Origin of the sequence: Actinopolymorpha sp. B9G3, from assembly GCF_040120725.1 — a bacterium.
Lineage (GTDB): Bacteria > Actinomycetota > Actinomycetes > Propionibacteriales > Actinopolymorphaceae > Thermasporomyces.
In genome coordinates this window covers 1-115,343 of the sequence record NZ_JBEEAB010000017.1, presented here as the reverse complement: position 1 = coordinate 115,343, position 115,343 = coordinate 1, and the positions used below count along the sequence as shown (strand labels likewise).

Genomic DNA, 115,343 nt, shown 5'->3' with positions numbered 1-115,343 from the left:
GCCGCCGTCGGTGCGGTCGGGTCCCTGCTCCTCGGCGTCCTGGCACCGTCACGTGGCGACGATCTCGATCCCGTCGCCGCGCGTGCGGTCAGGTCCGCCGCCGGGTGGGCATGGGTCTGGGCCGTCGCGGCAGCCGGCACGCTGGCGTTGACGCTGTCGGACTTCCTCGGCGTACCCCCTGGACAGGTCGACTACCAGGGCACACTGCTGGGCTTCATCGCGGAGGTGTCCCAGGGACGTGCCCTGGGCGTGGTCGTCGTGCTCACCGTCGTTCTCGCCGGGGCGGCGCGCAGCGTCCGCACCCCGAACGGCGCGGCCCTCCTGCTGATCCTCGCGATCGCGGCAGCGCTTCCGCCGGTCCTGACAGGGCACTCGGCGGGGGCGGCGAACCATGACATCGCGACGTCGAGCCTGATCGTCCACGTCGTGGCGATCACGCTGTGGGTGGGTGGCCTGCTCGGTCTCGTGGTCTACGCGCGCTCGAGCCGAGCCGTCCTGCGTACCGCGGTGCCTCGCTTCAGCACGGTGGCGCTCTGGTGCTTCTGCGCCGCGGCAGCGTCGGGAGTCGTCAACGCCTGGGTGCGGATCGAGAGCGTCGAGCAGCTCGTCTCGACGTCCTACGGTCGGCTCGTCCTCGGCAAGGTCGTCGCACTGGTGGCACTGGGGGCGTTCGGCTGGTGGCATCGCCGCGCGATACTGCCCCGGTTGGAGCGCGAGGACTCGGGAGCGTTCCGCCGGTTCGCGGCGGGTGAGGTTGCCGTCATGGTGGCGACGGTGGCGCTGGCCGTGGCCCTGGCGCGAACTCCCACACCGGTCGGGGAGGAGCGCCAGGCGGCCACGACGGCCGGGGCACTCATCGGCTACGACGTGGCGCCGTTCTCGTTGTCGCGGGTGTTCTCCGAATGGCGGATCGACAGTCTCGTCCTCACGCTGGCGGCCATCGGACTCGTGTGTTACCTGCGAGGCGTACGACGGCTGCGGGCCAAGGACATCCGCTGGCCAGTCGGTCGCACGATCGCCTGGGTTTCGGGCATCGCCGTCGCGGTGGTCGTGCTCTGTGGCGGGATCGCGACGTACGCACCTGTGATGTTCAGCGTCCACATGGTCCAGCACATGACCCTGACGATGCTGGTGCCGATCCTGCTCGTCATGGGAGCGCCGGTGACCCTTGCCCTGCGGGCGTTGCCGGCGCACCATCGATCGATCGCCAAGGCAGACGGCGGGACCGAAGGACCGAGCGGCGGCGCCGGCGAGGAGGAGGCGGTGATCCATCGCGCTGGTACGGCAACGGATCGCGGACTCCGCGAGTGGCTCCTCGTCGTGCTCCACAGCCGCGTCGTGCGGGTGGTGACCTTCCCACCGGTCGCGCTGGGCCTCTACATCGTGAGCCTCTACGCCTTCTATCTCTCGCCGATGTTCGTGTGGGCGATGCGTTCGCACAGCGGGCACCTGGCGATGGCGGCTCACTTCCTACTCGTCGGTGGCCTCTTCTTCGCGACGGTGATCGGCCTCGATCCGTTGCCGCACAAGCTGCCGCCGCTTGGCCGGATGGTGATGCTGTTCGCGTCACTTCCGTTCCATGCGTTCTTCGGCGTGATCGTGATGACGAGCACCACCCTGATCGGCGCGGCGTGGTACTCCTCCCTCCGGTTGGGTTGGGTCGATCCGCTGGTCGACCAGAACGTCGGCGGAGGCATCGCGTGGGGCGCGGCCGAACTCCCGTCCCTGCTGGTGTTGGGCGTGATCTTCGCCCAGTGGATGCGGTCGGACACCCGCGAAGCGCGGCGCTTCGACCGTCGCGTGGACGCGGGGACAGACATCGAGTTGCCGGCGTACAACGCCTGGCTCGCCCAGCTCGCGGCGAGGGAACAACGGCGTACCAAACCGCACTGACCTTTCTCCTCGCCGGTCCGGGCATGCCGGCCCCGGTCGGGTGGCGCGGCGCCGGCGCCACCGTGTATCTTGACATCGAGATACCTGACCACCGCGAGCCGGTGAGTTAGGGCACCCTGACCAGTTCTGTCCGTGTTCGCGTAGGCAGGATGGCGACGAGGTACGCCCGCAGCAGCCGACGACGAGGGAGTACGCACAATGGCGAGCAACGACAACGGCGGCGGCCAGGGCCGGTTGGACAGCTTCGGCGCCCGGGGCCAGCTCGACGTCGGCGGCACGGCGTACGAGATCCACCGCCTCGCCGCCGTCGACGGCGCCGACCGTCTGCCGTACAGCCTGAAGATCCTGCTCGAGAATCTCCTGCGGACCGAGGACGGCGCCAACGTCACCGCCGACGACATCCGTGCCCTCGCCGGCTGGGAAGCCGAAGCCGAACCCAGCAAAGAGATCCAGTTCACCCCGGCGCGGGTGATCATGCAGGACTTCACCGGCGTACCGGCTGTCGTCGACCTCGCCACCATGCGCGAGGCCGTGCGCGACCTCGGCGGCGACCCGGCGTCGATCAACCCGCTCTCACCTGCGGAGCTGGTGATCGACCACTCCGTCATCGCCGACGTCTTCGGTGCGCCGGACTCGTTCGCGCGCAACGTCGAGATCGAGTACGAACGCAACGTCGAGCGGTACCAGTTCCTGCGCTGGGGTCAGGGTGCCTTCGACGACTTCCGCGTCGTGCCGCCCGGCACCGGCATCGTCCACCAGGTCAACATCGAGCACCTCGCCCGCGTGGTGTTCGAGCGCGCCGTCGACGGCGTGACCCAGGCCTATCCCGACACCTGCGTCGGCACCGACTCGCACACCACCATGGTCAACGGTCTCGGCGTCGTCGGATGGGGCGTCGGCGGCATCGAGGCCGAGGCCGCCATGCTCGGCCAGCCGATCAGCATGCTCATCCCGCGCGTCGTCGGTTTCAAGCTCGCAGGCGAGCTGCCCGCCGGCGCGACGGCGACCGACCTCGTGCTCACCATCACCGAGATGCTGCGCAAGCACGGGGTGGTGGGGAAGTTCGTCGAGTTCTACGGCCCGGGTGTCGGCGCGGTGCCGCTCGCCAACCGCGCCACGATCGGCAACATGTCGCCGGAGTACGGCTCGACGATCGCGGTCTTCCCGATCGATGACGAGACCGTGCGCTACCTGCGGTTGACGGGGCGTTCCGCGGAGCAGGTCGCTCTGGTGGAGGCGTACGCCAAGGAGCAGGGCCTCTGGCACGATCCGTCGCGAGAGCCGGACTTCTCCGAGTACCTCGAGCTCGACCTGGCGAGCGTCGTCCCCTCCATCGCCGGCCCGAAGCGACCGCAGGACCGGGTGAGCGTGAGTGTGGCGAAGCAGGCATTCCGCACGGTGTTGGGCGATTACGTCGGCGACGCCCAGCCGGTCGAGGAGAGGGGCTACGACGAAGCTGACGCGGAGTCGTTCCCCGCCAGCGACTCGCCCTCCTACACCGGCAGCAACGGCGCTGACGCCCCGCGCACCTTCGAGTCCGCCGCCGCGTCCGGCAACGGTCGCCCGAGTTCGCCGACCCGAATCACGCTCGCCGACGGCACCGAGTGCGAGGTCGACCACGGCGCCGTCGTGATCGCGGCGATCACGTCCTGCACCAACACCTCCAACCCGTCGGTGATGGTGGGTGCGGCGCTGCTCGCGAAGAAGGCCGTGGAAAAGGGGCTGACCAGCAAGCCGTGGGTCAAGACCACGTTGGCGCCGGGGTCGAAGGTGGTGATGGACTACTACGAGCGCGCGGGTCTGACTCCCTTCCTCGACGAGCTCGGGTTCAACCTCGTCGGCTACGGCTGCACCACCTGCATCGGCAACTCCGGACCGCTCATCCCCGCAGTGAGCCAGGCGGTCAACGACGCCGACCTCGCCGTCGTGTCGGTGTTGTCCGGCAACCGGAACTTCGAGGGCCGGATCAACCCCGACATCAAGATGAACTACCTCGCCTCGCCACCACTCGTCGTGGCGTACGCACTCGCCGGCAGCATGGACGTCGACCTCGTGAACGATCCGTTGGGCCAGGACTCGGAGGGCAACGACGTCTTCCTCGCCGACATCTGGCCGTCGGAGAAGGAGATCGAGGACGTCGTGGCGGGCGCGCTCGCTGCCGAGATGTTCACCCGCGACTATGCCGACGTCTTCGCCGGTGACGAGCGCTGGCAGACCCTTCCCACGCCGCAAGGCGATCTCTTCGCGTGGGACGCCGACTCGACCTACGTCCGCAAACCCCCTTATTTCGAAGGGATGCCGGCGTCGCCCGCGCCAGTGTCGGACATCACCGGCGCACGTGTGCTGGCGAAGCTCGGCGACTCGGTGACGACGGACCACATCTCCCCGGCCGGCTCGATCAAGCGGGACAGCCCGGCCGGTGCGTACCTGCTGGAGCACGGTGTCGAACCGCGGTCGTTCAACTCGTACGGCTCGCGACGCGGCAACCACGAGGTGATGATCCGCGGGACGTTCGCCAACATCCGCCTGCGCAACCAGCTCGCGCCCGGCACGGAAGGCGGCCTCACCCGCGACTTCACCGCCGGTGGCGAGGTGGCGACGATCTACGACGCCTCGATCCACTACCAGGCCGCCGGAACCCCGCTGGTCGTCCTTGCCGGCAAGGAGTACGGCTCGGGCTCGTCCCGCGACTGGGCGGCCAAGGGCACCGCGTTGCTCGGTGTCAAGGCGGTGTTGGCGGAGTCGTACGAACGCATCCACCGGTCCAACCTCATCGGCATGGGCGTACTGCCGTTGCAGTACGCGCCGGGGGAGTCGGCGGAGTCGCTCGGACTCACCGGCGAGGAGACCTTCGACATCGTGGGGATCGAGGAGCTGAACTCCGCCAGGACCCCGCGGGAGGTGACGGTGCGCGCGGACGGTAAGGAGTTCCGCGCCGTCGTCCGCATCGACACTCCTGGCGAGGCCGACTACTTCCGCCACGGCGGGATCATGCAGTACGTCCTGCGTTCCCTGCTGTCACGTTGAGCGGCCTGCGTCCGGCTGCCCTGCGGGCCCTACCGCTCGGTCAGCTCCGGCCCGCGGGCTGGCTCGCCCGCCAGCTCCAGACCCAGGCCGACGGCATGGCCGGCCACCTCGACGAGATCTGGCCCGACGTCGGCGACAGCGCCTGGATCGGCGGATCCGCCGACGGGTGGGAACGTGGCCCGTACTGGCTGGACGGCGTGACGCCGCTCGCGTTCCTGTTCGACGACGTGACGCTCCGCGCGAAGGTCGACCGCTGGGTGGCGGCGATCCTCGACCGCCAGACCGACGACGGCTGGCTCAGCCAGTGCGGCGATGGCCAGGCCGGCACGGACGCCGATCCTCGCGCCGCCGGAGACGCGTGGCCGCGGATGGTGGTGCTCAAGGCGCTGCTGCAGTACCACGCGGCGACCGGTGACGAGCGGATCGTCAAGGCGGCCCTGCGGTTCGCGCGCTCGCTCCCGCCACGGCTCGACCGGACTCCGTTGCACGACTGGGGTCGCAGCCGGTGGGCTGACCTCGTGCTGTCCCTGCACAGGCTGTACGACCTGACCGGCGAGTCGTTCCTGCTCGACCTCGCCAAGACCGTGCATCGGCAGGGGTACGACTGGACCGCGTTCGCGGAATCGCTTCCTTACCGCGACAAGGTGCCGCAGGCGACCCTCGACGACTTCCGGCGGCGAGCCGGCGGCGTCTGGATGAACGACGACATGATGGCGACCCACGGCGTCAATGTCGCCATGGGGATGAAGGCGCCCGCCGTCTGGTCGCGCCAGAGCGAGGATCCCGCACCGCCCGAGCTTCTCGGCAGTCTGCTCGCCCAGCTGGACCAGCACCACGGGCAGGCATCCGGGCTGTTCAGTGCCGACGAACACCTGGCCGGCCGGCACCCCTCCCAGGGAACGGAGACCTGTGCGGTCGTCGAGCAGATGTTCTCCCTGGAGACCGCCGTCGAGGTCTGGGGTGCGGCGGAGGCACTCGTCGACCGGCTGGAACGCCTTGCCTACAACGCCCTTCCGGCATGTGCGACGGTCGACGACCGTGGGCACCAGTACGTCCAGCAGGCGAACCAGGTCGTGTCTCACGTGACGCAGGACCGCATTTACACCAACAACGGACCGGACGCGAACGTCTTCGGGCTCGAGCCGCACTTTGGTTGCTGTACCGCCAACCGCCACCAGGGTTGGCCGAAGTTCGCTGCCCGCCTTTGGATGGCCACCCCCGACGACGGGCTGCTCGCCCTGTCGTACGCACCATGCGTGCTCGAGACGAGCGTTCATGAAACGCCCGTGCGGGTGGAGGTGCGCGGAAGCTATCCGTTCGACGACACGGTCACTGTCGTGGTTCGGGTTGAGCAGCCGGGTGCGTTCCCGCTGTCGCTGCGCGTGCCGGGCTGGGCCGTGGACCCGCGCCTGTCAGTCGGGGACGCCCCGCCTGTCGCACTCGATCCCGGCAGCGTCCACCGGATGCACCGGGAGTGGGTGGGCGAGCAGGTCCTCACGCTCCGCCTGCCCGCCCGGATGCGGGCCGAACAGCGCCCGAACAACGCGGTGACAATGTGGCGCGGTCCGCTCGCCTTCGCCCTCGCGGTAGGGGAGTCGTGGCAACGCAAGGGCGGCCATGAGTCGTACCCCGACTGGGAGGTACACCCGACGACACCGTGGAACTACGCCGTCGAGCTCGATCCGGCCGATCCAGAGAAGTCCTTGACCGTACGCCGGCAGGCAGGCGTAGGCCCGCCTTTCTCACCGGAAGGCGTGCGGCTCGCGGTGCACGCCACAGGTCGGCGACTTGCGAACTGGAGGGTCGAGCACGGAGCCGCCGGCAGTCCACCACCGAGTCCTGTCGACACCAAGTCAGGGGCGGAGCAGGTCGTCCTCGTTCCATATGGTGCCGCCCGCCTCCGCGTGACCGAACTCCCGTGGATACCGCCACGCTGAAATCCGGACGGCAGAGGACTCTGCGCGCGACTCCACGTAGGTTCCTCCTGCGTCCTGCGGTAGCGCGTTCCAGGCCGCTGCCGGTCACGGCCCGTCGTCGACCGACAGCTGGCGGGTCAACGGTGGCGTCTCGAACTCGTCCTCCTCATCCAGGTCCTCATCACCTCGTCCGCGCAGCGCGGCGGCGCCGATGAGGATCAGGATGACCGCCCCGAGATTGATCCAGGCGCCCGGCTGGATGTCTGCGATGGAGAGTTCGCCGGGTGCGACTTCGAGGACGACGGTCGTGACCCAGAGGCCCAGCGTGGCGAGGGCGAGCAGGAACGTCACCCACAGCAGAGCGCGGGACAGGAACAGAGTCGCAAGGACGCCGATGGCGCCGACCACCACCAGCGGGGTAGCCATGGACTGGTAGTAGGACGCCGCGGTCGCCGCCGGATCTGGTTGGAGCAGAAGCTGCTGCACTGGTATCTGGTCCGGGGAACGACCGTCCAACCAGTCGAAGTAGGCACTCGCGGCGACGGCGAGGGCACCGATGGTTGCGAGGACGGCTGCCCGTGGGCGGATGTCTGTCATGATCGGACCTCCTGAACCGATGACGACTGGCCCCGTGGCGGTAGACCCTCGCACCCTAGGCCCCCCCGGGCGTACGACGTCCACCTTGTGAACATGCCGCCGGCTAGTATGCCGGTCCCGCCATCGGGAGGGAACAGTGCGGCACAGCGGATCCGATCTTCGACGCCGCTGCGGCTGGCCGCTACCTCCAGGTTGTACGCCTCACAACGCCGCACGCACCCGCGCGGCATAGTCGGCCGCCTCGGCGTCGTCGGCGTACTTCCGGCGCGGCCACAGGAAGCCACGCAGCCCGTCGCCTCTGGTCCGGGGAATCACATGGGCGTGCAGGTGCGGGACGCTCTGGCTGACCCTGTTGTTGACCGCGACGAACGATCCCTGTGAGCCGAGGCCGTTCTCCATCGCTGCCGCAAGCCGTTGCACAGCACGGAAGAACGGGTCGCGCAACGCGTCGGGCAGATCGAGCAGCGTGTCCACGTGGTCGCGGGGGATCAGCAGGACGTGTCCCTTGAACACCGGCCGGACGTCGAGGAACGCGAGGAGTTCCGGTTCGTCGAGCACCCGGTGCGCGGGGGCTCCCTCGGCGATCGCGCAGAACGCACAGCCGTCCATGAGTCCAGAGCGTACGGACTCGCGCAGCCCCACGGTCCGCAGCCAGATCCGGGCCTCCGTTCGGTCACTCTTCGTCATGGAGTAACCGCGGAGAAAGATGCTGAACATCTGCGGGCCGCTGAACACGGCACCGTGGGTGTCGTTCCAGGGCTTGACGATCAGGTTGCGCACGGGTTGTCTTTGGCGCGTGACGCTACGGCCGGGTTCCCAGGCGTCGCTTCGGGCGGCGAACATCCGCCGGGTGCTGGCAACGGTCCGGGCACACGGCGTACTCAGCCAAGCCGAGATCGCCCGCCTCACCGGACTGTCACCGGCGTCGGTCTCCAACATCGTCCACCAGCTCGGTGACGCCGGAACCGTCGAGGTCTCCCCGGGTATCCGCGGGGGCCGGCGGGCGCAGGAGGTCCGGATCCGCTGCGAGGAGGGCCTCGTCGTCGGCCTCGACTTCGGACACCGGCACATCCGCGTGGCCGTCGCCGACCTGCGGTTCGCGATCCGGTCCGGCCGCCGCCACTCCTGCGACGTCGGGGCCTCGGCGGCCGTGGCATTCGCCGCCGCCGAGAAGCTCCTGGTCGAGCTGCTCGACGACATCGGCGAGGACCGGACGAAGATCAGGGCCGCGGGAGTGGGGCTGCCGGCCCCGTTGCCACCCGGCGGCGGAACCCTCGGCTCGTGGCCGATCCTGCCCGGCTGGGAGGCCGTCGATCCGGTGCGCGATCTCGCGCAGCGCCTCGACGTACCCGTCTTCGCCGACAACGACGCCAACCTGGGTGCCCGTGGTGAGCTGTACTTCGGCGCCGGGCGAGGGGTCGCCAATCTTGCGTACGTCAAGGCAGCGACGGGACTCGGCGCGGGTCTGGTCGTCGACGGGTACGTCTACCACGGGTTCGGCGGCTCGGCCGGGGAGATCGGCCACCTGACAATCGACGAGACCGGTCCGGTGTGTTCGTGCGGCAACCGGGGGTGTCTCGAGACGCTGGTCGGCGCGCCGTACCTCCTCGAGCTCATCCGGCACAGCCATCCCGACCTGCACACGATCGAGGACCTCGTGGCCAGGGCTGTCGAGGGCGACGGCGGCTGCCGGCGGGTCATCGCCGACGCGGCCCGGCACATCGGCTTCGTCGCGGCCAACCTGTGCAATGTGGTCAACCCCGAACGGGTCGTGGTCGGCGGTGACCTGGCCGCGGCCGGCGACGTCTTCCTCGACCCGCTCCGGGCCGCGATGCCCCGCTACGCCGTGTGCTCGGTGGCGTCGACGCCGGTGGTGGCCGCCGAGACGGGAGCGCGCGCCGAAGTCCTCGGGGCGCTCGTCCTGGCCGTCGAGCAGTTGGAGATCCGGCAGGGCCGGCCGGCCGAGATCCTCACTCCGGCGATGCCCGGTGACGGTAACGAACTGGAGCGCCCGCAACTCGTTTGAGTCGGCCGGAGCCGGTGATGGTCACCAACGTGGCCAACCCCACACCTGGCCACGGCGTCCCAGGATCAGCCGGAGGGCAATCTAGACTCGAGCGAACGGTCCGCGACGAGCCGTCGGGCGGACCGTGCACGGCGAGTCCTTCGCGTGGCCGACCTGCAAGGAGGGATCTGGCAATGAGCCTGCTCGAGAAGGTACGGGAGCCTTCCGACCTGTCCGGCCTCTCCGAGCAGCAGCTCGTCGACCTGGCCCGGGAGATCCGCGACTTCCTCGTGACCAAGGTGTCCCGCTCCGGCCACCTCGGGCCCAACCTCGGCATCGTGGAGCTCACCCTCGCGGTCCACCGGACGTTCGACTCGCCGCGGGACAAGATCCTCTTCGACGTGGGCCATCAGGCGTACGTCCACAAGATCGTGACCGGCCGGCAGGCCGGTTTCGACCTGCTGCGGCAAAAGGGTGGGCTCTCGGGTTACCCGAGCCAGGCGGAGTCGCCGCACGACGTGATCGAGAACTCCCACGCGTCGACCTCCCTGTCCTACGCCGACGGCCTTGCCCGGGCGTACCAGCTCAAGGGCGAGGACCGCTACGTCGTGGCCATCGTCGGTGACGGGGCGCTGACGGGCGGGATGGCCTGGGAGGCGCTCAACAACATCGCGGCCGCGAAGGACCGGCGCCTGGTGATCGTGGTCAACGACAACGGCCGGTCCTACCGGCCGACGGTGGGTGGCCTCGCCCAGCACCTCAACGCGCTGCGGACCAACCCCCGCTACGAACAGGTCCTCGAGCTGGTGAAGCGCTCCCTCGGTCGGACGCCGCTGGTGGGTACGCCGGTGTACGACGTCCTGCACGGGGTCAAGCGCGGCCTGAAGGACGTCCTGGCGCCCCAGGGGTTGTTCGAGGACCTCGGCCTGAAGTACGTCGGACCGATCGACGGGCATGACCGGGTGGCGATCGAGTCCGCGCTCGACCAGGCGAAGCGGTTCGGCGGACCCGTCCTCGTGCACTGCGTCACCCGCAAGGGCGCCGGCTATGACCTTGCCGAGCAGGACGAGGAGGACTGCCTGCACCAGATCCGCACTGATCCGACCGGTACCTGGACGAAGGTCTTCAGCGACGAGCTGCTCGCCCTCGGCCGGGAGCGGTCGGACCTTGTGGCGATCACGGCGGCCATGCAGGGTCCCACCGGGCTGGATGCGTTCGCCCAGGAATATCCCGATCGGTTCGTGGATGTCGGGATCGCCGAGCAGCATGCCGTGACCTCGGCGGCGGGGCTGGCCCTCGGCGGCATGCACCCGGTCGTCGCGATCTACTCGACGTTCTTCAACCGTGCGTTCGACCAGATGCTGCTCGACGTGGCCCTGCACAACTGCGCGGCGACGTTCGTCCTCGACAGGTCCGGGGTGACCGGCGACGACGGGCCAAGCCACAACGGCATGTGGGACCTGTCCATCCTGCAGGTGGTGCCGGGGCTCCGGGTCGCGGCACCGCGGGACGGCGCTCGGTTGCGCGACCTGCTGCGCGAGGCGGTGGCGGTCGACGACGGTCCGACCGTCATCCGGTTCCCGAAGGGTCCGGTGGCAGACGACATCCCCGCAATCGGCGCGATCGACGCTGTTGACCCCGACGTGGACGATCCGGGCGGTTGCGACGTCCTGGTCCGCGAGGGGGAGCGGGACGTCCTGCTCGTCGCGGTCGGCGCGATGGCCACGACCTGCCTGGAGGTCGCCAGCCGGCTCAGCGAGCAGGGGATCGGGGTGACCGTGGTCGACCCGAGATGGGTGAAACCGGTCGATCCGGGCCTCGTGCGTCTCGCCTCCCAGCACCGGCTGGTCGTGTCCGTCGAGGACAGCGGGCGGGTCGGAGGCTGTGGAGCGGCTCTCGGCCTCGCCCTCGCCGACGCCGGCATCAGCACGCCGCTGCAGGTGGTCGGGATCCCGCAGCGGTTCCCCGAGCACGACAAACGTGCCAGCCTGCTGGCGGAGTTCGGGCTGGGCGCCCAAGACCTTGCCCGGGCCATCGTGGAACGCGTGGCCCAGCTCGACGGTGCGACCCTCGCGAGCGGCGATCCCGATCCGCTGCCCCGTAGCTGAGTCCCCAGCTGCCCGTAGCTGATCGTCCCGCAGCCGATCGCCCGTAGCCGGTGGCTGATCGATTACTCTCCGGTTTCGTTTCGTTGCTGTGATGCCGGGGCACGCGTGGCGCCATGAAGCTGCTGCGCACCAAGCCGGTGGAAGGGGCGATCTCCGACACGCTGGAGCCGGAGCATCGTCTGAGCAAGAGTCTCGGAGCTCTCGACCTCACCGTGTTCGGAGTCGGAGTGACGATCGGCGGTGGGCTGTTCGTGCTCACCGGAACGGCGGCGGCGTCCTACGCAGGTCCCGCCGTCGCACTGTCGTTCGTCCTCGCGGCGGTCGCGTGCGGCCTCGCCGCCCTGTGCTATGCCGAGTTCGCCTCTGCCGTGCCGGTGGCCGGTTCGGCGTACACCTTCTCCTACGCCGCACTGGGCGAGCTGATCGCCTGGCTGATCGGCTGGGACCTCATCCTCGAGTTCTTCGTCGCCGCGGCGGCGGTGGCGGGTGGGTGGTCGGGATACCTCGCGACCGCGCTGCGTGGCACACCGCTGCAGATCCCCACGGCGGTCGCGAACACCACCGACGGGGTGATGAACCTTCCGGCCGGGCTCCTGATCCTTGCCCTCACCGGGGTCCTGGTGGCCGGCATCAAGCTGTCGAGCCGGATCAACCAGATCGCGGTGGCCGTCAAGGTGGGCGCCGCGCTGTTGTTCGTCGTGGTCGGCGTTTTCATGGTCAAGGCCAGCAACCTTGCTCCGTTCGTACCGTCGAGCAAGCCGACCGAGGGCGGGACCGGTCTGACACAACCACTGATCCAGGCGATGTTCGGGGTCGAGCCGGCGATGTTCGGCTGGGCCGGCGTCGCGAGCGGCGCGGCCGTCGTCTTCTTCGCGTTCATCGGTTTCGACGTCGTGGCGACGACGGCCGAGGAGGCGCGGGATCCCCAGCGGGACATGCCGCGCGGCATCATCGGATCCCTGGCCATCTGCACGGTGCTGTACGTCGCGGTGAGTCTCGTGCTGACCGGCATCCAGAACTACGCGCGGATCGATCCGGAGGACGCGGCCCCGCTCGCGACGGCACTGGTGAACGCCGGCGCGCCCGCCCTGGGGCGGATCATCGCCGTCGCGGCCGCCGTCGGCATCACCGTCGTGGTGATGATCCTGCTACTCGGCCAGACCAGGGTCGGGTTCGCGATGGCGCGCGACGGCCTGTTGCCGGGCTTCTTCGCGAAGGTGCACCCGAAGTTCCGGACGCCGTACGTCGTGACCATCGTCGTCGGTGTCGCGGCCGCGGTCCTGGCGACGTTCACCTCGATCACCGTGCTGGCGGAACTCGTGAACATCGGGACGCTGGCGGCGTTCATCCTGGTGAGCATCGCGGTCCCGGTGCTCCGGGCGAACCGGCCCGACCTGCCGCGGGCGTTCCGGACGCCGTTCGTCCCGCTGATCCCGATCCTGTCGGTCGTCGTATGCGCCTACCTGATGCTCAACCTCGCCATCGAGACCTGGCTGCGGTTCCTGGTGTGGATGCTGGTCGGGTTCGTGATCTACTTCGGCTACGGCCGGCGCCACTCCCGGCTCGCGACCGCCACGGAACCGGTCGACACGGGCGGCCCGCCCAGCTCGTCAACGCCGGCTTAGGTGAGCCGCGCGGGAGCGCAGGGACAACCGACCCGGATCCCGCATGGCGACCTATGTCGGGACGCTCGCGACTCCCTTGGGCAGGAACCGCTTCCCGGTCACGCGTTCGGCGACGCCACTGCGGTCGAGGTACGGCGTGACGCCTCCGAGGTGGAACGGCCACCCCGCACCCAGGATCAACGCGAGGTCGACGTCCTGCGACTCAGCGACGACGCCGTCGTCGAGGAGTCGGCGCACCTCGTCGGCGATCGCCGCCAGGGCACGCTCACGCACCTCGTCCTCGCTGGAGGGGAGGTCACCGACATCGAGCAGCGCACGGGTGTCGTCGTCGAGGTAGGGTTGCCCGTTCTCGTTCCACGACCACAGCCCGGGCTTGTTCGCCGCCACCAACCGTTGCAGGTTGGGTGAGACGTAGAACCGGTCCGGGAACGCCTCGTGCAACGTCTCCGCCACGTGCAGGGCCACCGCCGGACCGACCAGCTGGAGCAGGACGAACGGCGCCATCGGCAAGCCCAGCGAGAGCAACGCCCGGTCGGCGACCTCGGCCGGCGTCCCCTCGTCGAGGCACTTCGTCACCTCGCCCATGAACCGTGTCAAGATCCGGTTGACAACGAACGCCGGTGCGTCCTTGACCAGGATCGCGTTCTTCTTCAGGCCCTTCGCGACCGCGAACGCCGTGGCGAGGCTGGCGTCGTCGGTGCGTTCGCCGCGGACGACTTCCAGCAGAGGCAGGATCGCCACCGGGTTGAAGAAGTGGAAACCGACGACCCGCTCCGGGTGGGTCAGCTTCGAGGCCATGGTGCTGACCGACAACGACGAGGTGTTCGTCGCGAGCACGCACTCCGGCGGGACGATCCCCTCCAGCTCGGCGAACACCTGCTGCTTGAGCTTCATCTCCTCAAAGACTGCCTCGAGGACGAACGAACAGTCGGCGTAGACACCCTTGTCCGTCGATCCGGTCACGAGACCCTTGATCCGGTTCGCCAGATCAGCGTTGACGCGCCCCTTGGCGGCGAGCTTGTCGACCTCACCTCGTACGTAGGACAGGCCCTTCTCCACCCGCTCGTCGTCGAGGTCGGTGAGCACCACGGGCACGAGCAGGCGGCGCGCGAACAGCAGCGCCAGCTGGCTCGCCATCAACCCCGCACCCACGATGCCGACCTTGGTGACCGGCCGCGCCAGCGCCTTGTCGGGTACGCCCACCGGCTTCTTCGCCCGCCGTTGCACCAGGTCGAACGCATAGAGCCCCGCACGCAGCTCGTCGGTCATGAGAAGGTCGGCGAGCGCCTCGTCCTCCAGAGCGAAGCCTTCCGCCTTCGTACACGTCTTCGCCGCGGCGATGATGTCGAGCGCCCGGACCGGAGCAGGCGCGGCCCCGTGCAGCTTCGCGTCCACGAACCCACGGCCCCGCGCCACCGCGGCATCCCACGCGTCGCCGCGGTCGACGGGATCGCGTTCGACCGTGATCCGACCGGTGAGGACCTGTGCCGCCCAGTCGATGGACCGCTCCAGGAAGTCCGCACCCTCGAACGTGGCGTCGGCAAGCCCTGCGGGCTGGATCTCGGGGCCGCGCATCATCCGGTTGGTGTTGAGCGCGTTCTCGATGATGATCTTCACCGCGCGGTCGGCGCCGACAAGGTTGGGCAGGAGCCAGGTGCCACCCCACGCCGGCAGGATGCCGAGGAAACACTCGGGGAACGCGACGGCGGGCGCGCTCGCGATCACCGTGCGGTAGGTGCAGTTCAGGGGGAGCTCGAGGCCACCACCGAGGGCGAGGCCGTTGATGAACCCGAACGACGGCTTGCGGCCGTCATCGAGCTTGCCGAACACCTCGTGCCCGTACCGCGCGATCTCCAGCGCCTGCCGGCGATGGGTGATCCGTGGCATTCCGGTGAGATCGGCACCGGCCGCAAGGATGAACGGTTTGCCTGTGAGACCGATCGCCGCCACGTCCTCGCGGTCGATCACCGCGTCGATGGCCGCGTCGAGCTCGGCCAGCCCTTGCGGTCCGAACGAGTTCGGTCGGGTGTGGTCGAGCCCGTTGTCGAGCGTGATGAGGGCCATCGTCCCGGCGCCGTGCGGCATCTCGACGTCCCGCACGTAGGCGTGCGTCACCACCTCGTCCGGGAAGACCTCGCTGCCGACCACGGCGTTCGTACCCGTGTCCTTGCTCACTGTGCACCCTCCCAGTGGGGGTTCTCCCAGATCACGCTGCCGCCCATGCCGATACCCACGCAGAGCGTCGTCAGGCCGTACCGCACATCCGGCCGGTCCTCGAACGCCCGGGCCAGTTGCAGCATCAGCCGTACGCCGCTGGACGCGAGTGGATGCCCGACCGCGATGGCGCCGCCATAGGGGTTGATCCGCGGGTCGTCGTCGGCAAGGCCGAAGTGCTCGGCAAAAGCCAGCACCTGCACGGCGAACGCCTCGTTGATCTCGATCAGCCCGATGTCGTCCATCGTCAACCCCGCCTTGCCGAGCACCTTCTCGGTGGCGGGAATCGGCCCGACCCCCATGACCTCGGGCTCGACACCCACGAAGGCGTACGACACCAGCCGCATCTTCGGCGTCAGCCCGAGCTCCTTCGCCACCTCCTCGGCGGCGAGGACACACGCCGTGGCGCCGTCGTTGAGGCCGGCCGCGTTCCCGGCCGTGACCCGACCGTGCGGGCGGAACGGCGTACGCAGGGTGGCGAGCCCCTCCGCCGTGGTGTCGGGCCGGGGCGGCTCGTCGGCTGTGGCGAGACCCCACCCGGACTCCGTGCTCCGGGTGGCGACCGCCACGAGGTCGCGCTGGATCACGCCGTCCGCGTACGCCTTGGCGAGCCGCTGCTGACTCGCGGCCGCGAACGCGTCGGCACGCTCCTTGCTCAGCCCGGGAAAGCGATCATGGAGGTTCTCGGCTGTCTGGCCCATCACCAGCGCGGACGGGTCGACCAGCTTCTCGGCGATGATGCGGGGGTTGGGATCGACGCCCTCGCCCATCGGATGGTGTCCCATGTGCTCCACGCCGCCCGCGATCACCAGGTCGTACGCACCGAACGCGATACCCGACGCGGTGGTCGTCACGGCGGTCATGGCGCCGGCGCACATCCGGTCGATCGCGTAGCCGGGGACGGTCCGGGGGAGGCCGGCGAGCAGTGCCGCGGTCCGGCCGATGGTGAGGCCCTGGTCACCGGTCTGCGTCGTCGCCGCGATCGCCACGTCATCGATCCGGTCGGCCGGCAGGCGAGGGTTGCGGCGCAGCAACTCGCGGATGCACTTGATCACCAGGTCGTCGGCGCGGGTCTCGGCGTACATCCCGCCCGCCTTGCCGAATGGAGTGCGTACGCCGTCGACAAAGACGACATCGCGGAGCTCTCGGGGCACGGTAGCCCTCCTCGATTTTTCGCCGGCAGATGCGCCACCTACCCACCGATGCTACTCGCTGGTAACAAGGTTGCGCGACCGATTCGCCCGATCAGCCGAGGTGTTTTGCGGCCGCCGAGCGAAGGCGCCGCCCGTGTCCAGGCGGCGCGGGACAGGAACCCGACGCCGACCCGGATCACGAGGTGAAGCAGTCACGAGGTGAAGCAGTAGGAGTCACTGGAGGCGTCGCCGCCCTGCAGGCGTACCTGATGGATCCGCAACCCGCCGAAGTCGTCCCCGTGCGGGAAGAACTCGGGATCGATCGTCAGCCCGCCACGCTCCGGGTCCGCGTCGAACTTCGCCGCCCAGGCGCCCACGCCTTCGGGGTACAGCACGTCGTCCCACGCGGCGTACAACGAGTTCGTCACATAGACCCGACGTCCATCCCGGCTGATCTCGACCATCTGCGGGGCACCGGCGAGTGGCAGGTCCGGTCGGGCCGGATGCGCCCGACGACGAGCGACGCCGCCCAGCCGGATCGAGCCTGTCTCCCGCGGATGCCGCGGATCGCGCACGTCGTACTGCTTCAGTTCGCCCGTTCCCCAGCACGACACGTAGAGCCAGCGGTCGTCGACGGACAGGTCGATGTCGGTGACGAACGGCGGCACCGCGCCGAACCGCCGGAGCGCGGGCGGCAACTCCTCCGGCCGGGCAACCTCCGCGGGAATGCTGAGGACCTTGTCCGCGGTCCACCGGTCGCCGTCGCGCTGCCACAGCCAGACCGAGGCGGACAGGTCGGCGACGCTGACAACGACACCGGCGAAACCCCAGGTCTGCCGCGGATCATGCGCCGGACGCAGCTCCAGCACCATCTGGTGCTCGTCACCCAGGTCGATCCGCTGGGTGAGGCGACCTTCCGACAGGCTCCAGAAGTCGACGTGGTGACCGAACCGGCGGCCGAGCAGGTCCTCGGGGTTCAACCCGTTCTCGATCATCGAGGGAGTGGCCCACTCCGAGGTGACCATCGTGTCGTGGGCGAGGTGCCACCAGAAGTCGTACGCGAGGAACTGGCCGCCCCGGTCGGTCTCCCAGGGCCCGATCACGTCGAACGTGTCGTGGTCGAGCAGTGCCACCCCACCGGGTCCTTCGGCGCCCCCGGGCCCGTTGGCGCCGCCGAGGTTCGACATGAAGATGCCGCCCGGGCCACAGTGCACCGTGTGCGGACGGGAGTAACCGGCCTTCCGCGCGAGTTCGTCCGCCTCGATCGTGCGCACGACGCGCGGGTGTCGCGGGTCCGGCTTCGTGTCGAGGATGTACGTGCGGGAGGACCGCAACCCCGGCACGATCAGGTAGCGGCGCTCGAGGGTCCCGGTGTGCCCTTCGTGGCACAGCGCACTGGAGCAGGCGTTCCAGCCGAAGTGGTGGAGCTCGTTGCCCGCAGTCGGCAGCTCGGACCGCCCGACCACCTCGCCATACGACGACGAAGCCGGCGCGCAGTCGACCACCGTCATGGCGTCGCGCTGCAGCCCGGTGGGATCGAAGGCGGCGATGTAGGCCAGCTCCTCGCGGGGAGCCGAGATGGCGGCATCCGGCGTCCGGTAGAACGTCGGGTCGACGAAATCCGACATCGGGGTCACTTCCCTTCGCCACGCCCGCGGCATGCCCGTTTCCATCGTGCGTCCACGGCCGGGCCGGTGGCGAGGGGCCCAAGGTCACCGGTCGTACGGCGGCATTTGCGCTCGGGAGGTTGCGCAGCTCGCCGGCCGGTCCGCCTCGTGCGGTCAGGACGAGCCGGGGTGGTGGTCGGCGAGCGCCGACGCGAGCCGCTCGGCGGTCAGCTCGACCTGCCAGCGCCTGGCCCCGCGCGCGATGAGCGCATCCGCGACGGCCGCCTGCGTGGGTTCGACCGGGGGATCCCACGCCAGCCGGCGCACGGCGTCAGGGGCGAGGAGATTCTCCACCGGCACTTTGTGCGCCCCTGCGAGTTCGTGCAGGGAGGTCCGGCACGCGGTGAGCCGAGCGGCGGCGGAGGGGTCACGGTCGGCCCAGGCGCGCGCCGGCGGCGGTCCGTCGTACGGAGCGGTGTGCTCGGGGAGATCGCGGTCGGGCACCTGCTGGGCCTGTTGGACCGCCGACCACCACAGGTCGAGGTCACGCCGGGTGGTGCGCGTGTCGAAGCCCGGCAACCGGGCGAGCTGGTTCCGGCTCGTCGGTCGGGTGCTGGCGGCGGCGATGATCGACTGGTCGCTCAACACGCGCCCTGGCGACAGGTCGCGACGCTTCGCGGTCTGGTCGCGGGCGAGCCACAGCGCACGGACATACGCCAGCTCACGCCGGTTGCGGACGCGGTGGATGCCCGACGTGCGGCGCCAGGGATCGCGACGGGACTCCCGAGGCGGCTGGGCCATGAGGGCCGCGAACTCCTGCGTCGCCCACTCCCGCTTGCCGTCCCGGTCGAGCTGGTCGGCCAACCGGTCGCGCAGATCCACCAGGAGCTCGACGTCGAGCGCGGCATAGACCAGCCAGGGTTCCGGCAGGGGACGGGTCGACCAGTCGACGGCGGAGTGCCCTTTCTCCAGGCGGTAACCCAGCAGGTCCTCGACCATCGCGCCCAAGCCGACCTTGGGGAACGACAGCAGCCGGCCGGCGAGTTCGGTGTCGAACAGCGCCCGCGGCGAAAGCCCGATCTCGGTGAGGCAGGGCAGGTCCTGGCTCGCTGCGTGCAGTACCCACTCGGTGTCGGCGAGGGCGGCGTCGAGTTCGGAGAGATCAGGGCACCGGGTGGGGTCGATCAGTGCCGTCCCCGCGCCCTCACGGCGGAGCTGGACAAGGTAGGCCCGATGGGAGTAGCGGTAGCCGGACGCCCGCTCGGCGTCGATGGCGACCGGACCGGTTCCCGCGGCGAATGCCCGGACGGTCTCGGCCAGAGCCTCGGCTGACTCGACGACCGGAGGCAGGCCGTCGGTCGGGGTCAGGAGCGGCGCGGGCTCGTCGGCCGGCGCGTTGGCGACAGCGGCGGAGTCGGTCACCGGTTCTTCACCCGCCGGTCCGGGATGCTTGCGACGCCAGCCGGCAGGGGCGGCAGGCCGGCGGCGGTGCACAGCAGCAGGCCCCACGCCTGGGCGTGTGCGCCGATCGCACCGTCGAGCGGCGTCCAGGAGGCGCGGATCTCGATCTCCGCGCGGGCGGGTTCCTCGCCCATCCCGCCAAAGCTCTCCGAAGCGACCCGGGTGACGGTGCCGCTCGGCGCGAGGAAGGAGGCACCCTCCGCTTCCAGGGCCTCGGTGAGCCAGGACCAGCCGACCGCTCCCAACAACGGATCGGTGACCATCTCCGCCTCGATCTCCGCGCGTACGTAGGCGACGCAGCGGAACGTGCCCTGCCAGGCGTCGTGCCCCTCGGGGTCATGCAGCAGGACCAGCCGGCCGGTGGCGAGCTCGTGGTCGTCGATCACGACGTCGGCGCTCACCGCGGCGGAAAATGGCGCGACCCGCTGTGGCGCCGGGATCTCCTCACTGACGACCTCCGGGCGCAGCCGCGCGGAACGCAGCTCGCTCACGGCCCGTTGGAACACCTCGGGCGGATCATTCGATTCCCTGCGAGCGGCCACGCCCGAGAGACTACGTCCGCCTACCCCCGCGAGTCGTCGCACGACGCGCCGGCAATCCCGGCGAGGAACGGCGCATTCCGGTGCAAACCGGGGCGGCGGAACGGTTCCGAGAGGCATGCCTCAGTCCGTATCACACCGGGATCACGGTTCGGCATCGCACTCGGGGTCCGGCGTCGACCGACGGCAGATCGCCAAGCTGATCCCATCCGTACCACTCGCTGGCGTCGTCCGTCAGTCAACTAGGCTTGCCACCTTGTGGACACGACGATCGATCCCCGCGATGTCATGGATCTCTCCCCGTCCAGCCTGAACGACTCGGCGTTCCTGAGGGCCTGCCGCGGTGAGCCCGTCCCGCACACGCCGGTGTGGTTCATGCGCCAGGCAGGTCGGGCCCTGCCGGAGTACCACGCTGTCCGTGACGGCATCCCGATGCTCGAGGCGTGCTCCCGACCCGAACTCGTCGCCGAGATCACCCTGCAGCCGGTCCGGCGCTACGGGGTGGACGCCGCGATCCTCTACTCCGACATCGTGGTCCCGCTCAAGGCGATCGGCGTCGACCTCGACATCGTTCCCGGCGTGGGCCCGGTGGTTGCGAAGCCCATCCGTACCCGCGCCGACCTCGACCCGCTCCGTCCGCTCGAGGCGGCAGACGTCCCGTATGTCACGCAGGCGGTACGGGAGCTGGTCAGCGCCCTCGGGCCGACACCACTCATCGGCTTCGCCGGTGCGCCGTACACGCTCGCGTCGTACCTCGTCGAGGGCGGACCCAGCCGGGACCACGCGGCCACCAAGGCCCTGATGCACGCCGATCCCAGGCTGTGGAACGACCTCCTCGGCCGCCTGGCGGGGATCGCCGCCGCCTTCCTGCGGGTCCTGGTCGAGGCCGGCGCGTCGGCGGTTCAGCTGTTCGACTCCTGGGCCGGCTCGCTCGCACCGGACGACTACGAGGCCTACGTATGGCCCCACTCCAAGGCCATCCTCGAGGAGGTCGGCCAGCTCGGCGTGCCGCGGATCCACTTCGGTGTCAACACCGGCGAACTGCTTGGTTTGCTGGCCTCGGCGGGCGCGGACGTCGTCGGCGTCGACTGGCGGGTTCCCCTCGAAAGGGCGATCCGCCGGGTGCCCGGCAAGGTCGTCCAGGGCAACCTCGACCCCGCCCTGGTCTTCGCGCCCTGGGACGTCATCGCGGACAAGACCCGGAGCATCCTTGCCGCCGGACGGCAGGCGCCCGGACACATCTTCAACCTCGGACACGGCGTCCTGCCCCAGACCGACCCCGACGTCCTCACCCGGCTGGTGGACCTCGTCCACACCGAGTCGGTGCGCAGGTAGCCGGCTGGGGCGCGCAGCGCTCAGCTCGCCGACGTCGAGACCGTGGGGGCGGGGGATTCTGCCTGTGACGGTGCTGAGTCGGACCGGTGGGACCTCGCCCGCCACACCAGCCAGGCCGGCAGCCCGGCCACGAGCGCGAGCGTGAGGGCGAAGGGCAGCACCGCGCCGAACGCCGTCAGCAGTCCTTCGAGCACGGCGACGAACGCGTTCCACCCGCCCCGCAGCCCGACCAGGAACCCGCTGTCCTTCTCCTCAGGCGGTGCGGCCTTCGCCGGCGGCGCCTCGAACGTGACCTGGATCGTCGACAGCGCGGCCTGTGAACTCAACGTCGCGAACCGGCTCTGCAGTGACTCCAGCTCCGCTTCCCGAGTGGCCAGCTCACCCTCGACCTGGATCACTTCTCCGACTGTCTTGGCCTCGCCTAGCAGGGAACGCAACCGCTGGATGCTCTTCTTCTGGCTGGCGACCCGGCTCTCGACATCGACGACCTCCTCGGTGACGTCGTTGGCGTCCCGCTTGTCGGCGAGGACCGTGCCGAGTCCCTTGATCTCGTCGGCGATGCGGTCGAAGTCGTCGACCGGCACCCGGACGACCAGGTGGATGCTGCGGAGTTGTTCGGTGTCGCGCCCGGTGTCTCTCGGCAGGTCGACGGGCGACATCGAGCTCTGCTGGTTCGCGACGTAGCCGTCGGTGGCCGTCACGAGGCTTTCGGTCCGGTCGGCCGCCGCCTGGACATCCTTCGTGCGTACGAGCAATTCGGCCGTACGAATGATCGACCGGACCGCCAGCTCCGCCCGGGCGGGATTGCTGGACCTGCCCACCTGGCCGTCGCTCGGCTTCGTGGCAGAGGCGTCGGTGTCGCCGCCACCAGAGTCCTGGAGGGCGGCCTCCTCCGGCGCCGCCGCGCCTGCGCCTCCGTCCGCCGACGACCGCCCGGCTGACGAGCCGGCGAGTGGGTTGAGGCTGTCGCCGGAGCAGCCGGCAAGGGTGAGGGTCGCGGTCAGCAACGCCGCGACGACGATGGTGGGAGCGTGGAGCCAGCGGGGTGCGGGGCGGTGCATGGCGGGCCTCCTGCTGAGTGGAGTGGTGCCGGGCGTGGACGTGTCCCCGTCTATGGCTGTGCCGCGTTGCCGTGTGACCGCGTTGCTGTGTGCCGCGTTGCTGTGTGCCGCGTTGCTGTGTGCCGCGTTGCTGTGTGCCGCGTTGCTGTGTGACCGCGTTGCTGTGTGACCGTGTCGCGTCGTTCTCCCCGTATGGCGGTGCGCTGTGCCAGTCATGACGCGGCACGTCCGGGGGAGGTTGTCCGATGTGGATCTGGAAAAGTGGAGCCATGCGTCAGGTCGTCGTTGTCGGTGGAGGCATCACCGGAGTCGCCGCGGCATGGTTCCTACGTCAGGTGGGGGGCCCTGACCTCGCCGTCACCGTGCTGGAGAGTTCGCCGCGGCTGGGTGGGAAGCTCCACACCGTCGAGCTCGCCGGTGTGGCCGTCGACACCGGCGCCGAGGCGATCCTCAACCGCCGGCCGGAAGGTGTCGAGCTGGCCAGAGCTGTCGGCCTGGGCGAGCGGATCCGTTACGCGGCGACGACATCGGCGGGTCTGTGGTCGCGCGGTGCACTCCACCCGATACCGGGCGGCACCATCCTGGGTGTGCCCGGCGACCTCGCGGCCCTAGGGGCGAGTGGGCTGCTGAGTGCTGACGGACTGAGCCGTGTGGAGGCGGAGCCCGACCTTCCCGGAGCGCCCCTCGACGAGGACGTGGCGATCGGCACGTACGCCGCACACCGGATGGGCAGGGAACTGGTCGACCGCCTGGTCGAACCCCTGCTCGGCGGTGTCTACGCGGGGCGTTCGGACCAGCTGTCACTCCAGGCGACCGTTCCGGCCCTCGTCCCGTACCTCCGCGAGAATCCTTCGCTGCTTCGCGCGGCCGCTCGGGCGAAGGCAGCGGCGCCGGCCTCCGACGCTCCGGTGTTCGCGGGCCTCACCGGTGGGGTGGGCGGACTTGTCCCCGCCGTGGCGCAGGCGTCAGGTGCGTCCGTACGCACTGACGCGACTGTCCGGGAACTCCGGCGTACGTCTGACGGCCGATGGCAGCTGGTGGTGGGGCCGACCCGGTTGCCCGAACTCGTCGACGCCGACGCCGTCGTGTTGGCCTGCCCGGCACGCCCCGCGAGCCGGCTGCTCGCCGAGATCGCGCCGGCGGCGGCGGGGGAGCTCGCCGGGATCGAGTACGCCAGCATGGCGACGATCGCGCTGGCGTTCCCGTCCTCGGCTGTGCCGGGCACCCTTCCGGGTTCCGGATTCCTCGTGCCGCCGGTCGAAGGCCGCCTGATCAAGGCCGCGACGTTCTCCTCGGCGAAATGGTCCTGGATGGCAGAAGACGCGCCCGATGTCGTGATCATCCGCTGCTCGGTGGGTCGACTGGGCGACGTGACAGAACTCCAGCGCGACGACGCGGACCTGGTAACGGGAGCGGTAGCCGACCTGCGGGAGTTGGTGGGGATCAGCGCTCAGCCGATCGACGCGCACGTGGCACGTTGGGGCGGCGGGCTCCCGCAGTACGCGGTCGGCCACCGCGCCCGGATCGCCAGGATCAGGGCAGACCTGGCGCGGCAGCCTGGGATCGCCGTGGCGGGGGCGGCGTACGAAGGAATCGGCATCCCCGCCTGCATCGCGAGCGCGCGCTCGGCGGTGACCCAGCTGCTCGGTGCGTCCCACGCTCCGGGGACAATGACGGCATGACCGAGCACTCGGACCGGACGGAGCGCGAGGCGAAGCCGAAGGCGCGCGAGCTCAACCAGGTGATCCGCTACACCATGTGGTCGGTGTTCCGCCTTCGTGATCCCCTTGGCAGTCTCGACCGCGCGGGCCTTGCCGCCGAGGTGGAGGCGCTGATCAGCCAGTTGGGGGAGAAGGACGTCGTGGTCCGCGGCACCTACGACGTGTCCGGGCTCCGGGCCGACGCCGACCTGCTGATCTGGTGGCACGCGCCGGACTCCGACGACCTGCAGGAGGCCTACAACCGGTTCCGGCGTACCAACCTCGGGCGGCACTTCGAGCCCGTGTGGTCCCAGCTCGCCCTGCACCGTCCGGCGGAGTTCAACAAGAGCCACGTGCCGGCGTTCCTGGCCGGTGAGGAGCCGAAGCGGTACGTCAGCGTCTATCCGTTCGTGCGTTCCTACGAGTGGTACCTCCTGCCCGACGACGAACGCCGTGCGATGCTCGCCGAACACGGCAGGATGGCGCGTGACTACCCTGACGTACGCGCCAACACCGTCGCGTCGTTCGCCCTGGGCGACTACGAATGGATGCTGGCGTTCGAGGCCGACGAACTCCACCGCATCACCGACCTGATGCGGCACCTGCGCGGCGCGCGGGCGCGGCTGCACACCCGGGAAGAAGTGCCGTTCTTCACCGGCCGCCGCAAGCCGCTCGCCGACATCGTGGGCCTCCTGCCGTAGAGCGAGCGAAGGGACCGCCGGGTGTGAGCTTCTTACGGAGAATCCTCGGAGGGAAGGACGACCTGGCTCCCGCCGGGACGGTCCATCTCGACGTCGACCGACGCAAGGCCCAGTTGGTCGAGCTCGAACGCGTCCTCGACAAGCTTGTCGAGGTGATGAAGGCGAACGACCAGCGGATGTCCAACCCTGGTTGGCGCGAACGCATGGCTGAGTACCGCCGGCTCTCCGGAGAGTCCTACCGGCTACGGGCGGGTTCGTTCACCCGCGAGCAGATCCTCGACCTGGCGTTCGAGATCCGGCCGGTGTTCACCGGTGAGCTCCCGGAGGATGTGCGGGTCGTCGAGCCGCTGCAGGTACAGCTGCTGGCGGCGGCCACCGCACTACAGGACGTCCTCCCCGGCGAACGCCTCGATTCATGACCGTCGTGCGGTCTAGGTCGACTCGCTGGGTTCGAGGGTGAGCGAGACCGAGTTGATGCAGAAGCGCTGGTCGGTGGGCGTGCCGTAGCCCTCGCCCTCGAACACGTGGCCGAGGTGGGAGTCACAGCGGGCGCACCGCACCTCCGTGCGGGTCATTCCGAGCGAGCGATCCTCGATCAGCTGCACCCGGTCGGCGGCCAGCGGCGACCAGAACGACGGCCAGCCGCAGTGGCTGTCGAACTTCGTGTCGCTACGGAACAGCTCGGCACCGCACGCGCGGCACCGGTAGACCCCGGTCGTCTTGGTGTCGACGTACTCCCCGGTGCCCGGTCGTTCAGTGCCGGCCTCGCGCAGGACGCGGTACTCCTCCGGCGACAGCCGCTGGCGCCACTCGGCTTCAGTCTTGACGACCTTCTCAGGCATACTTCCGACCTTACGTCGCCCAGGTGGGTCTGGTTCGGACGACTCGGCAGGTCGGCACCGAACCACGTCGTTCCTGGACGGGGAAATCACGGTTTTCGGGTTATCCACAACCGCACGCTGGGGTGGCTGCACGCGAGTGATCAGGTCGCGTAACGTTTCCCTGGCGCCCGCCGATCGGGCGACCCACAACGGCGCCGTCCCCACCACGGGGTGGGTGACGGGCGACGGATTCTGGTGGCCACGACTGAGTACGGGGAGAGTTGGGTGCAATGGGCGGGACGACAGTAGACCCCGGCGATCTCGACGACTTCGCCAAGCGCATGCGCGAGCTGGATGAGGACTGGACTGACGAGAACGGCTATCCGCAGAGGGTGTTGCTGGCCGAGGACGGCGACTCGGGATTCCCGAGGCTGGGCACGTTCGAGGAGGCCGGGCAGTTCCGGACGCAATACAACGCCGCACGGGCCAACATGGCCCAGAACTTCAACGACCTGCACAACCTGCTCGAAGGCTTGGCTGACGCAAGCAAGAAGATCGCCGACCAATACCGCTCGACCGAGGCGCTCAACAACGCCAGTGTGGGCGAGATCGACCGGATCCTCGGCGAGGAGATGGCGCCGGCACCTGGGTCCGGCCAACCGGGTCAGACGGGTCAGCCGAACCCCCAGGCACAGGCGTGACGGGAGCCGACGACGATGACTGAGAAGCTTGCCGGATCCGGGCACCAGAGGATTCTCTTCCGCGTGCGGGGATACCCGGACCCTTACTACGTAGGCGACTATGACGATCCCAAGGCGCCGAGTGAGGGCTGGATCAACGGCGCCGCCGAATATTGGAAGCACGCCGGCACGGCTGCCGCCGATATTGCCGAAGGGCTGGAGACGGCACGCGATCAACTCTTCTCCGGCGGTAACAGTGGAGGCTGGCAGGGGAAGGCCGCCGACTCCTTCAAGGACAAGCTCGAGCAGGTGATCTGGTTCGCCAAGGAGGTCGCGCACCGCTGCGACAAGACCAACCCGAAACCGCCCGCGCCGCAGTCGGAGGACCAGGCGTTCCAGGTGAGCGACGACGGGGCTGACTCAGAGGGCTTCCGCCAACTGTTCGAGGACCTGGGCGGCTACGTCGGTGGCATCCAGAACGACGACAAGCTCCCCAAACCCGGATGGCACGAGGACTCCTACTACATCAAGTGGTGGGTGTCTGGCGTGACGAACGGATCGATCAAGTACGAGTTCCGCAAGGGCAGCGCCGACGGTGAGATTCTCCAGATCCCGAGGATCGGGGAGGCCAACGGCGGAAACGACATCGACCGCGACTCGATGAACGACTACTACAGCGAAGCTGGCATCCAGACAAAGACCAGCGAAGACGGCCTCTACGACTGCCAGGTGCCGGCCAACGGGGTTGACTACGACGGCATCTTCCGCACTCTCGAGATGAACAAGTCGGAGGAGGAGAGGTGCCAGCAGACCGCGACGGATCTCACCACCAAATACACCGAGGTCTCCGGGAAGTTTCCGCAGCCTGCGCAGGCACCGCAGATCGCCTCTGGAGACCCGGGCGGCGGCGGGGGCGGTGGCGGTGGAGGCGGTGGAGGCGCCGGCCCGTTCGGCACGCCTGACACGCCCGGCAGCCCTGACACGCCCGGCATACCCGACACGCCTGACACGCCTGACACGCCCGGTACACCGGACACGCCTGACGTCCCCGACGGCACGGACTCCGACGGTGACGGGATCCCGGACTCCCAGGATCCGTTCCCGAACGACCCTGACCACAACGGCGACGGGATCCCCGACGGCGATCAGTTTCCGGGTAGCGGCGGTCGCGGCACTGGTGGTGTCGACACCGGTACCGAGACAGCCCGCGCAGGCGGACTCGGCGGCGGCGGCATCGGCGGCGGCGGTGGCGGAGGATTCCCGAGCGGCACGCCGATACACGGAGCTGGACCGGCCGTCAGCGGCATTCCCGGTGCCGCAGGAGCGGGCGCCGGCATGGGCGGTGTCGGTGGCTTCGGCGGCGGCATGGGAGCCGGGGCAGGAATGCGTGGCGGCATGGGCGGCATGATGCCCATGATGGGCGGCGCTGGCATGGGCCAGGACGGTGGCCAGGAGCAGGAACGCAACACCTGGCTCGAAGAGGACGAGGACGTCTGGGGCGCTGACGGTGACGCCCCGCCAGGCGTCATCGGCTGAGCTGTTCCGTTCAATCCGTTTCTCGGGCGGGGTCGGACATCCGGCCCCGCCCAAGTCTTTGCCCGTTCAGGATGGGAAGCGGGCTTGCGCGGGCTGTATGACGACCTCAGCCGATTCCGCACCGTCACGCGCGATCTCGATGTGCAGGCCACCTGCGTCACCCTGGACAAACCCGTGCTCCGGGTTCAGTCGCGAGCTGGCCCAGGACATTGCCGCCTCGCGATCTGCTCCGCTGACGAGTTGGTCGAGCACGGCGTCGATGTGCGTACGTAGAACTTTGTCGCTCACCGGTTGGCCCGCATCCTCGACAGAGAGGCGAATCTCGCTCCTCTTCACCCGGGCGAGGGAGGTCGTGCCCTCTGCATCCTTGTCGCAGCTGTCTGTGTCACAGGCGAACCCGGCGCCGCCGAGGCCTTTCTGAATGTCGCCGATCGAGGCAGGAAGCACTGCACTCCCGGAGACGGGCTTGGTCCCGTCCTTGGCGAAGGTTGCGAACGAGGCGTCGGGGAACGCCCCGAACTCCACCCGGCCCCACGGCACGAACGTCGTTCGGGACTGGCCGCCCTCGATCTCCGGAAGTTCGTTGGCCTCAGAGCCCAGCAGCGTCTCGCTGATCGCGGTGAACGCCTGCGTGGTCGGCTCAACTGGATCGCCCCGGGGAGCAGTCAGGCTGCCAACTCCTGACTGCCGCCCCATGACCTCCACATGGAGCGCTTCGCCGTCCTGACCTGCCTGCATGCGTACGGCGACATGCGCACCGTCAGAGGCCGTGAGATAGCAGGAACGTACGACGGTCGGTTGGCTCAAGGTCTCGTAACAGGAGAAGCCCTGCTTCTCGATGGCCGCCTCGATGTCCGCGACGTCAGCGCCCTCCGAGCTGGCGTTGGGCGGATCACTGCTCGCCCCGCCACCGGAGTTGCCGATGTACCAGTAAGCCGCGATGCCGCCTCCGATGAGGAGGAGAGGGATACCCACCAGCAGCGCGACGGTGAGGATCACCTTGCCTCGGCTGCGAGGCGGCCGCTGCCGCGGAGCCTGCGGGGATCCCCACACCGCTGGCGGAGGACCTCCGGGGGGACCCTGCGGATGGGGACCGGGTGGCAGGTTGGCCGGCGGCTGAGGAGGCGGCTGAGGAGGCGGTCCCACGGACCCTGGAGGGCCGTAGGGGCCGGGCCCGCCACCTTGTGGGCCAGCAGGCGGTCCGGAGGCAGGACCTGTGGTGATCGGCCGTCCCTGCGCGGACCATCCCTGCTGCTGTGCAGGGGGCGGCGACCCACCCCACGGCGGCGGCGAGGACGAAGTGTCTGACGATGGCCGCTGAGGCGCACCTTCGGGTGTGTCTCGCTCGCCGGGAACGTCGTTCATGGGTTCAATGCCTCCCGTGAGGGCGTCGCGGTCTCTGCCACCGTATGTCGGGACTCGCCCCGGCAGAAATGAGGCACGGCCGAGGCGTCTCGAGGCGTGCTGTCGGTGACTCGCGCTAGCGTTCGGGCATGGCGACGCCGTACGAAGAGATCGAGGTGGGCGCGCGCACCGTGCGTGTGTCCAACCCCGACAAGGTGTACTTCCCCGAGCGCGGGTTCACGAAGCGAGACATCGTCCATTACTTTCTCTCCGTCGGCGACGGCATCCTGGGTGCCCTGCGCGAGCGTCCCACCACGTTGGAGCGGTGGCCCGGTGGCGTTTTCGAGGGAGCGAAGTTGTCGACCAGGGGCGACAACCGAGGCGACGCGTTCTACCAGAAGCGGATACCCAAAGGCGCGCCGGAGTGGGTGGAGACGGTCCGCATCACGTTCCCCAGCGGGCGCCCCGCCGACGAGGTCTGCCCCACCGAGACCGCGGTGATCGCCTGGGCGGCCAACCTCGGCACACTCACCTTCCACCCATGGCCCGTACGCCGACCCAACGTGGACCATCCCGACCAGATCCGGATCGACCTCGACCCGCAGCCGGGGACGGACTTCGCCGATGCAGTCCGCGTGGCCCCCCAACTACGCGCGCTGCTGCACGAGCTGGGCATGGAGGGTTGGCCCAAGACCTCCGGTGGGCGAGGCCTCCACGTCTACGTACCCATCCAGGCGAAGTGGACTTTCGTCGAGACGAGGCGAGCGGTCATCGCCCTCGGTCGGGAGCTGGAACGCCGACTGCCTGACCTGGTGACGATGTCCTGGTGGAAGGAGGAGCGCGGAGAGCGGGTCTTCATCGACTACAACCAGATGGCGAGGGACCGCACGATCGCGTCGGCCTACTCCATCCGCCCGAGGTCCCGGGCACCGGTGTCGGCACCACTGCGGTGGGACGAGTTGGAGAGTGTCGCTCCCGAGGACTTCGACATCGTGACCATGCCGGAGCGATTCGCCACGGTGGGTGACCTCCACGCGGGAGTCAATGAAGAGGCGTACGCGATCGACACCCTGCTGGAGTGGGCCGAGCGCGACCAACGCGACGAAGGGCTGGGCGACCTGCCATACCCACCGGACTATCCGAAGATGCCGGGCGAGCCGATGCGGGTCCAGCCCAGCCGGGCCCGTAACAAGGCCTGAAAGAGGTGCCACTCGTGGCACATGATGCTCCCGGCGCGGTGGTCGAGGCATTCCGCGCGCACTGGGCCCGGCTGCTCGCGTTGCTCGCCGGCCACTTCCGCAGCCTGGACATCGCCGAAGACTCGTTGGCTGAGGCATTCGAGCTGGCGGTCGAGCACTGGGCGCGGGACGGCATCCCCGACCGCCCGGAGGCATGGCTCTTCACCACGGCGAAGCGCCGAGGCCTCGATCGGGTGCGCCGAGACGCCACCCTGGCCCGCAAGCTTCCCCTGCTCGTCATCGACGCCGCGGCAGGGACAGACCCTGCGGGCGGTGCGCGGCCGGACGGGTTCGATCCGGACGACGCGGCGATCTCCGCCATCCCCGATGAACGGCTGCGCCTGCTGTTCACCTGCTGCCACCCGGCCCTCGCTCTCGAGGCGCGGACGGCGCTCACACTCCGACTGGTCGGCGGCCTGACGACACCGGAGATCGCTCGCGCCTTCCTGGTCTCTGAACCGACCATGGCTGCTCGACTCACCCGCGCCAAGAAGAAGATCGCCGCCGCCTCGATCCCCTACCGTGTGCCCACCGAGGCGGAGCTGCCTGATCGGCTGGGCGGTGTCCTCACTGTGCTCTACCTGATCTTCACCGAAGGCCACTCGGCGTCCTCCGGGGACGCGCTCGTTCGGCGGGGCCTGTGCGATGAGGCGATTCGGCTCACGCGGGTGGTCGTCGAGCTCCTCCCGGACGAGCCCGATCCGATGGCTCTGCTCGCCCTGCTGCTCCTGCACCACTCCCGGAGGGACGCCCGCGCCGACGACACCGGCGAGCTGGTACTTCTCCCTGACCAGGACCGCGAGCGCTGGCATCAGACGGAGATCGCGGAAGGCGTCGCCCTGCTCGAGAAGGCAGCGGGGTTCGGCGGACGCGCGACGTCGTACCTCCTTCAGGCGGCGATCGCCGCTGAGCACGCGTCAGCACGTCGCGCGGTCGACACTGACTGGCGGGCGATCACCATGCTGTACGAACGCCTGGAACGCATAACGGACTCGCCCGTCGTACGCCTCAACCGGGCCGTGGCGGTCGCCGAGGCCGACGGTCCGGCGACGGCCCTCGCCCTGCTGGCCGACCTCGACGAGCGGCTTGCGAACTACCACCTGCTACCCGCGACCCGAGCCGACTTCCTGCGCCGGATGGGGCGGCTCGTCGCGGCGCGCGAGGAGTACTCAAGAGCGCTCCGGCTCGCGGGAAACTCTCCAGAACGCGCGTACCTCGCCCGCAGAATCGCAGAACTCGAACCCCACGGGCACCATGCGGAAGCCGAGGATGCCCGACGGTCCGATCTGAGCTGAACCTAGCCGGGTGAGCCGTTGCGCCGGCCGGAACCGGTAGGGGCGGCGTCTGGATCAGTCGGCACGGGATCGCGGTGTTCGATGAGGTGCAGGCACGGAACACCGAGTCGGCGGCGTGCCTTCGAGGTCCAGTCGAAGTGGAAGAACTCCGCCACCAGGTGCGGCCGCGTGAGGATGACGACCTCGGCCGCGTTCCGCTCCCGTACGGCGGCAGCGAGCGCATCGACCGGATCCGCTGACGTCACCTCGCCGTCGGCCGAGCACCCGCACCGACCGAGCGCCTGAACGCTCTGGTCGAGCGCTGACTTGCTGCGTTCGACGATCTCCCGCTGGATCTTCGCCAGGTCGACGTCGGGGAAGTTGAGAGCGGACGTAGCGAGCACTTCACTCGCCGCGATCGACCCGAGCGCCGACTCGACCCGAGCCGACGCGTCCTCGACGGGGAGCAGAACGTGGACATGGGTGGGTTCGCCCGACACCCGGTAAAGCTCGGCGATCTGATGTGCGTCGAAGTGCGAGATCGGCTTTTCGATGAGGAGCACGACTTTGTACATGGGCACCTCCTCGTGTGTCCGCGCCCATCGTGCCGCGCGGGTGCCCGATTGGAAAGTGCCCTTGGTCATCTGTGCGGCAAATTGTGAGGAGCGCGTGCTCACTTCGTGCCCAGGACCTCGGCGAGGTCGAAGCGGACCGGCTCCTCGAGCTGGGCATAGGTGCACGATTCCGGCTCGCGGTCTGGTCGCCAGCGGACGAACTGCGTGGTGTGCCGGAAACGTACGCCTTCCATGTGGTCATACCGGACCTCGACGACCCGCTCCGGTCGAAGCGGCACGAACGACAGGTCCTTGCCGGCGCTCCAGCGGCTCTGTTCGGCGTTGCGCGGAGTGCGACTGCCCGCCTCCTGCTTGGCCCATGACCACGGATGGTCGTCGAACGTCGTCACGAGCGGCTGAAGCTCGGTGAAGAGCTCCCGCCGCCGGGCTAGCGGGAACGCGCCGATCACACCGACGCTGGCGAGGTCACCGGCGTCGTTGTAGAGGCCGAGCAGGAGGGAGCCGATCGCGTCCGGGCCGCTCTTGTGGACCCGGTAGCCCGCGACGACGCAGTCGGCGGTGCGTTCGTGCTTGACCTTGAACATCGTCCGCTTGTCGGGTTCGTACAACCCGTCGAGCGGCTTGGCGATCAGACCGTCGAGCCCGGCACCCTCGAACTGGTGGAACCAGCGCTCGGCCAGCTTCCGATCGGTGGTCGCGGGCGTGGTGTGGACCGGCGGGCCCGCGTTCGACAGGGCCTCCACGAGGGCCGCACGGCGCTCCTCGAATGGCCGACCGGTGTAGTCGGTGTCGCCCAGGGCGAGCAGGTCGAACGCCACGAACCGGGCGGGCGTCTGCTCGGCGAGCAGCCGGACCCGGCTGGCCGCGGGGTGGATCCGCAGCTGGAGGGCCTCGAAGTCCAGGCGTACGCCTTCGGCGTCCTCGATCACGATCTCGCCGTCGATCACGCTTCGGGCGGGAAAGTTCGCCTTGACAGCCTCGACGAGCTCCGGAAAGTAGCGGGTCATCGGTCGTTCGTTGCGGCTGCCGATCTCCACCTCGTCGTGGTCACGGAAGATGATCGACCGGAAGCCGTCCCATTTCGGCTCGAAACTGTGGGCCCCCTGAGGTATCTGCTTCACCGGCTTCGCCAGCATGGGCGATACCGGCGGCATGACCGGAAGTTGCATGGCCCTATCTTGCCCGGTCCCGCTGACAGGCCAGCAGATCAAGGTCGCCAGGAGGGGTCGCGGCCGAGCATGGCGACAACCCGGTCCAGCGGCGCAGCTGTGGCGGGCACCTCGACACCCGGCTGGAAGTGGCTGCGGGGTCCACGGGTCTCGGGCGTGTCCGGCACCTTCGCGGCCAGGACGACGGCGACGTTGAGTACGTCCTGGTCGTACGTCGTCGCGACATCAAGGGCCTTCGCGACATCCCAGCCATGGACGACGTTGTCGAGGAAGTGGAACCCGATCGCCGCACGGGCAGGGAACGGTGCCGTGATCCGGACCTCGGGCAGCCAGAAGTCGCGCTCGAGAACGCCGTTCTGGGCGAACGCGGCCGTCACCAGGGTCGCCGCCTCCGTGTAGGGCCCGGACGGGTCGTCGTCGAAGGGGCGTGGACGCCAGGCGGCCAGCTCGGTAGGTTCGCCCGACGCCGCGAGGGCGAAACCGTCGTGCTGTCCGATCATGTGTTCGAGGAGATGGCGGACATTCCAGGCGGCGCACGGGGTGGGCCGGTCGAGCTGGTCGGCGGTGACGGTGTTGACGAGCCTGGTGGTGGTATCCACCACCCGCCGGTCGAGCTCTCGGATATCCATGACGCTCCTTCGTGTTCCCCTCGGACGTCGACAGTACGCGTTCGAGTGGGTGCGAGGAGTGAAGACATGCGGAGCCGCCAGTGGAGGGTCGGCGACCGACACGCACCGCTGTCACCGGCGAGGTGATGGACAGGTTGGGGGCGCTCCGCGGACCGACAGATGTCGCCGGCTGGGCGAGTCAGGCGAAGAGCCACCGGAAGAACAGGAACCCGTCGGCCTCGAGCAGGCTGGCAAGGCGAAGGTCCGCCGGCGCGGAGAGTTCGGGCCCGGTGAGGATGCGCATCGCCGGCCCGGCCAGAAGCTCGGGCGAGATCGTCAGGCACAACTCGTCGAGGAGTCCGGCGCGGGCGAGGAAGCCCGCGAAGGTCGGACCACCTTCGCTGAGAATGCGCTGGTACCCCCGGGCGGTGAGGGCGTCGACAACGGCCTCGGCATCGACCTGCTCGTCGCCGGCAGTCGCGAGGTCGACCTGGCTGGCGAGCTGCCGCCGCCGGTCGGGGTCGGCCTGGGTACAGGTGAGGACGACGGTGCGCGGATCGGTCAGCAGCCGGTCGGGGATGTCGAGGGAGTCGGTCACCACCGCGATCGGCGGCGTGGGTGGTAGTCCGAGCTGTTCGCGCAGCGGGGCGAAGGCGGGACGGATGTCAGCGGGCGCGTAGCCCTCGACCCGGGCCGTGCCCGCCCCGACGACGATGACGTCGGACAGGGCGCGCAGGAGTGCGAGAATGCGGCGGTCAGCCGGGCCGGAGATCGACCCCGACCGATGATCGGGCCCCTGCGCGGCGCCGTCGACGGTGGAGACGAAGTTGGCCCTGACCCAGCGACGATCCCGCGGATAGGCGTACAGCCCCGCGAGTGCGGCGTCGTCCAGGTCGGCGCCGTCCAGGTCGGGGCCGTGCGCCGGTCCGGGAACGACGACGCCAGTCTCCCCGGTCCGGCCGACGGAGGCGGGTGGGTGGGCAGCGGTCTGCGGGATCAACAAGCGCACAGGGAGATCTCATCAGAGAGTCGCCGCAAGCAGAAATTGACGCGACACTGGCAGCACGGCGGAGGGAAGGGGAGCACGGTATGGCGAAGCGGCTCAGTGATCGTCTCCGACTCCCACCGGCCCGGCCCGTCGTGATCGGTGATCTGTCGACCAGGACGACGCCGGGCTTCAAGGGCGGCAAGCGCCAGGCGCGGGCGGCCCTCGGCGACCTCGGCCCGGCACTCGCTGATCTGCAGGAACGGCTCTTCGCCGAAGGCCAGACCGGTGGCAAGCGAAGCCTGCTCCTCGTCCTTCAGGGCATGGACACGGCGGGAAAGGGCGGAACCGTACGGCACGCGGTCGGGCTGGTGAATCCACAGGGCGTCCATGTGGTCGGCTTCAAGGCGCCCACGCCCGAGGAGCGTCGCCGCGGGTTCCTGTGGCGGATCCGCCGTGAGCTTCCGGCGCCGGGCTATCTCGGGATCTTCGACCGGTCGCACTACGAGGACGTCCTGGTCGCGCGCGTGCGCGGGCTGGTGAGCCGGGCCACCTGGTCCCGCCGGTACGCGACGATCACGAGGTTCGAGGACCAGCTGACGTTCCGCGGAATCCGGATCGTCAAGTGCTTCCTGCACATCTCGAAGAAGGAACAGAAGAAGCGCCTGATGGCTCGGCTGGACAACCCTACGAAGCACTGGAAGTACGACCCGAACGACGTCGCCGAACGCCTCCACTGGGACGACTATCAGCAGGCGTACCAGGACGTGCTGGAGCGGACCGACACCGAGGCCGCGCCATGGTATGTCATACCCAGTGATCACAAGTGGTACCGCAACTGGGCCGTCACTCAGCTGCTCGTCGAGCACCTGCAGGACCTGGATCCCCAGTGGCCCGCAGCGGACTTCGACGTCGAGGCGGAGAAGGCCCGGCTCAGCGCCACCTGACAGGCGACCATGGCATCCGACGACACGGCCGGGATGGCTCCCCGGCTTGCTCAGACCCGCTTGAGCACCACGAGTGAGCGGGAGATGACCTTCAGCTGCTCGCCCGCCAGCACGGCCCCACGTTCCCGGAGGTCGTCGTCGGCCGTGTCAAGCACGGGCTCCCACGCTTCGCCGTACTTCGCGCCTGGTACGGAGAACTCGAGGTCGTCCTCGGAGGCGTTGAACAGCAGCAGGAACGAGTCGTCGACAATGCGTTCGCCCTGCCGGCCGGGCTCACGGATCGCTTCGCCGTTGAGGAAGACAGTGAGCGACTTCGCGAACCCCGCCGTCCAGTCGCGGCCGGTCATGTCGGTGCCGTCGGGCTTGAGCCAGGCGACGTCGCCTACCCCGTCCCCGCCGCCAAGACCGTCGAAGAATCGGCGGCGCCGGAAAACCGGGTGCTCGGCGCGGAGTTGGCTCACCGTCCTCGTGAAGGCGAGCAGGTCGGAGTCGGCGTTGACCCAGGAGACCCAGGAGATGTCGTTGTCCTGGGAGTAGGCGTTGTTGTTGCCGTGCTGGGTACGTCCCAACTCGTCGCCGTGCAGCATCATCGGCACCCCCTCGGACAGGAACAGGGTGGCGAGGAAGTTGCGTAGCTGGCGTTGGCGAAGCGCGGCGATGCTGTGGTCGTCCGTGGGTCCCTCGGCGCCCGAGTTCCAGGACCGGTTGTCCGACGTGCCGTCGCGGTTGTGCTCGCCGTTGGCTTCGTTGTGCTTGTGGTTGTACGACACGAGATCGCGCAACGTGAAGCCGTCATGGGCGGTGATGAAGTTGATCGAGGCGTACGGCTTGCGCCCGTCGTCTTCGTACAGGTCCGACGATCCGGTGAGCCGCATCGCGAACTCGCCGAGGGTGGCGGGGCGGCCGCGCCAGAAGTCGCGTACGCAGTCGCGGTACTTGCCGTTCCACTCCGTCCAGACCGGCGGGAAGTTGCCGACCTGATAGCCACCCGGCCCGACGTCCCACGGCTCGGCGATCAGCTTGACCCGCGACACGATGGGATCCTGCTGGACGAGGTCGAAGAACGCCGACAGCCGGTCGACCTCGTGGAACTGCCGGGCGAGGGTCGCCGCCAGGTCGAATCTGAAGCCGTCCACGTGCATCTCGCTCACCCAGTAGCGCAGTGAGTCCATGATCAGCTGGAGCACGTGGGGGTGCCGCATGAGCAGGCTGTTGCCGGTGCCCGTCGTGTCCATGTAGTAGCGCGGGTCGTTGTCGACAAGTCGGTAGTAGGCGGCGTTGTCGATGCCCCTGAACGCGAGCGTCGGCCCGAGGTGGTTGCCCTCCGCGGTGTGGTTGTAGACGACGTCGAGGATCACCTCGATGTCGGCCCGGTGCAGCGCCCGGACCATCGCCTTGAACTCCTGCACCTGCTCACCGCGCTGGCCCGACGCGGCGTAGGCGTTGTGGGGCGCGAAGTAGCCGATCGTGTTGTAGCCCCAGTAGTTGGACAGGCCCTTCTGGACGAGGGTGCTGTCGTGGACGAACTGGTGCACCGGCATCAGCTCGACCGCCGTCACGCCCAGCGACTGCAGGTGATCGATCATTGCCGGCGCCGCGAGTCCCGCGTAGGTGCCCCGGATCACCTCGGGAATGTCCGGATGGTTGATCGTCAGTCCTTTGACGTGTGCTTCGTAGATGACCGTCTCGTGGTAGGAGCGACGGGGGAGTCGGTCGTCCTGCCAGTCGAAGTAGGGGTTGACGACGATCGACTTCATCGTGTGAGCGGCGGAGTCGGCGGAGTTGAGCGTGTCCGGGCTGCCGAAGCGGTACGAGAACAGCGACTCGTGCCAGTCGATCTCACCCTCGATCGCCTTGGCGTAGGGGTCGAGCAGGAGCTTGGCGGGGTTGCAGCGGTGACCGGTCACGGGTTCGTACGGGCCCTGGACGCGGAACCCGTAGCGTTGTCCAGGACCGATCCGCGGGAGGTAGCAGTGCCAGACCGAACCCTCCCGTTCGGTCAGAGCCACGCGGGTCTCGCGGACGTTCCCGCTGTCCCGGTCGCCGGCGCCATCGCCGTCGAACAGACACAACTCGACGGCATCGGCGACCTCGCTGAACAGCGCGAAGTTGGTGCCCGCCCCGTCGAACGTCGCACCCAGGGGGTACGGCGTTCCAGGCCAGACCTCGACCATTCCGCTCCTTTCCGCCGGATCGCACACGTTGCTGACTAGCGGCATCTTTCCAGGTGAGCCCGCGCCCCGGACGGCGCATGGGCCCCCTGCGGCGGAATGGTTACCTGTCAGGCGAGCCCTGAGCGGCGGAGGACCAGTTCGACGACCTCCGGCCGGGCGCCGAGGGGGGCGCTCACCGCGAACGCGCCCGCCTGTCCGGCGTCCGCGCGGATGCGGTCAGCGAAGAAGCCGGGTGCGAGGAGGTACGTCGCGACGGCGACGCGCCGCGCGCCGCCGGCCTTCGCCTGCGAGACGGCGGGACCGACCCGGGGCTCCGCCGCGGAGGCGAAGCCCGCCGTGACGGGCGTGTCGATTCGCGTGGCGAGCGCGCTGGCAACGCCCTGGACGGCACGGTTGGCGTCGGGATCGGTGGAGCCGGCCGCGGCGAGCACCACCGCGTCGTAGTCGGCCGCCGCGCACGCCTCGTCCAGGCGAGCGGCCAACGCGTCGAGGAGTAGGTCGTCGGGCCCCAGCACGTCGCCGGTGCGGACCGGCCACCCGCGCTTCTCCACGAGGGCCGACACGCCCGGCAGGTCGACCTTCGAGTGGTACGCATGGCTCAGCAGGAACGGCTGGACGACCACATCGTCGACGCCACGCTCGCCCAGCAGGTCGAGCGCCTGTTCCGGCGAGGGCGCAGCCAGTTCGAGGAAGGCCGCGCAGCTCTCGAGATCAGGCGTAGCGGCCCGCGCTCGAGTCGCCGCCGCGGAGGCCACCTGCTGTGCGACCTGTGCCGCTCGGGCGTCGCGGCTGCCGTGGGCCAGCAGCAGGAGGCCCTGGGTCATCGCCGCCCGTCGCCGGATGCGAGCTGTGATGCCAGGGTGACGACCTCGCCCACGACGATGACGGCGGGGGAGCGGACGTCCTGGGCGGCGGCGATGTCGACGATCGTCGCCAGGGTGCCCGGCGTCAGACGCTGCTCCGGCAGGGTGCCGCGCTCGACGAGAGCGACCGGCGTGTCGGGCGACCGTCCGTGTGAGAGGAGGCCGTCGACGATCTCGCCGAGCTGGCTCACCCCCATGAGGAAGACGAGCGTGCCTTCCAGGCCGGCAAGGCCTTCCCAGTCGGGCTCCTCGCCGCGCCGCGACGTGTGCGCCGACACCACCGTGAACTGCCGGGCGACGCCGCGGTGGGTCACCGGAATTCCGGCCACCTCCGGCACGGCGACTGCGCTGGTCACGCCCGGGACGACCTCGCAGGGAACGCCGGCCTCGGCGCAGGCGAGCGCCTCCTCGCCGCCACGGCCGAAGACGAACGGGTCGCCGCCCTTCAGGCGTACGACCTGCTGCCCGGCGCGGGCACGCTCGACGAGAAGGTCGTTGATCTCCATCTGGGTCATGGTGTGGGCCTGCGGGCCCTTGCCGGCCTCGACCACCTCGACGCCCGGGTCGAGTTCGGCGAGCAGAGCACGCGGAGCCAGTCGGTCGACGACCACGACGTCGGCGTCGGCCAACAGCCGTCGACCACGGGCGGTGATGAGTCCGGGATCGCCGGGCCCGCCGCCGACCAGGGCGACGTGGCCGTTGCGGGGACGGCGGAACCTGCGTACTGGCAGTTCGCCGGTCTCGAGCTGGGTGGCGATCCGGTCCTTGATGGCCCGCGCCCGCCGCGGGTCGCGTCCGGCGGAGACGGCGACGGTCACGTCGTCGACCCGTGCCGTGGCCGGCGTCCAGGCGGGCGAGTGGGTGGCGTCGGAGGCGCGTACGCACCAGATGCCGGACGCCTCGGCCTCGGCGGCGACCCGCGCGTCGGTCGACACGTCACCGGTGGCGGTCTGCACGACCCATGCTCCGCCGAGGTCGCCGGGGGCGTACTCCCGAGGAATCCAGGTGACCTGCGCATCACCGGTCATGACCGCGAGGTCCTCGCACAACTCCGGGGCGACCACCACGACCTCGGCGTCGGCGTCCAGCAGACCACGGACCCGGCGCGCGGCGACCGGGCCGCCCCCGACGACGACCGCCCGGCGTCCGGACAGGTCCAGCATCAGGGGATAGCGCGGGCTCATGTGTGGATGCCGCACTCGGTCTTGGACAGCCCCGCCCACCGCCCGCTCCGCGGATCCTCTCCGGGCGCCACCCGCCGCGTGCACGGCCAGCAGCCGATGGACGGGTAGCCGTCGTGGAGGAGCGGGTTGGTCATCACGCCATTGTCGACGATGTAGCTGTCGAGGTCATCCTGGGTCCACCGGGCGAAGGGCGCGATCTTGACCTTGCCGCGCCGGGCGTCCCATGCGACCACGGGTGTGTTCGCCCGGTCCGGTCCCTCGTCGCGCCGGATTCCGGTCGCCCAGGCGTCGTAGGCCTGCAACGCCCGCTCCAGCGGCGCAACCTTGCGGAGCTGGCAGCACAGGTCCGGGTTCCTTGCGTACAGGTCGGCTCCGAGCGTGGCGTCCTGCTCGGCCACCGTCTGCCGCGGCCGGACGGTGACGAGGTTGATCGGGATGGTCACCGAGGCGGCGTCGGCGGTGCCGACGGTCTCCGCGAAGTGGTAGCCGGTGTCGAGGAACACCACGTCGATGCCTGGCTGGACCGTCGAGGCGAGATGCGACAGCGCCGTCTCCTGCATCGACGACGTGATGCAGAACCGTTCACCGAACGTGTCCACCGCCCACTGGATGATCTCGGTTGCGGTCGCGTGCTCGAGGTCGCGGCCCGCCTGGGTGGCGAGCGCCTCGAGTTCCGCGGCGTCACGCCCGGACGCCCCCGACTGCTGAGGCAAAGCGGCAGTAAGACTCATGAACGCACCACCAGTCCGATGAACTTCAGGGAGAAGGCACGGGTGCAGCCGCGGCACTCCCACGCGCCGTGGCTGTCCTCGGCGGGACGGAGGTCCTCCTCGCCGCAGTACGGGCAGTAGAACGGGGTCGCGCGCTCGCTCATGTGAGGGCCTCCTCTGGCGCCCGGGTCACCCACTGGGCGAAGCGCTCGCCCTGCTCACGCTGGTCGAGGTAGTGGCGGACGACCCGCTCGACGTAGTCCGGCAACTCGTCGGCGGTGACCTTGTGGCGGCGGAGTTTGCGCCCGAAGCCGGCGTCGAGCCCGAGCCCACCACCGAGGTGGACCTGGAAACCCTCCACCTGCTGCCCGGCATTGTCGAGCACGCTCTGGCCCTTGAGACCGATGTCGGCGACCTGGATCCTGGCGCAGGAGTTGGGGCAGCCGTTGAGGTTGACGGTGATCGGGACGTCGAGCTCGGGGATGCGCCGCTCCAGCTCATCGATCAACGCGGCCGCGCGAGCCTTGGTCTCGACGATGGCGAGCTTGCAGTACTCGATCCCGGTACAGGCCATGGTGTGCCGGCGCCATCCGGACGGGCGTGCCTGCAGGCCGATGTCGGCGAGTGCGCCCACCAGGTGCTCGACCTGGTCCTCCTCGACGTCGAGCACGAGCAGCTTCTGCAGCGGTGTGGTACGGATGCGATCCGAGCCGTGTGCCGCGGCGATGTCGGCGAACTTTCCGAGCTGGCTCCCCGACACCCGGCCGGCGAGCGGCGCGACGCCGACGTAGTAGCGGCCGTCCTTCTGGCGGTGGACCCCGATGTGGTCGCCGGGAACCGCGGGAGGCTCGGGCGCGGGACCGTCGACCAGCTTGCGCTTGAGATACTCGTTCTCCAGCACGTCGCGGAACTTTTCGGCCCCCCAGTCGGCGACGAGGAACTTGAGCCGCGCGCGGTGCCGCAGCCTCCGGTAGCCGTAGTCGCGGAAGATGCTCGTGACGCCCCACCACGCCTCGGCGACCTCGTCGAGGGGGATCCAGGTGCCGAGCCGCTGGGTGAGCATCGGGTTGGTGGACAGGCCCCCGCCGACCCACAGGTCGAAGCCAGGACCGTGGTCGGGGTGGACGACGCCGACGAACGCGATGTCGTTGGTCTCCGGCGCGACGTCCTGGCTCGGGTGGCCGGTGAGGGCGGTCTTGTACTTCCTCGGCAGGTTGGAGAACTCCTTGCTGCCGATGTAGCTGGTGGCGATCTCGTGGATGGCCGGTGTCGGGTCGATGATCTCGTCGGCGGCGACTCCCGCGACCGGGCTGCCGATGATGACCCGAGGGCAGTCGCCGCACGCTTCCTGGGTCTGCAGGCCGACGGCCTCCAGGCGTTCCCAGATCGTCGGCATGTCCTCGATGCGGATCCAGTGCAGCTGGATGTTCTGCCGGTCGGTGACGTCGGCCGAGTCGCGGGCGTACGTCGTGGAGATGTCGGCGATGGTGCGCAGCTGCGCGACCGTGAGCTGACCACCGTCGATGCGGACGCGCAGCATGAAGTAGGAGTCCTCGAGCTCCTCGGTGTCGAGGATCGAGGTGTGCTCCCCGCTCATTCCGGGCTTGCGCTGGGTGTAGAGGCCCCACCAGCGGAAGCGACCGCGCAGGTCGGACGGGTCGATCGAGTCGAAGCCGCGGTGGGCGTAGATGTTCTCGATCCGGGCACGGACGTTCAGCGGGTCGTCGTCCTTCTTGGCCTGCTCGTTCTTGTTGAGCGGCTCGCGGTAGCCCAACGCCCACTGTCCTTCGCCGCGCTTGCGGCGTGGGGGACGGTTGGCGGCGGGCCGCGGCCGGGCGGCAGACGACGTGGATGTCATGGAGTGTTTGGTCCTCGGTCAGGGCACAGGATGGTCAACGCCACCGTGCCGAGCGGCAAAGTCGAGGAAGCCGGCGCAACCGAGCGCCCGGGTCCCGCTGTCAGGGGAGGGTGGGGCGCCTCAGCGCGCCGAGAGACACAGCATGCTGCGCATGCGGCCGAAATCGAGGTGACGCCGTCCCACGAGGAGCGGGGTTACGGGCATCATCATGGTCATCAGCCTGCGTGAATGAGGCCCGACTGGCAACTGAATCGTCCGCGATGCGAGACGTCCGTCTCGAAGTCCGACTATTCTTGTAGGGATTCTGGTTGCCCTGATCAGCCTCGGCCCAGGGATTTCGTCCCGCTTCGCGGCACTCTGTCGCCGACTGCTGGGTGCCGGAGCTGGCCTCTGGCAAGATCGCCCGATGACTCAGCCAGCGTGGGTTCGACGATTCAGGGCGACCGACATCAGCTTTCCACGGTGGGCACGTGACGCCCCGCATCGGTGCCTCTACACCTCCAACCGCAGCGGTACCGCCGAGCTGTACGGATGGGACCGCCAGGAGGCCCGGCACGTCCAGTTGACGTCGCGACCGGAGGGAACCACGTGGGGCGTGATCCATCCGGACGGTGAGTCGGTCTGGTGGTTCGACGACACCGCCCATGACGAGCGTGGCCGGTGGGTGCGACAGGCGTTCGACGTCTCCGGCGCGGCGGGCGGCAAAGCCGAGATCGCGTTTCCGGACCTGGCGCCGGGCTACCCGGTCGGCCTGGCGCTCGGTCACCGGGTGGCGGCGGTTGGAATGTCCGAGCGTGGCGGCGTGCGACTCCACCTCCACCGGTTCGACAGCGCGGCCACGACCACGTTGTACGAGTCGGCCCGCCACGCGCAGGTCTCGGCCATGTCCTACGACGAGACTCTGCTGGCGATCGAGCACTCCGAGCACGGTGACGCGGACTATCCGGCAATCCGTGTCCTGCGAACCGGGTGCGGGACCGTCGTCGGTGAGATCGCGGGCGAGCTGTGGGACGGTATCGGCCGTACTCTGCACGCGGTGGCTTTCGCTCCGTGCCCCGAGGACTCCCGACTCCTCCTCCATCACGAGCGATCCGGCCGCTCCGAGCCGATGATCTGGGACCTCGCCGCCGATACTTTCGTCCAGCCGCACATCGATCTGCCCGGTGAACTGTCCGCCTCCTGGTACCCGGACGGATCGGCTCTGCTGATCCGACGCCACTGGCTGGCGCGAGACGAGCTCTACCGGTACGACCTGGGGGCCGAGAGCCTCGCACGGGTGGAGACCGCGCGCGGCGTCGTCTGGGGACATGGCGTACGACCGGATGGCACGGTGGAGTATCAGTGGTCGGCGGGGGACCGGCCGTCCGCCATCCTGACCGAGTCCGGGTCACCGGTGCTGGAGGTGGTGGAACCGGCACCGCCGTCCGCAGCCCTCGACGATGCCTGGGTCGACGGCCCGGGCGGACGGATCCACGCACTGGTGGCCAGCCCTCCGGCCGCGAGCGGTCCGATGCCCACGGTGTTCTGGCTCCACGGCGGGCCTGGCGGCGAGATGACCGACAGCTTCTTCCCCATCCGGGCCGCGTTCGTCGACGCCGGCTTCCGCGTCGTCCACGTCAACTATCGTGGCTCGTCCGGATACGGCGCGGCCTGGCGCGACGCGCTGCGACCGGCGCCCGGCCTGGTCGAACTCGAGGACGTCGCCGCAGTGCGCGACTGGGCGGTAGACACGGGACTCAGTGATCCCGACCGGTGCGTGATCACCGGCAAGTCGTGGGGCGGCTACCTCACGCTGCTTGCGCTCGGCACGCAAGCCGACCGCTGGGCCGCCGGGATCGCCGACGTCCCCATCGGGGACCTCGTCGCGCTCTACGAGGACGAAATGGAACCGGTCCGCGAATACGACCGGTCATTGTTCGGCGGCTCACCTGAGCAGATCCCGGACAAGTGGGCGCGATCGAACCCGATCACGTACACCGACCGGGTGAAGGCGCCGCTTCTCGTCATCGCCAGCACCAACGACCCGCGCTGCCCGATCCGCTCGGTCGACAACTACCTCGCCCGCCTCGCCGAGCTGGGAACGCCGTACGAGGACTACAGGTTCGAGGCCGGTCACATGAGTGTCGTCGTCGAGGAGCAGATCAAGCAGATGGCGCGCCAGCTCGACTTCCTCAGCCGCCACCTCTCCGGTCCGCCAGAGGACGCATCGAGTGCGCCGAAGCTGTAGGTCCTGCGGGCTTTGTGCCTACCGCCTGTCACGGCACGTCGGGCGGAACCGGGACAAACCACGGGTGAGGTGCGCGATCCGGTGGGAGTGTCGGTGGCCATTCCCAGGCTTAGACTCGCGTTCATGGAGAGGGGGTGCCCCGTGACCCAGCCGGCGTTCGCTGTGGACTCATGGCCAGACTTCTGGACCGAAGACGATCTCGCCGCTCTCCCCGACGATGGGCACCGGTACGAGATCATCGACGGGAGCCTTGTCGTGTCCCCACCGCCCACTAGCCGGCATCAGAGCATCGTCGGAAACATCCTCGCCGTCCTTCGCGCGGCGGCGCCGGCCGGTTGGCGGGTACTCCACGAGGTGGGGCTTCGGGTGCCGGGTGGCAACTTCATCGCTGACGGTGCGGCTCTCCGTCCTGGGGCGGATCTCGACCTGGTGTGGCAGGACCCATCAGCTGTCGGCCTGGTTGTTGAGGTCGCGTCCGATTCGACGCAGGACCTTGACGATGGCAGCAAGGCGATCAAGTACGCCCGGGCCGGCATTCCCGCCTACTGGCGCGTGGCTAGGGACGGCTCGATCAAGGTGGGCAAGATCGTGCGACCGGGCGAGTACGGTCTGGTGACCAAGGTGGAGGTCGGACAGGTGTGGGAGGCGACTGTGCCGTTCCCCGTGATGCTGGATCCGCAGGTCATCGGCGCCTGACCGCGCCGCCCACAAGGACTGGAGGAACCCCGCTGGCGAACGCTCGTCAGCGGGGCTCCCTGCTGTCTCTGACCAGAGTCAGCTGGCCGGCCAGCCCGGGATGGGGAACGCCTTGGTGAAGTCGCGGACGTCCGCCGCGATCCGGTCGAGCGCCTCCCCATCGTCCTTCTTGCCCGCCTCCACGGCCTCGTCCATCCAGGCCGCGATCTGGGGCATGTGCTCGGGCGCCATGCCGCGGGTGGTGATCGCCGGAGTGCCGATCCGGATCCCCGACGGCGCCCAGGGCTTGCGCGGGTCGAACGGCACGGTGTTGAAGTTGAGCTCGATGCCGGCCCGGTCCAGCGCCTTCGCGGCCGGCTTGCCGCCGACGTCCTTGTTCGTGAGGTCGATGAGGATCAGGTGGTTGTCAGTGCCGCCCGAAATGAGATCGAAGCCGCGTGCTGTGAGCGCGTCGGCGAGCGCCGCCCCGTTGGCCACGATCTGACTGGCGTACGCCTGGAACTCACCGGTCGCGGCCTCGCGGAGCGCGACCGCGATCGCTGCCGTGGTGTGGTTGTGCGGCCCACCCTGCAGACCGGGGAACACCGCCTTGTCGATGGGCTTCGCATACTCCTCGGTGGTCATGAGCATCGCCCCACGCGGACCGCGGAGCGTCTTGTGGGTGGTCGTCGAGATCACGTCGGCGTGGCCGACCGGCGTGGGATGGACGCCACCTGCCACCAGGCCGGCGATGTGCGCGATGTCGGCCACGAGCATGGCGCCGACCTCGCGGGCGATCGCCGCGAATGCCTCGAAGTCGATCAGCCGTGGGATCGCCGTCCCTCCGCAGAAGATCAGCTTCGGCTGCTCCTTGTGGGCGAGGTCGCGTACGTGGTCCATGTCGACACGGCCGGTCTCCTTGTCGACGCCGTAGTGGACCGGCTTGAACCAGGTGCCCGTCGCAGAAACCGGGGAGCCGTGGGTGAGGTGACCGCCGTGCGCCAGCTCGAGGGAGAGGAACGTGTCGCCCGGCTGCATGAACGCGAGGTAGATCGCGAGGTTGGCCGGCGAGCCGGAGTAGGGCTGGACGTTGGCGTGCTCGACGCCGAAGAGCTCCTTGGCGCGGGCGACGGCCAGCTCCTCCACCTCGTCGATGATCTGCTGGCCTTCGTAGTAGCGCTTGTGGGCGTAGCCCTCGGAGTACTTGTTGGTGAGGACCGTGCCGGTCGCCTCGAGGACGGCCTGGGACACGTAGTTCTCGCTCGGGATCAGTCGGATCTTCTCGAACTGCCGACGGCCCTCGGCCTCGATGAGCCGGGCGATCTCGGGGTCGGCGTCGGCCAGCCTGGCGGCGAGGTCGAGACCAGTACGCTGCGTCATTGCTCCTCCTGGGTCAGCGGTGGTGACGGTCACTCGGTGACCGCCTGGTCGTGCGTGCCCTGTGGTTCAGGGACACGCCCTCAGACCCAGGCACCCAGGCGCGCGGTGCCCGTGCTCGGTCGTACGGGACGGTATCTGTCGTACGGCAGCCCGTACGCCGCTCCCCGGTGGTCGATTCCACCTTGCCTGCGCCAGTCGCGGTAACCACGAGCCTAGTGCAGAGGGCCGGGCCCGTGGGCTGGCAGGTGCTCCCCAGACCTTGACATGATTCGATGTCCAGCCGTTACGGTGCTCGCCACCAGCGCGGCGCAGGTCAGGCACTACTCGGGGGTCACGTGTGAGTCTGGATGGCTTCGCCATGGGGGCGGGACCGGACGATCTCGCGCTCGGGTTCGTCGCCTTGGATGGGCGCGTGCAGCGTGTCCGCGACCAGATTGTCTCGCGGAGCTACACCGTCGAGGACCGACGCAAGGTGATCCAGTTGAGCGTCGACGGTGTCGGCCGGATCAAGCACGTCGAAGTCGACCCGCGGTGGCAGCGGGTCCTGCAGGCCCAGGTGCTGGACCGGGAGGTCGCGGCGCTCTACCGTGCCGCCCGTGACGAGGCGGCGCATGCCGAGCAGGTGGCCTACTCCGACGCCGGCTTCAGCGAGGCCGCTGGGTCCGAGGTCGCCGCGGCGCTCCGCGGCTTGGTGACGACGATCCCGGGGGCGCGGGACATCCTCGCGAGGCTGTCCTCGGAGTCGCTCCGCGTGGAGCGCGAACGAGGTGCCGTCGCCGCCGAGTTCAACGGTGACGGTGTTCTGCTCTCGCTCGAGATCCGGACCCGCTATGCCATCGAGACCGACCCGGCGCGGCTTGCGGGCAACATCGAGGCTGCGCTGCGGGAAGGTGAAGAGGCGATCGTGCAGCGGCGTACCGATCTCGCCGCCGAACTCACCAGCGGGCGATCGATCGAGGAGGTGGCAGAGGAGAACCTCGATCGGCTGCGACAACGCATGGATGTCCTTCGAGCAAGGTTGCCGTAAGCGGGTGCAGGCGGAGAGGAGCGGCGATGAACGAGATCGATCGTCCGGCGAATCCGGGCGGCAGGTGACCGCTTCTTCGACATCGGTGCCGACTTCTGGCGACTCGCCCGCCGACTCGACGAGGGGCCGTGCTACCTGTCGGCACCCGACTGGGGCTACAGCGGTGGCGGCAAGGAGGACGTCGTCGCGAAGTACGACGGGATCCGGGGCGGAGTCCGGGACTTCCTTCGTGATGGTGCCGAGGCCATGAGTGAACTCCGGGAGGTCCTCTACCGTGCGGCAGCACGGAGTGCGGAAGACGAAGAGATGAGCAGGGAGGAGTTCGACCGGATCGGACGCTCACTCGACGAGGGGCCGCCCAGGAGGGCTGATCGTGATGAGTGACTCACTGAGCCCTGAGCAGGAGCGGTATTGGCGGTACAACCCCGACGGCTTATGAGCTTCGCAGGAAGTGGCAGGACGAGGCATCCGAGGCATTGGACAGCTTCGTCAACAACAAGGTGGATGACTGCTTCGACGCGCTGGAAAGTCGATGCGAAGCAGTCGCCACGGCAATCCGGGCGATGGCGGATGCCCAGGAAGCACTGAACGAGAGCATCGAAGACGCTGCAAACACGAGTGTGGTCGGAGCAACTGCTGGCGCAATTGCTGGTGGTGGGGCAACGCTGATGACGGCTGGCGCGGGTTCGGCAGTCATCGTGGCAATGCTTTCCGCGATCGTGACCTCGATCGTAACGTGGACTTACGAGGCTTGGAGCATCTATCAGGAATTCGTCGCGGACTGCCTGGAAAGCCTTGACAAACTGGGGGTCAGCGTGAAGTCGCATGGGGTTCAGGTGGTACGTGGCCCCGCCATGGGACCCTGCATAGATTCCTACCTCTCTCTTGGCGCAGGCTCTGGATTTGCTGTTTCAAGTACCCGATAGATCCTTCGCAAGTGATATGCGCCGGCATAGCAGAGCAGCCCTATTGCCGTCGTGGCGAGTGCTCGGGATGGCCTATCCGTGGTCGCAGAGACAAGCATTGAGAACGCAACGCAGACTATGGCGAGCAATGCCAGGAGGCGCCAGTACCTGCGACAATCGGCGCTCTTGAGCCTGCCCTTGAACCCCAGACGTACGACGGGGAGAAAAAGAGCATAGGCGATCGCGGAAAGGATCGCCCCGACCAGGAAGATCGCAGCGGCCGACGTCTCATGTGCTGCGAATGCACCTCCGATGAGAACGCCAATCGGGATCATGAAGGTGAGTGCGAGCACCAGGGGGATGACCGTGCGCACCCCGCCGTAGTAGCTGGGGGAAGCGCCAAGTGGAAGCCTGGTGGAGGGCATGGCGCTTAGGGTACGGCGCTGTATATGTGCGGGAAAGATCACACCACGCCGGAACCGAGTCAGAAATCCGGCACCGCGCGGTGGAGGATGGCGTCGGTGTCGACGCCACGGGGGAGGGTGCCGAACGTCACGCCAGCGTCCCCGCTGAGCCGGGAGGCGCAGAACGCGTCCGCAACTTCGGCCGGGGCGTACTCCACGAGCAAGGCGCCTTGCAGAACCTGGGCGAGGCGTTCAGCCAGCCGACGGGCGCGGTACTCCGCCTGGTCGAGGTCAGCCAGCGACGTCAGGACGTCCTCGACAGCACGGGCAAGGCGGGGATCGGCGCTCTGGGCGGAGGCCACCTCACGCAGCCAGGCTTCGAGGGCGGCGGGCTCGCGTTGCAGCGCCCGCAGGACGTCGAGCGCCTGCACCGAACCCGAACCCTCCCAGATCGAGTTCAGTGGCGACTCGCGAAAGAGCAACGGCATCCCGGACTCCTCGACGTAGCCGTTCCCGCCCAGGCACTCCAGCGCCTCCACCACCACGGCCGGAGTCCGTTTGCACACGAGGTACTTCGCCGCTGGAAGGGCGATCCGTAGGAACGCCTGCGCCGCCGGGTCGGCCGGGGCCCTGTCGACGGCCGTCGCGAGCCGGAGCGCGAGCAGGGTGGCGGCCTCCTGCTCGACCGCGAGGTCGGCGAGGACGTTCGCCATCGCCGGCTGGTCGACCAGAGCCTTCCCGAACGCCCGGCGGTGGCGCGCATGCCAGACGGCCTCGACCACGGCACGCCGCGTGAGGGCGGCCGAACCGAGTACGCAGTCGAGCCGGGTGCTCGCGACCATCGGGATGATGGTGGCGACGCCGCGTCCCTCCTCGCCGAGCCGCCGCGCCCACGTGGACGCGAACTCCACCTCGGCGGAGGCGTTGGACCGGTTGCCGAGCTTGTCCTTCAGGCGTACCAGCCGGAAGGTGTTGCGGCTGCCGTCGGGCAACACCCTGGGTACGACGAAACAGGTGAGCCCTCCGGGCGCCTGCGCCAGCACCAGGAAGACGTCGTTCATGGGTGCCGAACAGAACCACTTGTGTCCGGTGAGGAGATACTCGCCCGCCGACCCGAGTGGCTCCGCGACGGTCGTGTTCGCGCGTACGTCCGAACCGCCCTGCTTCTCGGTCATGGCCATCCCGGCGAGGCAACCGGCCTTGCCGGCTGCCGTCTTCAGGCCGGGGTCGTACGTCGTCGACGCGAGCCGGGGCACCCACTCCGCGGCGAGCGCCGGGTCGACCTGGAGGGCGGGCACGGCGGCGTAGGTCATCGACACCGGGCAGCCATTCCCCGCCTCCGCCTGACTCCAGAGATAGAAACCGGCGGAACGGGTGAGGTGCGCAGACGGCTCGCGCGACGTCCACGGTGTCGCGTGCAGCCCCCACCCGACGGCGCGCCCGAGCAACTCGTGCCAGGACGGATGGAACTCCACCTCGTCGACCCGGTGACCGTACCGGTCGTGCGTCACGAGCCGGGGTGGGTGGCGGTGCGCGTCGAACGCCAGGGCCCGCGCCTGTGGTGACCCGGCCACGGTGCCGATCTCGTGGAGGCGGGAGTACGCGGACCCGGACTCCGGTTCGGGCGCCCATCGCCTCAGCGCCTCCTTCAGGGCACTGTCCGAGCCGAAGGCGTCGTAGTCCAGGACCGGAGGCTGGTTGGTGACGGCATGCGTCTCCTCGTTCTCTCGGCGTACCCGGCGGGGAGGTGACACGGAGGTTGCGGGGTGTTGCGCGTCCATGTGGCTACGGTATGCGCATGAGCGGGCGGGCGCCGGTGGCTGGCGCGCAGGGGGAGCGGACCCGGCGAGGATTTCGTGGCTCGCTGGCCTGGCGACTTCTCAGAGGAACTGTCGGCGCATGCGTGCGCTACCGCGTGACCGGCCTCGCGGCGGAGGGCGCGTTCTTCGCGATCCTGTCGCTCCCGCCGCTGGTGTTCGGTCTGGCCGGCTCGATCGGCTACGTCGTCGGCGGATTCGGCCCCGACACCGTCGAACTCGTGAAGGCGGAGCTGGTCGAGGTCGCCCGAGGCGCCCTCACCGAGCAGAGCGTCCAGAGCGTCATCGTGCCGACGCTCGACGCCGTTCTCGACGAAGGTCGTGCCGATGTCATCTCGGTCGGCTTCGTCCTCGCCCTCTGGTCAGGTTCGCGCGCGCTGAACGTCTTCATCGACACGATCGCGATCATGCACGGCCTCGGCGGGCGGCGCGGAATCGTCAAGACCCGGGTCCTGTCGTTCTCGCTGTATGTCGTCGCCCTCGGAATGGCGATCGTCGTCCTCCCGCTCGTCCTCGCCGGACCGTCCCTCGTCGATGCCCTCCTTCCGGCACGGTTGGACTTCCTGACGACCGCGTACTGGCCCGCCGTGCTGGTGTCCTCGAGCGTGTTCCTCACCACGCTCTACCACCTGGCCGTACCGAAACGGACGCCGTGGCTGCAGGACTTCGGTGGTGCGGTGGTGGCGATGGTGCTCTGGATCGCCGGGAGCTTCGCGCTGCGCTGGACGTTGTCGCACGCGATCGGCAGTACGTCGATCTATGGTCCGCTCGCCGCTCCTATCGCGGTCCTGCTGTGGTTGTACCTCATCGTGATCTCGCTCCTGATCGGCGCCGCGTTCAGTGCGACGTTCCATCGACTGCTGAACGACCGGATGCACCCGGTTCTGCGGCAACCGGTGGGAAATCGGCAGGTGGGGAACCGGCAGGTGGGGAACCGACGGGTGGGGAAGCGGCGGGAGCAGCCACGCAGCAGATCCGGACTCACGCGCGAGAACGAGGCGGCGCGGCGTACCGCCGCGGAGGCGCATGGTGCTCAGCCCGAATCGCCGGCGCCGGCCCTCGCCCCCGAGTCGTCCGGCGACGCCTGAGGGGCGGACTGAGCGGCGCGACCGAACCGCGCCGCGAGAGTACGGATGTGCGGGACGAGTGCGGCAGGCTCGTGCACGTGGAAGTCGAACCCCAGCACTCCGACGTAGATCGCGAGCTCCTCGAGCGAGTTGGACCCGGTGTGGAGCAGGCAGGTGTCGGCGTCGACCGCCTCCACGACGCCCGAGGTCGGCGTCACCCTGTCGGCGACCACCTCGGCAGGTGCATGCATCGTGAAGCGGGCTTGGTACCGGTAGGTCCTGGTCGAGACACCCCTGGACGCGTACGTCGCGATGTCGGGATCGGGCGGCTCGCGCGGCGCGAAGCGCGGACCGGTGGGCGCGCGTGGTGTGATCCGGTCGACCCGGAACGTTCGCCAGTCGTGTCGGTCCAGGTCGTAGGCGACGAGATACCACCGCCGCCCGGTGTGGACCAGGCGGTGTGGCTCGACGGTCCTCACGCTCGAGCTCCGGTCGTGGGCCTGGTAGTCGAAGCGCAGTCGGTCGTGGTCGCGGCAGCAGGTGGCGATGAGCGTCAGCGCACCCGGATCGACGGTCGCCGCACCCGAGGCCATCGGAACCGTGACCGCCTGCAGGGCGCTGATCCGGTGGCGCAACCGGGACGGCAGGACCTGCTCGAGCTTCGCGAGTGCCCGCACGGACGTCTCCTCGATGCCGGCGACCGTGCCACCTGCGGCGGTGCGCAGGCCCGCTGCCACGGCGACCGCCTCGTCGTCGTCGAGCAGGAGCGGCGGCAGGGAGGCGCCCGCGCCCAGCCGGTAGCCGGCGGTTCCGCGGGTCGCATGGACGGGATAGCCCAGCGCCCGCAGGCGGTCGACGTCGCGCCGGACCGTACGCACGGTGACGCCGAGCCGCTCGGCGAGCTCCGCGCCAGACCAGTCGCGCCGGTTCTGCAGCAGCGAGAGCAGCTGGAGGAGCCGGCCAGAGGTTTCCCGCATACCCTGAATCCTCGCCAAGAGTTAGGACAAGAGCTGACCTTACTGGCTCCTAGTGTGACTGGCATGACGAACACCAACCCGCCCGGGCGCAGTCCGCAGATCCGGCCGTTCCACCTCGACATCGCGCAGGCCGACCTCGACGACCTCGCCGACCGGCTCGCCCGCACCCGCTGGCCGGACGAGCTGCCCGGCGTCGGCTGGACCCACGGCGTACCCCTGGACTATCTGAGGGACCTCGTGGAGCACTGGCGGACCAGCTACGACTGGCGCAAGCACGAAGCGGAGCTGAACGAGTTCCCGCAGTTCACGACCGAGATCGACGGTCAGAGGATCCACTTCCTCCACGTGCGGTCACCCGAGCCGAATGCACTCCCGCTGATCCTCAGCCACGGCTGGCCCGGGTCGGTGGTGGAGTTCCTCGACGTGATCGGCCCGCTCACCGACCCCCGCGCTCACGGAGGCGACCCGGCCGATGCGTTCCACCTGGTGATCCCGTCGCTGCCCGGCTTCGCCTTCTCCGGCCCGACGCGCGAGGGCGGCTGGGACTCCCGGCGCATGGCCGTTGCGTTCGCCGAGCTCATGCACCGGCTCGGCTACGAGCGCTACGGGGCTCAAGGCGGCGACTTCGGCGCCTTCATCGCACCGGACCTCGCGCGGGTCGACGGTGAGCGGGTCGTGGGCGTCCACGTCAACGCCGCCACCGTCGGATTCATCCCGTTCGGACCGGTCGACGACGCCGTGCTCGCCGAGCTCACCGACGTCGAGAAGGAACGCATCGAACGCAAGAACCGCTTCCTGTCCGAGGGCAACGCGTACTTCCAGATCCAGGCGACGCGCCCGCAGACGTTGGCGTACGGGCTCACGGACTCGCCGGTCGGCCAGCTGGCGTGGATCGTCGAGAAGCTCAAGGAGTGGACGCATCCGGCCGAGGACCTGCCCGAGGCGGCCATCGACCGGGACCGGTTGCTCACCAACGTCATGCTCTACTGGCTCACCGCGACAGCGGGCTCGGCGGCGCGGCTCTACCTTGAGAGCATGCGCAGCCAGAACTGGCCCACGAAGACCGCCGTTCCGACCGGGGTCGCGGTGTTCGCCGAGGACATCGCCATCCGGCGGTTCGCCGAGCAGACCAACACGATCGTGCACTGGAGCGACTTCGACACCGGCGGACACTTCGCGGCCATGGAGGTGCCGGACCTGCTTACCGGAGACGTCCGCGCCTTCTTCCGGTCGCACCGATGAGCGACGTGCTCACGACGCGGGCGCTCAACCGCACCACGCTCGAGCGGCAGCTGCTGCTCCAGCGGTGGCGGTTGCCCGCACTCGACGCGGTGGAGCGCGTGGCCGGCCTGCAGGCGCAGGCGCCGTTCCCGCCGTACTACGGGCTGTGGTCACGGCTCGTCGACTTCCGGCCTGAGGAGTTGGCGGACCTGCTCACGACACGGCAGGTCGTGCGCATCGTGCTGATGCGTTCGACGATCCACCTGGTGTCCGCGCGCGACTGCCGGCTGCTGCGGCCGCTCGTTCAGGTCGTCTCCGAGCGGGGCCTGAGTGCCGTGTTCGGCCGGTCCCTCGACGGGCTGGAACTCGAGGAGGTCGCCAAGGCCGGCCGCGCGCTGGTGGACGAGCGGCCACTCACCTTCGCCGAGCTGGGCGCCCAGCTACGGGAGCAATGGCCCGACCGGGACGCCTCGGCACTCGCCCAGGTCGTCCGCGCCAAAGTGCCCCTCGTGCAGGTACCCCCACGGGCGATCTGGGGTGCCGGCGGACTCGCGCGGCACACGTCCGCGGAGTCCTGGCTGGGCGCTCCGATGGACCCTCAGCCGGCCCTCGCCGAGCTGGTCCGGCGGTACCTCGCCGCATTCGGCCCGGCCACTGTCGCGGACATCGCGAAGTGGTCAGGGCTCACGAAGCTCGGCGAGGTCGTCGACGGTATCCGGCCGGAGCTCCGGACGTTCCGGGACGAACGGGGACGCGAGCTGGTCGACCTGCCCGACGCGCCGCGCCCCGACCCGGACACTCCGGCTCCTGTCCGGTATGTCGCGGAGTTCGACAACCTGCTGCTCGCCCATGCCGACCGCACCCGGGTGATCGCCGACGAACACTGGCCGCGCATCTACACCGTCAACGGGATCTTCCCCGGAACCGTTCTCGTCGACGGTTTCGTCCGCGGGACCTGGCGGATCGTCAAGCAGCGCAGGAAAGTGACGCTCCGAGTCGATCCGTTCGTCCGCCTGACGAAGCGCGACCAGGCCGCCCTCGGCAAGGAAGGGGACCGACTGCTGGCCTTCGCCGCTCCTGACGCCGAGGCCCGGGACATCGAGGTCTCTGCCGCGGGGTGAGGCCCGCGGCACCGCGCCGGCGGTCCACCGTGTAGGAATGGCTGGCGTGGCAGACAGTTCCGCGGCTTCGGCCGACCTCGTGGTGCTGGGCGCCGGTCCGGCCGGGCTCGCGGCCGCCTGGCGCGCGGCGCGGCGAGGGCTGAGCGTCACCGTCCTCGAACGCGCGCCCTCCGTCGGCGGCATGGCGGCGAGCTTCGAGGTCGCCGGTGTCCGCGTCGACCACGGCAGCCACCGGCTGCACCCGGCCACGCCACCCGAGCTGCTCGCCGACCTGCACGGTCTCCTCGGCTCCGACCTGCAGACCCGACCGCGCCACGGCCGCCTCCGGGTGGGCGAGCGGTGGGTGGGCTTCCCGCTGCGTGCCGCCGAACTGGTCAGGGCGCTCCCGCCCGGCCTGCTCGCCCGGGTCGCGCGGGATGCGGTGACCGCGCCGCTACGCCGGCCGCAGGCCGACACCTACGCCGACGTGTTGCGGGCCGGCCTCGGTCCGGCGTTGTACGACGCGCTCTACGCACCGTACGCACGCAAGCTCTGGGGTCTGCCCGGCGACCGGATCGCGGGGGAGCAGGCCCGCCGCAGGGTGACGGCGGACACGCCGTGGAAGATCGCCGCGCGGATGCTGCGCCGGTCTGGACGGAGCCAGAGAGGCGGTGCCGAGGCGAAGGGGCAGGGCCGGGTCTTCTTCTATCCTCGCCGGGGCTTCGGCCAGATCGTGGAAGCTCTCGCGGAGGCGGCTACCGATGCCGGCGCGAGCATCCGCCTGGGTGTCGCGGCCGAGCGCCTGTCGACCGGCGCGGGAGGCGTCACCATCGGCACCACCGACGGCGCGACCCTGCGGGCGGAGCAGGTGTTCTCGACGATCCCGCTTCCCGTGCTCGGTCGAATCGCCGAACCACGTCCTGACGCCGCGCTCGAGGCGGCGGAACACCTGCGCTTCCGGGCGATGGTGCTCGTCTACGTGGTGCACGAGGGTGGCCGCTACTCGGCGTACGACGCGCATTATCTGCCTGGACCCGAGACACCGGTCACGCGGATCTCCGAGCCGGCCAACTACCGCGTCAGTGTCGACGATCCCGCGGATCGCAGCGCCTTGTGCGCGGAAGTCCCTTGTGCGATGGGTGATCCGGTGTGGAAGGCCTCGGCCGAGGATCTCGCGGAGATGGTCGACGACGCCCTTGCCAGGACGGGCCTCCGCCCGGCCGCCCGCGCGGATGTGGAGGTCCGCCGGCTGCCGCATGTCTATCCGGTCTATGACCTGGGTTTCGAACAGCACCTCAGCGCCCTCGACGCCTGGGCGCTGGACCTGCCGCGGGTGACGACGTTCGGGCGGCTGGGCACCTTCGCCCATGACAACACCCACCATGCGCTCGCGATGGCCTACGACGCGGTCGACGCGCTCTCCGCGCGGGGGTTCGACGACGTGGCATGGTCGGCCGCGCGGGAGCGGTTCGCCGCCCACGTGGTCGAGGACTGAAATCCCGGCCCGTTCAGCTCCCGGTGGACGGCAGGGACCACCTTGCGCAGGTAACGCCCGAGCCGGACGAACGATCGCCCGCTCTCCCGGAACGCGTAGGTGATCGGCACCTCGGTGTAGGTGTACCCCTTGGCGAGCAGGTCGAGGGTGAGGACCTGCGCGTAGTTGTAGTCGTGCACGATCTCGGCCTCGGCGGCCGCCCGGGCGGAGAAGGCGCGGTAGCCGCTCTGGCCGTCGGTCACGTCCCGGCGCCGGGTGAGCCAGCGCACCCACCAGGTCAGCACGACGTTCCCGAGTCGCCGGTGCGCGTGCATCCGGCGGATGTCCCCGGCGAACCGCGAGCCGATCACGTAGTCGGCACCTCCGGTGAGGACTGGTTCGGCGAGCCGTGCGAGCTCCTCGGGCTGGTACTCCCCGTCGGCGTCGAGGTAGACCACCGCGGCGGGCCGCAGTTTCGTCGCCTCCGCGAGCCCTCTCCGGACCGCGGCGCCGAGACCGAGGTTGCGGCCGTGCCGGACGACGTGGGCACCGGCACCCGCCGCCTGCTCCGCGCTCCCGTCGGAGGACCCGTCGTCGACGACCACGCACTGGACCGGCCTGCCGTGGACCGTCTCCGGCAACCTGCGTACGACCTCACCTACGGTGTCCTGCTCGTTGTGCACCGGCATGATCGCGACGACCGGTGCCGCGGACTCGATCGACCACGGCGTCGGGCGAGGCGGGACGGTACGCGGCAGGCGCAGCAGTCCCCAGTACGTCGGCGCAGGAACGAGGAGCGCGACACCTCCGACGAGTAGGGCGTAGACCGTCTTCGCCGCATGCGTCGCGAGCGCGATCGCGAAGGCCTGACCCGTCGGCACACCGAGGCCGGTGAGCGCGGCCGTGGCGGCGGCTTCGTACGATCCGAAACCGCCCGGCGTGACGGCCACCGCCTGCGCCACGATCGTCACTGCCGTGACCGCGACGGCCTGAAGGGGCTCCAGCGGCACCCCCGCGGTCCGCGCGATCTCCCAGACGACGGCCGACTCGAGCACCCACGCCACGACAGCTGCCGCGACCACGAGCCCACCTGGCAGCCGTACCCTCTCGCCGGGCCGGGTCCCGGTCTGGGCGGCGGTGAGCCTGAGCCTGCGTACCCACCACACCGCCGCGGCCCCGAGAGCCACCAGGCCGGCCAGGAGCGCCCACACCCACGGGTCGGTGACATCGAGCACCAGTCCTGGAACAGCGACAAGGGCGAGCAGCACCACACTCAGCAGGTCGGCCACCCGGGAGGTGACGGCGGTGGCGGTGACTGGCCCGGCGGGGAGGTCGGTACGCCGGAGCACGCTCGTCACCCGCAGGGCCTCACCCAACCGGAACGGCAGGACGTGGTTGCCCAGCAGGCTCACGTGAAGGGCTGCCCACGAGTGGCCGTACGCGAGTCCGGGCAGCATCCGCCGCCACGCCCGGGCACGCAGGTCGAACGCGAGTGCGTAGCACGCGAGCGCGACGAGCAGACCGAGCGGATCTGCGGTGACTGCGGCCAGGACCTTCGCGAGTACTCCGGCGTCGACGACCGTGACGAGGTAACCGCAGGCCACGACGAGAAGGGCGAGGCCGATCACCCGGCGGGCGGTGCGCATAGGGCGCTTCCTCTCGGGAGGAGACAAGCGATCAAGGGCCGACCAGCAGGAAGCGCCCCCGCGGATGACAGCCTGCTGAGGTTAGGCTAGCCTTCCCCACCATCATGTGGCGAGTGGAGGAGACAGCGTGGCTGTCGTCGTGACCGGGTCGGCCGGCTTCGTCGGCCAGACGACCGTCCGGACGCTGCTCGACGCGGGATACGCCGTGGTCGGCGTCGACCGCCGGCCACATCCGCCACCGGTGGGCCTCAACCCGGTTGCCGGTCGACGCTTCACGTCGCTCACCGCCGACCTGCTCGCAGGCGACGCGGGCGTGCGTGAGGCGCTCGACTCCGCCGACGCCGTAGTCCACCTGGCCGGGTGCCCGGGCGTCCGCGACGGCGGGCCTGACGTCGCGCAGCGGCGCCACCGCGACAACGTCCTGGCGACGCAGGTGGTACTCGACGCGGTGCCCCTGCGCACGCCGCTCGTTGTGGCGTCGTCCTCGTCCGTCTACGGCGGTTCGGTAGCCGGGAAGCCGTGCGTGGAGTCCGACGTTTTGCGGCCGATGGGCGGGTACGCCGAGAGCAAGCGTGCGGCCGAACAGCTGTGCCGTCGGCGCATCGATGCCGGCGGTGTCGTCGCCATGGCACGGATGTTCACCGTCGCGGGCGAAGGCCAACGGCCCGACATGGCCCTCACCCGCTGGATCGCCGCCGCCCGGAACGGCCAGGCACTGCACATCTTCGGCTCCCTCGACCGCACCCGCGACATCACCGACGTACGCGACGCCGCACGGGCGCTCGTCGCCCTCGCCGAACGGCACGTCCGCGGGCCGATGAACGTCGGTACCGGCGTCGGCCACCGGTTGCGCTCCCTGGTCGACGTCACGGCTGAGGTTCTGGGTGTCGACGTGACGACGGCAGTGACGCCCGCCCATCCGGACGAGGTGAGTGACACCCTCGCCGACGTGCGCCGGCTGCGGAAGGCGGTCGGATTCGTCCCGGTGACGGACCTTCGCGACGTCATCACCCGCCAGGTCGCGGCCAGCGGACAAACAGACGCCGGCACCGGGGTGGGGACAGCCGCCGGATCGGCTCGCCATCGGGGGAGCGGCGTGGTGACGGTGACGTGACCCGCCCCGCGCCGCCGCCTCCCCTGGTCTGGGCGATGGTGGTTGTCTTCGTCGTGGCCACGACTGCCGCGTTGCTCGGGATCGGCGTCCACGCGACCCGGGGCGGCCATGCGGCCGTCGACGAGCCGCAGTACCTCCTGACCGCGCTCTCGCTCGCCGAGGACGGCGACCTCGACATCTCCGACGAACTCGCGGCCGAGAGGTGGCGGGCGTACTTCCACGACGACCTACCCATGCAGACGGCGCCGCTGGAGGACGGGCGGGAGCTCAGTCCGCATGACCCGCTCCTGCCGGTGTTGCTGGCGGTGCCCATGAGACTCGGCGGGTTCCTCGCTGCCAAGGCGGCGCTTTCAGCGGTCGCCGGTGTCGCCGCTGCCCTTTCGGTCTGGACTGCCGTACGCCGGTTCCAGGTGCCGCTCGGTCTGGCGACCTCCGGCGTGGCGGTGGCGTTCGCGTCGCCACCGCTCGCCGTCTACGGCCAGCAGGTGTACCCGGAGCTCCCGGCGGCACTCGCGGTGGCCGTGGCGGTCGCGGCGCTGACCGGCCGGCTCGGTGCCCGAGGTCTGGTCGTACTGGTGCTCGCCGTGACCGCGCTGCCGTGGCTCGGAGTGAAGTACGCACCCGTCGCGGCTGCGCTGGTACTGGTCGCGCTGGCCCGGCTGGTGCTGGCGCGGCGGCGGCAGGCGGTGCTCGGTCTGACAGGCGGACTGCTGGTCTCCGGGATCACCTACCTGGCCGCCCATCAGGCGATCTGGGGTGGCTGGACCGTCTACGCGAGCGGTGACCACTTCGTGGACACGGGCGAGTTCAGCGTCGTCGGCGTCGCGCCCGACTACGTGGGCCGCAGCCTGCGACTCGTCAGCCTGTTCACCGACCAGGCGTACGGCCTGGCGGCGTGGCAACCGGCATGGTTGCTCGCCGTGGCCGCCCTCGGTGCGCTCCTGGCCGTCCGTCCCCGGGGATGGGCCGCCCTGGCCGTACCGCTGGCCGCCGGCTGGCTGGTGGCGACGTTCGTCGCGCTCACCATGAACGGGTTCTGGTGGCCCGGCAGGCAGGTCGTCGTCGTCCTGCCACTGGCTCTTGTCATGGTGCTGTGGTGGCTGGGCAGGTCCCCGGTCGGTGTCCGCGTGGTGGCCGGCGTCCTCGGACTCGTCGGTGTCCTCGCCCTGGTGACCCTGCTGGTCGACGGGTGGGCAGGCGAGATCACCTGGGTGGCGCACTTCGAAGGCGTCGACAACCCGGCGTACCAGCTCCTTCGCGTGTTCCTGCCGGACTACCGCGCGGGCTGGTCACATTTCTGGGTCGGTCACCTGATCTGGTGCGCGGTCCTTGTCTGCCTGGTCGCGGCCGGATGGTCGCAGGCGAGGCGGCGCGAGAACGCCGAGGCGGTACTCGACGAGACGTCCCACGAGGACGAGGACGCGGCAGCACTCACGGCCAGTACGAGATGAGCGGCAGCACGAGATGAGCCGCAGTACGAGATGTGTCTGAGAGATGAGCCCGCAGTACGAGAGGAAGGACGATCAGGATGGAACGCATGAGTCGCCGGCTGGGCGCCGTGATCGCGGCGCTCGCCCTCACCGGCACGCTGGGTCTCGCCGGCTGCAACGACGACGGGTCCGGAAGCGGGTCAGGTTCGGGTTCCGGGTCCGGTTCGGGATCCGGTTCGGGCTCCGGCTCCGCCAGCGAGTAGGCAGGCCGTGTGGGCGCCGGTCAGCACCGCATGCGATGTGCTGGCCGGGGTCCTGCACCGGCCATGGCGTCAGTGGCCGGTGGGGAAGAACTCCGCCTCGCCGACCACGACCAGGCCGACCTCGGCACCCACAGGTGGTGCGGGCGCCCCCTGGACGCGGGCGGTCACCTGAACCGGCGCCCCGCCGTCCTGGCGTACGGAGAGCCGCACCAGCGCGTCATGACCGTAGAACTCCCCGCCGCTGACCTCGGCGGCGACACCGTGGCCGGCGGCCTCGACCCTGACCTGCTCCGGCCGGATGACGACGACTCCGGGGCCGGACGGGAGGGATCGGCGCACGGTCACCTCGCCGAGCGGACTGTTGGCGACCCGGCCGTCGCGCAGCACGGCATCGAGGACGTTCGCCTCGCCCACGAACGTCGCCACCTCCACATCACCCGGTTCCCGGTAGAGGCCTGCCGGCGGTGCCGCCTGCACCACGCGGCCGTCGCGGAGCACGGCCACCAGGTCGGCCATCGACAGCGCCTCCTGCTGGTCGTGGGTGACGAGCACCGCGGTGGCACCGGCCGCATGCAGCGCGGCGCGGACGTCACTGCGCACTGTCGCGCGGAGTGCGCTGTCGAGCGCGGCGAAGGGCTCATCGAGCAGGACGAGGGCGGGCTCCGGTGCCAGGGCCCTGGCCAGCGCTACCCGCTGTTGCTGGCCGCCGGACAGCTCGTGGGGCATGCGTTCGGCATAGCCGCCGAGACCGACGAGGTCGAGCATCTCCGGCACCCGCGCCGTTCGCCGGCGACCGCGGGGGAGTCCGAACGCCACGTTGCGGCCGACGGACAGATGCGGGAACAGCGCACCCTCCTGAGGCACCACTCCGATGCGCCGCCGCTCCGGTGGCTCGACACCGGCGGGCCCGGCGACGACCCGCCCGTCGAGCAGCACCTCGCCGGCGTCCTGGCGGCAGAAGCCGGCGATGATCCGGAGCAGCGTGGTCTTCCCGCACCCCGACGGGCCGAGCACGGCGGCGAGAGTGCCCTTGCCGACGGTGAGATCCACGCCCCGCAGGACGGCGGCGTCACCGAAGCTCTTGGCGACTCCACGCACGGTGAGCTCGCTCATGGACCGGCCTCCTCGCGTAGTGCTCCCCAGCGCCGGCCCAGGACGAACGTCGGCAGCGCCGCGAGCAGGACGAGGGCTGCCGCGTAGGGTGCGGCCGCTGCGTACGCACCCGTCTCCGTACGCCCCCACAGCTCCGTCGCGAGCGTCTCCAACCCGGTCGGCCGGAGCAGCAAGGTCGCGGGCAGTTCCTTCATGCAGGTGAGGAAGACGAGAGCGGCGCCCGCGGCAACCCCGGGCGCGGCCAGGGGGAGGGTGATGTGCCGTAGGACGTCGAGCGGCCTGCGGCCGAGCGAGCGCGCGACCTCCTCGAGGACCGGTGGTGACTGCGCGACCGACGCCCGCACCGCACCCACCGCGAGGGGCAGGAACAACACGGCGTAGGCGAGGACGAGCACCGGAAGCCGCTGGTAGAGCGGGTACAGGTAACGGACCGACAGAAACACGAGCGACAGCGCGAGGACGATTCCGGGCAGGGCGTGCGGGACGAACGCCGCCTGCTCGAGCAGGCGTCCGACCCGCCCCCGATACCGCGCGGCCACCACGCCGACAGGCACCGCGAGGGCGACCGTCACCAGGGCGCCCAGCGCCGAGACGCCGAGCGTGGTGAGCATCGCGGGGACCAGATCATCGAGTCCGAGACCGGCCGACCGCCCGCCCAGCAGCCAGTACGCAAGGGCCGCAAACGGCACGCCGACCCCGACGCCGGCCACCGCGCCGCACCACAACACCGCGGGCACCGCACCCCGCCACCCGAGGGTCACCCGCTCCCTGTATCGCGCGACGCCCCCGCCCACCCGGGCATAGCCGGCGCGGCCCCTGGCGCGGTTCTCGCCCCAGACGATCACCACGGTGAGAACCACCAGCAGGCAGCCGAGGATCGCGGCCGGCGTGGGGTCGAAGCTCGACCGGTACGACGTATAGATGACCCGGGCGAACACGTCGTAGCGCAGGATCGCGACCGCACCGAAGTCGGACAGGACGTACAGCATCACGAGCAGTACACCGGCAGCCGCGGCCGGCCGGACCTCCCGGAGCGTCACCGCCACGAACGTCCGGACCGGCCCGAGTCCGAGCGAGCGCGACACCTCCTCGTGTGCGGGATCCATCCGTTCGAACGCCGACAGCACCGGGAGGTAGACGTACGGATAGCAGGCCAGCCCGAGGACCAGGGTCGCACCGGCGAGGCCACCGAAGCGCGGCAGGAGCGACAGCCAGGCGAACGCGGCGACGTACGACGGCACCGCGAGCGGCAGGGCGAGCACCACTCCCCAGAGGCGCCGGCCGGGCAGCCTGGTGCGGGCGACGAGCCACGCGAGGCTGACACCGAGGACCAGGGCGAGACCGCTGACGGTGGCGGCCAGGACGAGGCTGCGGACGACGAGGAGCAGGGTGCGTTCGCGGGCGAGGACGTCGACCACCGTGCCGAGGCCCTGCTCGGACGCGCGGACGGCGAGGTAGAGCAACGGGAGCAACGCCACCGCGGCCGCGATCAGCGCGGGCACGAGGAGAACGAGCGGCGGGCGGTCCCTCTGCCCGGCGGGCCGTCCTGGTCGTGCCGCGCTCCGCGCGGGTGCCGCGGTGGTCACGTCAGTCCGGCGTCCTCGATCATCCGCAGCGTGTGCTCCAGCGTGTCGAGGTCGGACAGGTCGATGTCCGGGCTGTTCAGGCTGTCCAACGGCGGGAGGTCCTCGACGGCGGGTACCCCCTCGATCAGCGGGTACTCCTTCGTCTCTGTGGCGAAGTACCTCTGCGCCTGCGGCGAGACCAGGAAGTCCACGAACTTCCGCGCCTCACCGGCATGGTCGGCCCCGCGCAGGACACCCGCGCCTGCGACGTTGACGAGCGCGCCCGGGTCCTCGTTGTCGAGGAACTTCAGCCGGGCCGGCACGGCCTCGAGTCCTTCCTCGGCGACCTGTTCGTACCAGTAGTAGTGGTTGATCAGGCCCAGGGCGATCAGGCCGTCCTCCGCGGCGTTGAGGACGAGGATGTTGTTGTCGAACGTCTGGACGTCGTTGGCCTTGATCCCTTCCAGCCACTCGCGGGTGACGTCCTCGCCCTCCATGACCCGCATCGCCGTGACGAAGGCCTCGAACGACGCGTTGCTCGGCGAGATGCCGATCTTGCCCTTCCAGCGCGGGTCGGTGAGCTCCATCACGCTGTCCGGTATCTCGTCCGGGCTCAGCTGGTCAGGGTCATAGACGATGACGCGGGCCCGGCCAGACGTGCCGATCCACGTCCCGTCGGCGGCGCGGTACCGCTCGGGGATCCTGTCAAGGACGCCTTGCGACAAGCGGGCGAGCCGTTCGCCCTTGGCCAACGCACCGAGCGCGCCCCCGTCCTGGGAGAAGTAGACGTCGGCCGGCGTGCGGTCGCCTTCCTCCAGGATCTGGGCCGCCAGCTGGGCGGTGTTGCCGTACCGCACGGACGTCTCGATCCCCGTGCTCTCCTCGAACCGCTCGATGAGCGGCCCCACGAGGTCCTCCTGGCGTCCGGAGTAGATCACGAGCTTGCTGTCGTCGACCGCGTTCTCGCCGCCACAGGCCGCCAGCCCGGCGGCGAGGATGAGGCCGAGCCCGGCGATAGCAGCCGGCAGCCCCAGCCGATGCCGCATCGGTGCGCTCCTAGGACAGTCCGAGGATTAGGTACGCCTAACCTTAGCCCAGGCGACGTGAGGTAGCGCAGGGAGTCAGACGTCCAGAACCCGCAGAACGTGCGCACCACCCCGCACCCGCTTGGCCCGCCGGCCTGGTGGCGCGAATCAGAACCTCTGGGTAGCGGGGGGCGCTTACCGGTTCTCCGGCGGTTCCGCGGTGGGAAAGACTGTAAGTCTCAGGAGGGTGTTGCCCAGTGGCACCAACTCGATCCGTCCGACGTCCTCCGATAGCCGGTCGGGAAGGGTGCCGGGCTCGGGTAGGGGCGGGGTCAGGGTGAACTGTCCGGTGACTTCGTGCTCGACCATGCGGAATCGGCCATTGGCGAACGACGGCAGCGTGCGTGACACCCGGTCGGTCTCGACCAGGGACCAATCCTGAACGCGCCGGGCTGGCACGAAGACCCGCACTGCTGGGGTGTCCACGTCCAGCGGAAACCCGGTGCTCTCGCTCCACACCACGTCGGCCATGTCGGGCGGCGATGTCTCGTCGATCGCCAGAGCGTACGCCCACGGCCTCTCGGGAGAAAGCGTGTACGCGGGAAACCCGGGCAGCCTCCGTTGCGGCCCGGCGAGGCGGAACTCCTGCGGCGTCCGCTCCCAATCATCCTCCGTGTCGACCGTGAGCGGTGCCGAGATCGGATGACTGAGCGTCAGCGGCCCGAGTTCGAGACTGACTCCGCCGCCTGGCCAGCGTTTCGCCATCAGTTCGAAGGGAAGCGCCAGGTCCACTCGGTCGCCCGGATGCCATTCGCGCTCGATCCGGCAGAAGCCCCCCTGGACGGGGGTCTCGGCGATCGGCCGGTCGTTGACGGTCACGACCGGTTCCCGGCACCATCCAGGTATGCGCACGGTGAACGCAAAGCGGACCGGACGGGCTGGGGTGAGCGTGAAGCCGACGGCAGGCTCGAATGGGTACCGCGTGTGCTCCTCGATCGTCACCGGTGTATCGGTTAGCCGCGCCTCGATCCGGCTCGGGCCGAGGAGCGCGGCGACGATCTCATCGACCCTGCCATCGCGGTCGCCAGCGCGGCGCATCCACATGCGCTCGACGTAGTTCGGCAGAGCGCGCTGCACGTTGCCGGTACAGCACTGCACCGGGTGTCCCGGGCGGTACGCCATCCGGTTGTCACCGCGAGACATCGAGTTGTGGTTGCTGGCGTTGGTGGCGATCACCTGGTTGGGGCACGAGAAGTACTGCAACGCCGTGAAGTCCTTCATCAGGGCGCCGGGAAGGGCATTGAAGATCACCCGTTCGAGCCGGTCGGCGTAACGGGAATCTCCGGTGATCTGTAACAGGTGTCCAAGCGACCAGGTGTAGTCCGTGATGGTGCAGGTCTCGTGGGACGCGAGCGGGTCGTTCCCGCACATGGCTTCCGAGGCGGAGTGCAACCCGTCGGCCAGCAGATGGGCGCCTTCGACTTTGGCGTACGCATGCACCGTGGCGTCGAGGCTGTCGCGCTCACCGGTGGCCGCGTACATCAGCGCGCCGAGCTTCGCGATCTCGTTGAACGCGACGCCATGTGTCGTGACGGGTCGGTCAGAGCCCATGCCGGCCAGGGACAAGTCGACGTTGTGGTCCGTCGCCTCGCAGTTGAACCGCTCGTACAAGTCGGTCGCCATCTGGAGAAGATCAGGCTCGCGAGTCTCGGCGTAGAGGGCGAGGAGGATCTCGACGCCGGACACGTCGCGGCGGGAATCCATCGGGTGCGGTGTGCTCCGGTAGTGGGATACCAGCGCATCGAGGAGTCGTCGATCACCAGTGATGCCGTACTGGGCGAGTACCGCGCGGAAGAAGACGGCGTACGGCCACCGGTTGCCGGTACGGAACAGTTCCGGCCCGAGGAAGCCATCTGGCGCGGCGGTCGCGATTGCCCCCTCGACCTGCGCCAACGCCATGCGATGGACGGTCTCGTCACCGGCCAGGAAGCCGGCCTTGAGCGCACCGTCCACCCAGTACGCCGTCTGTTCGTACGGCCACCACACCATCGCCGGGTCGGCCACATCCGGCAGCCGTGACGGGTTGTCCCAGAACGTACGATCCAGGGGATAGCCGCTCGCCTGTGGGTGCCCTGTGATCCCAGCGCACTGACGCCGGAGAAACTCCAACAGCCAACCTTGCGGCCGGACATCGGACAGCGGAACAGACCCATACTCGGCATACGGCAGTGCAGCCATCGCAACTCCTGAACACGATCGAAGTGGAAGTCACAAGGGTTGCCCCAGGCCGTTCGAGCCTCTTGTGACGAACTGCCCCTTGAGGGCGGCCCGCGGGGGCGGCCGTGCGCCGCTGCGCGTCGGTGGCGCGCCTCGATCTCACCAGAGCCATTTTTGGCAAACCCGACATCTGCCCAGTTCCAGGAGCAGTTGCACGGGAAGGGTGACCGTTCAGTGGCCGCGCGTCGCGCAGTTTCCACTCGGGAGGCATCGCGGAGCCCTGGCAGACGTGTGCCGGATCCCGCATAGGGCCTCTGACCTGCGCAAACGGGGTGGGCGATACTGGGATTGAACCAGTGACCCCTACCGTGTCAAGGTAGTGCTCTCCCACTGAGCTAATCGCCCTCGTCACCAAGCTTTCGAGGTGGAGACGGGATTTGAACCCGTGTACACGGCTTTGCAGGCCGTTGCCTCGCCTCTCGGCCACTCCACCGATGACAGACCTGCGGCGTGCGGTCCTGGGGGATCACCCCAGACGACCTCAGGCCCGCTCCGAGCGGACGACGGGATTCGAACCCGCGACCCTCACCTTGGCAAGGTGATGCGCTACCAGCTGCGCTACGTCCGCGTGCGCGCCCATATGTGTTCTTGGGCGCGCAGAGCACTTTAGCTGATCGGCGGCGGCTCTCACACCTGGGGCTCACACCGGCGGTTCGGGCACCGCGCGCACGTCGGAGCAGCCGCGGAGGGCCGCCCAGTCGCTGCGCATCTCCGCTGCGCGGCCTCCGGAGGCGAATGACGGCACGCCGTCTTCGCCGATCATCGCAGGCGCCCAGGAGGATCCGGTCACCGATCGGCCCTCCAGCGTCAGCGTGAGGACTCCGGTCGACGTCGTGCGTTCCGAGCTGCGGTTGTACCAGACGAAGTTGCCGAGGCCGTACGCGACGAAGGTGTCATACCCGTCCAGCTTTCCGGCAGCGAGCTGGACATGGGCATGGGTACCGGCCACGACATCCGCGCCTGCCGCCGCGAGCTCGCGAGCGAGGAGCCGCTGGTTCGTGGTCGGACAGCTCTCGAGCTCGGTTCCCCAGTGCAGATAGACGACCACCACGTCGGCGAGCTGGCGTGCCTTCCTGACCTCCGCCGCGAGGCGGGTGGGATCGAGAGCCGACGCCACGCCCGCCTGGGTGGGGCCGGCGGAGAATGCCCTTGTCGTGTGGTCGGCCACGGCGTCGGCACCGATGACGGCAACCTTCGTCCCCCTGATCGTCGCGACGTGAGGGGCGAACGCCTGATCGTCATCGGCACCGATCCCGACGACGCCGACCGGGGCGACGCCTGCCGCGGCGAGTGTGTCGGCGAGACCCTCGGGGCCGTAGTCGACGCCGTGGTTGTTCGCCATGGACACGACGTCGACGCCTGCGGCCGCCACTGCGTCGAACGCCTTGGGCGACGTGCGGAACGTGAACTCCTTGTCCTCCGGTTCGCCTCGCGTGGTTACCGCCGTCTCCAGGTTGGCGACGGTGAGGTCGGCTGCGGCGAGTTCGGGCCTCAGCCGTACGAGGGAGCTGCCAGGCTCGTCGAGCAGTGGTCTGAGGTGACCCTCGAAGTGGATGTCGCCGGCGAATGCGAGGGTGATCGGGCGGGTCGCCGCGCCGGTCGGCGGATGCGAGCCTCGACCCGGACGACGCGGCCGCGCAGTCGGCGTGCGGGCCCTGGTATCCGGAGGGGCCGCCCGGGCGGCGCTGGTCGGCGTGGCGTTCGTACGGCCCGACTTCCGTCGTGCCGGGCCCGTCCGTCCCGGGGTCGCCCCTACGGAGAAGCTCGGGTCGATCGTTCGCGGGTTCGGTGTCCGTGCCTCTGACGAGGCACCGGAGCCCGCCCTCGATGTCGCTCGCGCGTGCCAGTCGGGATCGGCGGCTTCGTACGTCCCGACGCCTCGCGCCGAGCCCAGCCAGGACAGGCCCGCGGCGACGACAACGATGATGAGGACAACAGAAATCCCCAGGTGCCGTCGCCGCATGTATCGAAGGCTAGGTGCCGGGGCACTCACCGACGGCCATAGTCTGGCAACACCGGACTCGTCGCGCTGTGAGGCGACGAATCCAACGACAGAAGGGCATGCGGGTCTCATGAGGCTGTGGGTCAACGGACACGTCGTCACCGATCCCGGCGCGCCGGCGGTGTCGCCGCTCGATCACGGTATGACCGTCGGCGACGGCGTGTTCGAGACGATCAAGGTCGTCGGAGGGCGACCGTTCGCTCTGAGCCGGCACCTGGACCGCCTGGCTCGGTCCGCCGACGGGCTCGGTCTGGCAAAACTCGATCTCGATCAGGTCCGTCAGGCCGTGCGAGAGGTCGTCGGAGGATGGGGCAAGCCGGAGGGACGGCTCCGGATCACCGTCACGGGAGGTCCCGCGCCGATGGGCTCGGAGCGCGGTGACCAGGCCCTCACCCTGATGGTGGGCATCGCGGACCTTTCTGCCCGACCGGAGACGACAGCGGTGGTCGTCGTGCCGTGGGTACGCAACGAACGCGGTGCCTTGGCCGGGCTGAAGACCACGTCGTACGCCGAGAACGTCGTCGCACTCGCCTATGCCCGGGAGCGTGGCGGCTCCGAGGCGTTGTTCGCCAACACGGTGGGCAATGTCTGCGAAGGCACCGGTTCGAACGTTTTTCTGGCTCTGGACGGAAAGCTCTACACCCCGCCGCTTACGTCCGGTTGCCTGGCGGGGGTCACCCGTGCGCTCGTCTGTGAATGGTGCGAGGTCGAGGAGCGTGACCTGCCGATGAGCGTCCTCGGGGAGGCCGAGGAGATCTTTCTGACCTCGACGACGCGAGATGTGCAGGGCGTACACGCCCTGGGCGGGCGCACGCTGGACGCACCAGGTCCATTGACCGCACGTGCGATGGAGACGTTCTCACGCCGGGCGGTGGAGCACACCGATCCCTGAGGCGCCGAACGGCTGCTACAGCGCGGGTCCTCCGCTGCGGCGAAGCTCCTCCACGAGGACGTCAAGGTCCACGTGTCCACTCTCGCCGCCCGGAGCGACGATTGCGTAGGTGCTCTGGAGGAAGGCCGCCAGGCCCTCCGCCGGTGCGTGCAGCACCGCCTCCCCGTCGGGGGAACGCAGTTCGATGAGGACGATCGCCCGACCGTTTTCGTCGACGAGAGGTGACACGTGGACGTCACCTTCGCCACTCGGTCGGAAGAGTCCTTCGGACAGGAGGTCACGAGCGAACACCCAGCGGACTCCGCGGGGTTCACCAGTGTGAAACACCGCATCGACGGCATAGGGGTCGGCAGCGTCGTATCGAAGCTCTGCGGTGAGATTCAGCGCGGCGCCCGTTCCGTCAATCAGCCGGAGCGGGAGCGCGTGTGTCACCGAAGCGGGGAGTGCATCCATCGGGGGGCGGGGGCCTTTCCGTGGGTGTTACGGGACCGGCGGTAGGGCCATAGGGCGAGAGTTTGCTCCTACCAGTGGCCATCCCTCAAACCCGGGGGGTTGGTGCGTCCCGGTCTGGCCGATTCGCACCCCGGATTGTCTCGGTATCCGAGACAAGATCCGCGGTGATGGGACGAGGTAGAGCTCATGTTCGCGGGGTACTCTCTGCCGAAACGTAGGCTATGGCGTGCACCGAGACGGTGACGGCGACGGTATCGCACCCGAATCGGTGCGGGGGGACACAGGAGGACTTGTGCGCGAGGACCGCCGGCCCGGCATGGACACCGACACGCCGGGGCGAGACACGGTCGAGTCCACCGATGCGGCAACGAAGCCCGTGACCAGGAACGGATCGGACGTTCCCGATCGGGTCGACACCGACTCCGCCACCCGTGAGGAAACAGTCACGCGAGAGGAAGCGGTGACGACGCAGAAACCTCCGGGCCGCAGGCGACTCCTTCGGCACCACGCTCGCCGCGTTCGCCGCCGAGTCCGCCGGAACCGCACCCTCGACGCCACCTGGCGGGTCGCGGTATTCATCGTCGGGGTGGTCTTCGTCCTGGCCGGCCTCATCATGTTCGTCACACCGGGTCCGGGTTGGCTGGCGGTCATCTTTGGCCTCGCGATCCTCGCGACGGAGTTCGCGTGGGCGCAGCGCATCCTGCACTGGGCCCGCGAGAGGGCCCGCGAGGCGAGTGCCAAGGCGCTCGACCCGAAGGTACGCAGGCGCAATCTGCTCATCGGCGTGGGAGTGGTCGTGGTCGTCGTCGGTGGCGGATGGTGGTGGGTCGCGACGTTCGGATGGCCGGCGCCGCTGGTCGGCACCCTCGACTGGGTGCGCTCGTGGCGTTGACCGGCGTGCGCTAGGGTTTCCCTCGCGTTTCTGTAGTGAAATCCCGGGCGATTAGCTCAGCGGGAGAGCACTCGCCTCACACGCGAGGGGTCACTGGTTCGATCCCAGTATCGCCCACATCGAGTCGAAACCCCGTCCTTGCCAGGACGGGGTTTCGCTTGCTGAGAGGCCGCTCAAGATCCTCGTACCCGACCAGGCCGCGCCGGTCCAGGTGACCAGGTCGAGCAGCCGGTCAGATGACCTGGTCGAGCAGTCCGGTGTCGACGTCGTAGAGGAATCCTCCGACCGCGACGGACGAGGCGATGAGCGGATGTGCCTGCACCTTGGCGACCTCTTCCTTGATGCTCGCCACCTGGTCGATGGTGACTCCGATGGTCAACCACGATGTGTCCTCACCGGTGGCGGCGGAGAGTCGCCGGTGGAGTTCGGGTTCGCTCGCCGAGGCCATCGCGCAGCGCGTGTGCTGGACGACCAGGATCCGGTCGACACCCAGCAGGTTGACGCCGAGAACGAGCGCCACCAGGGCCCGGTCGGTGACGCGACCACCGGGATTGCGCAGGATCTTGGCGTCACCTGGGGAGAGCCCGATCATTCCGAGCGGATCGATCCGCGAATCCATGCAGGTCACCATGGCGACGCCTGCCCTCGCCACGCCGTCGAAGCCGGCGAGTTCGAACGTCTGGGCGTACGTCCGGTTTGCGGCGATCAGATCGTCGAACGCCGCCTGAGCTGGGATGTCGGCCACGAATAGCACGCTAGCGCGCTGTCGTAACACCGACGTTGCGAACTGCGGTGAGTCTGGCGAAGACCACCGGGTCGGAGTCGTAGCGGTGCGCCCGGTAGTCGTACTCGCCGGCACAGTCGTACTCGCCGGCACAGTCGTACTCGCCGGCACAGTCGTGCGCGGGGTCATGCGGGCGGAGGTGTGAGGACCATGCCGCGGTTCTTCGGCCCGCGGAAGTCGAGCTGGATCTCCTCGACGCCGCCGCCGATGCCGCGGTGGTGCCGACCGATCGTGGCGAGCAGCTCAGCCTGCCCCAACCGCTGCGCGCGGGTCCAGAAGTTGCAGCAGGGCACGACGACGACCGGGCGTACCCGTGCCGAGTCGACCACGGCCGGCAGCGCCTCGTCGGGATGCAGGCCGACGATCACGTCGTAGAAGTCCGCCATGCTCGCCGCGTACTCCTCCTGCCGGCTCGGGACACCCTTGAGCGTCCAACCACGCGGGTCGACGACCTCGCACTCGATGCCGTACCGCTTGCCGAGGATCCTCGCGAGCATGCCCTGTCCGCCGGCGACGTCGGCGACGTAGCGCGCGTCGGGGAACCGGTCGGCGACGAAGCCGGCGACCACCTCGAACCGGGTCGGGTCGCCGTGGAAGCGGTGGCGGCTCACGCGTACGGTGTCGACTTCGCGTCGACGTCCAGCAGGTGCCTCACCGGCCGGACCGGGCTGTCACCCGCGGCGGTCCTGCCGAGCAGGGTCTCGTCCATGGAGGAGAGCATCTCCTGCCCGACGGCCGGCCCGGCGCCCGGGTGTGGCCGTGGTGCCGCGCGGTTGCGTACGACCGCACGGTGGGGACGCTAAGGTCGGCGAAGGCGGGACCGTGCCGGCGGCGGGAGGAAAGCGCACGTGGGTCACACCATCGGGATCGACCTCGGGACGACGTACTCCGCGGCGGCACGGGTCAACGAGGCGGGACGACCCGAGCTGCTCGTCAACCGGGACGGCGACCGCCTCACCCCGTCGGTCGTGCTCTTCTCCGACGAGCAACCGATCGTCGGCACGATGGCCCTGCGTTCGGCCGCGACGTCACCCCTCGATGTGGTGCAGTTCGTGAAGCGGTCGATGGGCGACCCCGCGTGGCGGTTCGAGACCTCCGGCGGTGGTGCGTACCGGCCCGAGGAGATCTCGGCGATCATCCTCAAACGTCTCAAGGACGATGCCGAACTCGCCCTCGGCGGTGAGGTGACAGACGCGGTCATCACCGTTCCGGCGTACTTCGACGACGGTCCACGCCGCGCCACGATGGACGCCGGGCGGATCGCGGGTCTGAACGTCCGAAGGGTGTTGAACGAACCCACCGCGGCCGCGCTGGCCTACGGTGTCGAGCGCGAGATCAAGGGCACGGTTCTGGTCTTCGACCTCGGCGGCGGCACGTTCGACGTCACCGTGTTGTCGGTCGACGGAGCGGAGTTCGACGTTCTCGCGACGCATGGCGACCGCAACCTCGGCGGGTTCGACTTCGACAACCTGCTCATGCGGCTGCTCGACGAACGGTTCCGCGCGGCCGGCGGGCCGAGCCTGCTCGACGACCCGGAAGCCGAGTCGGACCTCCGGGAGAAGGCCGAGATCGCCAAGCGCAGCCTCACCACCGTCGAGCAGACCCGAGTCCTCCTGTCCGCAGGTGGCGTCTCCAAGGCCGTTCCGCTGACGCGGGCGGAGTTCGCGGAGGCGACCTCCAGCCTGATCAGCCGTACCCGCGACGTCGCCGAGATGGTGCTGGCAGACGCCGGCCGCGACTGGTCGAAGGTCGACCACGTCCTGCTGGCAGGCGGCTCGACGCGGATGCCGATGGTGCCGGCCATGCTCACCGCGGCGGGTGCCCCCGAGCCGGCCCGCGCCGTCAACCCCGACGAGGTGGTGGTGCTGGGCGCCGCCGTCCAGGCGCACCTGGTCGAGGCGGAAGCGGCGGCGAGCCTGCCCGAGCGGGCCGCCCGTCTCCCGGTGCTGGCGTCCTCGGTCGCGATGCCGCGCGTGCGGGACGTCACGTCGCAGGGCCTCGGCGCCATCGCGGTGCGGCGGGGTGGGCGGAGTGCCGACGATGTGGAGAACGTCGTGATCATCCCAGCGAACACCACGATCCCGGCGAGGCAGAGCCAGGTCTTCGAGACGATCGAGGCCAACCAGACCCGGCTCAAGGTCGAGGTGACCCAGGGCGACGACGACGATCCGGCATACGTTCGCGCGATCGGGGAGCAGACCTTCGAGATCCCCGCCTATCCGGTAGGGGCGCCGTTCGAGGTCGTCTATGCGTACGACGTCGACCAGACGGTCTTCATCGAGGTCCACGACAAGACGTCCGGTCGGCGGATCGGCACGTTCCGGGTCACCAACGTCGCGACCATGCGGGACGCGGAGGTCGCGCAGGCGGCCGACCGGATGCGTCTCCTCGACATCAGCTGAGCCGGGCGCCATGCCGGTCGACGACTACTACGCACTCCTCGAGGTCGACACCGCGGCGACGCCGGAGGAGATCCGGGCGGCGATCACCGCTCAGCGGCGGATCTGGGTACGCCGGCAGTCCAGTCCCGACCCCGAACGCCGGGCACACGCCGAGCAGCGGGTGCGCGACATCGACTCGGCCGAGAAGATCCTGCTCGACCCGTTGACCCGCCAGGCCTACGACACCGCGCGGGTGGACGAACGGCGAGCGGCGAGACGCCCGCAGGCCCGGACCCGCGACGCCAGCGGTTCCCGGGGCGGCGACACCGAAGCGGACCTGGACCTGGCCGCGCACCTGCGCCGAGGAGAGGACTACGCAGACCAGGGCAGGTGGCGGCTTGCACAGGCCGAGTTCGAGTACGTCCGCGAGCGCGCCCCAGACGACCTGCGTGCCCTTGCCGGCCTCGGCGCCGTGTACGTCGGCGCCGGGCGCGTCAAGGAGGGCTTGACGCTGTTGGAGAAGGCGGTCGCCGAGCATCCGGACGACGAGGACGTCAGGATGACGTTGGCGACGGCGTTGTACGACGCGGCCCTCGCGGGCATCGGCGAGGCCGGTCAGGGGTACCGGCAGCGACTCCGGCCTGCGCGCCCGATGATCCACTCTCGCCGCCAGTTCCGCCTCGTGAGGGCGCATCGCCGCCGGATCAGGAAGCTGGAGCTGGCGGAGTGGCAGGCCAAGATGTACGTCGAGGACCTGACAGACCTCCTGGCCCAGGCCCGGAAACCGGTGTGGACCCGCAGCGACCACCTGAGGTTCTACGTGGTCCCGTTCGCCGGCGCGACCTTGCTCGCGTTCGTTCCGAGCATGGAGCAGCTGCGCCTCATGGGCGTGTTCTGGATGGTGGTGATCCTCGGGGTCTATGTCCTGCGCCACCGCCAGCCTGGCTGGAGGTATCACCGGCCGGGAGGCCGGCGTGGTCGCGGCGGGTCGTCCGGCGGCCTGTTCGGGCGGTGACCTCCGCGCTCGCTACGATCGGCGGAGTCGGCGCGACGTCCGCGTCCACACCACTGTCGACCATGGCCAGCCGGGCCTTGGCCGGGTTTGAGGGAGCTTCCCGTGTCCGAGATCAGTGTCAGCGTCGTCCGTACCGGCGAGCGTGCCGAGCGCGGGGTGACGACGGGCACGACCGCCGGGGAGTTGTTCGAAGGTGACCGCTCGGTGATCGCCGCCCGCGTCAACGGCGAGTTGCGCGATCTGGCCCGGGTGCTGTCCGAGGGTGACGAGGTGGAGCCGGTTGCGATCGAGTCCGAGGACGGTCGGGCGATCCTGCGGCACTCGACCGCCCATGTGCTGGCGCAGGCGGTGCAGGAGCTGTTCCCCGAGGCGAAGCTGGGCATCGGACCGCCGATCGAGAACGGCTTCTACTACGACTTCGATGTCCCGGCGGCGTTCCACCCCGACGACCTCGAACGCATCGAGATCCGGATGCGGCAGATCGTCAAGGAGCGCCAGCGGTTCTCGCGTCGTGCGGTCTCCGATGACGAGGCGCGCGCCGAGCTGGCCGCCGAACCGTACAAACTGGAACTGATCGGGCTCAAGGGCGCGGCCGGCGGAGCCGCGGAAGGCGCGGGAGTCGAGGTCGGCGGCGGCGAGCTGACGATCTATGACAACCTCCGCGGCGACGAGCTGGCGTGGAAGGACCTCTGCCGCGGGCCGCACCTGCCGACGACCCGGCACATCCCGGCGTTCAAGCTGATGCGGGTGGCGGCGGCGTACTGGCGCGGCGACGAGCGCAACCCCCAGCTGCAGCGGATCTACGGCACCGCCTGGGAGACCAAGGACGCCCTCAAGGCGCACCTGACGATGCTCGAGGAGGCTGAGCGCCGCGACCACCGCCGGCTGGGTGTCGAGCTCGACCTGTTCAGCTTCCCCGAGGAGATCGGGTCCGGGCTCGCCGTCTGGCACCCCAAGGGCGGCACGATCCGCCGGGTGATGGAGGAGTACTCCCGGAAGCGGCACGAGGAGTCCGGCTACGAGTTCGTCTACACCCCGCACATCGCCAAGGAAGGGCTGTTCCAGACGTCGGGCCACCTCGAGTGGTACGCCGACGGGATGTACGCCCCGATGGAGGACGACGGGCAGAACTACTACCTCAAACCGATGAACTGCCCGATGCACGTGATGATCTACCGCTCCCGCGGCCGGTCGTATCGCGAGCTTCCCCTGCGGCTGTTCGAGTTCGGCACGGTCTACCGCTACGAGAAGTCCGGCGTGGTGCACGGCCTGACCCGGGCCCGCGGCTTCACGCAGGACGACGCCCACATCTTCTGTACGCCCGAACAACTGCAGGACGAGCTGGCCTCGCTGCTGGCGTTCACCGTCGGTCTGCTGCGCGACTACGGTCTCACCGACTTCACGGCCGACCTGTCGACCCGGCCGGAGAAGTACGTCGGCGAGATCGAGCAGTGGAACACCGCCGAGGCGGCGCTGGAGGAGGCGCTCAAGAGGGCCGACATCCCCTACACGGTCGCCGAGGGGGAGGGCGCGTTCTACGCGCCGAAGATCGACGTCCACGTCAAGGACGCGATCGGGCGCAAGTGGCAGCTGTCGACGCTGCAGGTCGACTTCCAGCTGCCTGGACGGTTCGACATCGAGTACCAGTCCGCCGACGGCAGCCGGCAACGGCCGTACATGATCCACCGGGCGCTGTTCGGCTCGGAGGAGCGGTTCTTCGGGATCCTGCTCGAGCACTACGCCGGTGCCTTCCCTCCGTGGCTCGCGCCGGTGCAGGTGGTGCTCATCCCGATCGCCGAGCGGCACGAGGACTACCTTGCGCAGGTGGCCGAAAAGCTTGCCAGGCAAGGGATCCGGGCCGAGGTCGACCGGTCCGACGACCGGATGCAGAAGAAGATCCGGACGGCCCAGACCCACAAGGTGCCGTACATGCTCCTCGCCGGTGACCGCGACATCGAGGAGGGTGCGGTGTCGTTCCGCTACCGCGGCGGCGAGCAGAAGAACGGCGTCCCGATCGACGAGGCTGTCGCCGAGATCGCCTCCGCCGTCGAACGCCGCATCCAGCTCTGAGGGAGGAGCGAGTGTCCTCTTCGGCCGAACTCCAGCTTCTTCGCCACGACCATGCGCGGGCTCTGCTGGTCTTCGAACGGGAGAACCGGGACTACTTCGCCGCCTCGATTCCGGACCGCGGCGACGACTACTTCGCCCAGTTCGACGCACGACACCGCGAGCGGCTGAGTGAGCAGGCAGCCGGGCTGCTCTACTTCCACGTCCTCGTGGACAACGGCGAGGTGCTGGGTCGGGTCAACCTGGTCGACGTGGCGGAAGGCTCGGCCGAACTCGGGTACCGGATCGCCGAGAAGGCCGCCGGGCGGGGCCTGGCTACCCGCGCCGTCCATCAGGTGTGTGCCATGGCTGCCTCGGAGTACGGCCTGACCACGCTCAGGGCGAGGACCACGCTGGACAACGCCGCCTCGCGAGCCGTGCTGGCCCGCACCGGGTTCGTGTCCGTGGGCGAGACCATCCTGTCCGGCCGGCCGGGGCTTCGCTACACCCGGAACCTCGACCAAGGAACGGTGTCGTTCCGCCCTCGTGGTGGCGAGCAGAAGAACGGCATGCCGTGACCACCATTGCCGTCGTGGGACACACGAACCTCGAGACGGCTGTGCACGTCGATCATCTCAAGGCGAGCGTGTCCGACAGCTTCCACGCTCATGCGTTGGCGACCACGGTGTCGGGTGTTGGTGTCAATGTCGCCGTGGCACTGCGCGGTCTCGGAAACGAGGTGCGCTTCGCGACGGTGATCGGTAGGGACACTCTCGGGTCGGCGTGTCTGGAGGAGTTCGCGACCCACGGGCTCGACCCGTCCTTCGTCGTCCGCGGAGTTCCCGCGACCGCGCAGTCGCTCAGCCGGTTCTACCGCGACGGCCTGCGCCGCAACCTCGTGGACCTCAAGGACGTCCAGGAGGCGACCTATCCGGACGACCTCCTTCCCGCGCTGTTCGACGGCGTCGACATCGCGGTGCTCACCAACATCGGCTACGCCCGACCGATGTTGGCGATGGCCCGCGAGCGCGGCATCCCGATCGCCACGGATGTCCATGCCGTCAAGGGGCTCTGGGATCCGTACAACCAGGACTGGTTGGCCGCCGCGGACGTCCTGTTCGCCTCCCAGGAACGCATCGACCTCACGCCGCGCGATTTCGTCAACGCTGCCTTGACACAACACCGGGCGTCCGTGGTCGTGCTCGGCATGGGCGGCAGCGGGTCCCTGCTGGGCGTAGCGGGCCAGGACATCGTCCACGTACCGCCCGCGCACACGAGACCCGTGGTCAACACGGTCGGCGCCGGCGACTCGTTGTTCAGCGCGTACGTCGACGGCTGGGGACGCGGCATGGAACCGCTGGCAGCCCTGCGCCGGGCGACACTCTTCGCGTCCTGGAAGATCGGTGCGTCCGGTGGCGCGGCCGGATTCCTCGACCGCGCGGGGCTGGACGCGCTGGTGGCCCAGCAGGAAGGGTCTTCTGCCGCCGATCGTCGGACCGGACGACCGGGGCCCTGAGCCTTTCGCCGCGCCGTGTATGTCGTTCTCTGGATCGACGCCAGCACGCTGCGGTAGGCAGGATGGGACGGCCAGTGGCGTCGACGAGGGAGCCTGTCGATGTCTGCGCAATGCGGTAGCCCCAGTCGAAGGAGCGGCATGGACGACTACGACCTTCTCGTCATCGGGTCCGGTCCGGGTGGGCAGAAGGCCGCCATCGCCGGCGCCAAACTCGGTAAGCGCACGGCGGTCATCGAGAAGCGGCACATGGTGGGCGGGGTCTGCATCAACACCGGCACGATTCCGTCGAAGACGCTCCGCGAGGCGATCCTCTACCTCACCGGCCTCAACCAGCGGGAGATGTACGGCGCGTCGTACCGGCTCAAGAACGACATCACGGTCGGCGACCTGTCCGCGCGCACCCAGCACGTGATCGGCCGGGAGATCGACGTGATCCGGGCCCAGCTGGCCCGCAACCGCGTCGAGATGCTGCTGGGAGAGGCCCGGTTCGTCGACCGGCACACGGTCGCCGTCACGGCGGCCGACGGGAGCATGCGTACGGTCACCGCCGGACGCATCGTCCTGGCGGTCGGCACGAGGCCGGCCCGACCGGAGTCGGTGGCGTTCGACGGGCGCACGATCGTCGACTCCGACCAGATCCTGCAGATGGACCGCATCCCGTCGTCGATGGTGGTCGTCGGTGCCGGGGTGATCGGGATCGAGTACGCATCGATGTTCGCCGCACTCGGCACCAAGGTCACCGTCGTCGAACGCCGGGAACGCATGCTGGACTTCTGCGACCTGGAGATCGTGGAAGCGCTCAAGTACCAGCTGCGTGATCTCGCGGTGACGTTCCGGTTCCGCGAGACGGTCGACAGGGTGGAGCGGCACGACTCCACCACCCTCACGGTGCTGGAGAGCGGCAAGCGGATCCCTGCCGACATGGTGATGTACTCCGCGGGCAGGCAGGGCGTCACCGATCCCCTCGACCTCGCCTGCGCCGGCCTCGAAGCCGACGATCGCGGCCGGATCAAGGTGGACGAGCACTTCCGTACCCAGGTGTCACACGTCTACGCGGTCGGTGACGTCATCGGCTTCCCGGCGTTGGCGGCGACCTCGATGGAGCAGGGCCGGCGCGCCGCCTACCATGCGTTCGACGAACCCGTGATCGGCCGGCTCGGCGAGTTGCAGCCGATCGGCATCTACGCCATCCCCGAGATCAGCTACGTCGGCAGGACCGAGGACGAGCTCACCCAGGACAACGTGCCGTTCGAGGTCGGCATCTCCCGTTACCGCGAGCTCGCCCGCGGCGCGATCCTCGGTGATTCGTACGGCATGTTGAAGCTCCTCGTCCACGCCGAGGACCGCACACTCCTCGGCGTCCACGTCTTCGGCACCGGAGCGACCGAGCTCGTCCACATCGGCCAGACCGTGATGGGCTGCGGGGGCACGATCGACTATCTCGTCGACACGGTCTTCAACTACCCGACACTCGCGGAGTCCTACAAGGTCGCCGCGCTGGACGCGATGAACAAGATGCGCGCCGTCGAACGCTTCCTCGACTGAGCCCGCCGCAGTCAGGAGCCTGCCCTGGCCGCGCGACCTCCCACCTTCCGTAGGATCGGGTGGGTGGAGGAGCCGGAACGCCAGGAGGGCGTGGGTACGCCGGACGCGTTCGGACGGCTGTGGACCCCGCACCGGATGGCCTACATCCTGGGCGAGAACAAGCCGCGCGGAGCAGGAGCCGGCGACGGGTGCCCGTTCTGCGAGATCCCGGAGCACGACGACGCGGAGGGCCTCGTCGTGCGTCGAGGTGCGGTGACCTACGCCGTCCTCAACCTGTATCCGTACAACCCGGGCCACCTGATGATCTGCCCCTACCGCCACGTCGCCGACTACACCGACCTCACGCGCGAGGAGACGCTCGAGTTGGGGGAGCTGACCGGGCAGGCGATGACGGCGCTGCGTACCGCCTCCCACGCGGGAGGTTTCAACATCGGGATCAACCAGGGCCCGGTTGCCGGCGCCGGCATCGCGGCCCACCTGCACCAGCACGTGGTGCCCCGCTGGGGCGGCGACACGAACTTCATGCCGGTCGTGGGCCGGACCAAGGTCCTCCCGCAGCTCCTCCGGGACACCCGCGAGCTGGTCGCCGGCGCCTGGCCGGCCCCCTGACCGGACGTCCGTTCAGAAGCGGCCGCTGCTCTAGAGCTGGGACAGGAACGTGAAGATCGTGTCGCCGTGCCCAGGCAGCCCTTCGTGCTTGTAGTCGGGGTAGATCCGCAGTTCCTTCGTACTCGTGATCTTGTTGTACGCGGCGAACTGGGTCGACGGCGGGCACACCGTGTCGCCGAGCCCCACACCCATCAGCACCTCGGCGCGCACCCGTGAGGACAGGTGTTGGACGTCGATGTAGCCGAGGTTGGTGAAGACCTCCTTCTCCCGCTCGTGCAGCGGGTCGAAGCGCCGGAACCATTCATAGATCTCGGCGTAGGCGTCCTTGGCCAGGTCGAGCTCCCACACCCGCTGGTAGTCACTGAGGAACGGATAGACCGGAGCCGCCTTGGCGATCCGCGGCTCCAGTGACGCGCAGGCGAGGGTGAGGCCGCCGCCCTGGCTTCCGCCCGTAGCGCCGACCCGCGCCTCGTCGACGTCCTCCATGTCCATGACCACGCGGGCGAGGAGAGCCGTGTCGAGGTAGACGTGGCGGTAGTAGAGCTTGCTCGGGTCGTCGTCGAGGCCCCGGACGATGTGGCCCCGCAGGGTCCAGCCGGTGACGCCGCCGAGGTCCTCGGAGAGCCCGCCCTGGCCCCGGCAGTCCAGTGCCGCGACGGTGAAGCCCAGACCGACCCAACTCAACAGGTCCGACCAGTCCGGAGAGCGGCCCGAGTATCCGTGGAAGTGCACGACCGCCGGGTGAAGTGGAGCGGCGTTCTTGGGCCGGAGGAGCTTGGCGTGGACGCGGGCGCCGCCGGTGCCGCGGAACCACAGGTGGAAGCACTCGGCGAACGGTGCCTGGAAGGCGGCGGGCTCGAGCTCCGCCTTGGGATCGATCGCGTCCAGCTCGGCGAGGGAGGCATCCCAGTACGCGTCGAAGTCGGCGGGACGAGGGTTGGTGCCCTGGTAGGTCGCGAGCTTCTCGCGCGGCATATCGAAGGTCAGTGGCATGCGGCGGATCCTCCCTGGTGGATTCGTACGGTTGCAGCTGGCGGACGGACCGGCGTTCAGGAGCGTAGCCAGCGCCACGGGTCCGGGTCGCCGAGGCTTCCTCACCCGGCCACATCGCGGGGTGTACGCAGCTGCCTGCGAAGGCAGGCGTCGAAAGGAGGACCTGGAGCCCGAGAAGCCGTAGCCGGGTGCCGTTGTGGCTTCGACCCGACGACTGGGACGGGGCGGCCAGGAACGACCGCCCCGCCGCGGATCCAGGACTGTGTCCGACCGTCAAGAGAGCGGCGGCCGGGCCGACCGCCTCAGCCGTCGTCGCCGGCCTGAGCGTCCCTGAGTCGCTGGGCGACGTTTGCCGGCATGGGCTCGTAGTGGACGAACTTCCGGGTGAACGTCCCAGTGCCGTGGGACATCGAGCGCAGGTCGTTGGCGTACTTCGTGATCTCGACCTGGGGGACCTCGGCCTTGACCAGCGTGCGGCCCTGGCCCACCGGCTCGGTGCCGAGCACGCGCCCACGCCTGCTGGACAGGTCACCCATCACCGTGCCCACATAGTCGTCGGAGACCAGTACCGACAGCAGGTCGACGGGTTCGAGCAGGTTCACGGTGCCGTTCTTCGCCGCCTCGCGCAGCGCCAGCGAACCCGCCGTCTGGAACGCCATGTCGGAGGAGTCGACGCTGTGTGCCTTGCCGTCGTACAACGTCACGCGGATGTCGACGACCGGGTAGCCCGCCGCGACGCCGCGTTCCATCTGCGCGCGGAGCCCTTTCTCCACACTCGGGATGAACTGCCGCGGTACGGCACCGCCGACCACCTTGTCGACGAACTCGAATCCGGACCCCTCCGGCAGCGGCTCGACCTCGACGTCGCACACGGCGTACTGGCCGTGCCCGCCGCTCTGTTTGACGTGCCGCCCCTTGCCGGTCGCCTTCCTGCCGAACGTCTCCCGCAGGGGGACCCGCAGCGGTACCTGGTCGACCTGGACGGAGTAGCGGTTGGCCAGGCGGTCGAGCGCGACGTCGGCGTGGGCTTCGCCCATGCACCACAGGACCAACTGGTGGGTCTCGGCGTTGTGCTCGATCCGCAGCGTCGGGTCCTCCGCAGCGAGCCGGGAGAGCCCGAGTGACAGCTTGTCCTCGTCGGCCTTGGCGTGCGCGGTGACGGCGATCGGGAGCAGCGGCTCGGGCATGGTCCAGGGCTTCATCAGCAGCGGCTGGTCCTTGGACGAGAGCGTGTCGCCGGTCTCGGCCCTGGTCAGCTTCCCGATGGCGCAGATGTCTCCTGCCACGCAGCGGTTCAGGGTCCGCTGGGTCTTCCCCAGCGGGGAGGAGAGGGTGCCGACCTTCTCGTCGGCGTCGTGGTCCTCGTGCCCGCGGGCGTCGTCGACGAACGCCGAGAGGTGGCCGGACACGTGCAGCGTGTCGTCGGGCCGGATCGTTCCGGAGAAGACCCGGACCAGGCTGATCCGGCCGACGTACGGATCGGAGAAGGTCTTGACCACCTCGGCGAGCAGCGGACCGTCGGGATTGCAGGTGAGCTTGTCGACTGCCTTGCCCTGCGGGGTGTAGACCTCGGGGAGCGGGTGTTCCATCGGCGACGGGAAGGCGCTCGTCATCACCTCGAGCAGTTCGGCGGTGCCGACACCGGTGGAGGAACACACGGGAACGACCGGGAAGAACGACGCGTGGGCCACGGCCTTCTCCAGGTCGTCGACCAACAGCTTGCCGTCGATCTCCTCCCCGCCGAGGTAGCGGTCCATGAGGCTCTCGTCCTCGGACTCCTCGATGATCCCCTCGATCAGGGTGCCGCGGGCCTCCTCGGCCTCGTCGGCGTAGGTCTCACTCGGCTGGCCTTCGGCCCTGCTTCCCGAGGAGTAGTCGAAGAGCTTCTCCGACAGCAGTCCGATCAGGCCGCTGATCTCACCCTGGCCGTCGACGGGGAGGTAGAGGGGCAGGACCTTCTCCCCGAACGCGGCCTGTGCCTGGCTCAGTACGCCGGCGTAGTCGGCTCGGGGATGGTCCAGCTTGGTGAACACGACGGCGCGAGGCATGCCGACCGCGGCACACTCGTGCCAGAGCGCCTGGGTGGCGCCGTCGATCCCCTCACTGGCGGCGATGACGAAGAGGGCGCAGTCCGCGGCGCGTAGACCGGCGCGGAGCTCTCCCACGAAATCGGCATAACCAGGCGTATCGAGCAGGTTGACCTTGATTCCCCCGTGCGTCAGAGGGGAGAGCGACAAGCCGATGGAGCGCTGCTGGCGGTGCTCGACTTCGTCGAAGTCGCTGACCGTCGCGCCGTCCTCCACGCGTCCCGCCCGGGCGATCGTGCCGGTCGTGGCGAGCAACGCCTCCACGAGCGTGGTCTTTCCGGATCCGGATGGGCCGACCAGGGCGATGTTGCGGACGACATCGGGCCGGTCGGCCGTGGGTGCCGTGACGGCCGCTCCACCGGGGGTCAGGTGCTTTTCAGCCATGGGCGTCGCCTCCTTGCGCGCGCAAGCGAAAGCCGGACGCGCCCGGACAGTCGGCCGCCGAGGGTGTTGACTTCTGACCTCGGCGGCGCTACGCCACCGAAGGCCACCTCACTGCAGGTGGTTCGAGCGGGCGGCGCCCTGACATCTGACTATCCACCATTCACCCAGGCCTGACCGCGGCACAAGTACTTCGCGCGTGTTGACGGAACTGGCCCGCCGGATGAACGTCTCGTGCCGGGATCCCGAACGACCAGATTCGCGACTGGGTTGGCTGCCCGGCCTGTTCACCCTGGGACCTGCGGCACGCCGGAGGGATGACCATCCGTCCGGTGCCGTCCTGGTGCTCCAGTAGCATCGCCGCGACGAGCCGAGCCCCGAAGAGCGGCGATCACCTCATGTTGCGACGGTTCCACCAGTTCTGGATACGACTGCTGACGCCCGTGGCGCGCCTTTTCCTCCGAGTAGGAATCGGGCCCGACATCGTCACCCTTGTCGGCACCCTCGGTGTGTGTGTGGGCGCCCTGGGCTTCTACCCGCGGGGTGAGCTCTTCTGGGGGACGATCGTCGTCACGGCGTTCGTGTTCTCCGACATGGTCGACGGCCTGATGGCGCGGATGTCCAACCGCTCGTCGAAGTGGGGCGCCTTCCTCGACTCCACTCTCGACCGGGTGGGCGACGCCGCGGTCTTCGGCGGGCTCGCCCTCTGGTACGCCGGCGGCGGAGAGAGCTACGTGTTCGCCTGCCTGGCGTTGTACGACCTGGTGATGGGCAGCGTGACGTCCTACGCCAAGGCCCGGGCCGAGAGCCTGGGGCTCAGGGCCGACGTCGGCATCGCCGAGCGGGCGGACCGGCTGGTCGCGGTCCTGGTGGCGACCGGGCTGTCCGGTCTGGGCGTCCCGCTGGTGCTGCCCCTGGTGCTGGGCGTCCTCGCGGTGGCGAGCACGGTGACCGTGATCCAGCGGGTCGTCGCCGTACGCCGGCAGGTTCGGGCGGACGAGGCTGCCGCCGGCCCGCCCCCCGAGTCGGGTGGACCGGCAGCGGCCGAACCCTCCTGCGGACCACCCCCTGGTCCGTCCGCGGGTCCGTCCATAGGGCCGTCGGAGCCGTCTGAGCGGGAGAGCCGGTGAGGGTGGCCGGGCGGGCAGCGGATCACACCAGGGGACGCGGCGGATTGGTCCGCCTCACCGACCACGTCGTCAGCTCCGCCTACTCCGTCGGTTGGGCCGTGTTGCGCCGCCTGCCCGGGCCGGCGGCCTTCGGGCTGCTGCGGCTCCTGGCCGACCTGGCCTGGCTGCGGCGTACCCGGGGCGTACGCCAGCTCCAGCGCAACCTCGCCCGCGTCCGGCCCGACGCGGGTGAGGCGGAGTTGCGGGCGCTGACCCGCGCCGGCATGCGGTCGTACTTCCGGTACTGGTGTGAGGCGTTCCGGCTGCCCGACATGCGTCCCGACGACATCCGCCAGTCGGTCGTCACGCACGGAGGCGAGGCATTCTGGACCGCCGTCCACAGCGGCCGGGGCGTCGTGGCCGCCCTGCCGCACATGGGCAACTGGGACTTCGCCGGGGCCTGGGCGAGTACGCATGGAACGCGGATGACGACAGTCGCCGAACGGGTACGCCCCGAGCGGTTGTTCGACCGGTTCGTCGCCTACCGGGCGGCGCTCGGCATCGAGGTGCTCCCCGCGACGGGCGGTCCCGACCCCATGCAGGGGCTCACCGAACGCCTGCGGGACGGCGGCCTCGTGGTCCTGGTCGCTGACCGGGACCTGTCCACGCGAGGTGTCGAGGTGAGCTTTTTCGGGGAGCAGACCAGGATGCCCGCCGGACCTGCCGCCCTCGCCGTGCGTACCGGTGCCGTCCTCATCCCGGTGACCCTGTGGTACGACGGACCTCGGATGCACATCCACTTCCACGACGCACTGGAGAAGCCGGCCGCGTCCCGGCAGGCGATCCGTACGCTCACCCAGCAGATCGCCGACACGTTCGCGGCCGGCATCGCCGAGCATCCGGAGGACTGGCACATGCTGCAGCGGCTCTGGATCGCCGACCTCACCCGCGACCACCAAGCCGCGCTCGCGGGGGACCGGGTAGCGAGGTGAGGGTCGGGATCGTCTGCCCCTACTCCCTCGACGTCCCCGGCGGGGTCCAGAACCATGTGCGCGACCTCGCCGAGGTGCTCATCGAGATGGGGCACCAGGTGTCGGTGCTCGCTCCGGCCGACGACGACACGCCTGTCCCGGCCTACGTCGTACCGGCCGGGCGGGCCGTGCCCGTGCCCTACAACGGCTCGGTGGCCCGGCTGGCGTTCGGGCCGCTCTCGGCGGCACGGGTCAGGCGCTGGATCCGCGACGGCGAGTTCGACGTTCTCCACATCCACGAGCCGGCCACGCCGTCACTGTCGCTGCTCGCCCTGTGGGCGGCGACCGGCCCGATCGTCGGGACGTTCCACACGGCGATGCCCCGGTCGCGGGTCATGAGTGCCGCCTCGTCGATCCTGCGTCCGGCCCTGGAGAAGATCAGCGCGCGGATCGCGGTGAGCGAGCCGGCAAGGGCCACCCTCGTCCAGCACCTCGGTGGAGAGCCTGTGGTGATCCCGAACGGGTTGTTCGTCGAGCGGTTCGCCGCTGCCCGGCCGCGCGCGTCCTGGCGGGCAGGCGGCGACGGCACGTTGTCGTTCCTGGGCCGGCTGGACGAACCCCGTAAGGGACTTGCCGTCCTGCTCCGGGCGTTCCCGGCAATCTGGCGCGAACGACCGGGCGTGCGGTTGCTCGTCGCCGGCCGCGGTGATGTCGATGAAGCTCGGGGGACGCTCCCGCCCGAGTGCCGCGACGCGGTGACGTTCCTCGGCATGGTCGACGACCCTGAGAAGGCGGAGATGTTCGCCAGCTCCGACGTCTACGTAGCGCCGCAGACCGGCGGCGAGTCGTTCGGCATCGTCCTGGTGGAGGCCATGGCCGCGGGCGCACCCGTGCTCGCCAGCGATCTCGACGCGTTCCGCCTGGTGGTCGAGGGCGGGGAACTGGGCCGGCTCTTCGACGTGGGTGATGCGCCTGCCCTCGCGAGGGAGGCCCTCACGCTGCTGGGCGACGCGGCCGAGCGGGACCGGCTGCGGGCCGCCGCCCGGCTCGCGGTCCGCCGCTATGACTGGAGCAGTGTCGCGAAGGAGATCCTCGCCGTGTACGAAATGGTCGCGGAGGGTCCTGCCGGCGTGAGCGAGGCGCGATGAACTGGCCGTACGTCGCCGTCATCGTCGTCGCGGTCATCGGGGTCTACCTCTCCTGGACCGCTGGCCGCGTCGACCGGCTGCACACCCGGCTCGACGCCGCCCGGGCGGCCCTGGAGGCGCAGCTGTTCCGCCGTTCGGCAGTCGCGCTTGAGGTCGCCACCTCGGGGATGCTCGATCCGGCGACCTCGCTGCTGGTGGCCGACGCCGCGCACCGCGCCCGCGCGAGCGGGGAGGAGGACCGTGAGGCGCGGGAGTCGGACCTTTCCAAAGCGCTCGTCGCGGCGTTCCCGGAGTCCGAGGGCACCCGCGAGCTCGCCGGACAGCCCGGCGCGGGGGAGTTGCTGGCGGAGCTGGGCGCGGCGTGCCGGCGGGTGGATATGGCCCGCCGATTCCACAACGACACCGTGGCGACCACTCGGGCGCTCCGCCGCCGCTGGCGGGTCCGATGGTTCCGGCTCGCCGGGCGGGCGGCCATGCCCGAAACCGTCGAGTTGGACACGACCGCCCCCGCCGGCCTCCCGGTCTGAGGAAGCCACTCGGCTCGAACTGGCTATGGAACATAGTGCCAGTCGGGGCTCTACGATGGGGGTGCCGTTCGTACCGCTTTCCAGCTTCGAGGTAGACCGTGACCGAATCCCAGTTCCCCCCGCCCACCCCGACGACCAGTGCCGCCACAGGTCCCGGCGCACCCGCCGGCAACGGCCACGGTCCGGTCACCGGGACGGCCCGGGTCAAGCGTGGCATGGCGGAGATGCTCAAAGGCGGCGTGATCATGGACGTCGTCACCCCCGAGCAGGCAAAGATCGCCGAGGACGCCGGTGCTGTGGCGGTGATGGCGTTGGAGCGCGTACCCGCCGACATCCGCGCACAGGGCGGCGTCGCGCGGATGAGTGACCCGGACATGATCGACGGAATCGTGAGTGCCGTCTCCATCCCGGTCATGGCCAAGGCACGGATCGGGCATTTCGTCGAGGCCCAGCTGCTGCAGGCGATCGGCGTCGACTACATCGACGAGTCCGAGGTGCTCACTCCGGCCGACGAGACGCACCACATCGACAAGTGGGCGTTCACCGTGCCGTTCGTGTGCGGCGCGACCAACCTGGGGGAGGCGTTGCGGCGGCTGTCCGAAGGCGCGGCGATGATCCGCTCCAAGGGGGAGGCCGGCACCGGCAACGTGGTCGAGGCCACCCGGCACATGCGCCAGATCCGCAGCGAGATCCGCCGGCTCACGACCCTCGGCGAGGAGGAGCTCTTCGCCGCGGCGAAGGATCTGCGGGCACCGTACGAACTGGTCAAGGAGGTAGCTGGCCTCGGCAAGCTGCCGGTCGTCCTCTTCACCGCGGGCGGGATCGCCACGCCGGCCGACGCGGCGATGATGCGCCAGCTCGGCGCCGAGGGTGTCTTCGTCGGCTCCGGAATCTTCAAGTCCGGTGACCCGGCCAAGCGGGCCGCGGCCATCGTGCAGGCGACGACCTTCTACGACGACCCCGACGTGATCGCCAAGGTGTCCCGGGGCCTCGGCGAGGCGATGGTGGGCATCAACGTCGCCGAGCTACCGGAGAGCGCCCGGCTCGCCACCCGGGGTTGGTGACCGCCGGCCCGTAGGGTTGACGAGTGGTCAGCACACCGGTCATCGGCGTCTTCGCCCTCCAGGGCGATGTCCGCGAGCACCATCGGATCCTCTCGGCGCACGGCGCGGAGACCGTTGACGTACGCCGTCCCCAGGAGCTCCTGGCCGTGGACGGGCTCGTCATCCCGGGCGGCGAGTCGACCACGATGATCAAGCTGGCGGCGACGTTCGAGCTGCTGGAGCCGCTGCGCAAACGGATCGCTGCGGGCATGCCGGTCTTCGGCACCTGCGCGGGCATGATCATGCTCGCCGACCGGATCCGCGACGGCGCGCCCGGCCAGGAGACCGTCGGCGGGATCGACATGACCGTCCGAAGGAACGCCTTCGGCCGGCAGGTCGACTCGTTCGAGGCGGACGTGGAGTTCGCAGATCTGGACGGTGCGTTCCATGCGGTGTTCATCCGCGCGCCCTGGGTCGAGAGCGTCGGCCCGGGCTGTCAGGTACTCGCCCGGGTCGCCTCCGGCCCCGCCCTGGGTAGGATCGTCGCGGTCCGCCAGGGTCACCTGCTCGCGACGGCCTTCCATCCGGAGCTGACCGGCGACGACCGCGTCCACCGATACTTTGTCGAGCTGACCACCGCGTCTTCGGCGTGAAGGAGGCCTACCCGCCATGTCCGGTCATTCCAAGTGGGCAACCACGAAGCACAAGAAGGCCGTGATCGACGCCAAGCGGGGCAAGCTCTTCGCGAAGCTGATCAAGAACGTCGAGGTCGCAGCGAGGGTCGGCGGCGGCGATCCGGCCGGCAACCCGACCCTCTTCGACGCCATCCAGAAGGCCAAGAAGTCCTCGGTCCCCAACGACAACATCGACCGTGCGGTCAAGCGTGGCTCGGGTCTGGAGGGCGGCGGTGCCGACTATCAGACGATCATGTACGAAGGGTACGGACCCGCCGGCGTGGCCATCCTGATCGAGTGCCTCACCGACAACCGCAACCGGGCGGCGGGCGAGGTCCGCACCGCCACCACGCGCAACGGCGGCTCGATGGCCGACGCGGGCAGTGTGTCGTACATGTTCAGCCGGCGCGGCGTCATCGTCCTCCCTCGTGAACAGGACGGCAAGGCGCTCACCGAGGACGACGTACTCCTCGCCGTGCTCGACGCCGGTGCCGAGGAGGTCAACGACCTCGGCGAGGCGTTCGAGGTGATCTCCGAGCCGTCGGACCTGGTGGCGGTCCGCACGGCCCTGCAGGACGCCGGCATCGACTACGAATCGGCCGAAGCGAGCTTTGTCCCGAGTGTGACCGTTCCGCTCGACGAGGACACCGCGCCCAAGGTGTTCCGGCTCGTCGAGGCGCTCGAGGACTGCGACGACGTGCAGAACGTCTACGCCAACTTCGACGTGTCCGACGACATCATGGAGAAGGTCGGCTAGCGACGGGTTCGCGTGGTTCGCCGGACTCGGGCATTGGCGACTCGCCATCAGCGTGGCGTGGCGTGCGCCGGACATAGCCGTCGCGGGCCGGTTACCGTGTTTGCGTGCAGCGGGACCTGACCGACGACGCGTCCACTGTCGAGTTCACGCGGCTCGACGGCTACCTGCTGCGTGAACGGATCGGCGAGGGCGGGATGGGCGTCGTCCATCGCGCCACCGACACCGACGGGCGGGTCGTCGCGATCAAGCTGCTCCGCCCGCACGTTGCCGGCGACAGCGAGTCGCGGGCGCGGTTCGCCCGCGAGGCGCAGGTGCTCGCACGCGTCCGGGGCCGCCACGTCGCCCAGGTCCTCGACGCCGACGTCGCGGCTGCCACGCCGTACCTCGTCACCGACTTCGTCGCCGGACCACCCCTGCACGAGGTGGTGGAGCGGGACGGACCGCTCGACGGAGCCGACCTCGCCGACCTTGCCGGTGACCTCGCCGACGCGCTCTGCTCGATCCACGGCGCCGATGTCGTCCACCGGGACCTCAAGCCCGGCAACGTCCTCCTCGATGACGGAATCGCTGTCGTCATCGACTTCGGCATCGCGCAGATCGCCGACGACACCCGCATGACCGTGCCTGGTCTGGTCTACGGAACCCCCGGCTATGTCGCGCCGGAGATCCTGCACGGTTCCGAGATCACGGCGGCCGCGGACATCCACTCCTGGGCCGCGACCGTTGCCTACGCCGCGACTGGACGCTCACCGTTCGGCAAGGGGCCACTGGAGGCTGTCGCCTATCGAGTCCTGCACGAAGGTCCGGACCTCGACGGCTGCCCGGACTGGCTGTTTCCGGTTCTCGAACTCTGTTTCGCCAAGGACCCTGCCGAGCGTCCCAGCGCACCGACACTCCTGCGCTGGCTCGAGACCGGCGAGCCGCCGCCGGACCGGACCGTCGCACTGTCGCAGGCACCGGCTTCAGGCATCCCCGACACGCACCTGGGCAACGGATCGACCACACCCATGGCCGGCGCCGCGTCCGAAGCCCCTCCGCTCGACACCTACACCGACGACAGGTACGCGCCCGCGGGCGATGACCACGCCGACGGATACGACGGGTACGACGACAGGTACGACTCCGGCGCCGACCCGGGAGAGCCGTACGCTGACGACGGCGAGGCCGCCGACACCGAGGAACGCACGCCCGAACCCTCCTGGCCGGTCTATCACGGGCCGGTCAGACCCCACCGGGTCGTGACCACGCTCGCGTTCGCCGTCCTCGCGGCCCTGGCCGCCGTCGTGCCGCTCATCGCGGCCGGAGCGTTGACCGGCTGGCTGGTGGTCAGCCGTACGGTCGACCGGTCGGCCCGCTTCCTCCGGCGGCGGCGCTCGACCAGGGGGCGTCGCGGACTCGACCCCGTGGCGGTCGGCGCGGCACTGCCGTGGCACTTCGTGCGTTCGGTTCTGGTCACTGCGCTGACCCTGCCGATCGCCGTCACCGGTGCGGGCATCCTCGTCGGCGTCGTTGTCCTGTTCTTCTACGCGGGTGCGATCACGCCCCGCTGGGACCTGGTGGCCGGTGGCATCGGGCTCGTCGTCGCGGCGCTGGCCTGGTGGGGTGTCGAGGGTGAGGGCGTCCAGCATGGGAGCCAGCGGATCCTCTCCGCCGTACTCCGTCGCCGCTGGGTCTCCGTCGTGGCCGGGGCGGTGCTCGCGGTCGTGGCTCTGGTCCTCGCCACGGTTGCCAGTACCGAACTCATCCAGTGGTGGCCGTTGGAACAGGGGCCGCTGCCCCGGCTCGACTGGCCTGGCTGAGTCCGCCGGCGCCACCCGCCGATCCTGAGCCCGCCGGCGTCACCCGCGGATCCGGGGCCGGCCGGCGCGTCGCCACGTCCTCGTGGGCGCGGGCCCGATAGCCTCCCGAACAGACGTTCGGCGGCAGGTGAGGCGGAGGGTCCAGGACCAGTGCGCGTGCTCGGAATCGATCCCGGCCTCACCCGCTGCGGCCTCGGACTGGTGGAGAGCGAGCACCCACGCCGGCTGGGCCTGCTGGCGGTCGATGTCGTGCGGACCCATCCCGACCTCGACCTGGGCGGCCGGCTGCTCGAGGTCGAGCGCGTGGTCGCCAGCTGGCTCGACGAGCACACACCCGATGCCGTGGCGCTCGAACGGGTCTTCAGCCAGCACAACGTCCGCACGGTGATGGGCACTGCCCAGGTGAGTGGCGTCATCCTGACCGCGGCGGCGCGACGTGGCATCCCGGTTGCCCTCCACACGCCCAGCGAGGTGAAGGCGGCGGTCACCGGCAACGGCCGCGCCGGCAAGGAACAGGTGACCCACATGGTGACCCGGATCCTGTCCCTTCCCGCCAAGCCCCGCCCGGCCGACGCGGCCGATGCCCTGGCGCTCGCGATCTGCCACTTGTGGCGTGGCCCTGCCGCCGCCCGGATCGAGGCCGCCCGGCAGGCCGCGGCGGGGCGGAGCCAGAACCGCCGCGGCCCGGTCGGTCGTGGCCGCCCGCCGGTCGTCGCCGCGCGGGAGGCTGTCGGCGCCCGCTGGCACACTGCCGCTGCCGTGTCCACGAAGACCGTTCAGCCCACACAGTCCGCCGAAGGTGCCGGCGAGCCGCACCGGAAGGGTCCTCGATGATCGCATTCGTACGAGGCAAGGTCGCATCTGTCGGACTCGACTCCGCCGTCGTCGATGTCGGCGGCATCGGGATAGAGATCCGTGCGACACCGGGCACGCTGGCCGACCTGCGGGTGGACGCGACCGCGAGCGTCCCGACCAGTCTGGTCGTCCGGGAGGAGTCGCTCACGCTCTACGGCTTCGCCGACGACGACGAACGCATGGTCTTCGAGCTCCTGCAGACCGCCAGCGGTGTGGGACCAAGGCTCGCGCAGGCGATGCTCGCCGTGCACCGGCCCGACGACCTGCGTCGCGCGGTCGCCCGCGAGGATCTGGTGGCGCTGACCAAGGTTCCCGGGATCGGCAAGAAGGGTGCCCAGCGCATCGTGTTGGAGCTCAAGGACCGTCTCGGCGCACCCACTGCCGGTACGGGTGCCGCGGCGAACGGAACTCCCGTGCCGGCCGCCGCTGGCGGCACCGTCGCGTGGCGGGTCCAGGTCCGCGGTGCACTGCTCGGCCTTGGCTGGTCGACGCGGGAGGCAGAGACCGCACTCGACGCGGTGGAACCCCTGGCGCAGGAACAGGCCGAGACAGGCGCGGCGCCGGAGGTGGCGAGTCTGCTCCGCGCCGCCCTTCGTACGCTCTCCCGGGCATGACATGCCGTGGGAAAACCCTCTGCCGGGGAGCTGATCGATGACCTCGTACGCCGACAACGGCGATCACGTGGGCGGCGAGCGTCCAGGTGGGCGCTCCCTCGTCGAAGCGGAGGCCCGCGTCGACGAGACGACGGTCGAAGCCGCGCTCCGGCCGCGCACGCTCGAGGAGCTGATCGGGCAGTCCCGGGTCAAGGACCAGTTGGGACTGGTGTTGGAAGCCGCGCGGAGTCGCGGCCGGCCACCGGATCACGTGCTGCTCTCGGGCCCACCAGGGCTGGGGAAGACGACCTTGGCGATGATCATCGCGGCCGAGCTCAGCGCGCCGCTCCGGATCACCAGCGGGCCCGCGATCCAGCACGCTGGCGACCTCGCCGCCATCCTGTCCTCCCTCGCCGAGGGCGAGGTGCTGTTCCTCGACGAGATCCACCGGATGAGCCGTCCCGCCGAGGAGATGCTCTACATGGCGATGGAGGACTTCCGGGTCGACGTGGTGGTCGGCAAGGGACCTGGCGCGACCGCGATCCCGCTGGAGATCCCGCCGTTCACGCTGGTGGGTGCCACCACCCGGTCGGGTCTGCTACCCGGTCCACTGCGCGACCGGTTCGGCTTCACCGGGCACCTGGACTACTACGAAGTGGCCGAGCTGGAGGAGATCGTCACCAGGTCCGCGCAGCTGCTCGACGTCCCCGTCGCCGGCGACGGCGCGCACGAGATCGCCAGCCGGTCCCGGGGCACGCCCCGGATCGCCAACCGGCTGCTCCGCCGGGTCCGTGACTACGCCCAGGTCCGTGCGGACGGTGTCGTCCGCCACGACGTCGCCCGGACCGCCCTCACGCTGTACGAAGTGGACGAGGACGGGCTTGACCGGCTCGACCGGGCCGTCCTCGACGCCCTGTGCCGACGGTTCGGCGGCGGGCCGGTGGGCCTGTCGACCCTTGCGGTCGCGGTCGGTGAGGAGCGTGAGACGGTCGAGGAGGTCGCCGAGCCGTTCCTCGTCCGCAACGGCTATCTTGCCCGCACCCAACGCGGCCGGGTGGCAACTCCCGCGGCGTGGCGCCAGATCGGCCTCGCGGTGCCGGCCGACTCGGCGTTCGGGCAGACGCCGAGCCTGTTCGATGACGACCCGGGCGACGACTCGACATAGAGCCGCGTTCGGTCGTCTAGACTCCGCCGATGGCCGTGGGGCCACGGCCGTGGTCACACCCACGAGAGGTGCCCTGCGTGAGGGCGCCAGGGAAGGATCGACCTCATGCTCCTCAGTTCAGCCGCCGGCGGCGCCAACGTCTGGGCACTGCTGCTTCCGGTGTTGTTGCTGGTGTTGTTCTGGGTCGTCGCGATCAGGCCACAACGCAAGCGCCAGCGCGAGACCGCCGAGATGCAGCAGAAGGTCCAGCCCGGACAGCAGGTGATGACCGGCGCTGGGCTGCTCGCGACCGTCCACTCGGTCGAAGCCGACGCCGTGGTCCTCGAGATCGCACCCGGTGTCTACGCCCGTCACGTCCGGCAGGCGATCGTCCGGATCATGGATTCGCCCACCGACGGCGACTCCACCGCCGATGCGGAGTCGACGTCGGAGGACTCCGCCAAGGGGAGTGGAAGCTCGCCGACGCCAGAGGGGCCGATCAAGGAGTCCTGAGGTCTCGGGGGACGGGGAGCCGAGGTGGCAACCAGGAGGCCGCACCCGTGGCGAGCGGTCGGTGTCGTGACACTCGCCCTGGTCGTGGGTGTCGCGACAATGGCGCTGCTCGGGGTGTGGACGCCCCGGCTCGGACTTGACCTGCGTGGCGGCACCTCGATCACGTTGACGGCGCAGCCGACCGCCGGCCAGGGCTCGGTGACGCCGGAGAAGCTGAACGAGGCCGTCGACATCATTCGCAACCGCGTCGGTGCCATTGCCGAGGCGGAGGTCACCACCCAGGGCAGTGACCACATCATCGTCGAGGTCCCGGGCGTAGGGCAGGACGAGATCGTCGCCTTGGTCGGATCGACAGCCGAGCTGCGCTTCCGCCAGGTCCTCGCCGTCCAGGCGGCGGGCGTGGAGGCACCGGAACCGACGGCGTCACCCAGCCCGTCCGCCTCGGCCAGCCCGTCCGCCTCACCCACGGCAGGTGCCACGCCGACCCCCAGCCCTTCGGGGGCCAACCGCAGCCGGGCAGCGCCGCGAATCGCCCCGATCCTGAAGCCGACACCCAGTCCGACGGTGACGCCGACCGATCCGGATGAGCCCACGACGCCAGCACCGGCGCCACCGGGCACGAACGAGACCCAGGTGTCCACGACCGGTCCCACTTCCGAGCAGCAGTCCGCCCTCCTGGCGTTCCACTGCGAGGACTACAAACCGGCCAAGGACAACCCCGGGACTCCGCTGCTCGCCTGCGACCGGGAGGATCGGGCGAAGTTCGTCCTCGGACCGGCCCTGGTGCTTGGCACGGAGATCGCTGACGCGACGGCCCAGCTCCCGCAGTCCCAGCCCGCCTGGGAGGTCGGGCTGAAGCTCAAGGGCGACGGTCCGAAGAAGTTCGCCCAGGCCAGCAGCCAGATGGTCAACCTCACCGAGCCGCTGAACCAGTTCGCGATCGTCCTCGACGGGAAAGTCGTGTCATACCCCCGGATCGTCCAGCCGATCACCGATGGCCAGGCCAGCATCACCGGTAGCTTCAGCCAGCAGGAGGCCACCGATCTCGCCAACGTCCTCAAGTACGGTGCCCTGCCACTGTCGTTCGAGACCAGCCAGGTCTCCGCGGTGTCGCCGACGCTTGGGAGCGACCAGCTCGTCGGTGGTCTGATCGCCGGGTCGATCGGGCTCGGCCTGGTGGTGTTGTACTCGTTCTTCTACTACCGCGGTCTCGGACTGGTTGTCGTCCTGTCCCTTGCCGTCGCGGGCGGGATGACCTACATCGCCGTCGTCCTGCTCGGGTCCGGCCAGGGCTTCACTCTCACCCTGGCCGGCATCGCTGGCCTGATCGTGGCGATCGGCATCACGGCGGACTCGTTCGTGGTGTTCTTCGAACGCCTCCGCGACGAGGTTCGCGACGGTAGGAGCCTGCGCACCGCGGTCGAGGCCGGATGGCTGCGCGCCCGCCGGACGATCCTGGCGGCGGACTCGGTGTCCCTGCTGGCGGCGATCGTCCTGTACACGCTGTCGATCGGCAACGTCCGGGGCTTCGCCTATGCCCTGGGCCTCACCACGTTGGTCGACCTGGTGGTGGTCTTCGCCTTCACCAAGCCGTTGCTCACACTCCTGGCCCGGACCCGGTTCTTCGGAGAAGGTCATCGGTGGTCCGGCCTCGATCCGGCCCACCTCGGAGTCTCGGCGGGAAGGTACCGCGCCGGTGCCTCCAGACGCGTCGTGCCGAAGGAGGCGTGACATGTCGCGCCTAGGAACGCTCGGCCACCGCCTCTACACCGGTGACGTCTCGATCGGCTTCATCGGGCGCCGGCGGTGGTGGTACCTCATATCGGTCGTACTCACCCTGCTCGCCATCGGCGCGGTCCTGCTCCGCGGGCTGAACTTCTCGATCGAGTTCCGGGGTGGCGTCGACTTCCAGGCGCCGGTCTCTTCCGGATCGGCAGCGGTCGCCATCGCTCCCGTGCGTGAGGCCGTCGCGGATGTGGGTGTCACCGGCGCCTCGGAACCGATCATCACCGCTGTCGGCGACAGGCAGATCCGCGTCGAGACCCCGCCGCTGACCAACGCCGACATCTCGACGGTACGCAAGGCGATCGGCGAGTCCCTCGACATTCCGGCCGCCGACGTGGCGTACTCCAGCATCGGTCCCACATGGGGCGGGCAGATCACCGACAAGGCGCTCATCAGCCTTGCGGTCTTCCTCTGCCTCGTGATGGTGGTGATCTGGGGCTACTTCCGCGAGTGGCGGATGTCGATCTCGGGGCTCGTCGCGCTGCTGCACGACGTGGTGATCACAGTCGGCATCTACGCGCTGGTCGGTTTCGACATGACACCAGCGACCGTGATCGGCCTCCTGACGATCCTCGGCTACTCCCTCTACGACACCGTGGTCGTGTTCGACAAGGTACGTGAGAACACCCGCGGCCTCGTCGCGTCAGCCCGGTCGACCTACAGCGAGGCGGCGAACCTCGCCGTCAACCAGACGTTGGTGCGTTCGATCAACACGTCGGTCATCGCGCTGCTCCCGGTCGCCGGCATCCTGTTCGTCGGCGCCGGACTGCTGGGGGCGGGCACGCTGAAGGACCTTGCCCTGGCCCTCTTCATCGGCATCGCGGCCGGCACGTACTCCTCGATCTTCATCGCGACGCCTTTGCTGTGTGACCTGAAGGAGCGGGAACCCGCGATGCGCGCACTCGCGAGGCGTGCTGAGCAGCGTCGCCGGCCGGGTGGGAAGCAGCTGGGCGCGCCGGTCGTGGTCACCACGGCAGGAGACCGTGACCCGACGGGGTCTTCGCCGCTCGTGGCCGCCCAACTGACCCAGCCGACGCAGGCGAGAGGTTCGGTGGCGGTCGCGGCCGGTCGAGCCCAGCCACAACGACGCAGCCGGTCGGCCAGACGATCGAAGGGACGAGGCCGATGAATGACCTCCACACCATCGGAGATCTCGTCCGCCACCACATTCGCGACATCCCCGACTATCCCCAGCCAGGCATCCTCTTCAAGGACATCACGCCACTCCTCGCCGACGCCACCGCCTTCGCCCAGGTCATCGAGGCGCTCTGCGCACCGTGGCGGAACCACCAGCCCAGGATCGACAAGGTGGTGGGCATCGAGGCACGCGGTTTCATCCTGGCCGCGCCGGTCGCGCTGGCCCTGGACGTCGGCTTCGTCCCCGTCCGCAAACTGGGCAAACTCCCCGCTGCCACCCATACGCAGGCGTACGACCTCGAATACGGTGAAGAGACGCTCGAGGTGCACCAGGACGCATTCACGCAGGGCGAGCGGGTTCTCCTCATCGACGACGTGCTCGCGACCGGTGGCACGGTGGAGGCGGCCGGCCAGCTGATCCGCGCTGCTGGTGGCGTCGTGGTGGGCGCCTCCGTCCTCCTCGAAATCACCGCCCTCGATGCCCGCGCGCGACTCGGCGAACTCAGTGTCCATTCGCTGTTGGCGGTGTAGGAGGACCCCGTAGTTACAGGTGCTCCCCGCGACGTGCCTGGCCCCTGGCCGCGACCAGCCGCATCCCAGGTGCGGTCTGTCCGATCTGCCCGCCCCGGAGGTGCCACCACTCAGGCCGACCGTGTGGCCGGCGGCACTTGCGAGACACGCCGGAGCGGTCATCTTGTGGACGGTGACGCTCGGATCCTGAGCCGGTGCCCGTAAACTGGTGTCTTGCCGCCCCGGAGGGAGCGCTGTGGCTGAGGAGACGATCCCGCCCGCGTCGGCGCGCGGTGACACTGACCGCCCGCCGCGACGCTCTGCAGGCGCGTCCAGCAACGGCGCCCCGGCTATCGCGACGGTCTCCCTCCCCGACTCCAGCGAGCCGGCCGGCACCACCGAGCAGGACCAGCAGCGTGGCGGCGGCGGTCGACGAGGGTCGGTCCAGGGCCTGGGCGGCCCGTTTTCCGGTTCGTCCCGTCGCATGCGAGAACGACTGGCCCGACTCGGGCGTTCCCCCCAGGGCAACCCGGTCCTGGAGCCGTTGTTTCGAATCGTTCGTACGACCCACCCCAAGGCCGACCTGGCGCTGATCGAGAAGGCGTTCCGCACCGCGGAGAAGTGGCACCGGGGGCAGTCCCGCAAGAGCGGTGACCCGTACATCACCCATCCGGTCGCCGTGGCGACAATCCTTGCCGAGCTCGGCATGACGCCACCCACCCTGTGTGCGGCGCTTCTGCACGACACGGTGGAGGACACGCCGTACAGCCTCGAGGACCTTCGAAAGGACTTCGGCGACGAGATCGCGATGCTCGTCGACGGTGTCACCAAGCTCGACAAGGTGAAGTACGGCGAATACGCGCAGGCCGAGACCATCCGGAAGATGGTCATCGCGATGGCAAAGGACATTCGCGTCCTCGTCATCAAGCTCGCCGACCGCCTGCACAACATGCGTACTCTCCGCTATCTCTCGCAGGCGAAGCAGGAACGGACCGCGCGGGAGACGCTGGAGATCTACGCATCCCTCGCGCACCGCCTCGGTATGAACACGCTCAAGTGGGAGATCGAGGACCTGTCGTTCGCCACCTTGCACCCGAAGCTCTACGACGAGATCGTCCGGTTGGTGGCCGAGCGGGCGCCGTCGCGCGACGAGTACCTCGCGAAAGTGATCGACCAGGTGCAGGGCGACCTTCGCGGCGCCAAGATCAAGGCCACCGTCACCGGGCGGCCGAAGCACTACTACTCGATCTACCAGAAGATGATCGTGCGCGGCCGCGAGTTCGGCGACATCTACGACCTCGTGGGCATCCGGGTCCTGACCGACTCGGTGCGCGACTGCTACGCGGCACTCGGCGTCATCCACGCCCGCTGGAACCCCGTGCCCGGGCGGTTCAAGGACTACATCGCGATGCCGAAGTTCAACATGTACCAGTCGTTGCACACCTCGGTGATGGGTCCTGACGGCAAGCCGGTCGAGATGCAGATCCGCACCTTCTCCATGCACCGTCGTGCTGAGTACGGTGTCGCGGCGCACTGGAAGTACAAGGAGGACACCAGCGCCGCCCGCGAGACCGACAAGCCCGCCGGCCCCAACGACATGGCGTGGCTGCGGCAGCTGCTCGACTGGCAGCGCGAGACCGAGGACCCGGGCGAGTTCCTCGAGTCGCTGCGCTTCGAGATGAAGTCGACCCAGGTCTACGTCTTCACCCCGCGCGGCGACGTGATTGCCCTACCCGCCGGCTCCACACCGGTCGACTTCGCCTACGCCATCCACACCGAGGTCGGACACCGGTGCATCGGCGCCCGGGTCAACGGACGTCTCGTGCCGCTCGAGAGCCAGCTCGAGAACGGCGACCTGGTGGAGGTCTTCACCTCCAAGGCGCAGGGCGCCGCTCCGAGCCACGACTGGCTGACGTTCGTCAAGAGTCCGCGGGCGCGCAACAAGATCCGGCACTGGTTCACCAAGGAACGTCGCGAGGAGGCGATCGACCAGGGCAAGGACCTCCTGGCCCGGATGGTCCGCAAGGAAGGCCTGCCTCTGCAGCGGATGCTGACGCACGAGGCCCTCGCCGCCGTCGCTCAGGATCTACTGCGCCACTCCGATGTCTCGTCGCTGTACGCGGCCGTCGGTGAGGGCAACGTCACCGCCCAGGCCGTCGTACGCCGGCTCGTCCAGATCATCGGGGGAGCGGAGGAGGAAGCCGAGGACGTCTCCGAAGGCGTCACGCTCGCGATCGAGACGGCCCGGCGCGAACGCATGCCACGCGGCGACTCCGGCGTCGTGGTGCGCGGCGTGACCGACGTCTGGATCAAGCTCGCCAAGTGCTGCACTCCGGTGCCGGGCGACGCGATCGTCGGTTTCGTCACCCGCGGCGCAGGCGTGTCGGTCCACCGCAAGGACTGCGTCAACATCGACCACCTCACGGCGCAGCCTGACCGGATGCTCGACGTCGACTGGGCGCCGACCGCGCAGAGCCTGTTCCTCGTGCAGATTCAGGTCGAGGCGCTCGACCGGGCGAGGTTGCTCAGTGACATCACCCGGGTGCTCTCCGACCAGCACGTCAACATCCTGTCGGCGTCGGTGACCACCACCCGGGACCGGGTAGCGAAGAGCCGCTTCACCTTCGAGATGGGCGACCCGAAGCACATGGGCCACGTCCTGCGCGCGGTCCGCGGCGTCGACGGCGTCTTCGACGCCTACCGCGTGACGAACTAGTCAGCTAGCTGAGCGGCATCTCGCGCCCGGCTGGCAAGGCGGACGACGAAGCCGATACTGGGTTCGTATCGGCGAGGAGGAGAACGCAGCCAGGCGGGATGCGAGACGCCGCTCAGGGGGAGAACTCGTCGAGGGTCTTCTCTACTTCGGCCAGCCAGGCGCGGCGGGCGTCGAGGGCTTCCTCGGCTTGACGCTGCCTATGGGAGTCGCCCTTGGCGCGGTGTTCTTCCACGGTGCGTTCGAGGTCGGCGATGGAGGAACGGAGCTGGCTCAGGGTGTCGTTGGCCCGGGCCCGGGTCTCGGGGTTGGTCCGCCGCCACTCCTTGACCTCGGCGGCCTGGATCGCCTCCTCGACCTTGCGCAACCGACCTTCGACCGTCCGCACGGAGGCGCGAGGCACGCGCCCGATCCGGTCCCAGCGGGCCAGGATGTCGCGGTAGGCCTCACGCGCGCTGCGCTGGTCCCGGACCGGAAGGAGCGCCTCGGCCTCGGTGAGGAGGGCTTCCTTCTGCGTCAGGTTGGTTTCGAACTCGGCTTCCTGCTCGGCGAAGGTGGTGTTGCGTGCGGTGAAGAACCGGTCCTGCGCGGCCCGGAACCGCTTCCACAGCTGGTCCTCGACGTCGCGGGGTGCTGGTCCGGCGGCCTTCCAGCGCCGCATGAGCTCCCGGTAGCGGGCGCTGACGCGCCCCCAGTCGGTCGAGTCGGCTAGCGACTCGGCTTCGGCGGCGAGTTCCTCCTTGACCTGGCGGGAGTCCTCGCGGCGGGCGTTGAGTTCGGTGAAGTGCTGCTTGCGGTGCCGGGTGTAGGCGGTGCGGGCGCTGGAGAACCGGCGCCACAGCTCGTCGTCGGTGGGCTTGTCGAGCCGCGGCAGGGCCTTCCACTGGTCGAGCAGCTCACGGAACCGGCCGACGCCGTGCCGCCAGTCAGAGCCCGCCGCGAGCTTCTCGGCCTCCTCGGCGATATCCGACTTGACCCGCTTGGCCTCCTCGACGTGCCGCTTGCGCTCGGCCTTGCGTTGGGTACGGCGTTCGGCGATGACCGCCTCGAGCGCATCGAGGCGGGTTGCGAGCGCGCCGAGGTCGCCGACGACCGCGGCATCGGCCAGGTTGCGGCGTTCACGCCGGAGCGCGCTCTGGGCTTCGTCAGGTGCCAGTATGCCGCTTTCGACCCGAGATGCGAGGAGTCCGACCTCAAGGGCGAGAGCGTCGTACTTGCGCCGGAAGAACGTGAGCGCACCCTCAGGGTCGCCCACGTGCCAGGACCCGACGGCGCGCTCGCCGGATTCGGTGCGGACGTAGACGGTGCCGTCGTCTGCCACCCTGCCCCAGGGGTCCTCTGCCGTTCCGCTCACTACTCGCTCCTGGTCGGAGATCACGTCGTCGTGACCTTGACATCTAAAATGATGACCGATGTTGCCGGCCTGCCGACCCCCTGTGTCCCCGAGTTGGGGGCCAGACCACCTCGCGCAGCCTTGCTCACGAGGTCGAGCCCGGTACTCACCTTCCCGAACACCGTCACCGGTTGCTCGAACCTCGAGGTGTCACCATAGGTGATCCCGAACCGACTGCCATTGCGGTTTTCGCCGCCGGTCATGACGAGCCAGCCGGGTTCGATGCTCCGCTTGTCGTCGTTCTCGTTGCCGAAGATGTAGCCCGGCCCGCCGGCACCAGATCCCGTGACGTCGCCGCACTCGAGGAAGCGCGCCGGTGCGGGTGCCACGGCGAGGCCGGTGCAGGTGGTGTCGTCGAATGCGTTCTTGGTGGCGAGATGGCGGAAGGAGTTGACCGCGCAGGCGGCGGCCTCGCCGAACAGGTCCGCCTCGATCGTCCCGAGATTGGTGGTGATGGTGGCGACGGCGTCCTTCACCGGGGCCTTCTCGGCGGGGAGTCCGACGGCCTGCTGGCCGGTGCCCTCCTGAGCGACGTAGCTGCACTCGCCCGGCTTCGTCGGACGTGGCGCCTCGGTCGGTGAGGGGGAGGGCGACGCGGAGACCGGCGGAGGTGTGGTGGTCGGAGTGGGTGCGGCGCTGGCGGGGCGGTCCTCTTTGACCAGGAGGGTGAGGCCGTAGCCGCCGGCGCCGACGATGAGGACTCCGACCACGGCGCCGGCGATGATGGCGCGCCGCCGGGCACGGCTGCGCCGCTGGGCACGGCGGGACTGCTGACGTTCCCACTTCTGCCGGGCGAGCTGGCGAGCCCGCTGCTTCTTCGTAACCACCGGGGGACGTCTCCCGACTCTCGGTATCCGACTGGTCTGGTATCCAACTGGTATCCGACGGCTCGTGGTGTCCGGCTTGGTACGGATGTCCGACAGCGCTCCGCCCTGCGGCCGGGCAGCCAGTCTAGATGGCACCGTCTAGATGGCACCGTCGCCGGACCGCTCCTGCGTCGATCGGCTCGCCGGTGGTCCTCAGGTGGTTCGCGGCCGCGGGGGCGCCGCCGGTACCCTTCGAAGCCGAAGGGATCGTAGGTCACAAGGTCAATCCCGACGTCGGACGTCGCAATTGAGCCCCTCACACAAAGGACTGAGCAGTGTTGGTCGCCGGTTTTCCGACCGGACTGTTCGCCGCGAACTGCTACATCGTGGCAACGGCGAGCGGCGCGGAGTGCGTCGTCGTGGACCCCGGTCAGGACGCTGCGCCCGCGGTAGCGGAGGTCGTCCGCGAACACCGCCTGAAGCCCGTCGCCGTCCTCCTCACCCACGGCCACCTCGATCACATGTGGGCGATCATCCCGGTGTGCGGGACCTACGAGGCCGTCTGCTGGGTGCATCCCGCCGACCGGCCGATGCTCGCCGACCCGCTTGCCGGGCTGCCGCAGGAGTGGGCCGGCGCGCTGCTCGGAGCCGGCGAAACCTTCGCAGAGCCGGACGACGTCCGCGAGCTCTCCGACGGGATGGCCGTCGACGTCGCGGGACTCGCGTTCACCGTTGACCACACGCCCGGCCATACCCCGGGGTCGGTGACGTTCCGTACGCCCTACAGCGGGGGGCGGACACCCGAGCGACATCCGGGCGTACGCACGGACGCCGGCGACGAGCCGCCCGAGCTGATGTTCGCGGGCGACCTGCTCTTCGCCGGGTCCATCGGACGTACCGACCTGCCGGGTGGTGACCATCCGACGATGCTGGCCAGCCTTGCCGACAAGGTGCTGCCGCTCGACGACCGGATCGTGGTCCTACCCGGCCACGGAGACCAGACGACCATTGGCCGGGAACGCCGCACCAACCCTTATCTGCAAGGGCTCCAGCCCGAGGTGTCCCGGCCGCCATCCTCGTTGGGCGCGAACCCCACCAGGTACGGAGCGGGTGAAGACCACTCATGAGTTTCCAGGCGCCGAAGGGCACCTACGACATCGTTCCCCCCGCATCGGCGACATGGCTCGCAGTGCGCGAGACGTTGGCGCTGCCGCCACGGCTGTCCGGCTATGCCTACGTCGAGACGCCGATGTTCGAAGACACCGCACTGTTCGTCCGCGGCGTCGGCGAGTCGACCGACGTCGTGTCGAAGGAGATGTACACGTTCGACGACCGCGGCGGCCGGTCGCTGACGTTGCGCCCCGAGGGCACGGCGGGCGTGCTGCGGGCCGTCGTGGAGCGCGGCCTGCACCGCGGGCAGCTGCCGGTCAAGGTGTGGTACGCCGGGCCGAACTTCCGCTACGAGCAGCCGCAGTCCGGGCGATACCGCCAACACACCCAGGTCGGCGTCGAGGCCGTCGGCAGCGATGATCCCGCGCTCGACGCCGAGGTGATCTGGCTGGCGGCGGAGGCACACCGCCGGCTGGGTCTGTCGAGGGCCCGGCTGCAGCTCAACAGTCTCGGCTGCCGCGAGTGCCGGCCGGTCTACCGCGAGCTGCTGCAGGAGTTCCTACGCGGCCTTGACCTCGACGACGACACCCGCCGGCGAGCTGAGATCAACCCCATGCGGGTGCTGGACGACAAGCGCTCCGCGGTCCAGGCGCAGCTCACGAACGCGCCGCTGATCATCGACCACCTGTGCGGTGCGTGCAAGGAGTTCCACGACGAGGTACGCGCGGCGCTGGCCGACCTCGGCGTGATTTGGGAGGACAACCCGCGCCTCGTCCGCGGGCTGGACTACTACGTGCGCACGACGTTCGAGTTCGTCCACGACGATCTCGGCGCCCAGTCCTCGATCGGCGGGGGTGGCCGCTACGACGGGCTGCTCGCCACCATCGGCGGACCCGACCTCGGCGGGGTCGGCTTCGGTCTCGGCGTCGACCGGACCGTTCTCGCGGTCCAGGCCGAAGGCCTCACCGTCGGCGACCAGGGCCGCTGCGACGTCTATGTCGTCGCCCTCGGCGCGGCTGCCCGCCGGCACACCGTCACCCTGCTCCGTGACCTCCGGCAGTCGGGCGTACGCAGCGACACGGCCTACGGCGGCCAGGGGCTCAAGGGCGCCATGAAGGCGGCCGGGCGCTCGGGAGCGTCTCACGCCGTCGTCCTCGGCGACCGGGATCTCGAACAGGGCACGGCCCAGCTGAAAGACCTTGGCACCGGTGACCAGACGTCCGTACCGCTCGGCGAACTCGTCCCGATTCTTGTCCAGCACGTGGTGTCCGACCAGAACGTGACCACACCGACAGTGAAGGAGACCCAGGAGTGATCCGTACGCACGAGGCCGGAACACTCCGCGCCGACCACGCCGGCCAGACGGTGACGCTCGCGGGTTGGGTGGCCAGGCGGCGCGACCACGGTGGGGTGGCGTTCATCGACCTCCGTGACGTGTCGGGGGTCGCCCAGGTCGTCATCCGCGACGAGGAGGCCGCGCACGGCCTGCGGCAGGAGTACTGCCTGCGCGTCGTCGGTGAGGTCCGCATGCGCCCTGCCGGCAACGAGAACCCGCAGTTGCCGACGGGACAGGTCGAGGTCGTCGCGAGCGAGGTCGAGGTCCTGAGCGAGGCGGCGGCGTTGCCCTTCCCGGTGGAGGACCACCACCAGAGCGCGGTCAACGAAGAGACCCGCCTGCGCCATCGCTATCTCGACCTGCGCCGGCCGGAGATGGCCGAGGTGCTGCGGATGAGGTCCCGGGTCGCCCACCTGATCCGCGACGTGATGGACAGCAACCGCTTCGTCGACGTGGAGACGCCGTACCTCACGCGGTCCACGCCAGAAGGTGCACGAGACTTCCTGGTGCCCGTACGCCTGCAGCCGGGCCACTGGTACGCGCTTCCGCAGTCGCCCCAGTTGTTCAAGCAGCTGCTCATGGTGGCCGGCCTCGAGCGCTATTACCAGATCGTGCGCTGTTTCCGTGACGAGGACTTCCGCGCTGACCGACAGCCGGAGTTCACCCAGCTCGATGTGGAGATGTCGTTCGGCTCGGCCGACGACGTGATCGCTCTGACCGAGCAGGTGATCAGCCAGGTATGGAAGGACATTCGCGGCCACGAGGTTGAGTTGCCGATCAGGCGGATGACCTACGCAGAGGCGATGCGCCGGTTCGGAACAGACCGGCCCGACCTACGCTTCGGACTCGAGCTCGTCGACTTCACCGACTACTTCGCCAAGACGCCCTTCCGGGTGTTCCAATCCAAGGGCGAAGACTTCCACGTCGGCGCTGTCGTCATGCCCGGAGGTGCCGGACAGGCGCGCAAGGAGCTGGACGCCTGGCAGGAGTGGGCCCGTTCCCGTGGTGCCAAGGGTCTTGCGTACGTCCTGGTCGGCGACGACGGTGAGCTCGGCGGTCCGGTTGCGAAGAACCTCTCCGACGACGAGCGCTCGCACCTGGCGGCGCATGCCGGGGCCAAGCCCGGCGACTGCGTGTTCTTCGCCGCCGGCTCTCGCGCCGAGGCGCTCGGCCTGTTGGCCGCCGCCCGCCTGGAGGTGGGGGAGCGCTGCGACCTGATCGACCACTCCCGTTGGGAGTTCTGCTGGGTTGTCGACGCACCGATGTTCGAGCGGGTCGAGAAGACCGGTAACGACGCCGGATGGACGGCGATCCACCATCCGTTCACCGCACCGACCGCGGACTGGGTGGACCGGTTCGAAGAGGCACCGGGAGAAGCGTTGTCGCAGGCGTACGACATCGTCCTCAACGGCATGGAGATCGGCGGCGGGTCGATCCGTATACACCGCGCGGATGTGCAGCAGCGCGTCTTCGACGTGATCGGGATGACTCAGGCAGAGGCCGAGAGCCAGTTCGGCTTCCTGCTCGAGGCCCTGCGCTACGGTCCACCGCCGCACGGCGGGATCGCTCTCGGGCTGGACCGGCTCTGTGCCCTCTTGGCCGGAGTCGAGTCGATCAGGGACGTGATCGCGTTCCCGAAGACGGCTTCGGGCTCCGACCCGCTGACGGGTGCGCCAGCACCGATCACACCGGCCCAACGCCGGGAAGCTGGCATCGACGCGAAACCGGGCAGGACTGACTGAGCCACCCGTCATCCCTCACGGCTCATACATCTCGCGTCATCTCCCGTGTACGCAATGTAGTCGCAAGAGTTTACAAATCGTGATCTCGCACCGTCTGCCGTGACTCCAGCGCGTCGTTTATCGTCAAGCGTCGCAGTCAATGGGTTTGCCCTGTTGCGACCGGTGATGAGCGAAGACACGTCAGGAAGGCAAGCAGGCACTCAATGGCGGACCCGACACTGCTCGAGGCGGGTGCACAAGGATCGGCGGCGACCCCGGCCAGTCCGGCACTCCACGGCAAGTCGCCGACGCGGATCGCCTTGGAACGGCTGCGTAAGGACAAGATCGCCATCGTCTGCGCGATCGTGGTGCTGTTCTTCGCCCTGGTGGCGATCTTCGCCGACGCCATCACGGCAGTCACCCACACCGATCCGTTCACGCTGAACCAGGACCTGATCGACGAGTACGGGTTCCCGACGGTCAACCCGAGTGCGGAGCACCCGTTCGGGATCGAACCGCGACTGGGGCGTGATCTGTTCGCCCGCTGGGTTCACGGTGCGCGACCGTCGCTCCTCGTGGCCGTCAGTGCCTCGGTGATCGCCACGGCTGTCGGCACCGCTCTGGGCATGCTGGCAGGGTTCCTGGGAGGTCACGTCGACCGCGCGATCTCGTGGCTCATCAACCTCCTGCTCTCGATGCCGCTGCTGCTGGTCGTCATCGCCTTCGCCCCGGTGGTGCAGTCATGGTTCCCGGGCGACGGCGCCACGGTCTCGAAGGTGCGGCTGTGGACCCTGGTCGCCATCTTCGCCTTCTTCGGCTGGACCGGTCTGGGCCGGCTGGTCCGTGCCGAGGTCTTGTCGCTGCGGGAGCGTGAGTTCATCCAGGCCGCGCGGGCGATCGGGGTTCCCACCCGATGGATCCTGTTCCGCGAACTGTTGCCCAACCTCACCGGCCAGATCATCGTCTTCCTGTCCTTGGCGGTGCCCACGTTCATCGCCAACGAGGCCGGCCTGTCCTACCTGGGCATCGGACTCACCGAACCCACGCCGTCGTGGGGGCGGACAGTCAACGGCGCGATCAGCTACTACGAGACCTATCCGATCTTCTTCTGGCAACCCGCGTTGGCGATTCTCGTTCTCGTCCTGGCCCTCAACCTGCTGGGCGATGCGATCCGCGACGCGTTCGACCCCAAGACTCGTCGGTAGCACGGCCGACGCGACGAAAGAAAGGCAAGGGAGCGATTCCTATGCGATGGAGAAAGCTTGTGGCGGCGGCCGGCGTCCTTGCGCTGGGCGTTGCCGCATGTGGTGGCGGCGGTGAGACGCCGTCGGAGCGGGCCCAAGAGGAGAACAAGGAGTCCTCCGCCCCGGCCGGCAGTGGCTTCGAGGTCGTCCAGGACGCGGACGCGACGGGCCCCGCCCCTGAGATCGAGGGTGCGCAGAAGGGCGGCACACTCACGACGCTGACGGTGCAGGCTCCCGAGACGTTCGACCCCACGCGGGCGTACTACATCGACGCACTGGCGGTGCTCAGGCTGACCACCCGGACCCTGACGGCGCTGAGCCTTGGTGACGACGGTAAGTACCACCTCGTCCCCGACATGGCGACCGACCTGGGCACACCGAACGAGGACTTCACCGAGTGGAAGTTCACGCTGAAGGACGGGATCAAGCTCGAAGACGGCACCGATGTCACATCGGCCGACATCGCCTACGCGGTGAAGCGGTCCTTCGCCACCGAGGAACTGCCGAGCGGTCCCACCTACCAGCAGACCTACTTCCTCGACGGCGACACCTACAAGGGGCCGTACAAGAGCAAGGCTGACGGCGGCGGCCCGGACTACGCGGGCGTCGAGACGCCCGACGACAAGACGGTCATCCTGAAGATGGCGAAGCCGTTCGCCGACCTGCCGTTCTACCTCACGTTCCCTCTCTACACAGCTATTCCTGAGGCCAAGGACACCAAGGAGAACTACGGCAACCATCCTCTGGCGACCGGGCCCTACAAGTTCGAGAGCTACCAGAAGGGCAAGCGGCTCGTCCTCACCAAGAACGAGCACTGGGACCCGGCCACCGACCCGGCGCGGCACCAGTACGCCGACCGGTTCGACTTCAAGTTCAACCAGGACCCGATCAAGCTGCAGGAGCAGTTGATCGCGGACAACGGTCAGGACCAGACGGCGCTCACCTACGACGACGTCGACGCCTCGCTGCTGCCGAAGATCCAGAACAAGGAGCCCGAGGAGCGGCTGGTCAAGGGGCCCAGCACGTGCACGTTCTTCGCCTATCTCGACGGGCGGACGATGCCCCTGGAGGTTCGCCGGGCTCTCGCGACCGCGTGGCCGCACGACGCCCTGCACAAGGCGGCGGGTGAAAGTCCACTCACCTACGAGCCGGCAACGACGATTCTGCCGAAGGTGACGCCGGGCTGGGAGAACTTCGACGCCATCGGCAGCGGCGCCAAGGGTGACGGCGACCCGGTCAAGGCCAAGAAGATGCTCGAGGAGTCGGGCAACCTCGGCTTCGAGGTCATCTGGACGTTCTCCAACGACAACGAGATCGCGGCCCAGGTGTCAGCCGTCCGTGAGGAGAAGCTGAAGGCGGCCGGGTTCAAGGTGAAGGCGATCCCGATGCCGACCGATCAGCGGCGCGCCGACTCCGACAACCCCAAGTCGGAGGTAAACCTCCGTTACTCCGGTTGGTGCCTCGACTGGCCGTCCGGGTCGACGGTGTTCCCGGCGATCTTCGACGGTCGGCTGATCGAGCTCAACCCCGGTTCCGCGCCGAACAAGTCGTTCCTCAACGAAAAAGAGGTCAACGACGAGATCGACCGGATCGGTGCGCTGCCCCTCGACGAGCAGCCGTCTGAATGGGCCGCCCTCGACAAGCTCCTGATGGAGAAGTACGTCCCGGTGATCCCGGACTACTACGACAAGGACGCGATCCTGCACGGCTCCAAGGTCGGCGGCGTCGTCCACGACCCGTACGGCGGCGGAGCGGACTACACGAAGTTGTTCGTGAAGCAGTAAGTCATGGCCGCTGGTGGGGGGACGGGCACCTGCTCGTCCCCCCACCAGAACTGGTCTCACTCCTAGGCTGCGACGCGAGGTTGGTAGACCGATGTTCGGATACGTGGTACGGCGGATCTTCGAGGGCCTGTCGGTGGTCCTCGTCGTGATGGTGGCGGCGTTCATCCTGTTCTTCATCGGACCATCGAAGCCGGAGTACCAGATGTGCGGCGACCGGAACTGCACGCCGTCGCGGCTGGCGGACATCCGGGCGAGCCTGTCGCTGGACAAACCGATCCCGCAGCAGTTCGTCGAATACTTCGGGGGCATCTTCACCGGACGCGAGATCCAGTCCGGTGGGTTCGTCAAGGAGTGCGGGGTTCCCTGCCTCGGCTACTCGTTCAGTGCCGACCAGCCGGTCACGACCATGATCGTCGATCGCATCCCCGTGACACTTGCGGTGGCGCTCGGGGCCATGGTGATCTTCCTGATCGTCGGAGTGTCGTTGGGCGCGCTGGCGGCGATCAACCGAGGCACCATGTGGGACAAGACGCTCGTCGGCGGGTCGCTCGTGCTGACGTCATTTCCCTACTACCTCGTCGCCCTGCTCGCAGCGATCTACCTGTCCATCCAGTTCGAGATCTTTCCGCGGTCGGGCTACACGCCACTGACCGAGAATCCGCTGCAGTGGTTCAGCGGGCTGTTGTTACCGTGGGTTGTCCTCGGAGGCGTGTTCGCCACCGCCTATGCACGTTACACACGCGCGGCAATGGTGGAGGCGCTCGGCGAGGACTTCGTACGTACGGCCCGGGCCAAAGGGCTGAGCGTCACTCGCGTCAACTTCAAACACGCTCTCCGCGCGGGGCTCACGTCCGTGGTCACGATCCTCGGGCTCGACCTGGCCGCGCTGCTGTCCGGCACGATCTTCACCGAACGGATCTTCGACGTGCAGGGACTCGGCCTCATGGCGCTCGACGCCTTCGAGAGCGGAGACCTACCGGTCATCATGGGATCGGTGATGTACGCGGCGTTCCTGCTCGTCGCTCTCAACATCGTGATCGATGTCGTCTACAGCTTCCTTGACCCGCGAGTCCGACTCGGATGACTGGGACACAGATGAGCATGAACGCCACCGCAAGTTCCAGCGAGCCGTTCCTCGCTGTCGAAGATCTCACCGTCAGATTCCCGACGCCGGACGGTGTGGTCAACGCCGTCACGGACCTGAGCTACCGCGTGGAACTCGGCCGGACGCTCGGCATCGTCGGCGAGTCCGGCTCGGGCAAGAGCGTGTCGAGCATGGCGATCATGGGCCTGCACGACCGACGCCGTGCGAAGATCACCGGAAGCATCCGGCTGCAGGGCACCGACCTGGTGGGCGTCGACGACGACCGGATGCGGCGGATCCGCGGCAATGTCGCCGCGATGATCTTCCAGGACCCGTTGTCGAGCCTGCACCCGTTCTTCACGATCGGCGACCAGATCGCGGAGGCCTACCTCGCCCACCACAGGGCGTCGAAGGCGGTGGCGCGCAAGCGCGCGATCGAGATGCTCGACCGCGTGGGCATCCCGCAGGCGGGCCGCCGCGCCGACGACTATCCGCACCAGTTCTCCGGCGGCATGCGCCAGCGCGCCATGATCGCGATGGCGCTCGTCAACGACCCCCAGTTGTTGATCGCCGACGAGCCGACGACGGCGCTCGACGTCACCGTGCAGGCACAGATCCTCGACCTTTTGCAGGATCTGCAGCGGGAGTTCGGATCGGCGATCATCATCATCACCCACGACCTCGGTGTCGTGGCCGAGATGGCCGACGACGTGCTGGTGATGTACGCCGGACGGTGCGTGGAGTACGGCGCGGGCAAGGAGATCCTGACCCACCCGGAGCACCCCTACACCTGGGGCCTGCTGACCAGCGCGCCGCACCTCACGGGCGAACTCGACCAGCCACTCACGCCGATCAAGGGCACCCCACCGAGCCTGGTCAACCTTCCGACCGGCTGTCCCTTTCATCCGCGCTGCCCCTACCCGTCGCGGCTGCCGGACGACCGGTGCGTCGACACCTTGCCTGACCTCCGGCCGGGTGGACGCGGTACGGGGCACGTGGTGCGATGCCATCTGCCGAACCCGGAGGAGATCTTCGTCAATGAGATCCAGCCCCGGATCGGATGAGGGAGCCCACACCATGACTGAGACGGCGACGGGCGCGGCATCGAAACAGAGCATCAGCCACCCGGGCACGACACTGCTCGAGGTCAAGAATCTGGTCAAGCACTTCCCCGTCCGGTCGACGGGCGTCGTCCGCAGGGTGGTCGGTCAGGTCCAGGCAGTCGACGGGATCTCGTTCAGCCTCGGCCAGGGCGAGTCGCTCGGTCTCGTGGGCGAGTCCGGCTGCGGCAAGTCGACGACCGGGCGGCTGGTCACCCGGCTGCTCGACCCCACGAGCGGGGAGATCAGGTTCGAGGGCACCGACATCGGCGGCCTGTCGCAGAAGCGGGTGTTGCCGTTCCGCAGGGAGATCCAGATCATCTTCCAGGATCCGTTCTCGTCGCTGAATCCGCGGCACACCGTGGGGTCGATCATCGGTGTGCCGCTGCGGGTGCACAGCATCGTGCCCAAGGCTCAGGTGCTGTCCCGGGTGCAGGAACTTCTCGAGGTCGTCGGCCTCAACCCCGAGCATTACAACCGCTATCCGACAGAGTTCTCCGGCGGTCAGCGGCAGCGGATCGGGATCGCGCGGGCCCTCGCGGTCCGCCCCAAGCTGATCGTCGCGGACGAGCCGGTGAGCGCTCTCGACGTGTCGATCCAGGCGCAGGTGATGAACCTCCTCGGTAACCTGCAGAAGGAGTTCGGCATCTCCTTCCTGTTCATCGCCCACGACCTTGCGGTGGTCCGCCACTTCTGCCGTCAGGTGGCGGTGATGTATCTCGGCAAGATCGTCGAGCTCGCGGACCGGGAGCGTCTCTACGGTGAGCCGCATCATCCGTACACCCAGGCGCTCTTGTCGGCGGTGCCTGACGTACGCCAGGCGCAGATCGGTGGCCGCAGGGAACGGATCCGGCTCTTCGGTGACGTCCCCAGCCCGATCGACCCGCCGTCAGGCTGCCGATTCCGTACGCGGTGCTGGAAGGCACAGGACATCTGCGCCCGCGACGAGCCGCCGTTGCGCAGTGTCGGTGGTCGCCTCGTCGCCTGCCACTTCGCCGCGCCGCCAACGCTGCAGGACGCGAAAGCCAGCCAACAGGCGGCCGAAGCGGTGTCGGCCGGCAAGGACGTCGCTGTCTGATCCGGTGGGGACCGGTTCTGCGCCGGACCTGCGTGTGCCGGCTTCGTCCTCCCGGCGGAGTGCCACCCCGGCTGGATGGGGATGCGGTCATCTAGCCTCGATCTTTCACGTGCCTGGTGGTGGTGCGGGGTGGCGGTGTTGATCTCTGTGTTGGTGGCTGGTTTTTGATGTGGGTGTGCGTGGTTAACGGCGCTGTGTTCGCCGGTTCTCCGGGTCCT

96 protein-coding genes, 4 tRNA genes and 1 riboswitch (1 of these 101 running past the window's edge) are annotated in these 115,343 nt (G+C 69.3%); of the genes, 61 read left to right on the top strand and 39 right to left on the bottom strand.

The genetic code is table 11. The annotated features are described in order from the left end of the window. The 3 genes from ABNF93_RS25585 to ABNF93_RS25575 form a co-directional block, all read left to right on the top strand. Positions 1-1,893: the 3' portion of a bifunctional copper resistance protein CopD/cytochrome c oxidase assembly protein gene (locus tag ABNF93_RS25585; protein ID WP_349330723.1), read on the top strand. The gene continues 207 nt to the left of window position 1, outside the view; the window shows 1,893 of its 2,100 coding nt (coding positions 208-2,100); the start codon falls outside the window, past its left edge; its stop codon occupies positions 1,891-1,893. A 198-nt stretch (positions 1,894-2,091) separates the two neighbouring features. Then, positions 2,092-4,920 (top strand): aconitate hydratase, encoded by a 2,829-nt coding sequence (locus ABNF93_RS25580; RefSeq protein ID WP_349330722.1) that lies wholly within the window; start codon positions 2,092-2,094, stop codon positions 4,918-4,920. After that, the gene (locus ABNF93_RS25575; RefSeq protein WP_349330721.1) at positions 4,917-6,857 is read left to right on the top strand and encodes a beta-L-arabinofuranosidase domain-containing protein; all 1,941 of its coding nucleotides are present in this window, start codon (positions 4,917-4,919) and stop codon (positions 6,855-6,857) included. The genes ABNF93_RS25580 and ABNF93_RS25575 overlap by 4 nt, the downstream gene beginning before the upstream one ends. A gap of 84 nt (positions 6,858-6,941) precedes the next feature. Here ABNF93_RS25575 and ABNF93_RS25570 read toward each other — a convergent pair whose 3' ends face one another. Together ABNF93_RS25570 and ABNF93_RS25565 are read right to left on the bottom strand one after the other, a co-directional pair. Then, positions 6,942-7,433 carry a hypothetical protein gene (locus ABNF93_RS25570; RefSeq protein WP_349330720.1) on the bottom strand — a complete coding sequence of 164 codons (492 nt, stop codon included), beginning with the start codon at positions 7,431-7,433 and terminating at the stop codon, positions 6,942-6,944. Positions 7,434-7,634: 201 nt separating this feature from the next. Then, positions 7,635-8,213 carry an HIT family protein gene (locus ABNF93_RS25565; RefSeq protein WP_349330719.1) on the bottom strand — a complete coding sequence of 193 codons (579 nt, stop codon included), beginning with the start codon at positions 8,211-8,213 and terminating at the stop codon, positions 7,635-7,637. A 16-nt stretch (positions 8,214-8,229) separates the two neighbouring features. Between ABNF93_RS25565 and ABNF93_RS25560 the strand changes: the two genes are divergently transcribed. From ABNF93_RS25560 to ABNF93_RS25550, 3 genes are all read left to right on the top strand, one after another. Then, positions 8,230-9,459 carry an ROK family transcriptional regulator gene (locus ABNF93_RS25560; RefSeq protein WP_349330718.1) on the top strand — a complete coding sequence of 410 codons (1,230 nt, stop codon included), beginning with the start codon at positions 8,230-8,232 and terminating at the stop codon, positions 9,457-9,459. Positions 9,460-9,632: 173 nt separating this feature from the next. Beyond that, a complete protein-coding gene (gene dxs, locus ABNF93_RS25555; protein WP_349330717.1) occupies positions 9,633-11,546 on the top strand; it encodes a 1-deoxy-D-xylulose-5-phosphate synthase in 1,914 nt (637 codons plus the stop codon). Positions 11,547-11,659: 113 nt separating this feature from the next. Then, positions 11,660-13,171, top strand: a complete 1,512-nt coding sequence (locus ABNF93_RS25550) for an amino acid permease (protein ID WP_349330716.1) — start codon at positions 11,660-11,662, stop codon at positions 13,169-13,171. A 51-nt stretch (positions 13,172-13,222) separates the two neighbouring features. Here ABNF93_RS25550 and ABNF93_RS25545 read toward each other — a convergent pair whose 3' ends face one another. The 5 genes from ABNF93_RS25545 to ABNF93_RS25525 all read right to left on the bottom strand — a co-directional run bounded on the left by ABNF93_RS25545 (position 13,223) and on the right by ABNF93_RS25525 (position 20,128). Continuing rightward, positions 13,223-15,346, bottom strand: coding sequence for a 3-hydroxyacyl-CoA dehydrogenase NAD-binding domain-containing protein (locus tag ABNF93_RS25545; RefSeq protein WP_349330715.1), 2,124 nt, complete (start codon positions 15,344-15,346; stop codon positions 13,223-13,225). Beyond that, positions 15,343-16,539 carry a thiolase family protein gene (locus ABNF93_RS25540; RefSeq protein ID WP_349330714.1) on the bottom strand — a complete coding sequence of 399 codons (1,197 nt, stop codon included), beginning with the start codon at positions 16,537-16,539 and terminating at the stop codon, positions 15,343-15,345. The genes ABNF93_RS25545 and ABNF93_RS25540 overlap by 4 nt, the downstream gene beginning before the upstream one ends. A gap of 191 nt (positions 16,540-16,730) precedes the next feature. Further along, entirely contained in the window at positions 16,731-18,146 is a 1,416-nt protein-coding gene (locus ABNF93_RS25535; protein WP_349330713.1) for a selenium-binding protein SBP56-related protein, read from the bottom strand. 153 nt (positions 18,147-18,299) lie between these two features. Continuing rightward, positions 18,300-19,547: an HRDC domain-containing protein gene (locus ABNF93_RS25530; protein ID WP_349330712.1), complete on the bottom strand. Its 1,248-nt coding sequence runs from the start codon at positions 19,545-19,547 to the stop codon at positions 18,300-18,302. Then, complete coding sequence (locus ABNF93_RS25525; RefSeq protein WP_349330711.1) at positions 19,544-20,128, bottom strand: DUF3000 domain-containing protein; 585 nt, start codon at positions 20,126-20,128, stop codon at positions 19,544-19,546. Before ABNF93_RS25525 ends, ABNF93_RS25530 begins: the two co-directional genes overlap by 4 nt. Positions 20,129-20,413: 285 nt before the next feature. On the opposite strand from ABNF93_RS25525, the gene hemE reads away from it, so the two are divergent. Beyond that, the gene (gene hemE, locus ABNF93_RS25520) at positions 20,414-21,460 is read left to right on the top strand and encodes a uroporphyrinogen decarboxylase (protein ID WP_349330778.1); all 1,047 of its coding nucleotides are present in this window, start codon (positions 20,414-20,416) and stop codon (positions 21,458-21,460) included. A gap of 20 nt (positions 21,461-21,480) precedes the next feature. Here the strand turns inward: hemE and ABNF93_RS25515 are convergent, their stop codons facing one another. Beyond that, the gene (locus ABNF93_RS25515; RefSeq protein WP_349330710.1) at positions 21,481-22,521 is read right to left on the bottom strand and encodes a DUF4349 domain-containing protein; all 1,041 of its coding nucleotides are present in this window, start codon (positions 22,519-22,521) and stop codon (positions 21,481-21,483) included. 269 nt (positions 22,522-22,790) lie between these two features. Between ABNF93_RS25515 and hemG the strand changes: the two genes are divergently transcribed. The 3 genes from hemG to ABNF93_RS25500 are packed head-to-tail and all read left to right on the top strand — an operon-like array spanning position 22,791 to position 25,341. Continuing rightward, a complete protein-coding gene (hemG, locus tag ABNF93_RS25510; RefSeq protein WP_349330709.1) occupies positions 22,791-24,203 on the top strand; it encodes a protoporphyrinogen oxidase in 1,413 nt (470 codons plus the stop codon). Continuing rightward, positions 24,200-24,922: a hydrogen peroxide-dependent heme synthase gene (hemQ, locus tag ABNF93_RS25505; protein WP_349330708.1), complete on the top strand. Its 723-nt coding sequence runs from the start codon at positions 24,200-24,202 to the stop codon at positions 24,920-24,922. Before hemG ends, hemQ begins: the two co-directional genes overlap by 4 nt. Positions 24,923-24,945: 23 nt before the next feature. Beyond that, positions 24,946-25,341 (top strand): hypothetical protein, encoded by a 396-nt coding sequence (locus tag ABNF93_RS25500; protein WP_349330707.1) that lies wholly within the window; start codon positions 24,946-24,948, stop codon positions 25,339-25,341. A 12-nt stretch (positions 25,342-25,353) separates the two neighbouring features. On the opposite strand, the gene msrB is transcribed toward ABNF93_RS25500, so the two are convergent. Then, the gene (gene msrB / locus ABNF93_RS25495) at positions 25,354-25,764 is read right to left on the bottom strand and encodes a peptide-methionine (R)-S-oxide reductase MsrB (RefSeq protein ID WP_349330706.1); all 411 of its coding nucleotides are present in this window, start codon (positions 25,762-25,764) and stop codon (positions 25,354-25,356) included. A 269-nt stretch (positions 25,765-26,033) separates the two neighbouring features. On the opposite strand from msrB, the gene ABNF93_RS25490 reads away from it, so the two are divergent. Both ABNF93_RS25490 and ABNF93_RS25485 read left to right on the top strand, forming a co-directional pair. Next, complete coding sequence (locus ABNF93_RS25490) at positions 26,034-26,444, top strand: DUF2563 family protein (RefSeq protein WP_349330705.1); 411 nt, start codon at positions 26,034-26,036, stop codon at positions 26,442-26,444. Between the two features lie 15 nt (positions 26,445-26,459). Continuing rightward, entirely contained in the window at positions 26,460-27,959 is a 1,500-nt protein-coding gene (locus ABNF93_RS25485) for a hypothetical protein (RefSeq protein WP_349330704.1), read from the top strand. A gap of 66 nt (positions 27,960-28,025) precedes the next feature. Here the strand turns inward: ABNF93_RS25485 and ABNF93_RS25480 are convergent, their stop codons facing one another. Next, the gene (locus tag ABNF93_RS25480) at positions 28,026-28,958 is read right to left on the bottom strand and encodes a hypothetical protein (RefSeq protein ID WP_349330703.1); all 933 of its coding nucleotides are present in this window, start codon (positions 28,956-28,958) and stop codon (positions 28,026-28,028) included. A 494-nt stretch (positions 28,959-29,452) separates the two neighbouring features. Here ABNF93_RS25480 and ligD point away from each other — a divergent pair, with 494 nt between their 5' ends. Both ligD and ABNF93_RS25470 read left to right on the top strand, forming a co-directional pair. Beyond that, the gene (gene ligD, locus ABNF93_RS25475) at positions 29,453-30,502 is read left to right on the top strand and encodes a non-homologous end-joining DNA ligase (RefSeq protein ID WP_349330702.1); all 1,050 of its coding nucleotides are present in this window, start codon (positions 29,453-29,455) and stop codon (positions 30,500-30,502) included. A gap of 14 nt (positions 30,503-30,516) precedes the next feature. Then, on the top strand, positions 30,517-31,836 hold the full coding sequence (locus ABNF93_RS25470; RefSeq protein ID WP_349330700.1) for an RNA polymerase sigma factor: 1,320 nt from the start codon (positions 30,517-30,519) through the stop codon (positions 31,834-31,836). Positions 31,837-31,838: 2 nt separating this feature from the next. Here the strand turns inward: ABNF93_RS25470 and ABNF93_RS25465 are convergent, their stop codons facing one another. From ABNF93_RS25465 to ABNF93_RS25450, 4 genes are all read right to left on the bottom strand, one after another. Beyond that, positions 31,839-32,390: a hypothetical protein gene (locus ABNF93_RS25465; RefSeq protein WP_349330699.1), complete on the bottom strand. Its 552-nt coding sequence runs from the start codon at positions 32,388-32,390 to the stop codon at positions 31,839-31,841. 98 nt (positions 32,391-32,488) lie between these two features. Then, positions 32,489-33,559 (bottom strand): ATP-dependent DNA ligase, encoded by a 1,071-nt coding sequence (locus ABNF93_RS25460; protein ID WP_349330698.1) that lies wholly within the window; start codon positions 33,557-33,559, stop codon positions 32,489-32,491. 38 nt (positions 33,560-33,597) lie between these two features. Next, a complete protein-coding gene (locus ABNF93_RS25455) occupies positions 33,598-34,188 on the bottom strand; it encodes a TIGR03086 family metal-binding protein (protein WP_349330697.1) in 591 nt (196 codons plus the stop codon). 178 nt (positions 34,189-34,366) lie between these two features. Then, the gene (locus ABNF93_RS25450) at positions 34,367-35,176 is read right to left on the bottom strand and encodes a dihydrofolate reductase family protein (RefSeq protein WP_349330696.1); all 810 of its coding nucleotides are present in this window, start codon (positions 35,174-35,176) and stop codon (positions 34,367-34,369) included. Positions 35,177-35,256: 80 nt separating this feature from the next. Between ABNF93_RS25450 and ABNF93_RS25445 the strand changes: the two genes are divergently transcribed. Then, complete coding sequence (locus ABNF93_RS25445; protein ID WP_349330695.1) at positions 35,257-36,099, top strand: PPK2 family polyphosphate kinase; 843 nt, start codon at positions 35,257-35,259, stop codon at positions 36,097-36,099. A gap of 50 nt (positions 36,100-36,149) precedes the next feature. On the opposite strand, the gene glgX is transcribed toward ABNF93_RS25445, so the two are convergent. The 6 genes from glgX to ABNF93_RS25415 all read right to left on the bottom strand — a co-directional run bounded on the left by glgX (position 36,150) and on the right by ABNF93_RS25415 (position 42,888). Then, positions 36,150-38,273 carry a glycogen debranching protein GlgX gene (gene glgX, locus ABNF93_RS25440; RefSeq protein WP_349330694.1) on the bottom strand — a complete coding sequence of 708 codons (2,124 nt, stop codon included), beginning with the start codon at positions 38,271-38,273 and terminating at the stop codon, positions 36,150-36,152. 107 nt (positions 38,274-38,380) lie between these two features. After that, positions 38,381-39,097 carry a sirohydrochlorin chelatase gene (locus tag ABNF93_RS25435; RefSeq protein WP_349330693.1) on the bottom strand — a complete coding sequence of 239 codons (717 nt, stop codon included), beginning with the start codon at positions 39,095-39,097 and terminating at the stop codon, positions 38,381-38,383. Then, positions 39,094-40,320 carry a uroporphyrinogen-III C-methyltransferase gene (gene cobA, locus ABNF93_RS25430; protein WP_349330692.1) on the bottom strand — a complete coding sequence of 409 codons (1,227 nt, stop codon included), beginning with the start codon at positions 40,318-40,320 and terminating at the stop codon, positions 39,094-39,096. Before cobA ends, ABNF93_RS25435 begins: the two co-directional genes overlap by 4 nt. Further along, on the bottom strand, positions 40,317-41,051 hold the full coding sequence (locus tag ABNF93_RS25425) for a phosphoadenylyl-sulfate reductase (RefSeq protein ID WP_349330691.1): 735 nt from the start codon (positions 41,049-41,051) through the stop codon (positions 40,317-40,319). The genes cobA and ABNF93_RS25425 overlap by 4 nt, the downstream gene beginning before the upstream one ends. Continuing rightward, positions 41,048-41,194 carry a hypothetical protein gene (locus ABNF93_RS25420; RefSeq protein ID WP_349330690.1) on the bottom strand — a complete coding sequence of 49 codons (147 nt, stop codon included), beginning with the start codon at positions 41,192-41,194 and terminating at the stop codon, positions 41,048-41,050. The genes ABNF93_RS25425 and ABNF93_RS25420 overlap by 4 nt, the downstream gene beginning before the upstream one ends. Continuing rightward, positions 41,191-42,888, bottom strand: coding sequence for a nitrite/sulfite reductase (locus tag ABNF93_RS25415; RefSeq protein WP_349330689.1), 1,698 nt, complete (start codon positions 42,886-42,888; stop codon positions 41,191-41,193). Before ABNF93_RS25415 ends, ABNF93_RS25420 begins: the two co-directional genes overlap by 4 nt. Positions 42,889-43,294: 406 nt before the next feature. Here ABNF93_RS25415 and ABNF93_RS25410 point away from each other — a divergent pair, with 406 nt between their 5' ends. Both ABNF93_RS25410 and ABNF93_RS25405 read left to right on the top strand, forming a co-directional pair. After that, positions 43,295-45,115 carry a S9 family peptidase gene (locus ABNF93_RS25410; protein ID WP_349330688.1) on the top strand — a complete coding sequence of 607 codons (1,821 nt, stop codon included), beginning with the start codon at positions 43,295-43,297 and terminating at the stop codon, positions 45,113-45,115. 123 nt (positions 45,116-45,238) lie between these two features. Next, a complete protein-coding gene (locus tag ABNF93_RS25405) occupies positions 45,239-45,811 on the top strand; it encodes a Uma2 family endonuclease (RefSeq protein WP_349330687.1) in 573 nt (190 codons plus the stop codon). A 78-nt stretch (positions 45,812-45,889) separates the two neighbouring features. Here ABNF93_RS25405 and glyA read toward each other — a convergent pair whose 3' ends face one another. After that, entirely contained in the window at positions 45,890-47,170 is a 1,281-nt protein-coding gene (gene glyA / locus ABNF93_RS25400; RefSeq protein WP_349330686.1) for a serine hydroxymethyltransferase, read from the bottom strand. Positions 47,171-47,255: 85 nt separating this feature from the next. After that, a riboswitch (ZMP/ZTP riboswitch) is annotated at positions 47,256-47,379 on the bottom strand. Positions 47,380-47,507: 128 nt separating this feature from the next. Between glyA and ABNF93_RS25395 the strand changes: the two genes are divergently transcribed. From ABNF93_RS25395 to ABNF93_RS25385, 3 genes are all read left to right on the top strand, one after another. Beyond that, on the top strand, positions 47,508-48,197 hold the full coding sequence (locus ABNF93_RS25395; protein ID WP_349330685.1) for a hypothetical protein: 690 nt from the start codon (positions 47,508-47,510) through the stop codon (positions 48,195-48,197). 246 nt (positions 48,198-48,443) lie between these two features. Further along, the gene (locus ABNF93_RS25390) at positions 48,444-48,581 is read left to right on the top strand and encodes a hypothetical protein (protein WP_349330684.1); all 138 of its coding nucleotides are present in this window, start codon (positions 48,444-48,446) and stop codon (positions 48,579-48,581) included. Between the two features lie 92 nt (positions 48,582-48,673). Beyond that, a complete protein-coding gene (locus tag ABNF93_RS25385) occupies positions 48,674-49,123 on the top strand; it encodes a hypothetical protein (RefSeq protein WP_349330683.1) in 450 nt (149 codons plus the stop codon). A 463-nt stretch (positions 49,124-49,586) separates the two neighbouring features. On the opposite strand, the gene ABNF93_RS25380 is transcribed toward ABNF93_RS25385, so the two are convergent. Next, positions 49,587-51,287 carry an acyl-CoA dehydrogenase family protein gene (locus ABNF93_RS25380; RefSeq protein ID WP_349330682.1) on the bottom strand — a complete coding sequence of 567 codons (1,701 nt, stop codon included), beginning with the start codon at positions 51,285-51,287 and terminating at the stop codon, positions 49,587-49,589. Positions 51,288-51,304: 17 nt separating this feature from the next. Here ABNF93_RS25380 and ABNF93_RS25375 point away from each other — a divergent pair, with 17 nt between their 5' ends. Then, positions 51,305-52,411, top strand: coding sequence for a YihY/virulence factor BrkB family protein (locus ABNF93_RS25375; RefSeq protein WP_349330681.1), 1,107 nt, complete (start codon positions 51,305-51,307; stop codon positions 52,409-52,411). On the opposite strand, the gene ABNF93_RS25370 is transcribed toward ABNF93_RS25375, so the two are convergent. Then, complete coding sequence (locus ABNF93_RS25370) at positions 52,357-53,367, bottom strand: helix-turn-helix transcriptional regulator (protein ID WP_349330680.1); 1,011 nt, start codon at positions 53,365-53,367, stop codon at positions 52,357-52,359. The two genes, ABNF93_RS25375 and ABNF93_RS25370, sit on opposite strands and share 55 nt — an antisense overlap. Before the next feature lie 63 nt (positions 53,368-53,430). Between ABNF93_RS25370 and ABNF93_RS25365 the strand changes: the two genes are divergently transcribed. Genes ABNF93_RS25365 through ABNF93_RS25355 form a run of 3 tightly spaced genes read left to right on the top strand, consistent with a single transcriptional unit; the run spans position 53,431 to position 57,183 of the window. Continuing rightward, positions 53,431-54,609, top strand: a complete 1,179-nt coding sequence (locus ABNF93_RS25365) for an epoxide hydrolase family protein (RefSeq protein WP_349330679.1) — start codon at positions 53,431-53,433, stop codon at positions 54,607-54,609. Next, on the top strand, positions 54,606-55,709 hold the full coding sequence (locus tag ABNF93_RS25360) for a winged helix DNA-binding domain-containing protein (protein WP_349330678.1): 1,104 nt from the start codon (positions 54,606-54,608) through the stop codon (positions 55,707-55,709). The genes ABNF93_RS25365 and ABNF93_RS25360 overlap by 4 nt, the downstream gene beginning before the upstream one ends. Before the next feature lie 46 nt (positions 55,710-55,755). Then, positions 55,756-57,183 carry a protoporphyrinogen/coproporphyrinogen oxidase gene (locus ABNF93_RS25355; RefSeq protein WP_349330677.1) on the top strand — a complete coding sequence of 476 codons (1,428 nt, stop codon included), beginning with the start codon at positions 55,756-55,758 and terminating at the stop codon, positions 57,181-57,183. On the opposite strand, the gene ABNF93_RS25350 is transcribed toward ABNF93_RS25355, so the two are convergent. Next, positions 57,087-58,808, bottom strand: coding sequence for a lysylphosphatidylglycerol synthase domain-containing protein (locus tag ABNF93_RS25350; RefSeq protein ID WP_349330676.1), 1,722 nt, complete (start codon positions 58,806-58,808; stop codon positions 57,087-57,089). The two genes, ABNF93_RS25355 and ABNF93_RS25350, sit on opposite strands and share 97 nt — an antisense overlap. 127 nt (positions 58,809-58,935) lie before the next feature. On the opposite strand from ABNF93_RS25350, the gene ABNF93_RS25345 reads away from it, so the two are divergent. From ABNF93_RS25345 to ABNF93_RS25335, 3 genes are all read left to right on the top strand, one after another. Further along, positions 58,936-59,922: an NAD-dependent epimerase/dehydratase family protein gene (locus tag ABNF93_RS25345; RefSeq protein WP_349330675.1), complete on the top strand. Its 987-nt coding sequence runs from the start codon at positions 58,936-58,938 to the stop codon at positions 59,920-59,922. Further along, positions 59,919-61,373, top strand: coding sequence for a hypothetical protein (locus ABNF93_RS25340; RefSeq protein WP_349330674.1), 1,455 nt, complete (start codon positions 59,919-59,921; stop codon positions 61,371-61,373). Before ABNF93_RS25345 ends, ABNF93_RS25340 begins: the two co-directional genes overlap by 4 nt. A gap of 86 nt (positions 61,374-61,459) precedes the next feature. Then, on the top strand, positions 61,460-61,615 hold the full coding sequence (locus ABNF93_RS25335) for a hypothetical protein (protein WP_349330673.1): 156 nt from the start codon (positions 61,460-61,462) through the stop codon (positions 61,613-61,615). Positions 61,616-61,684: 69 nt separating this feature from the next. On the opposite strand, the gene ABNF93_RS25330 is transcribed toward ABNF93_RS25335, so the two are convergent. The 8 genes from ABNF93_RS25330 to ABNF93_RS25295 form a co-directional block, all read right to left on the bottom strand. Beyond that, positions 61,685-62,728, bottom strand: coding sequence for an ABC transporter ATP-binding protein (locus ABNF93_RS25330; protein WP_349330672.1), 1,044 nt, complete (start codon positions 62,726-62,728; stop codon positions 61,685-61,687). Continuing rightward, positions 62,725-64,314, bottom strand: coding sequence for an ABC transporter permease (locus ABNF93_RS25325; RefSeq protein ID WP_349330671.1), 1,590 nt, complete (start codon positions 64,312-64,314; stop codon positions 62,725-62,727). The genes ABNF93_RS25330 and ABNF93_RS25325 overlap by 4 nt, the downstream gene beginning before the upstream one ends. Further along, on the bottom strand, positions 64,311-65,339 hold the full coding sequence (locus ABNF93_RS25320) for an iron ABC transporter substrate-binding protein (protein ID WP_349330670.1): 1,029 nt from the start codon (positions 65,337-65,339) through the stop codon (positions 64,311-64,313). Before ABNF93_RS25320 ends, ABNF93_RS25325 begins: the two co-directional genes overlap by 4 nt. A 174-nt stretch (positions 65,340-65,513) precedes the next feature. Beyond that, positions 65,514-67,556: a beta-L-arabinofuranosidase domain-containing protein gene (locus tag ABNF93_RS25315; protein WP_349330669.1), complete on the bottom strand. Its 2,043-nt coding sequence runs from the start codon at positions 67,554-67,556 to the stop codon at positions 65,514-65,516. A gap of 312 nt (positions 67,557-67,868) precedes the next feature. After that, positions 67,869-67,940: transfer RNA gene (locus ABNF93_RS25310), tRNA-Val, on the bottom strand. Between the two features lie 17 nt (positions 67,941-67,957). Beyond that, positions 67,958-68,028: transfer RNA gene (locus tag ABNF93_RS25305), tRNA-Cys, on the bottom strand. Positions 68,029-68,090: 62 nt separating this feature from the next. Then, a tRNA-Gly gene (locus tag ABNF93_RS25300) sits at positions 68,091-68,163 on the bottom strand. 72 nt (positions 68,164-68,235) lie between these two features. Beyond that, positions 68,236-69,558, bottom strand: coding sequence for a CapA family protein (locus ABNF93_RS25295; protein WP_349330668.1), 1,323 nt, complete (start codon positions 69,556-69,558; stop codon positions 68,236-68,238). Between the two features lie 109 nt (positions 69,559-69,667). Here ABNF93_RS25295 and ABNF93_RS25290 point away from each other — a divergent pair, with 109 nt between their 5' ends. Continuing rightward, on the top strand, positions 69,668-70,489 hold the full coding sequence (locus ABNF93_RS25290; RefSeq protein ID WP_349330667.1) for an aminotransferase class IV: 822 nt from the start codon (positions 69,668-69,670) through the stop codon (positions 70,487-70,489). Between the two features lie 15 nt (positions 70,490-70,504). Here ABNF93_RS25290 and ABNF93_RS25285 read toward each other — a convergent pair whose 3' ends face one another. Beyond that, a complete protein-coding gene (locus ABNF93_RS25285; protein ID WP_349330666.1) occupies positions 70,505-70,921 on the bottom strand; it encodes an SsgA family sporulation/cell division regulator in 417 nt (138 codons plus the stop codon). A gap of 313 nt (positions 70,922-71,234) precedes the next feature. Here ABNF93_RS25285 and ABNF93_RS25280 point away from each other — a divergent pair, with 313 nt between their 5' ends. Further along, positions 71,235-71,834, top strand: coding sequence for a TIGR02611 family protein (locus ABNF93_RS25280; protein WP_349330665.1), 600 nt, complete (start codon positions 71,235-71,237; stop codon positions 71,832-71,834). Between the two features lie 45 nt (positions 71,835-71,879). Next, a tRNA-Val gene (locus ABNF93_RS25275) sits at positions 71,880-71,951 on the top strand. Positions 71,952-72,066: 115 nt separating this feature from the next. Here ABNF93_RS25275 and ABNF93_RS25270 read toward each other — a convergent pair. Continuing rightward, positions 72,067-72,579, bottom strand: a complete 513-nt coding sequence (locus tag ABNF93_RS25270) for a beta-class carbonic anhydrase (protein ID WP_349330664.1) — start codon at positions 72,577-72,579, stop codon at positions 72,067-72,069. A gap of 164 nt (positions 72,580-72,743) precedes the next feature. Then, complete coding sequence (locus ABNF93_RS25265) at positions 72,744-73,229, bottom strand: hypothetical protein (protein WP_349330663.1); 486 nt, start codon at positions 73,227-73,229, stop codon at positions 72,744-72,746. 237 nt (positions 73,230-73,466) lie between these two features. Between ABNF93_RS25265 and ABNF93_RS25260 the strand changes: the two genes are divergently transcribed. From ABNF93_RS25260 to ABNF93_RS25230, 7 genes are all read left to right on the top strand, one after another. Further along, positions 73,467-75,020, top strand: a complete 1,554-nt coding sequence (locus ABNF93_RS25260; protein WP_349330662.1) for an Hsp70 family protein — start codon at positions 73,467-73,469, stop codon at positions 75,018-75,020. 10 nt (positions 75,021-75,030) lie between these two features. Beyond that, on the top strand, positions 75,031-76,014 hold the full coding sequence (locus tag ABNF93_RS25255) for a tetratricopeptide repeat protein (protein WP_349330661.1): 984 nt from the start codon (positions 75,031-75,033) through the stop codon (positions 76,012-76,014). A 102-nt stretch (positions 76,015-76,116) separates the two neighbouring features. Continuing rightward, the gene (thrS, locus tag ABNF93_RS25250) at positions 76,117-78,084 is read left to right on the top strand and encodes a threonine--tRNA ligase (RefSeq protein WP_349330660.1); all 1,968 of its coding nucleotides are present in this window, start codon (positions 76,117-76,119) and stop codon (positions 78,082-78,084) included. An 11-nt stretch (positions 78,085-78,095) separates the two neighbouring features. Then, positions 78,096-78,638, top strand: coding sequence for a GNAT family N-acetyltransferase (locus ABNF93_RS25245; RefSeq protein ID WP_349330659.1), 543 nt, complete (start codon positions 78,096-78,098; stop codon positions 78,636-78,638). Beyond that, the gene (locus ABNF93_RS25240) at positions 78,635-79,576 is read left to right on the top strand and encodes a carbohydrate kinase family protein (RefSeq protein WP_349330658.1); all 942 of its coding nucleotides are present in this window, start codon (positions 78,635-78,637) and stop codon (positions 79,574-79,576) included. The genes ABNF93_RS25245 and ABNF93_RS25240 overlap by 4 nt, the downstream gene beginning before the upstream one ends. Positions 79,577-79,714: 138 nt before the next feature. Continuing rightward, a complete protein-coding gene (gene sthA / locus ABNF93_RS25235) occupies positions 79,715-81,121 on the top strand; it encodes a Si-specific NAD(P)(+) transhydrogenase (protein ID WP_349330657.1) in 1,407 nt (468 codons plus the stop codon). A gap of 63 nt (positions 81,122-81,184) precedes the next feature. Beyond that, positions 81,185-81,730, top strand: coding sequence for an HIT family protein (locus tag ABNF93_RS25230; protein ID WP_349330656.1), 546 nt, complete (start codon positions 81,185-81,187; stop codon positions 81,728-81,730). Positions 81,731-81,760: 30 nt separating this feature from the next. Here the strand turns inward: ABNF93_RS25230 and ABNF93_RS25225 are convergent, their stop codons facing one another. Beyond that, entirely contained in the window at positions 81,761-82,723 is a 963-nt protein-coding gene (locus tag ABNF93_RS25225; RefSeq protein ID WP_349330655.1) for an acetylxylan esterase, read from the bottom strand. 302 nt (positions 82,724-83,025) lie between these two features. Continuing rightward, complete coding sequence (locus tag ABNF93_RS25220; protein WP_349330654.1) at positions 83,026-85,194, bottom strand: elongation factor G-like protein EF-G2; 2,169 nt, start codon at positions 85,192-85,194, stop codon at positions 83,026-83,028. A 395-nt stretch (positions 85,195-85,589) separates the two neighbouring features. On the opposite strand from ABNF93_RS25220, the gene pgsA reads away from it, so the two are divergent. The 16 genes from pgsA (at position 85,590) to ABNF93_RS25140 (ending at position 102,472) form a co-directional block, all read left to right on the top strand. Then, complete coding sequence (gene pgsA / locus ABNF93_RS25215) at positions 85,590-86,321, top strand: phosphatidylinositol phosphate synthase (RefSeq protein ID WP_349330652.1); 732 nt, start codon at positions 85,590-85,592, stop codon at positions 86,319-86,321. After that, entirely contained in the window at positions 86,318-87,292 is a 975-nt protein-coding gene (locus tag ABNF93_RS25210; protein WP_349330651.1) for a phosphatidylinositol mannoside acyltransferase, read from the top strand. Before pgsA ends, ABNF93_RS25210 begins: the two co-directional genes overlap by 4 nt. Continuing rightward, a complete protein-coding gene (locus tag ABNF93_RS25205; protein ID WP_349330650.1) occupies positions 87,289-88,419 on the top strand; it encodes a glycosyltransferase family 4 protein in 1,131 nt (376 codons plus the stop codon). Before ABNF93_RS25210 ends, ABNF93_RS25205 begins: the two co-directional genes overlap by 4 nt. Continuing rightward, complete coding sequence (locus ABNF93_RS25200; RefSeq protein WP_349330649.1) at positions 88,416-88,946, top strand: hypothetical protein; 531 nt, start codon at positions 88,416-88,418, stop codon at positions 88,944-88,946. Before ABNF93_RS25205 ends, ABNF93_RS25200 begins: the two co-directional genes overlap by 4 nt. Positions 88,947-89,044: 98 nt before the next feature. Further along, positions 89,045-90,010, top strand: a complete 966-nt coding sequence (pdxS, locus tag ABNF93_RS25195) for a pyridoxal 5'-phosphate synthase lyase subunit PdxS (protein ID WP_349330648.1) — start codon at positions 89,045-89,047, stop codon at positions 90,008-90,010. A 23-nt stretch (positions 90,011-90,033) separates the two neighbouring features. After that, positions 90,034-90,642 (top strand): pyridoxal 5'-phosphate synthase glutaminase subunit PdxT, encoded by a 609-nt coding sequence (gene pdxT / locus ABNF93_RS25190; RefSeq protein WP_349330647.1) that lies wholly within the window; start codon positions 90,034-90,036, stop codon positions 90,640-90,642. Positions 90,643-90,658: 16 nt separating this feature from the next. Next, complete coding sequence (locus tag ABNF93_RS25185) at positions 90,659-91,420, top strand: YebC/PmpR family DNA-binding transcriptional regulator (protein WP_349330646.1); 762 nt, start codon at positions 90,659-90,661, stop codon at positions 91,418-91,420. 104 nt (positions 91,421-91,524) lie between these two features. Continuing rightward, positions 91,525-93,219 (top strand): serine/threonine-protein kinase, encoded by a 1,695-nt coding sequence (locus tag ABNF93_RS25180; RefSeq protein ID WP_349330645.1) that lies wholly within the window; start codon positions 91,525-91,527, stop codon positions 93,217-93,219. Between the two features lie 156 nt (positions 93,220-93,375). Then, a complete protein-coding gene (gene ruvC, locus ABNF93_RS25175; protein ID WP_502877625.1) occupies positions 93,376-94,053 on the top strand; it encodes a crossover junction endodeoxyribonuclease RuvC in 678 nt (225 codons plus the stop codon). Continuing rightward, the gene (gene ruvA, locus ABNF93_RS25170; protein WP_349330643.1) at positions 94,050-94,688 is read left to right on the top strand and encodes a Holliday junction branch migration protein RuvA; all 639 of its coding nucleotides are present in this window, start codon (positions 94,050-94,052) and stop codon (positions 94,686-94,688) included. Before ruvC ends, ruvA begins: the two co-directional genes overlap by 4 nt. Before the next feature lie 37 nt (positions 94,689-94,725). Further along, positions 94,726-95,832 (top strand): Holliday junction branch migration DNA helicase RuvB, encoded by a 1,107-nt coding sequence (ruvB, locus tag ABNF93_RS25165; protein WP_349330642.1) that lies wholly within the window; start codon positions 94,726-94,728, stop codon positions 95,830-95,832. Between the two features lie 105 nt (positions 95,833-95,937). After that, entirely contained in the window at positions 95,938-96,324 is a 387-nt protein-coding gene (gene yajC, locus ABNF93_RS25160; RefSeq protein ID WP_349330641.1) for a preprotein translocase subunit YajC, read from the top strand. A gap of 24 nt (positions 96,325-96,348) precedes the next feature. After that, positions 96,349-98,055, top strand: a complete 1,707-nt coding sequence (secD, locus tag ABNF93_RS25155; RefSeq protein WP_349330640.1) for a protein translocase subunit SecD — start codon at positions 96,349-96,351, stop codon at positions 98,053-98,055. A gap of 1 nt (position 98,056) precedes the next feature. Continuing rightward, on the top strand, positions 98,057-99,238 hold the full coding sequence (gene secF, locus ABNF93_RS25150) for a protein translocase subunit SecF (RefSeq protein WP_349330639.1): 1,182 nt from the start codon (positions 98,057-98,059) through the stop codon (positions 99,236-99,238). Next, positions 99,235-99,777, top strand: coding sequence for an adenine phosphoribosyltransferase (locus ABNF93_RS25145; protein ID WP_349330638.1), 543 nt, complete (start codon positions 99,235-99,237; stop codon positions 99,775-99,777). Before secF ends, ABNF93_RS25145 begins: the two co-directional genes overlap by 4 nt. 463 nt (positions 99,778-100,240) lie before the next feature. Further along, positions 100,241-102,472: a RelA/SpoT family protein gene (locus ABNF93_RS25140; RefSeq protein ID WP_349330777.1), complete on the top strand. Its 2,232-nt coding sequence runs from the start codon at positions 100,241-100,243 to the stop codon at positions 102,470-102,472. A 112-nt stretch (positions 102,473-102,584) separates the two neighbouring features. On the opposite strand, the gene ABNF93_RS25135 is transcribed toward ABNF93_RS25140, so the two are convergent. After that, positions 102,585-103,823: a DUF349 domain-containing protein gene (locus tag ABNF93_RS25135; RefSeq protein ID WP_349330637.1), complete on the bottom strand. Its 1,239-nt coding sequence runs from the start codon at positions 103,821-103,823 to the stop codon at positions 102,585-102,587. Between the two features lie 20 nt (positions 103,824-103,843). Continuing rightward, positions 103,844-104,689 carry a peptidylprolyl isomerase gene (locus ABNF93_RS25130; RefSeq protein WP_349330636.1) on the bottom strand — a complete coding sequence of 282 codons (846 nt, stop codon included), beginning with the start codon at positions 104,687-104,689 and terminating at the stop codon, positions 103,844-103,846. Positions 104,690-105,003: 314 nt separating this feature from the next. On the opposite strand from ABNF93_RS25130, the gene ABNF93_RS25125 reads away from it, so the two are divergent. The 8 genes from ABNF93_RS25125 (at position 105,004) to ABNF93_RS25090 (ending at position 115,125) form a co-directional block, all read left to right on the top strand. Beyond that, entirely contained in the window at positions 105,004-105,795 is a 792-nt protein-coding gene (locus ABNF93_RS25125; protein WP_349330635.1) for an MBL fold metallo-hydrolase, read from the top strand. Then, positions 105,792-107,093, top strand: coding sequence for a histidine--tRNA ligase (gene hisS, locus ABNF93_RS25120; protein ID WP_349330634.1), 1,302 nt, complete (start codon positions 105,792-105,794; stop codon positions 107,091-107,093). The genes ABNF93_RS25125 and hisS overlap by 4 nt, the downstream gene beginning before the upstream one ends. Next, entirely contained in the window at positions 107,090-108,856 is a 1,767-nt protein-coding gene (gene aspS / locus ABNF93_RS25115) for an aspartate--tRNA ligase (RefSeq protein WP_349330633.1), read from the top strand. The genes hisS and aspS overlap by 4 nt, the downstream gene beginning before the upstream one ends. A gap of 203 nt (positions 108,857-109,059) precedes the next feature. Continuing rightward, positions 109,060-110,040 carry an ABC transporter permease gene (locus ABNF93_RS25110; protein WP_349330632.1) on the top strand — a complete coding sequence of 327 codons (981 nt, stop codon included), beginning with the start codon at positions 109,060-109,062 and terminating at the stop codon, positions 110,038-110,040. 41 nt (positions 110,041-110,081) lie between these two features. Further along, positions 110,082-111,863: an ABC transporter substrate-binding protein gene (locus ABNF93_RS25105; protein WP_349330631.1), complete on the top strand. Its 1,782-nt coding sequence runs from the start codon at positions 110,082-110,084 to the stop codon at positions 111,861-111,863. 91 nt (positions 111,864-111,954) lie between these two features. Then, positions 111,955-112,947 (top strand): ABC transporter permease, encoded by a 993-nt coding sequence (locus tag ABNF93_RS25100; RefSeq protein WP_349330630.1) that lies wholly within the window; start codon positions 111,955-111,957, stop codon positions 112,945-112,947. A gap of 17 nt (positions 112,948-112,964) precedes the next feature. Beyond that, a complete protein-coding gene (locus ABNF93_RS25095; protein WP_349330629.1) occupies positions 112,965-114,011 on the top strand; it encodes an ABC transporter ATP-binding protein in 1,047 nt (348 codons plus the stop codon). 13 nt (positions 114,012-114,024) lie between these two features. Further along, positions 114,025-115,125 (top strand): ABC transporter ATP-binding protein, encoded by a 1,101-nt coding sequence (locus tag ABNF93_RS25090; protein WP_349330628.1) that lies wholly within the window; start codon positions 114,025-114,027, stop codon positions 115,123-115,125. Positions 115,126-115,343 lie beyond the last annotated feature (218 nt).

Excerpts from the sequence above, each read along its gene's own strand:
- ABNF93_RS25425 (WP_349330691.1), bottom strand. The coding sequence starts at position 41,051 with ATGAGTCTTACTGCCGCTTTGCCTCAGCAGTCGGGGGCGTCCGGGCGT.
- ABNF93_RS25420 (WP_349330690.1), bottom strand. The coding sequence starts at position 41,194 with ATGAGCGAGCGCGCGACCCCGTTCTACTGCCCGTACTGCGGCGAGGAG.
- ABNF93_RS25580 (WP_349330722.1), top strand. The coding sequence starts at position 2,092 with ATGGCGAGCAACGACAACGGCGGCGGCCAGGGCCGGTTGGACAGCTTC.
- ABNF93_RS25225 (WP_349330655.1), bottom strand. The coding sequence starts at position 82,723 with ATGCCACTGACCTTCGATATGCCGCGCGAGAAGCTCGCGACCTACCAG.
- hemQ (WP_349330708.1), top strand. The coding sequence starts at position 24,200 with ATGACCGAGCACTCGGACCGGACGGAGCGCGAGGCGAAGCCGAAGGCG.
- hisS (WP_349330634.1), top strand. The coding sequence starts at position 105,792 with ATGAGTTTCCAGGCGCCGAAGGGCACCTACGACATCGTTCCCCCCGCA.
- yajC (WP_349330641.1), top strand. The coding sequence starts at position 95,938 with ATGCTCCTCAGTTCAGCCGCCGGCGGCGCCAACGTCTGGGCACTGCTG.
- ABNF93_RS25390 (WP_349330684.1), top strand. The coding sequence starts at position 48,444 with ATGAGTGAACTCCGGGAGGTCCTCTACCGTGCGGCAGCACGGAGTGCG.
- ABNF93_RS25460 (WP_349330698.1), bottom strand. The coding sequence starts at position 33,559 with ATGCAACTTCCGGTCATGCCGCCGGTATCGCCCATGCTGGCGAAGCCG.
- ABNF93_RS25550 (WP_349330716.1), top strand. The coding sequence starts at position 11,660 with ATGAAGCTGCTGCGCACCAAGCCGGTGGAAGGGGCGATCTCCGACACG.
- ABNF93_RS25455 (WP_349330697.1), bottom strand. The coding sequence starts at position 34,188 with ATGGATATCCGAGAGCTCGACCGGCGGGTGGTGGATACCACCACCAGG.
- ABNF93_RS25485 (WP_349330704.1), top strand. The coding sequence starts at position 26,460 with ATGACTGAGAAGCTTGCCGGATCCGGGCACCAGAGGATTCTCTTCCGC.
- ABNF93_RS25185 (WP_349330646.1), top strand. The coding sequence starts at position 90,659 with ATGTCCGGTCATTCCAAGTGGGCAACCACGAAGCACAAGAAGGCCGTG.
- ABNF93_RS25370 (WP_349330680.1), bottom strand. The coding sequence starts at position 53,367 with ATGCGGGAAACCTCTGGCCGGCTCCTCCAGCTGCTCTCGCTGCTGCAG.
- ABNF93_RS25415 (WP_349330689.1), bottom strand. The coding sequence starts at position 42,888 with ATGACATCCACGTCGTCTGCCGCCCGGCCGCGGCCCGCCGCCAACCGT.
- ABNF93_RS25375 (WP_349330681.1), top strand. The coding sequence starts at position 51,305 with ATGAGCGGGCGGGCGCCGGTGGCTGGCGCGCAGGGGGAGCGGACCCGG.
- ABNF93_RS25490 (WP_349330705.1), top strand. The coding sequence starts at position 26,034 with ATGGGCGGGACGACAGTAGACCCCGGCGATCTCGACGACTTCGCCAAG.
- ABNF93_RS25295 (WP_349330668.1), bottom strand. The coding sequence starts at position 69,558 with ATGCGGCGACGGCACCTGGGGATTTCTGTTGTCCTCATCATCGTTGTC.
- ABNF93_RS25105 (WP_349330631.1), top strand. The coding sequence starts at position 110,082 with ATGCGATGGAGAAAGCTTGTGGCGGCGGCCGGCGTCCTTGCGCTGGGC.
- ABNF93_RS25405 (WP_349330687.1), top strand. The coding sequence starts at position 45,239 with ATGGAGAGGGGGTGCCCCGTGACCCAGCCGGCGTTCGCTGTGGACTCA.
- ABNF93_RS25220 (WP_349330654.1), bottom strand. The coding sequence starts at position 85,194 with ATGGCTGAAAAGCACCTGACCCCCGGTGGAGCGGCCGTCACGGCACCC.
- ABNF93_RS25350 (WP_349330676.1), bottom strand. The coding sequence starts at position 58,808 with ATGCGCACCGCCCGCCGGGTGATCGGCCTCGCCCTTCTCGTCGTGGCC.
- ABNF93_RS25445 (WP_349330695.1), top strand. The coding sequence starts at position 35,257 with ATGGCGAAGCGGCTCAGTGATCGTCTCCGACTCCCACCGGCCCGGCCC.
- ABNF93_RS25090 (WP_349330628.1), top strand. The coding sequence starts at position 114,025 with ATGACTGAGACGGCGACGGGCGCGGCATCGAAACAGAGCATCAGCCAC.
- ABNF93_RS25410 (WP_349330688.1), top strand. The coding sequence starts at position 43,295 with ATGACTCAGCCAGCGTGGGTTCGACGATTCAGGGCGACCGACATCAGC.
- hemE (WP_349330778.1), top strand. The coding sequence starts at position 20,414 with ATGGATCTCTCCCCGTCCAGCCTGAACGACTCGGCGTTCCTGAGGGCC.
- ABNF93_RS25290 (WP_349330667.1), top strand. The coding sequence starts at position 69,668 with ATGAGGCTGTGGGTCAACGGACACGTCGTCACCGATCCCGGCGCGCCG.
- ABNF93_RS25365 (WP_349330679.1), top strand. The coding sequence starts at position 53,431 with ATGACGAACACCAACCCGCCCGGGCGCAGTCCGCAGATCCGGCCGTTC.
- ABNF93_RS25570 (WP_349330720.1), bottom strand. The coding sequence starts at position 7,433 with ATGACAGACATCCGCCCACGGGCAGCCGTCCTCGCAACCATCGGTGCC.
- ABNF93_RS25335 (WP_349330673.1), top strand. The coding sequence starts at position 61,460 with ATGAGTCGCCGGCTGGGCGCCGTGATCGCGGCGCTCGCCCTCACCGGC.
- ABNF93_RS25100 (WP_349330630.1), top strand. The coding sequence starts at position 111,955 with ATGTTCGGATACGTGGTACGGCGGATCTTCGAGGGCCTGTCGGTGGTC.
- ruvB (WP_349330642.1), top strand. The coding sequence starts at position 94,726 with ATGACCTCGTACGCCGACAACGGCGATCACGTGGGCGGCGAGCGTCCA.
- ligD (WP_349330702.1), top strand. The coding sequence starts at position 29,453 with ATGGCGACGCCGTACGAAGAGATCGAGGTGGGCGCGCGCACCGTGCGT.
- cobA (WP_349330692.1), bottom strand. The coding sequence starts at position 40,320 with ATGAGCCCGCGCTATCCCCTGATGCTGGACCTGTCCGGACGCCGGGCG.
- hemG (WP_349330709.1), top strand. The coding sequence starts at position 22,791 with ATGCGTCAGGTCGTCGTTGTCGGTGGAGGCATCACCGGAGTCGCCGCG.
- ABNF93_RS25110 (WP_349330632.1), top strand. The coding sequence starts at position 109,060 with ATGGCGGACCCGACACTGCTCGAGGCGGGTGCACAAGGATCGGCGGCG.
- sthA (WP_349330657.1), top strand. The coding sequence starts at position 79,715 with ATGGACGACTACGACCTTCTCGTCATCGGGTCCGGTCCGGGTGGGCAG.
- ABNF93_RS25435 (WP_349330693.1), bottom strand. The coding sequence starts at position 39,097 with ATGACCCAGGGCCTCCTGCTGCTGGCCCACGGCAGCCGCGACGCCCGA.
- ABNF93_RS25330 (WP_349330672.1), bottom strand. The coding sequence starts at position 62,728 with ATGAGCGAGCTCACCGTGCGTGGAGTCGCCAAGAGCTTCGGTGACGCC.
- glgX (WP_349330694.1), bottom strand. The coding sequence starts at position 38,273 with ATGGTCGAGGTCTGGCCTGGAACGCCGTACCCCCTGGGTGCGACGTTC.
- ABNF93_RS25320 (WP_349330670.1), bottom strand. The coding sequence starts at position 65,339 with ATGCGGCATCGGCTGGGGCTGCCGGCTGCTATCGCCGGGCTCGGCCTC.
- ruvA (WP_349330643.1), top strand. The coding sequence starts at position 94,050 with ATGATCGCATTCGTACGAGGCAAGGTCGCATCTGTCGGACTCGACTCC.
- msrB (WP_349330706.1), bottom strand. The coding sequence starts at position 25,764 with ATGCCTGAGAAGGTCGTCAAGACTGAAGCCGAGTGGCGCCAGCGGCTG.
- ABNF93_RS25255 (WP_349330661.1), top strand. The coding sequence starts at position 75,031 with ATGCCGGTCGACGACTACTACGCACTCCTCGAGGTCGACACCGCGGCG.
- ABNF93_RS25145 (WP_349330638.1), top strand. The coding sequence starts at position 99,235 with ATGAATGACCTCCACACCATCGGAGATCTCGTCCGCCACCACATTCGC.
- ABNF93_RS25465 (WP_349330699.1), bottom strand. The coding sequence starts at position 32,390 with ATGTACAAAGTCGTGCTCCTCATCGAAAAGCCGATCTCGCACTTCGAC.
- ABNF93_RS25515 (WP_349330710.1), bottom strand. The coding sequence starts at position 22,521 with ATGCACCGCCCCGCACCCCGCTGGCTCCACGCTCCCACCATCGTCGTC.
- dxs (WP_349330717.1), top strand. The coding sequence starts at position 9,633 with ATGAGCCTGCTCGAGAAGGTACGGGAGCCTTCCGACCTGTCCGGCCTC.
- ABNF93_RS25360 (WP_349330678.1), top strand. The coding sequence starts at position 54,606 with ATGAGCGACGTGCTCACGACGCGGGCGCTCAACCGCACCACGCTCGAG.
- ABNF93_RS25095 (WP_349330629.1), top strand. The coding sequence starts at position 112,965 with ATGAACGCCACCGCAAGTTCCAGCGAGCCGTTCCTCGCTGTCGAAGAT.
- glyA (WP_349330686.1), bottom strand. The coding sequence starts at position 47,170 with ATGACGCAGCGTACTGGTCTCGACCTCGCCGCCAGGCTGGCCGACGCC.
- ABNF93_RS25200 (WP_349330649.1), top strand. The coding sequence starts at position 88,416 with ATGAACTGGCCGTACGTCGCCGTCATCGTCGTCGCGGTCATCGGGGTC.
- ABNF93_RS25315 (WP_349330669.1), bottom strand. The coding sequence starts at position 67,556 with ATGGCTGCACTGCCGTATGCCGAGTATGGGTCTGTTCCGCTGTCCGAT.
- ABNF93_RS25535 (WP_349330713.1), bottom strand. The coding sequence starts at position 18,146 with ATGTCGGATTTCGTCGACCCGACGTTCTACCGGACGCCGGATGCCGCC.
- ABNF93_RS25380 (WP_349330682.1), bottom strand. The coding sequence starts at position 51,287 with ATGGACGCGCAACACCCCGCAACCTCCGTGTCACCTCCCCGCCGGGTA.
- pgsA (WP_349330652.1), top strand. The coding sequence starts at position 85,590 with ATGTTGCGACGGTTCCACCAGTTCTGGATACGACTGCTGACGCCCGTG.
- ABNF93_RS25140 (WP_349330777.1), top strand. The coding sequence starts at position 100,241 with ATGCGAGAACGACTGGCCCGACTCGGGCGTTCCCCCCAGGGCAACCCG.
- secF (WP_349330639.1), top strand. The coding sequence starts at position 98,057 with ATGTCGCGCCTAGGAACGCTCGGCCACCGCCTCTACACCGGTGACGTC.